Source organism: Mitsuaria sp. BK041, from assembly GCF_014193085.1.
Classification (GTDB): domain Bacteria; phylum Pseudomonadota; class Gammaproteobacteria; order Burkholderiales; family Burkholderiaceae_C; genus Roseateles.
Genome location: NZ_JACHYT010000002.1, coordinates 451,226 through 564,822, shown reverse-complemented (window position 1 = coordinate 564,822; position 113,597 = coordinate 451,226). Strand labels below are relative to the sequence as shown.

Below are 113,597 nucleotides of genomic sequence, written 5' to 3'. Positions count from 1 at the left end.
GATCATCACCGCGGCGCAGCCCACGCCGGAGTTCCAGGACACGTCCGCGGGCTACCAGCCCTCGGCGTCCGCCCCGGAAAGCCCGACCCCGATGCCGGAGGTCCTGAAGCAGCCCGAGCAGCGCCGCACCGGCCTGCTGACGGCGCTGACGGCCGCGGGCGTGCTCTTCACCGCCGGCACCGTCTCGATGGCGCTGATCAACGGCAACCGCTCGGCGGCGCAGGTGCGCGGCGCCGGTCAGGCCGCGACGCAGTCGCAGCGTCTGGCCAAGGCGGTCTCGACCGCGCTGCTGGGCAACAAGAACGCCTTCCCGGAAATGAAGGAAGCGGCCGACATCCTGACCAGCGTGACCACCTCGCTGCGCGACGGCAGCGGTGAACTGGCCAAGGCGCCGGGCTCGGTCGATGCGCTGCTCGAGAAGATCAGCCCGATGGTGGCGCGCGCCGACAAGAACACCAAGGTGATGCTGGCCCAGGAGAAGGTGCTGACGCAGGTGGGTGCCGCGCTGCGCGCGATCAACCGCCAGTCGTCGGACCTGCTGGAAAGCGCCGAGGCGGTGGCTTCGCTGTCGCTGCAGAGCTCGGCCCCGACCGGCGAAGTCGCCGCGGTTGGCCAGCTGGTGATGCTGACGCAGCGGATCGGCAAGTCCGCCAACGAATTCCTGACGCAGGAAGGCGTGAGCCCCGAGGCCGTGTTCCTGCTGGGCAAGGACCTGAACGCGTTCCGCGAGATCGCCCAGGCGCTGCTCAACGGCAACCCCGAACTGCGCCTGAGCGGCGCCAAGGACCCGCAGGTGCGTGAGCGCCTGAAGGTGCTGCTGACCCAGTACGACCAGACCCGCTCGCAGGCGACGGCCATCCTGTCCAACCTGCAGGGCCTGGTGTCCGCGCGGGAAGCGCAGACGGCCATCCTCAATGACTCGGAAGTGCTGCGCAAAGACCTGGACGACCTGGGCCAGGGCCTGGAGTCCGCCGGCGGCATGAACCCGCTGCTGCTGCTGGCCATGGCGGCCTCGCTGGCGATGCTGGTGATCGGCGCGGTCGGTTTCCTGCGGCTGTACGTGTCCGACCAGGCGCGCCGCGCGCAGATGGCGGAAGAACAGCGCCGCGAGGCCGAGGCGCAGGAGCAGGAAGCCAAGCGCGTCAACGACGCCAACCAGGCCGCGATTCTGCGTCTGATGAACGAACTGCAGACGGTCGCGGAAGGCGACCTGACGCACCAGGCGACGGTGACGGAGGACATCACCGGCGCGATCGCCGACTCGGTGAACTACACCGTGGAAGAACTGCGCTCGCTGGTGCACCAGGTGCAGACGACGGCGGTCCGGGTGACGGACACGACCGCGCAGGTCGACCAGACCTCGACCGAGCTGCTGGCCGCCTCGACCGAACAGCTGCACGAGATCCGCGCCACCGGCGAGGCCGTGCTGCAGATGGCACACCGGATCAACGACGTGTCCGCGCAGGCGCAACAGACCGCCGACGTGGCCCGCCAGTCCCGGGAAGCCGCCGAGCAGGGTCTGCAGGCGATGCAGAACAACATCGGCGGTATGAACCAGATCCGCGACCAGATCCAGGAAACCTCCAAGCGCATCAAGCGGCTGGGCGAGTCCTCGCAGGAAATCGGCGAGATCACCGAGCTGATCTCGGACATTACCGAACAGACCAACGTGCTGGCGCTGAACGCGGCCATCCAGGCGGCGTCCGCCGGTGAAGCCGGTCGCGGCTTCTCGGTCGTGGCGGAAGAAGTGCAGCGGCTGGCGGAACGCTCCGCCGACGCGACGCGCCGGATCGCGGCGCTGGTCAAGACCATTCAGACCGACACCCACGACGCCGTGGCCGCCATGGAGCGCTCCACGCTGGGGGTGGTCGAGGGCACGAAGCTGTCCGACGCGGCCGGCCGCGCGCTGGAAGACATCGACTCGGTGTCGCGTCGCCTGGACGAGCTGATCGGCCAGATCTCGACGGTCGCGCAGAACGAAGCGCGCGCCGCCAACGAGGTCGGCGCCAACATCCAGCACATCTTCGCGGTGACCGAGCAGACCTCCGACGGTACGCGGTCGACCGCCCAGATGGTGCATGAGCTGTCGCGGTCGGCCGAGGCGCTGAAGCAGTCGGTGGCCCGGTTCAAGGTGACCTGACCGGCATCGGCCGACTGCCCCGCCCGGTAGAACAGGGATAGAGCCCCGCACCGCGTCGACATAAAAGAGAGAACAAGAGCGAGCATGGACCTTACGCGCGAATCCGAGTTCCCCGCCGACCTGAGCCCCTTGGCCTGGGTCCAGGAGGAACTGCGCCGCACGCTGGAATCGGTGCACAAGGCCCTTCGCCGCGTGCTGCGCGATGCCGATGCGCGAGCGACGACCCTGGGCGGCGACGGCCAGCCCAGCCCGGCGCTGCAAGGCGCGGCCCAGCAGATGCACCAGGCCGCCGGCGTGCTGGCGGTGGTCAGCCTGCCGGCCGCCGCGCACCTGCTGCGCGCCGCCGAGGCGACGCTGTTCCGCCTGGCGGAGAACCCCGCCGGCGTGACCATCGCCGAGATCGAGGCGGTCGAGCGCGCGGACTTCGCGGTGCTCGCCTTCATCGCCAAGACGCTGGCCGGCGGTCAGCCGAGCTCGCTGGCGCTGTTCCCCGCCTACCAGACGCTGCAGGAACTCAACGGCGCGGGCCGCATCCACCCGGCCGACCTGTGGACCGAGGAATTCCGCTGGCGCGAACTGCCGCTGGACCGCAACGTCCGCGCGCTGAGCGCCGAGCAGATGCGCGCGCCCTTCGAGGCGCTGCTGCTCAAGCAGATGCGCGCCCCGGCGCCGGGCCAGGGCCAACTGCTGAGCGACCTGTGCGCCGGCCTGGCGCTGACGCAGACGCAGGCGAACGCGCGCACGCTCTGGATGCTGGCCGCGGGCCAGTTCGAGGCCCAGTCGCGCGGGCTGCTGCCGGTGGACACGCTGGTCAAGCGCCTGGGCTCGCGCCTGCTGGCGCAGCTGCGCGCCGGCAGCGATGCCGCGCCGTCCGAGCGTCTGGCCAAGGACCTGCTGTTCTTCTGCGCCGCCGCCAAGCATGCCGAGCCGGGCAGCGCCCCGCGCCTGACCGCGGTCCAGCAGGCCTACGGCCTGATCGAGGCCGACCAGGTCGACTACCGCGACGACACGCTGGGCCGCATCGATCCGAACTGGGTCGCCGCCGCCAAGCGCCGCGTCGCCGCCGCGAAGGAATCCTGGGCCTCCGCCGCCGAGGGTGAGACCCATCGCCTGGGCGGCCTGGACGAGCAGTTCGCCCACGTCGCCGAATCGCTGCAGAAGCTGTTCCCCAGCGGCGAGGTGCTCGGCGACACGCTGCGCCGCGCCGTCGTCACGACGCTGCGTTCGGGCCGCGCGCCCGAGCCGGCGCTGGCGATGGAGATCGCCACGTCCATGCTCTACCTGGAAGCGGCCCTCGAGGACGAGGCCTTCGACCAGCCCGAGCAGGCCGAACGCGTCAAGAGCCTGGCCCGCCGCATCGAGTCGGTCGGCCACGGCGAAGCGCCGCTGGCGCTCGAGAGCTGGATGGAGGAGCTGTACCGCCGCGTGGCCGACCGGCAGACGCTCGGCTCCGTCGTCCATGAACTGCGCGCCAGCCTCTCCGAGGTCGAGCGCCAGTGCGACGAATACTTCCGCGACCCGTCCAAGCGCGACCTGCTGATCCCGGTGCCGGGCCAGCTGCAGGCGATGCGCGGCGTGTTCAGCGTGCTGGGCCTGTCGCAGGCCGCGCAGGCCACGCTGAAGATGCGCGACCAGGTCGACGAACTGGCCAACACCGAGGTCGATCCCTCGCTGCCCGGACCGCGCGCGCAATTCGACCGGCTCGCCCACAACCTGGGCGCGCTGGGTTTCCTGATCGACATGCTGAGCGTCCAGCCGCAGCTGGCCAAGCGCATGTTCCGCTTCGAGGACGACACCGGGCTGCTGCAGTCGCTGGTCGGCCGCGAGAGCGAACAGCACGCCCACGCGCAGGAACTGGCCGCCGCCGAAGCCGCGGCCCAGCCGCAGTTGATCGACCAGCTCCAGGCGACCGCCCAGGCGGTCGCGCAGGGCGATCGCTCGACCGAGGACCTGGCGCGCGACCTGGAACGCATTTCCCACGAAGCCCGCGCCGCCGACGACCTCGGCCTGGCGCAGGCCGCGCAGCAGGCGCAGCAGCAGCTGCTCTCGTCCGGCGGTGACGCCGCGGGCAGCCAGGCCGCCGAATCGCTGCAGCAGTTCATCGAGGCCGCCGCGCCGGTCGCCCCGCCCGCGCCGGCGCCGAGCGCCCCGATCCCGCAGGCCGAGGCCGCCATCGACGAGGAGATGCTGGGCATCTTCCTGGAAGAGGCCGCCGAGGTCGTGACGACCGCCCGCGAGGCGCTGACCGCGCTCGCGCGCAGCGCCAGCGACAAGGAACAGCTGACGACGGTGCGTCGCGCTTTCCATACGCTCAAGGGCAGCTCGCGCATGGTCGGGCTGAACGAGTTCGGCGAAGCCGGCTGGGCCTTCGAACAGCTCTACAACCATCGCCTGTCGGAGCATCCGCAGGCCGATTCGGACCTGCTGCGCGCCAGCAACGAGGCGCTGGACGGATTCCAGGCCTGGGCCGCCGCGATCGGCGAAGGCCGGCCGCACGGCTATCACAGCGCGCCGTTCCGCGCCGTCGCCGACACGCTGCGTCTGGAGAACCGCTACACCGCGCTGCAGCTGTCCGCCGCGGCGCCGGTCCTGGCGGTGCCCGAGTTGATCGAGGTGGCCGAAGTGGTGGAAGCCCCCGAGGTCATCGAGGTCGCCGAGCTGCCGGAAGTCGCCGAAGTCGCCGAGGTCCCGGCCCCCGCGCCGGAGATCGATCTGGCCGGTCTGCAGGTCCTGCCGGAACTGTCGCTGGCGGACGAGGTGGCGACGCCCGCGCCCGCGACGCCGCCCGCGGCCGACGAGCTGGCCGCGCTGGACCTGCTGGCCACGCTGGACGCGGAACATGCCGCGGCCGGCTCGGTGCTGCCGTCGCTGGACCTGCCCGCGCTGGACCTGCCGGGCCTGGACGTGCCGCCGCTGCCGGTGGCCGACCTGGACGTGGTGACCGCGACCGAACCGACGCCCGTCGCGATCGACGCGCTGTCGCCGGAATTCCCGGCGGACGTGCCCGAACTGACCCAGGCGGTGCCCGAGCTGGACGCCGCCATCGACCTGGACGCGCTGTCCGCCGTCGAACTGCCCGCGCTGACCGCGGAGCCGCCGGTGCTGGACACGACGATGTCGCTGCCGACGGTGGCGGACGTGGTCGAACCGTCCGCGCTGCTGGAGCCCGCCGCGGTGGAAGCCGCCGCGGCCCAGCCACCGGCCTTCCAGGACGAACCGACGCTGTCGCTCGAACCCACGCTGACGCCCGCCGACGAGGCGACCGTCACGATGGAACTGCCCGACGGCTGGCCGGCCGACGCGCCGCTGGTCGAGATCGAGGCGACGACGCCGATGCCGCTGGACGCGCTGCCGGCCGAACCCGCCGCCGACGAGCCGGCGCTGGACCTGCTGGATCTGTCCGACCTCAACACCGAGCCGGTCGCAGCGATCGATGCGCCGTCCGCCGCGGACCTGTCGCTGACGCTGGACCTCGGCCAGGAACTGGTGTCCGCGCCGGTGGAGGCCCCGGTGGCCCCGGTGGCCGCCGACGACGCCGTGCTCGACCTGAGCGACGCGGCCGCCAATGCCGCCGATGCCGCTGTCGAGGCGACCGCGCCCGAAGGCCTGTCGCCGCGCACCCTGTCCGACCTGGATCTGCCGGACCTGGACCTGCCCGACCTGGGCGCGGCGCCGGCACACGCCGCGCCGGCGCTGAGCCTGGTGGGCGGCACCGCCGTCACGCCGCCGACCGCCGAGGTCGAGGCCGAGGCCGAGGCGCAGCCGGACGAGGCCGTCGAGGACAGCGACGAGGGCGTCAAGGTCATCGGGCCGCTGCGCATCAGCATCGCGCTGTTCAACATCTTCCTGAACGAGGCCGACGAGCGTTCGCGCCGCCTGCAGGTGGAGCTGAGCGAGTGGGCGCTGCTGCCCCAGTCGCCGCTGCCGCAGGACGCGGAAGCCCTGGCGCACGGCCTGGCCGGCAGCGCCGCGACGGTGGGCTTCGAGGACCTGTCCACGCTGGCCCGTTGCCTGGAGCACGCGCTGGCGCGCGCCCAGGGCCATCAGGTCGCCGACCCGACGCTGTTCCAGCGCGCCGCCGACGAGATCCGCCGCCTGTTGCACCAGTTCGCCGCCGGTTTCCTGAAGGAATCCGATGCCGGCCTGCTGGCGGAACTGCAGGCCTTCGAGCCGGGCGCCGTGCTGCCCGACAGCCATGCCGACAGCGACGAGGGCCTGCTGGCCATGTCGCTCGAGGAGGTGTCGACGGCCGCGCTGCCGGCCCACCTGCTGGTGGACCACACGGCCGAGCCGGCCCTGCCGACCTCGCATTACGCCTTCCACCAGGCCGCCGAGGCGACCGCCGACGATTTCGACTTCAGCCAGCCCGACCAGATCGAGCCGGAACTGATGCCGATCTTCGAGGAGGAAGCCGAGGACCTGCTGGGCGAGCTGCACGGCGCGCTGCGCGAGTGGGCGACCCAGCCGGCCGACACCGGCCGCGCCGCCGCCTGCATGCGGGTGCTGCACACCTTCAAGGGCGGTGCCCGCCTGGCCGGCGCGATGCGCCTGGGCGAGCAGGCCCACCGCCTGGAGTCCCAGATCGAGCACCTGCTGGCCGACGGCGAACCGGGCTACGAGCAACTGCTCGCGCTGCAGGACGCCGGCGACAGCCTGGAACACAGCTTCAAGACGCTGCAGCGCACCTGGCGCGACCCGGCACCGGTGGTGCCCGCGCCGATGGCGCCATCCGCCCCGGCCGCGCCGGTCGCCGACCTGCCCGCGCCGATCCCGCCCGCCGTCGCGGTCGAGACCATCCAGGCGCCGGCCGAAGGCTCCGACGCGATCCCGGCACCGGCTCCCCAGCTGGCGCCGATCGAGCCGGTGGCCGACGTGGTTGCCGAAGCGGTCGCTCAGCCGGTCGCCGAACCGTTGGCGCTGCCGCCGCTGGAGGCCGAGCCTGTCGTGGAGGCCGCCGCGCCGGTCGAGGCGCCGGTCGCCGAGCCCGCGGTGGCGACGCCGCCGGCCGACATCGAGATCGACTGGGCCCACTTCAGCGAGATCGCCGACCTGGGCCAGCCGCTGGAAAGCGCCCCGGTGGCCCCGGCCGCCCAGGTGCGTGTCCGTGGCGCGCTGCTGGAGCGCATGGCCGCGCTGTCCGGTGAAGTCTCCATCCGCCGCGCGCGCCTGGAGTCCGAACTGGGCCAGATGCGCACCTCGCTGTCCGACCTGGACGACAACCTGGAGCGTCTGCGCACGCAGCTGCGCGAACTGGAACTGCAGGCCGAGGCCCGCATCGCCGCCCGCCAGGAAGCCGCCCAGGCGACCGGCAAGGACTTCGACCCGCTCGAGTTCGACCGCTACACCCGCTTTCAGGAACTGACCCGGATGCTGGCCGAGTCGGTCAACGACGTGGCCACGGTCCAGCGCGGCCTGCAGCGCAACGTCGCGGCCGGCGAAGACGAACTGGCCGGCCAGTCCCGGCTGACCCGCGAGCTGCAGGACGACCTGCTGCGCACGCGGATGGTCGAGTTCGACAGCAGCCTGGGCGAGCGCCTGCACCGGGTGGTCCGCCAGGCCGCCCGCGAAAGCGGCAAGCAGGCCCAGCTCGAGATCCGCGGTGGCGGCGTCGAACTGGACCGCGCGGTGCTGGAGCGCCTGACCGGCGCCTTCGAGCACCTGCTGCGCAACAGCGTCGTGCACGGCATCGAGACGCCGGATGTCCGCCAGCAGGCGGGCAAGGCGCCGGTGGGCCGCATCGTGCTGAACCTGCACCAGGAAGGCAACGAGATCCAGGTCCGCTTCAGCGATGACGGCGCCGGCCTGAATCTGGCGCGCATCCGCGCCCGCGGCGAGAGCCAGGGCCTGATCCAGCCGGGTCAGGACCTGAACGACGCCCAGCTGATGGACCTGATCTACGAGCCGGGCTTCTCCACCGCCGAATCGCTGACCGAGATGGCGGGCCGCGGCGTCGGCATGGACGTGGTCCGCTCCGAGGTGAACACGCTCGGCGGCTACGTGCTGACGCAGTCCTCGCCGGGGCAGGGCGCCAGCTTCGAGCTGCGCGTGCCGCTGACGACGGCGCTGACGCAGGTCGTCGTGCTGCGCTACGGCGACCGCAAGGTCGCGGTGCCGGCCAGCCTGATGCTGTCGGTGCAGCGCCTGCCGGTCGAGACGGTCGAGCAGGCCTATGCCGACGGTGCGCTGATGGCCGCCGGCGAACGCATGCCCTTCTACTGGCTGGGCGGCCTGATGCACCACAGCGACCGCGGCGTCGCCCATGGCAAGACCCTGCCGGTGGCGCTGGTGCACAGCGCCCAGCAGCGCCTGGCGCTGCACGTCGACGAAGTGCTGGGCAACCAGGAAGTCGTCGTCAAGAACCTGGGCCCGCAGCTGATGCAGGTCCCGGGCCTGGCGGGCATCAGCCTGCTGGCCTCGGGCGATGTGGCGCTGATCTACAACCCGGTGGCGCTGGCCAACCGCTACGGCCATGCCGCGCAGCAGCGCGTGCACGACGCCGAGGCGGCCGCGCGCCAGGTGGTGGTCGAGGCGGTCACCGAGCAGCTCGCGCCGCTAGTGATGGTGGTCGACGACTCGCTGACCGTGCGCCGCGTCACCCAGCGCCTGCTGGAGCGCGAGGGCTACCGCGTGCTGCTGGCCAAGGACGGCCTGGATGCGATGGAGCGCCTGGCCGGCGAGGAATTGCCGCAACTGGTGCTGTCGGACATCGAGATGCCGCGCATGGACGGCTTCGACCTGGTCCGCAACCTGCGTGCCGACGCGCGTCTGGCGGGGCTGCCCGTGATCATGATCACGTCGCGCATCGCTCAGAAACACCGCGACTATGCACAACGGCTCGGAGTCGAGGATTACCTGGGCAAGCCCTATGACGAGGAGCACCTGCTCGGCCTGATCGCCCGATACACTTCGCACCATTCCGCCGGAAAGCCGGCGAGGGCGTAGCGTCCGGGCCCCCGGACCATCGGTGGTTGCCGGCGCCTGGATCCTCCCTCCACGCTGCAAACACCATGTCCGGGGTAGTCGACCATCTTGCCGAGCTGACGGGTTTCCGTGACCGCGACGTCATGGACGTCACCCTGGTCACCGCGCTGCGTGACCTGCTCAACGGCCCTGCGGCCGCCGTGGCGATCTATCGCTGCGTCGGCGAGCCCGGCCAGCAGCGCTGGCTGACGCGCGCCCGGCTGCACGCCGGCGACGCCGTCGCCACCGCCGACTCGCTCTGGGTCGATCCCGAGACCCTCCCCCGGCTGGCCGAGCATCCGCGCCGCCTCGAATGCCTGACGCAGCGCAGCGTGTTGCAGCAGCGCGAAAACAACGAGTGGGTGACGCTGTTCCCGCTGGCGACCGAACGCGACGTGGTCGGCGTGCTGGAGCTGCACACCGCGCGCCGGCTCAAGACCGAGGCGCAGCGCATGGTCAGCAGCGTGCTGCGGATCTATCACAACTTCCAGGGCCTGCTGGACTACAGCGAGCGCGACACGCTGACCGGCCTGCTGAACCGCAAGACCTTCGATGAGAGCTTCCTGAAGGCCGTCTCGGAGCTGCCGCTGCGGATCCAGGCCGAGGAGGCCAAGCCCGAGGAGCCCGGTCAGGACCGCCGCCATGCCGCGGTGCATCCACGCTACTGGATCGGCGTGATCGACATCGACCACTTCAAGTCGATCAACGACCGCTTCGGTCACCTGATCGGCGACGAGGTGCTGCTGCTGCTGTCGCGGCTGATGCGCAGCAGCTTCCGCTTCAACGACCTGCTCTATCGCTTCGGCGGCGAGGAGTTCGTCGTGCTGATGCGTTGCGAGGACGAACCCGACGCCGCGCACGCCTTCGAGCGCTTCCGCCTCAACACCGCCCAGTACGCTTTCCCGCAGGTCGGCCGCATCACGGTCAGCATCGGCTTCACGCAGATCCGCAGCGGCGACTCGCCGGCCGCGGCTTTCGAGCGCGCCGACAAGGCGGTCTACCACGCCAAGGGCGCCGGCCGGAACCAGGTGCAGAGCCACGCGACGCTGGTCGCGCAAGGCCGCATGGCCGAGGCCAGCCACCTCAGCGACGTCGAACTCTTCTGATCCGGTGAACAGGACCTGGCGCTGGACCGCGCTCGCCGCCTCGGCGGCGACGGCGGTCGCGGCCCTGCTGATCGGCTGCGCGACGCCGCCGCCGGTGGCCGGTCCCGACCTGCCGGCCCAGCCCGGCACGCAGGTGGCCGAGGACGGCAGCCATCACTGGCAGGACTTCGACTGGAGCGATCCCGCCCGCGAGCGCGCGGTCCCGGTGCGCGTCTACTGGCCCCGCGGCGAGCCGCCGGCGGGTGGGTGGCCGGTCGTGGTCTTCTCGCACGGCATGGGCGGCTCGCGGCGCGGCTACAGCTACCTCGGCAGTTATTGGGCGGCGCACGGCATCGTCGCGATGCATGTGCAGCACATTGGCAGCGACCGCCGGCTCTGGGCCGGTGGCTTCGGCTGGTCGAACTCGCTGACGCTGGTGCGGCGCCTGCAGCATGCGGCGCAGCCGGAGGAGGCCATCGAGCGAACGCAGGACATCCGCTTCGCCCTGGACCAGCTGCTGGCCGGACCGCTGGGGCCGCGGCTGGATGCGACGCGCCTGGCGATCGCCGGGCACTCCTACGGCGCCAACACCAGCCTGCTGATCGCCGGCGCGAAGGTGCCGGCGCCCGCCGGACTGACCGGCGGCGAGGCGTCGTCTTCGTTGTCCTCGCTGGCCGATCCGCGCTTCAAGGCGGCGATCCTGATCTCCGCGCCGCCGTTCTACGGGGAGGGCGATCCGGCGCCCATCCTGTCCGGCATCGCCATCCCCACGCTGCACATCAGCGCCACCGCCGACGAGATCACCATTCCCGGCTACTACAGCGGACCGTCGGACCGGGTCGCGCTGTTCGACGCGATCGGCGGACCGCGCAAGGCGCTGGCGATGTTCAGCGGCGGTTCGCACAGCATCTTCACCGACCGGATGAACACCGGCGGCTTCGAGCTCAACCCGAAGGTCAAGGCCGCGACGCGCGAGCTCAGCCTGGCCTACCTGCGGCTGGTGCTCGACGGCGAGGCGGCGCCGCTGCGCGACTGGCAGCAGCGCCATGGCGCGCTGCTGTCGCGTTGGCAGGCCCCCTGACAGGCGGGGTGGGGTGCCCCCGCGAGGGGCGGTGGGACAAGTCCTGACCCCGGCGCGCGGCACCCGCCGGTCGCGTGAAAGTGCTCGCCTTCGGCCCGCCTGCTGCCCGCGGACGTGGCTTTCCCGGCACGCGGCGCGTGAGCAGGGACTTGCTTTTCCTGCGCCGCACCTCTAGCGTTAGGCCCACGTGAGCAGGCGCCAGGGAGCGTCCGCGCGAACAAGCCCTCCCACCGAAGGGCGAAATCCATGCGAGACAGAAGCGAAAGCGGCCCGACCGGCGCAAGCGGAGCGAAAGACGTCCGATGCGCCTGACACCCGGGGCCCGACTGCAGTGGGGTGGACGCCGGCGAGCTTGTCATCGCTGGAACGCGGCGTCCGCAGGGTTGTACGAACACGGGCCCGGAGGCCCGGACCATCCATGCGCTTGCTGACCTTTCCGGTGGCTGCGGGCCTGTTGCTGGCCGGCTGCGTCGCCTTCGTGGCCACCGCCTATGGCGGTTACCGCAGCCTGGGCGAGCTGACGCGTCAGGAGGCGGGGCGCGCCCATGCCTTGCGCACGCAGCAGCAGCTGTCCGACCTGAACGGCCTGCTGATCGACCTGGAGACCGGCACGCGCGGTTTCCTGATCACCGGCGACGCGGCCTTCCTGCAGCCCTACGAGCGCGCCCAGCGCGACCTGGACGCGAACTACGCCCAGCTCAAGGACGCGCTGGCGGTCAGCGGCGACCGCCAGGACCAGGCCTTCGCGCGGCTGGACCGTTTCATCGCCGAGCGCCGCCGCCAGGTCGAGGACCAGGTCGCGAAGCGCTGGAAGCTGGGCGCCGAGGCGCTGAACGACCGCCAGGCCTATGTCGCCGGCAAGCAGCTGATGGACGAGATCCGCGGCGAGCTGGCGCGGCTGAAGTCGGTGCAGCAACGCCGGATCGATGGCATCGAATCGGCGGTGGCGCTGCAGACCAAGGAAACCACGCTGCTGGCGCAGGTGCTGCCGCTCGTCGGGGGCCTGCTGATGGCCGCGGCGATGGCGGCGCTGTGGGTCGAGCGCGAACGGCGCGACCGGGCCGAACGCGCGCTGCGCGACAGCCATGCGCGGCTGGAGGGGGCCGTCGCCGAGCGCACCCGTGAACTGAGCGAGGCGCTGACCCGCATCCAGAGCTTCGCCGCCGAACTGGACCGCAGCGTGGAGGCGGAGCGGCGCCGGCTCGCGCGCGAGGTCCACGACCAGCTCGGCCAGCTCGGCACGGCGGCGAAGATGCTGGCGCTGTCGATGGCGCGCAAGATCGCGCCGGCCAAGGAGCCGATGCACGACGAGATGCTGGCCATCGCCGACGAGGTCATCGGCGCCGCGCGCCGCATCGCCAACACGCTGCGGCCGCCGCTGCTGGACGACTTCGGCTTCGGCGCGGCGGTCCAGCACTATGCGCAGGGCCTGCAGCGGCAGAGCGAGCTGGTGGTCGACCTGGACCTGGCGCCGGACGAGGCGCTCAGCAGCGAGCAGCACAACCAGCTGTTCCGCCTGCTGCAGGAGGCGGCGACCAACGTGCTGAGGCATGCGCAGGCGCACCAGCTGACGATCGAGTCCCGCATCGAGGACGGGGAATACCGCCTGCGCATCGAGGACGACGGCATCGGCCCGGGCCAGGTGCGGGCGGATGCGTCGGGCCTGAGGAACATGCGGGAGCGCGCCGTGCTGGCGGGCGGTGAACTGGTCTTCGGGCCGGCGCCGCGGCGTGGCACGCGGATCGATGTCCGCGTGCCGCTGGCCGGCGTCGCGAACGAGGGGGACAGCACCGGGGCGACCCGGGAGAACGAGGAGGGTTGGGATGAGGTTTCTGATCGTTGACGACCATCCGATCATGCGGCTCGGGGTCAAGCAGTTGATCCAGGGCCATTGGCCATCGGCGGTGCTGGACGAGGCATCGACCATCGCCGAGGCCCTGCAGCTGGGCCAGGCCAACAAGCCGGATGCGCTGGTGCTGGACCTGTCGCTGCCCGACGCCAGCGGGACCGAGGGGGCCAGCCGCATGCTGCGGGCGCTCAAGGGCGTGCCGGTGCTGGTGCTGAGCCTCAACGCGGAGTCCGCCTACGCGGCGCGGCTGCTGCAGATGGGCGTGTCCGGCTATCTGCCCAAGGACAAGGCGACCGACGAGCTGGTCGTCGCGCTGCAGCGCCTGCTGCAGGGCGGGCGCTACGTCACGGCCGCGATGGCGGACCACCTGCTGGGGCTGCTCAGCGGCGCGACGCCGGGCCAGTTGCCGCACGAGCAGCTGTCGGCGCAGGAACACCGCGTGATGCTGCTGATCGCCGCGGGCAAGACGCCGGCGGAGATCGCCGAGACCATGCACCTGTCGGCCAAGACGGTCGGCACCTACCGCGCGCGCATCCTGGAGAAGACCGGCTGGCGCAACAACACCGAGCTCACCAAGTACTGCGTCCAGCACGGGTTGACGGACATCCAGTGAGCGGCCGGGCGCTGTAGGGGATCGCCCGACAAATCCTGCGGACAGGCCCCGACACCAGCATGCGCGGGGCGCTGCTGATGCCGGCGCCGGGCCTCGCGCAAGATGCCGGACAGGCGGTGACAACCAGTCGCCGCCGCGATCCGGAGCATCCCTTCATGGACATTTTTCTCGTCGAGGACTCGTCGGCCATCCGCCGGCTCCTGGCACGGCGGCTCGAGGACATGGCCGGCGTGCGCGTCGTCGGCGAGGCGGACTCCGCGCCGCAGGCGATCGCGCTGATCGACTGGCTGCAGCCCGATGCCGTGCTGCTGGACATGACCCTGCTGGTGGGCACCGGCGTCGACGTGCTGCGGGCGCTGCGCCACAAGGGCTTCCAGGGACGGATCCTGATGCTCACCCATCACGCGATGGACGCCTACCGCGACATGTGCATGCAGGCGGGGGCGGACGGCTTCTACGACAAGGGCAGCGGCCTGGAGTCGCTGTTCGGCGACCTGGACGAGCTGCTGCAGAGCGAGCGCGCGGCCGGCCGGCAGACGCGGCCCTCGCCGCTGCTGCGCGACACCGCCACCGGGCTGCTCGGCCAGGTGGCGCTGCTGGAGCGCCTGGACCAGGTGCTGCGCATGGTCAATGCCGAGTCCGGTCGGGTGGCGGTCACGGTGGTGGTGCTCAAGGGCCTGGAGGCGCTGCTGCGCAGCCAGGGCGTGCAGGCGGCGGCACCGGTGCTGGTGGAGGTCGGCCGGCGGCTGTCCTCCTGCGCCGGTCCGGTCGACCTGCTGGCGCGGCACGCCAACGAGCAGTTCGCGCTGGTGGTGTCGCGCGCCGGATCGGTGCAGGAGGCGGAAGCGATGGGCGAGCGCATCCGCGATGCGCTGGCGCAGCCCTTCGACCTGGGCGGCCATCCGGTGCGGCTCGACAGCCATGTCGGCGTGGCGCTGCATCCCCGCGACGCGATCACCGCGCGCGGCCTGCTGATCCTGGCGGAAGCCCGCGCGCACGGCCTGCGCCTGCCCCAGAAGGGCAGCGCGGTGGTGCATTGACGGTGCGCGCCGGAACCTAGTCCGGCGCGAAGCCGCGGTCCTTGACCACGGCGTAGCGCGCCATCGTCGCCATGCGCGCGGTCTCGTGGCGCACGATCGGCTCGGGATAGTCGCGGCCCAGCACGACGCCGCAGGCGGCCAGTTCCGCCGGCTTGGCGAGCCAGGGCGCGTGGATCAGCGCCGGCGGCAGCCGCGAGAGTTGCGGCAGGTAGCGCTGGATGAATTTCCCGTCGGGGTCGAACTTCTCGCTCTGGCTGACCGGATTGAAGATGCGGAAGTAGGGCTGGGCGTCGCAGCCGCTGGAGGCGGCCCATTGCCAGCCGCCGTTGTTGGCGGCGAGATCGAAGTCGATCAGTTTCTCGGCGAAGTAGGCCTCGCCGCGGCGCCAGTCGATGCCCAGGTCCTTGATCAGGAAGCTGGCCGTGACCATGCGCAGCCGGTTGTGCATGTAGCCGGTCTGGTTGATCTGGTGCATCGCCGCGTCGACCAGCGGGTAGCCGGTACGGCCCTGGCACCAGGCCTCGAAGTCGGCATCGGCCTCCGGACCCTCGGCCCAGGCGATGCGGTCGTACTCGGGCCGGAAGGCGCGCTCCGCCACGCGCGGATGGTGGTGCAGGACCTGGTGATAGAAGTCCCGCCAGATCAGCTCCGACAGCCAGGTCTGCGCCCCCGCGCTGGCGCTGCTACTCGCGTAGCCACGCCGCCAGGCCTCGCGCGCGAGCACGCGGATCGAGATCGTGCCGAAGCGCAGGTGGGTGCTCAGGTAGCTCGGGCCCTTGACGGCGGGAAAGTCGCGGGTCTCGCCGTAGCGGTCGATGCGCTCGAGGAACTCGTCGAACAGCCGCCGCGCGCCCGCGCTGCCGCCCGAGAGCGCCGCGCTCAGCCCGGCGGGCTCGAAGCCGATGTCGGCCAGCGCGGGCACGCCCCGGCGCGCCGCCACCTCGGGGCCGGTCGCCAGGTGCGAGGCGTGGCGCTCAACCGGATAGCTGCTGAGGAAGAAGGGTGTGATCTCGCGCAGCCAGGCGTTCTTGTAGGGCGTGAAGACGCCGTAAGGCTTGCCGGCGCCGGTCAGCAGCTCGGAGCGCTCGAAGATCACATGGTCCTTGAAGCTCTCGACCTGCACGCCGCGCGCCAGCAGCGTCTCGCCGACGGCGGCGTCGCGGCGCAGCGCGTCGGGCTCGTCGTCGTGGTTGAAGTACAGCGCCTGCACGCCCAGCTCGGCGGCCAGCGCCGGGATCTGCTCGCGCGGCGCGCCGTGGCGCACGATCAGGCCGGCGCCGGGGGCCAGCGCGGCGAGGTCCGCATCCAGCACGCCCAGCGCGTCGAGGATGAATTGCACGCGCCGGTCGGCCCGCGGCAGCGGGTCCAGGATGTCGGTGTCCAGCACGAAGGCGCAGTAGACCCGGCGGTGCCGCCGCAGCGCGTGGTACAGCGCCGCATGGTCGTCGGCCCGCAGGTCGCGGCGGAACCACACCAGGGCGCTGTCCGCGCCGTCCGTCGGCGCGGGCGGCCGGGAAGCGGGGGAAGAGGACGTTCGCGTCATGGGGACGGAGTGTCGGTGAAATAGAATCCGCCCCTATGTCCAAGGAACGCATCGACCTGACCAACCAGTTCCTGATCGCCATGCCGGGCATGGTGGACGAAACCTTTGCCGGCTCCGTCGTCTACCTGTGCGAGCACAACGAGAAGGGCGCGCTGGGACTGGTCATCAACAAGCCGATCTCGCTGACCCTGGGCAATCTGTTCGAGAAGGTCGAGCTCGAGCTGAACGACGAGGACATGGCCGCGCGGCCGGTCTTCTTCGGCGGCCCGGTCCAGACGGAGCGCGGCTTCGTGCTGCACGAGCCGCTGGACGAGCAGGGCAACCACTACAACGCGACGCTGGCCGTGCCCGGCGGGCTCGAGATGACCACCAGCCGCGACGTGCTGGAGGCGCTGTCCAGCGGTGCCGGCCCCAAGCGGGTGCTGGTCACGCTGGGCTACAGCGGCTGGGCGGCGGGGCAGCTCGAGGAGGAGCTCGGCCGCAACGGCTGGATCACCGTCGACGCCACGCCCGAGATCATCTTCGACACGCCCATCGAGGAGCGCTACGACAAGGCGCTGGCGCTGCTGGGCATCGATCCGCGCATGCTCAGCCAGGAGGCCGGGCACGCATGAATCCCGGAAGCGCCATGACCCTCGCTTCCCCGTCGTCGTTCGTTTCCCCCCTCGGTTTTGATTTCGGTACCAAGCGCCTCGGCGTGGCGACCGGCAACCGGATGCTGGGCAGCGCGCGGGGCTTGCGGACGATCACCGAGCAGGGCGATGCGCGCTGGGCCGCGATCGCGGCGCTGATCCAGGAGTGGCAGCCCGATGCGCTGGTCATCGGCGTGCCGCGTCATCCGGACGGCGCCCCGCATGAAATGACCGCCCGCGCGCTCAAGTTCGCGGGCCAGCTGCGTGGCCGCTACCGGCTGCCGGTGGTCGAAGTCGACGAACGCTACACCAGCGCGGAAGCCCAGTCCCAGGGCGCGCGCGACCTCGATGCCGCGAGCGCGGCATTGATCCTCGAACAATTCTTCCGGGAACACCCATGAGCACATTGCACCTCGATGCGGAAGCGCTCTACGCCGACCTCGCGCGCGGCGTCCAGCGCCTGCTGCAACCCGACTGCGCGCTGGTCGGCATCTGGTCGGGCGGCGCCTGGCTGGCCGAGCGCCTCCAGCAGGACCTGAAGCTGCCGGGCCAGCACGGCGTCATCTCCAGCGCGCTGCACCGCGACGACTTCGGCAGCAAGGGCATGAACGCCAGCGCCGACCACACCCGGCTGCCCTTCGAGGTCGAGGGTCGCCACATCCTGCTCATCGACGACGTGCTCTACACCGGCCGCACCACCCGCGCCGTCATCAACGAGCTGTTCGACTTCGGCCGGCCCGCGAGCGTGACGCTGGCGGTGCTGGTCGACCGCGGCGGCCGTGAGCTGCCGATCGAGCCGGCGTTCTCCGCCGCGCGCGTCGCCCTGGCGCCGCACCAGCGGCTGAGCCTGGTCAAAAGCCAGGATCCGGGCGACCACGGCCGCTTCAGCTTCGACGTGAAGGAGGACTGATCCCATGCTGAGCAAACGCAATCCGCAGCTGAACAAGCATGGCGAGCTGATCCACCTGCTGTCCACCGAGGGTCTGCCCAAGGCCGTGCTGCACCAGATCCTGGACACGGCCGGCACCTTCCTGTCGGTCAACGACCGCGAGGTCAAGAAGGTGCCGCTGCTGCGCGGCAAGTCGGTCTTCAACCTGTTCTTCGAGAACAGCACCCGCACCCGCACCACCTTCGAGATCGCCGCCAAGCGCCTGTCCGCCGACGTCATCAACCTGGACATCGCGCGCTCGAGCACGGCCAAGGGCGAGACGCTGCTGGACACGGTGGCCAACCTCTCGGCGATGCATGCCGATATGTTCGTCGTGCGCCACAGCGAGTCCGGCGCCCCCTACCTGATCGCGCAGCACTGCGCGCCGCATGTCCACGTCGTCAATGCCGGCGACGGCCGCCACGCGCATCCGACGCAGGGCCTGCTGGACATGTACACGATCCGTCACTACAAGAAGGACTTCACCAACCTCACGGTGGCGATCGTCGGCGACATCGTGCATTCGCGGGTCGCGCGCAGCGACATCCATGCGCTCACCACGCTGGGCGTGCCGGAGATCCGCGCCGTCGGCCCCAAGACCCTGGTGCCGGGCGACCTCAAGGACATGGGCGTGCGCGTCTGCCACGACATGGCCGAGGGCGTGAAGGATGCCGACGTCATCATCATGCTGCGCCTGCAGAACGAGCGCATGAGCGGCGCGATGCTGCCCAGCGCCGGCGAGTACTTCAAGAGTTTCGGCCTCACGCCGGAGAAGCTGGCGCTGGCCAAGCCGGATGCGATCGTCATGCATCCGGGCCCGATCAACCGCGGCGTCGAGATCTCGTCCACCGTCGCCGACGGCCAGCACAGCGTGATCCTGCCGCAGGTGACCTTCGGCATCGCGGTCCGCATGGCGGTCATGTCCATCCTCGCCGGAAACGAAGCATGAAGATCCTCATCCAGAACGGCCGCCTGCTCGATCCCGCCTCGGGCCTGGACCAGCGCGGCGACCTCGCGATCGCGTCGGGCCGCATCGTCGGCCTGGGCCAGGTCGGCGACTTCAGCGCGGACCGCGTCATCGATGCCGACGGCCTGGTCGTCGCACCGGGCCTGGTGGACCTGGCCGCGCGGCTGCGCGAGCCCGGCCACGAGCATGAAGGCATGCTCGAAAGCGAGCTCGCCGCCGCGGCCGCCGGCGGCGTCACCAGCCTCGTCTGCCCGCCCGATACCGATCCGGCGCTGGACGAGCCGGGCCTCGTGGACATGCTCAAGTTCCGCGCCCGCAAGCTCAGCCGCTGCCGCCTCTTCCCGCTGGGCGCGCTCACCCGCGGCCTGGACGGCGAGGCGCTGACCGAAATGGCCGAGCTCACCGAGTCCGGCTGCGTCGGCTTCTCGCAGGCCTACCGCCCGATCCGCAACACGCTCACCGTCCAGCGGGCCATGCAGTACGCCGCCAGCTTCGGCTACACGCTGTGGCTGCATCCGCAGGATCCGTGGCTCAGCGGTGGCGTCGCCGCCAGCGGCCCGGTCGCGACGCGCCTGGGCCTCTCGGGCGAGCCGGTCGCGGCCGAGACCATCGCGCTGCACACCATCCTCGAGCTGGTCCGCGTGACCGGCTGCCGCGTCCACCTGTGCCGCCTGAGCAGCGCCGCCGGCGTCGAACTCGTGCGCCAGGCCAAGCGCGACGGCCTGCCGGTCACGGCGGACGTCTCCATCAACTCGCTGCACCTGAGCGACGTCGACATCGGCTACTTCAACCCGTCCATGCGGCTCACCCCGCCGCTGCGCCAGCAGCGCGACCGCGCCGCGCTGCGCGCCGCGCTGGCCGACGGCACGATCGACGCGCTGGTCAGCGATCACAACCCGGTCGCCGCCGACGAAAAGACCTTGCCCTTCGCCGAGGCCACGCCCGGCGCCACCGGCCTGGAACTGCTGCTCAGCCTGGCGCTGCGCTGGGGCCAGGACGAGGGCCTCTCGCTGGCGCGAACGCTCGACACCATCACCGGCCGTCCGGTCAAGGTCCTGGGCGGCGCGCTGGGCTCGCTGGCGGCAAGCGCCGGCCGGCTGGTCGAGGGCGGCGTGGGCGACGTCGTCGTCTTCGACGCCGAGGCCAGCGGCGCGGTCACGCCGGAGCGGCTGGTCAGTCAGGGCAAGCACACGCCGTTCTCCTTCGACATCACCGGCTTCGAGCTGCCGGGCCGCGTGCGCTACACGCTGGTGGCCGGCACGGTCGCCTACGAATCGCTGGTCACCGACGTCGAGCGGACGGCCTGATGCGCGCCCTGGTCGGCGTCTGGCGGGCGCTGCGCATGCTGGCGCACATCGCGCACGGGGTCTTCCTCGTGCAGGTGCGCTGGTCCGGTTTCGACACCCCGACGAAGCAGCGTTATGTCAGCTGGTGGTCGGGCAAATTGCTGCGGGTGCTGGGGGTGCGGCTGGAGTCGCCGGGCCCTCAGTCGCCGGCGCCGCGCCTGATCACCGCGAATCACATCTCGTGGCTGGACATCGCGGCGATGCACGCGGTGATGCCGGAGGCGCGCTTCGTCTCCAAGGCGGACATCGCGACCTGGCCGCTGGTGGGATCGCTCGCGACGGCGGTGGGCACGCTCTACATCGAGCGCGCCAGCAAGCGTGACGCGCTGCGCGTCGTGCACAAGACGGCCGAGGCGCTGGCCGCTGGCGAGACGGTGGCGGTCTTCCCCGAGGGCACGACGGGAGCGGGCTACCCCCTGCTGCCGTTGCACGGCAACCTGTTGCAGGCAGCGATCAGCACGCACACCCCGTTGCAGCCGGTGGTGCTGCGCTGGCACCAGCCGGGCCGGCCCTACAGCGAGGCCGCGCAATACATCGGCCAGATGACCTTGATGGAAAGCCTGTGGCGCATCCTGACCGCCAAGGACCTGGCGGTCGAAGTCCGCTCACTGCCCGCGATGCCGACGGAAGGCCTGGACCGCCGCCACCTCGCTGAAGCTCTGGCCGAGCGACTTTCAAACGCACTCCCCAGGCCCTGAGTCCTGGGTCGATCGGGGACGGCAAGGCATGGGGGTTTTGGCCTCCAATCGCCCATCAGCGGGAATGCCGCATGCCCTCCGGCCGCGGTTTGATGCGAGGATCCGCCGATGCTGCTGTGCTTCGACGACGAACAGGACCTGGCCACGCGGCTGGCCAGGGAGTTGGGCCGCCCGATGGGGGTCATCACGCGCCATCGTTTCCCGGATGGGGAGACGCGTGTGGTGCTGCCCAAGCCGTTGCCGAGTGACGTCATCGTGCTGCGCGGGATGCAGCATCAGCCCAACGACCGTCTGGTCGAGCTGCTGATTGCCGCGCCGGCCGCGCGGGGCTGGGGCGTGCGGCACCTGATGCTGGTCGCGCCTTATCTGGCCTACATGCGGCAGGACATGGAGTTCACGCCGGGCGAGGCGGTCAGCCAGCGTCACATCGCGGCGCTGCTGTCGACGCAGTTTGACCGCGTGGTGACTGTCGACCCGCACCTGCACCGGATCGCCAGCCTGGACGAGGTGATGCCACGCGGGCGTGGCGTTGCGCTGTCGGCGGCGGCGCAGCTCGGGCGCTTCATCGCCGTGCAGGTGCCGGGCGCGGTGCTGGTCGGACCGGATGAGGAGTCGGGGCAGTGGGTCGCCGAGGCGGCGCGCGCCGGCAAGCTCGAGCATGCGGTCGGCCGCAAGGTGCGCTTCGGCGACACGCAGGTGCAGCTGGCGTTTCCCGAACTGGATGTGCGCGCACGCTCGGTCGTGCTGCTGGACGACATGGCCTCGACCGGCCGGACGCTGATCGGCGCGGCGCGCGAGGCGCTCGAGCGCGGCGCGGCCAGCGTGGATGTCGCCGTGACGCATGCGCTGTTCAACGGCGATGCTTTGCCGGCGCTGCGCGCGGCCGGCGTGCGTCACATCTGGAGCAGCAACGCGGTCCCGCACGAGACCAACGCGGTCTGCATCGCGGAGCTGCTCGCGACCGCGCTGCGCCGCAAATAGAGGGCCGCCGGGCGGCCGGCGGCCTCAGGCCTGGATGTTCAGGCCTTGCCCTGGTTGGCCACCGCCGCGGCCGCCTTGGCCGCAGCCTCGGCGTCGCCGAGGTAATAGCTCTTGATGGGCTTCAGGTCCTTGTCCAGCTCGTACACCAGCGGGATGCCGTTGGGAATATTCACGCCAACGATGTCTTCGTCGGCGATGCCGTCCAAATACTTCACGAGGGCCCGGATCGAGTTGCCGTGGGCCGCGATCAGCACGCGCTGGCCCGACAGAATGGCGGGTGCGATCTGTTCGTTCCAGTAGGGCAGCACGCGGGCCACGGTGTCCTTGAGGCACTCGGTCAGCGGAATGTCGGACGGCTGCAGGCCGGCATAGCGGATGTCGCCGCGCTCGCTGCGCGGGTCCGAGGCTTCCAGCGCCGGCGGCGGGGTGTCATAGCTGCGGCGCCAGACCAGCACCTGCTCGTCGCCGTACTGCTTGGCCATGTCCGCCTTGTTCAGCCCCTGAAGGCCGCCGTAATGGCGTTCGTTCAGGCGCCAGCTGTGCCGCACCGGCAGCCACTGGCGGTCCATCTGGTCCAGGCAATGCCACAGGGTCCAGATGGCGCGCTTGAGCACGGAGGTGTGGGCCACGTCGAAGTCGACGCCCGCTTCCTTCAGCAGACGGCCCGCCTGCTTGGCCTGCTCCACCCCGGTGGGCGTCAGATCCACGTCGGTCCAGCCGGTGAAGCGGTTCTCGAGATTCCAGGTCGATTCGCCATGGCGAATCAGCACGAGCTTGTACATGGGTCTTGGGTTTCGTGAGGTTTGGCCGGGTTCCGGCAGGCCCGGCGGATTCTAGAGGCAGCCCTCCAGGCCCCCCGTCTCAAGAAGCCTTCCGGAGCGCCGACAACTGCTTTCGCACCGGGCGAAAGGCGTATCGGACGCCCAAGTTTGGTTCGAAAAAAAAAACACGCCCGCGTTGGGCATTCACGCTGTACAGGAGTACTTGCAATGATGGTGGTGAAGAGCTTGCGACTGGCGCCGATGGCGCTGGCGCTGCTGGCGTTTGGCGCGCAGGCGCAGGGCCAGTCGGAATCGATGTTCTCGTTCTCCGGCTTCGGCACGGTCGGCCTGACGGGCACGACCAGGAATGGCGCCGAGTACGTCATCCCGGGCCAGGTCCATGGCGCCGACAAGTCGCTGAGCGGCGAGGTCGATTCGAAGCTGGGCCTGCAGGGCACGGCCAAGTTCAATGCGCAGTTTTCCGCGACCGCGCAGGTGCTGACCAAGCAGACCGGCAAGGGCGACTGGACGCCGCAGGTCGAGTGGGCCTTCGCCAAGTGGCAGGCCACGCCGGGCCTGGCGATCCGCGCCGGCCGCATGGGCGCGCCGTTCTTCGCGGTGTCCGACTTCCGCGACGTCGGTTATGCCAACACCTGGCTGCGTCCGCCGATCGACGTCTACGGCCAGGTGCCGGTGAGCCACTTCGACGGCGTCGACGTCAACTGGAGCACCCAGGTCGCCGGCAAGAGCGTCTCGCTGCAGGTCTTCGGCGGCGAAAGCTCGTCCTACGTGCGCCAGACCAAGCTGGAGCTCAAGAAGATGGTCGGCGTGAACGCCACCGTCGAGCTGGCCGACGGCCTGAACCTGCGCGTGGGCCATGCGCAGGGCAAGCTGACCGCGCACAGCGCAACGGTGAGCTCGCTGGTCGGCGCGCTGCGCCAGACGCCGTTCGCCTCGGTCGGCAACGAGATCGACCCGACCGACAAGGATGCGAGCTTCTCCGGCGTGGGCCTGAGCTATGACGAAGGCCAGTGGGTCGTCGCCGCCGAGTACACCGAGCGCCGCAACGATTCCTTCGTGCCGGACACCACCGGCTGGTACACGACGGTCGGCTACCGCGTCGGCAAGTTCACGCCGTACGCGACGCTGTCGCAGCAGAAGACCGACAGCAGCAACGTCAACAACACGATCCCGGGCACGGTGGTCGTGGGTGGCCTGCCGCTGCGCGCCGTCGTCGACGCGGTCACCGCCGCGCAGAGCACGCCGCAGAAGACCATCGCCGTCGGCGTGCGCTGGGATGCCTGGCGCAACGTCGCGGTGAAGGCCCAGTACGACAGCATCAAGACCACCGGCGCCGGCCAGTTCTACAACGTCCAGCCGGGCTTCAACAACGAGCGCGTCGGCGTCTACAGCGTCGCCGTCGACTTCGTGTTCTGAGCGGAGCACAGACCCTCATGCAGTTCAACATGATCAAGCCCCTCATCGGCGCCGCGATGCTGGTCGCCGCCGTGGCCGCACAGGCGCAGGTCGTCGTCGTGGTCCATCCGAAGAGCCCGGTCGCCTCGATGAGCGCCGACCAGGTCGCGAGCATCTTCCTGGGCAAGTCCAACCAGCTGCCCAGCGGCGCCGCCGCCCAGGCGGTGGATTTGCCGGAAAGCGCCGCGGCGCGCGAGCACTTCTATTCGAAGGCCACCGGCAAGTCCTCGGCCCAGGTGAAGGCCGCCTGGTCGCGCCTGGTGTTCTCGGGCAAGGGCACGCCGCCCAAGGAACTGGGCAGCTCGGCCGATGTGAAGAAGTTCGTCGCGGCCAATGCCGATGCGATCGGCTACATCGAGAAGTCGGCCGTCGACGGCTCGGTGAAGGTGGTGCTGAGCGTCGATTGACGCCGGCGGCGGGCGGCTCCGGCCGCCCGCCTTGCCGCCGAGCGACGGGCGGGCGCCATCGACCCGGGGAGGTCGTTGGAGACACAGGATGAATTGGAGTCTGGCATGAACTTGAAGACCCGTATCGCGATGCTGCCGGTGCTGGCGGCGATCGTCTTCGCGGTGGGCATCGCGGTGGTGCTGTTCTTTTCGTCGCGGACCTCGGGCGCCATCCACGCGCTGGGCGAGGCCGACTATCCGTATCTGGTGGCCACCAACCAGGTGGCCGCGCAGCTCGAGGCGCTGGGCGGGACGATCCAGTCCGCCGTCGCCGAGGGCGAGAAGAAGCGCCTGGACGAGGCCGCCGAGCGCGCCGGCGCGATGCGCAAGGTGATCGCCTCGATCAAGGCCATCCCGGGGCGCGCCGATGCCGGTGCCCGGCTGGAGAGCGGCTTCGAGGCCTACTACGCCGCCTCGGTCGAGACCGCGCAGCTGTTCCTCGGCATCAAGCAGGGCGACCAGGCGGGCGCCATTCCCAAGATGCAGGCCGCGCAGAAGGCGCTGGAGCAGACGCTGGGCGACGCCCGCGCCGATGCCAGGACCACCTTCGACGGGACGCTGGCGCGCGCGGAGCAGGGCGTCGGCTCGGGCCTGTGGGCGACGGTGCTGAGCGGCCTCATCGTGGTCGTCTGCCTGGGCGCGGGGTCGTGGCTGCTGATCGCCAGCGTGTGGCGCCAGCTCGGCGGCGAGCCCGAATATGCCCGCGACGTCATGCGCCAGATGGCCGGCGGCGACCTGTCGCAAACCATCGTGGTGGCGCCGGGCGCCGAGTCCAGCCTGCTGGCGGCGGTGCGCGACATGTCGCAGGGCCTGTCGGCGATCGTGAGCGACGTGCGCAGCGGCACCGACTCGATGACGGTGGCCTCGCGCGAGATCGCGGCCGGCAACCAGGACCTGTCGGTGCGCACCGAGAAGCAGGCCGGCTCGCTGGAGCAGACGGCCTCCAACATGCAGCAGCTGACGGAGACCGTGCGCCAGAGCGCCGACGCGGCCAGCCAGGCCAACCAGCTGGCGGGCAGCGCCGCCACCGTCGCGAAGAAGGGCGGCGAGGTCGTGGGCCAGGTGGTCTCGACGATGGACGAGATCAGCGCGAGCTCGCGCAAGATCGGCGACATCATCGGCGTCATCGACGGCATCGCCTTCCAGACCAACATCCTGGCGCTGAACGCCGCGGTCGAGGCCGCGCGCGCCGGCGAGCAGGGGCGCGGTTTCGCGGTGGTGGCCGGCGAGGTGCGCTCGCTGGCCCAGCGCAGCGCGGAAGCCGCGCGCGAGATCAAGACCCTGATCGGCGCGAGCGTGGCGCGGGTCGAGTCGGGCTCGCGCCTGGTGCAGGACGCCGGCGCGACGATGGAGGAGATCGTGGCCAGCGTGCAGCGGGTCTCGGACATCATCAGCGAGATCACCGCAGCGTCCGCCGAGCAGAGCCAGGGCATTGGCCATGTCAACGAGTCGGTGGTGCAGCTGGACCAGATGACGCAGCAGAACGCGGCGCTGGTGGAGCAGGCGGCCGCGGCGGCCAACAGCCTGGAACAGCAGGCGCGGGCGCTGCAGTCGGCAGTCTCGACCTTCAAACTGGCGTGAGCGCCGGGGCCGCCGCGGCCCCCGGCCTTCCTATAATCCGCAGCTTTTGGATTCATCCCACGGGCCCCGCCTTGAAGTTCCTGATCGAAAACTGGTATCTCGTGCTGGCCGCGCTCACCTCGGGCGGCCTGCTGCTGTGGCCCTCGCTGCGCGGCAAGGCGGGCGGCGTGGCGACCGCCGAGGCGGTGCGCCTGGTCAACCGCGAGAAGGGCGTGCTGATCGATGTCAGCGAGCCCGCCGAGTACGCGGCCGGCCATGCCAACGGCGCCCGCAACGTGCCGCTGTCGACGCTGACTGGCACCGAACTGCCGGCCAAGCAACTGCCCAGCAACAAGGCCCTGCCGGTGGTGCTGATGTGCAAGACCGGCGCACGCGCGCAGCGCGCCGCTGGCATCCTGCAGAAACAGGGCTACGCGAACGCGGTCGCGGTCCAGGGCGGTCTGGCCGCCTGGCGCGAAGCGAGTTTGCCCGTCGAGAAGTCCGCGGCCTGATCGCCCTGGCAGCCGCACCGGCACCCGGTTTGCCGGACCACCGGACGCTCGATTCGACTTTGGAGATTGGCGATGGCCGCCGTGAAGATGTATACGACCCTGGTCTGCCCGTACTGCGTGCGGGCCAAGTCCCTGCTCAAGCAGCGGGGCGTGGATCAGATCGAGGAAGTGCGGGTGGATCTGGATCCGTCGCAGCGCGATTCGATGATCCAGCTGACGGGGCGCCGCACGGTGCCGCAGATCTTCATCGGCGACACCCATGTCGGTGGGTGCGACGACCTGATCGCGCTGGACCAGCGCGGCGGTCTGCAGCCGCTGCTGCAGGCCTGAGGCCCGTCCGGGACGCCGCCTGGCGGCCTCCGGAATTCCCTCACCGGGCGGTCATGAGCGCTCGGTCATAATGCCCGCCACGGCTCGCCGCTGGCGGGCCTTTTCATTTGGATGACCCCCATGGCCGACGACAACAACGCTCCCGTGTTCCAGATCCAGCGCATGTACCTGAAGGACCTGTCGCTGGAGCAGCCCAACGCCCCGGCGATCCTGCTGGAGCAGGCCCAGCCGCAGGTCGACATCAAGCTCTCGCTGGCCGCCGAGCCGGTGGCCGAGGGCCTCTTCGAGGTCAGCGTCACCGCCACCGTCACGACCACGGTGCAGGACAAGACCCTGTTCCTGATCGAGGCCAAGCAGGCCGGCATCTTCGAGATCCGCAACCTGCCGCAGGACCAGCTCGAAGGCATCCTGGCCATCGTCTGCCCGCAGATGATCTACCCCTACCTGCGCGCGATCGTCTCCGACGTCTGCACGCGCGCCGGCTTCCCGCCGGTGATGCTGACGGAAGTGAACTTCCAGGCCATGTTCGAGGCCCAGCAAGCCCAGATGGCCGCCGCCGGCCAGTCCAACGGCGAAGCCATCCCGAACTGATCCCCGGGGCCCATGAGCACGCCGGCCCCGCGGACCTGTCCGCCGGCCGGCGTGTTGCATTGCGGGCGCTTCCACCTCGTTCTCCCTGACCGACCATGACTGCTCCGCGCATGAAGATCAGCGTGCTCGGCGCCGGTGCCTGGGGCACGGCGCTGGCGATCGCCGCGAGCGCGCGTCACGACCTGCGGCTGTGGGCGCGTGACGCCGGCGCCATCGCCGCGATGCGCGCCGCCGGCCGCAACGACCGCTACCTGCCGGATGCGGCGCTGCCCGCGACGCTCGGCTTGACCGACGACCTCGAGGCCGCGCTGGCGCACGGCCGTGACGGCCTGATCGTCATCGCGACGCCGATGTCGGGCTTGCGCGGCATGCTGGCGCGGCTGCCCGATGGCGCGCGCGCGCTGTGGCTGTGCAAGGGCTTCGAGGCCGGCACCGGCCTGCTCGGCCACGAGATCGCCCGCGAGGTCGCGCCGCGGCTGGCCACCGGCGTCCTGTCGGGTCCCAGCTTCGCGCAGGAAGTGGCGGCCGGCCAGCCGACGGCGCTGGTGTCCGCCTCGGGCGATGCCGCGCTGGCGCAGCTGGGCGTGTCGGCCTTCCACAGCGAGCGGCTGCGCGTGTACTCGTCGGCCGATCCGGTCGGCGTCGAGGTGGGCGGCGCCGTCAAGAACGTGATGGCGATCGCCGTGGGGATCGCCGATGGCCTGCGGCTGGTCGCGCAGGCGCAGGGCGGGCAGGGGCCCGGCCTCAACGCCCGCGCCGCGCTGATCACGCGCGGCCTGGCGGAGATGCAGCGGCTTGCGCTCGCGCTGGGCGCGCAGCCGGAGACGCTGCTCGGGCTCGCCGGCCTGGGCGACCTGGTGCTGACGGCCACCGGCGATCTGTCGCGCAACCGTCGCGTCGGCCTGCTGCTGGCCGAGGGCCTGGACCTGCCCGCCATCCTCGCCAAGCTGGGCCATGTCGCCGAGGGCGTCTACAGCGCGCCGACGGTGCTGGCGCGCGCGCGCGGGGCTGGCGTCGACATGCCGATCACCGCGGCGGTCGTCGAGGTGCTCGAAGGCCGGCTGACGCCGCGCGAGGCCCTGGACGCGCTGATGGGGCGCCAAGCGAAGTCCGAATGGTGAGGCGCGCTGGGTGGGACATGTCGGTGCGGCGCATGAGGACCATGGCATGAGCGGGCTCATGAAGCGTCGCGACCTGCTTGCCGCCGCCGCGGCGGCGACCACGACGGCAGCGAGCACCGGCCTTGGCCTGATGCCGGCTGTTGCGATCGCCGCCGCAACTGCCGGCAACGCCGGCTCATGGCCGTCGCGACCAGTCCGTCTCGTCGTTCCCTTCCCGGGTGGCAGCTCGCCGGACCTGGTGGCCCGCTATCTCGCCGAGCCGCTCGCGCACACGCTCGGCCAGCCGGTGGTCGTCGACAACAAGCCGGGCGCGGGCGGCAACATCGGCACCGGCGCGGTCGCGAAGGCCGCGCCCGATGGCCACACGCTGCTGTTCACCATCCAGGGACCGCTGATCACCGCGCCGCTGCTGGCGAAGTCGCTGCCCTACGACCCGCAGCGAGAGCTGCGCGCGGTGAGCTTCATCGCCAGCTCGCCGAACGTGCTGGTCGTGCCGCCGTCGCTGGGTGTGGAGACGCTCGCGCAGTTCGTCGCGCTGGCCAGGCGGCGCGCCGGCGAGCTCAACTACGGCAGCGTCGGCAACGGCAGCGCCGCGCATCTGGCGATGGCCTCGTTCATTGCTCGTGCTGGCCTGGCGATGGTCCACGTGCCGTATGCCGGGTTCCCGCAGGTCGTCAGCGCGATGCTCGCGGGCCAGATCCACGCCGGCTTCATGGTGCCCGCCATCGCGATGCCGCAGGTGCGGGCCGGCAAGCTGAAGGCGCTGGCGGTGACCAGCGCCGGCCGCTTCGGCGCGCTCGCGGAGCTGCCGACCGTGGCCGAATCCGGCTATCCCGGCTTCGAGGCCACCTCGTGGCAGGCGCTGCTGGCGCCGGCCGGCACACCAGAGGCGATCGTGCGGCGGCTGTCGGACGAGGTGCTCCGCATCGTCCGCGGCGAGGCCTTCCGGCGCGAGCTGCTACCGCTGTTCTTCAGCGCCGCCGGCACCTCGCCGGAAGGGCTGGACAGCCTGATGCGCGACGAGCGCCAGCGCTGGGGCGCCTTGATCAAGCAGTTGAAGCTTGAGCGCGAGTGAGCGCCTGGCTCAGACGCCGTCCGCGTAGCCGTTCTGCCGCCAGCCTTCGAAGACCGCCACCGCCACCGCGTTGCTGAGGTTCAGGCTGCGCTGGCCTTCGCGCATCGGTAGCCGCACGCGCTGCTCGAGCGGGAAACCATCGCGCAGCGCCGGCGGCAGGCCGGAGGTCTCGCAGCCGAAGACCAGCCAGTCGCCCGGCTTCAACGCGACCGTCGGCAGCAGGCGGCTGCCGCGCGTGGTGAACGCGAACAGGCGCGTCGGGTCCGGCTGTTCCGTCGCCAGGAAGCGCGCCCAGTCCGCGTGCCGCAGCACCGGCGCGTACTCGTGATAGTCCAGGCCGGCGCGCTGCAGCAGCCGGTCCTCCATCGAAAAGCCCAGCGGCTCGATCAGGTGCAGCCGGCAGCCGGTGTTGGCCGCGAGCCGGATCACGTTGCCGGTGTTGGGCGGGATCTCCGGATGGACCAGCACGATGTTGAACATGGGGCAAGGCTCTTTCGCTCTTTCGTTGAGGACTACGGCGTGCGCGCGACCACCCAAGCCTGGACGTCCGCCGCGCCGGCGCGGCGCAGCGCGAGCGCGGCCTCGTGCAGCGTGGCGCCGCTGGTCATGACGTCGTCGACGATCGCGACCCGCAGCCCGCGCACCGGCTTGAGCACCACGAACGCGCCGCGCAGGTTGCGCCGGCGCTCGTCCAGCGGCAGCCGCGCCTGCTGGGGGGTGTCGCGCAGGCGCAGCAGCGTCCGGGCGCAAAGGCGCGATTGTCGCTCGACCTCGCCCGTCCCCTGCGGCCGCGCGAGCCGCCGGGCGATCTCGTGCGCCTGGTTGTAGCCGCGCTCGCGCAGCCGCTCCGCCGACAGCGGCACCGGCAGGATCAGGTCGGGCGCGTCGATGCCGGCGCGTGCGAGCGCGAGCGACAGCCGTCCCGCCAGCAGCGGCGCCACTTCGAGCTGCTCGCCGAACTTGAGCGCCAGCAGCAGCCGGTCCCAGGGGAAGGCGTAATCCATGGCCGCCACGCAGCGCGACAACGGTGGCGGCCGGCGCGCGCAAGCGCCGCAGCGCAGCGAACGGGGATCGGGCGCGTCGGCCGCCGCGGCCCCTAGCGGCAGCCGCAGGGCGCAGAGCGCGCAGCGCGGGTGGGCGTCGGGTGGATGCAGCGCGTCGCAATCCCCGCAGGTGCCACCGCGACACCAGCGGCGGCACAGCGCGCATTGGCCAGGCCATTGCCACGGGCTATCGCGGCGCGCCACGAGTGCCTTGAGCGTGTCGAGCGCCTCGCGCGCCCTCATCCCCATGACCGCCGCGAAGGCCCGACCGGCGCGCGCGATCCGCGCGATACCGCACGCCATCGGGGATCGCGTCAAAGGCCGGCGCCGGATCGGGTCAAGCATGCCCACCTACAATCGCGCCCCATGACTGGAGATGAGGCCTTGCCGCCGGGCACACAGCAGATCGATGCGGGCGCGGCGCAACGGCAGCGTCGTCGCCTGGCCGCGTCCGAGGACGCGCCCTGGCTGCACCAGGAGGTTGCCACGCGCATGCTGGACCGGCTCCCGGTGATCCGCCTGCAACCCACCGCGGTGCTGCAGAGTCGCCCCTCCATCGGCGGCGGCGACGCGGGCCTGCGCCAGCACTATCCGCAAGCGACGCAGCTCTGGCTCGAGCCCGATGCCGACGTCCGCGCGTTGCTGCAGCAGCGCCTCAAGCGCGGCTTCATGCAATCGGTGATGGACAAGCTGCGCGGCGGCGCGCCGACGGAGCTGGTCGCGGAGCCGCCGGCGGCCGCGGCGCAGCTGGCGTGGTCCAACATGGAACTGCATGCCGAGGCCGACAAGCCGGCGCTGATGAAGCGCTGGCAGGCTGGCTTGGCGGTCGAGGGCTGCCTGATGTTCTCGTGCCTGGGGCCGGACAGCTTCATCGAGCTGCGTCCGGTCTTCGCGCGCGAGGGCTGGGGCGTCCCGGCGCCGGACTGGGTCGACATGCACGACCTGGGCGACATGCTGGTGCACGCCGGCTTCGCCGATCCGGTGATGGACCAGGAGCACCTGCGCCTGACCTGGGGCTCGCCCGAGGACCTGCTGCGCGATCTGCGCGCACTCGGCGGCAACCTCGCACCGGCCCGCGCGCGCGGTCTGCGCACGAAGGCCTGGCGCGCGCGGCTGCTGCGCGCGCTCGAGTCGCTGCGCGGCGCCGACGGCCGGCTGTCGCTGAGCATCGAGCTGGTCTACGGTCATGCGTTCAAGCCCCAGCCGAAGGTGAAGGTCGCGGCCACCACCGAGGTGTCGCTCGAGCAGATGCGGGCCATGGTCCGCGGCGCGGGCAAACACTGACCCCCATCGCGCGCGGCCTCGGCTAGGGCTCGCGTGACGGTGTCGCGACAGAGGGCGAGGGCCCCTCTGTCTGAGGGTAATCCTGGGCCGTTCGGCCCTCTGGGGGCGGTCATAGTGCGCCAGAGGGGTGGGCTAGAATCCGCGCCCGACTGGAGTACGTCTGCTGGCCCCGTAGGTTTCCGCCACCGCTTGGCGCCGAAGCCCGCGCTACAAGCGGGCTCGAGCGCCGAAGCCGCCTGGAGGAGACCCGGGTGACAAGAGCTTGAGAAAGACTGGATAAAGAGACGACCATGACGATTGAACACAGTTGTGTGCAACTGGGGCGCCGCTGCAGCCAGCTCGCGTTCGGCCTGACGGCCGCGCTGGCCAGCCAGGTCGCCTTGGCGGTCAACGACCTCCCCGGAGGTCCGGCCGTCAACCAGCTGAACCTGCATCCGCCGGTCACCAAGATCGCGCATGAGCAGATGTGGCTCCACAACATGATGCTGATCCTGTGCCTGGCGATCTTCATCGCCGTGTTCGGGGTCATGTTCTATTCGATCTTCAAGCACCGGAAGTCCAAGGGCGCGGTGTCCGCGAACTTCCATGAGAGCGTGAAGGTCGAGATCGCCTGGACCATCGTGCCCTTCATCATCGTCATCCTGATGGCGCTGCCCGCGACCAAGGTCGTCGTGGCGATGAAGGACACCACCAACTCCGACCTCACCATCAAGGCCACCGGCTACCAGTGGAAGTGGGGCTACGACTACCTCAAGGGCGAGGGCGAGGGCATCGGCTTCGTCTCGACGCTGGACGCCTCGCACCGCGCGTTGTCGGACTCCGGCCACCCCGGCCAGGTCGACAACTACCTGCTCAAGGTGGACAACCCGCTGGTGGTGCCGGTGGGCAAGAAGATCCGCATCATCACCACCGCCGACGACGTCATCCACGCGTGGATGGTGCCGGCCTTCGGCGTCAAGCAGGACGCGATCCCCGGCTACGTGCGCGACACCTGGTTCAAGGCCGAGCAGACCGGCGACTTCTACGGCCAGTGCGCCGAGCTCTGCGGCAAGGAGCACGCCTACATGCCGATCCACGTCAAGGTGCTCAGCGCCAAGGACTATTCCGCGTGGGTCGACGGCGAGATGAAGAAGATCGCCGCCAAGGCCGACGACCCGAGCAAGGTCTGGACGATGGACGAGCTGATGGCCCGCGGCCAGAAGCTGTTCGACGCCAACTGCGCGGTCTGCCACAAGGCCGACGGCAAGGGCGCGGGCCAGTTCCCGGCGCTGGACGGCTCGGCCATCGTCAAGGCCGAGGACCACGCCGCGCAGCTGCACCTGGTGCTCAACGGCAAGGGCCAGATGCCGGCCTGGAAGGGCGTGCTGAAGGACAGCGAGATCGCCGCCGTCGTGACCTACACGAAGAACGCCTGGTCCAACAAGACCGGCCAGTTGATCCAGCCCGCGGAAGTCGTGGCCGAGCGCGCCAAGTGAGGCGCGCCGCCTGATCCACCGACCGCAGGAACGCGTTTGAACGCCAGCCCGTCCCCCGGGGACGGGCAGCCACCGAGGATTTGACATGAGTGCAGTGCTCGACCACCCGACCGGTCATGCCCATGACCATGACGATCACCACGACCACCATGCCCCGACGGGCTGGCGGCGCTGGGTCTTCGCGACCAACCACAAGGACATCGGCACGCTGTACCTGCTGTTCAGCTTCACGATGCTGATGATCGGCGGCACCCTGGCGCTGTGCATCCGCGCCGAGCTGTTCCAGCCGGGCCTGCAGTTCTTCAATCCGGAACTGTTCAACCAGTTCACCACCATGCACGGGCTGATCATGGTGTTCGGCGCGATCATGCCGGCCTTCGTCGGCTTCGCGAACTGGATGATCCCGCTGCAGATCGGCGCGTCCGACATGGCCTTCGCGCGGATGAACAACTTCAGCTTCTGGCTGATGATCCCCGCGGCCCTCATGCTGGTGGGCTCGTTCTTCATGCCCGGCGGCGCGCCCGCCGCCGGCTGGACGCTCTACGCGCCGCTGACGCTGCAGATGGGCCCGTCGATGGACGCCGGCATCTTCGCGATGCACATCCTGGGCGCGTCCTCGATCATGGGCTCGATCAACATCATCGTGACCATCCTCAACATGCGGGCCCCCGGCATGACGCTGATGAAGATGCCGATGTTCGCGTGGACCTGGCTGATCACCGCCTACCTGCTGATCGCGGTGATGCCGGTGCTGGCCGGCGCGATCACGATGACGCTGACGGACCGCCACTTCGGCACCAGCTTCTTCACGCCCTCGGGCGGCGGCGACCCGGTGATGTACCAGCACATCTTCTGGTTCTTCGGCCACCCCGAGGTCTACATCATGATCCTGCCGGCCTTCGGCATCGTGAGCCAGATCGTCCCGGCCTTCGCGCGCAAGCGGCTGTTCGGCTACGCCTCGATGGTGTACGCCACCGCCTCGATCGCGATCCTGTCCTTCATCGTGTGGGCGCACCACATGTTCGCCACCGGCATGCCGGTGACGGGCCAACTGTTCTTCATGTACGCGACCATGCTGATCGCGGTGCCCACCGGCGTGAAGATCTTCAACTGGCTGGCGACGATGTGGCGCGGCTCGATGACCTTCGAGACCCCGATGCTGTGGGCCGTGGGCTTCATCTTCGTGTTCACGATGGGCGGCTTCACCGGCCTGATCTGCGCGATGGCCCCGATCGACATCCAGATCCAGGACACCTACTACGTCGTGGCTCACTTCCACTACGTGCTGGTGGCGGGCTCGCTGTATGCGCTGTTCGCCGGCGTCTACTACTGGGGGCCGAAGTGGACCGGCGTCATGTACTCGGAGACGCGCGGCAAGATCCACTTCTGGGGTTCGCTGATCACCTTCAACGTGACCTTCTTCCCGATGCACTTCCTGGGCCTGGCCGGCATGCCCCGTCGTTATGCCGACTACCCGATGCAGTTCGCCGACTTCAACGCGCTGGCCTCCATCGGCGCCTTCGGCTTCGGGCTGATGCAGGTCTACTTCTTCGTGTTCGTCGTGATCCCGATGATGCGGGGCAAGGGCGCCAAGGCGCCGCAGAAGCCCTGGGAAGCGGCCGAAGGCCTGGAGTGGGAAGTGCCGTCGCCGGCGCCGTTCCACACCTTCGAGACGCCGCCCAAGCTGGACGTCACCGCGACCCGGATCATCGGCTGAGCGCCGCGAAGGAGGAGTGGCAGCGATGGCACCGACGCCCGAGCAACGCAAGAGCAACCTGCGCCTGGCGCTGATCCTGGCCAGCGTGGCCGCCGTCTTCGCGATCGGCTTCGTGGCCAAGATCGCGTTGTACGGCGCGACCTGAGCGCGCCGGCCCCGATCGCCCCGAGATCGCCATGAGCAGCCCGCCCGCCAGCAAGCTCGCCGCCTGGATCCGCCGGGAGAACCTGCGGATGACCGGCAAGCTGCTGGTCGTGGTGGCGGTGATGTCGTGCTTCGGTTATGCGCTGGTGCCGATGTACCGCGCGATCTGCACGGCGCTGGGCATCAACGTGCTGTCGCTGTCCGAGCGCCAGCATGCGGTGCGCGCCGAGGACGTGAAGAACACGCAGATCGACTACAGCCGCCAGATCACGATCGAGTTCGACGCCAACGCCCGCGGCCCGTGGGACTTCAAGCCGGCCAAGCGCCACCTGACGGTCCACCCGGGCGAGCTGACGACGGTGATGTACACCTTCCAGAACATCCAGCAGCGGACCATGTCGGCGCAGGCGATCCCGAGCTACGCGCCCAAGCAGGCGACGCCCTACTTCAACAAGCTGGAGTGCTTCTGCTTCAACGAATACACGCTCAAGCCGGGCGAGCAGAAGGAATGGCCGGTGGTGTTCGTCATCGACCCCAAGATCCCGAAGGACGTGCACACGATCACGCTGTCGTACACCTTCTTCGAGGTGGCGGGGAAGGGCAAGGCGCAGGCGGCGGCGCCGGTGGATCCGAAGGGACGGCCGGGCGCCTGAGCGCCTGAACGCCGGACGGTGGAAACGACGATGGCCGACGAGCTCAAGCCGGGCGAGGATCTGAAGCGGGCGATGCAGCGCCGAGGATCCTTCCTGGGCACGCTGCGGGCGGTGGCCTGGTCCTTCTTCGGCGTGAGGAAGGGCTCGGACTACGAGCAGGATGTGTCGCAGCTCAATCCGCTGCACGTGATCGTGGCGGGGGTGCTCGCGGCGGTCCTGTTCGTGCTGGGATTGATCCTGCTGGTCCGCTGGGTGGTAAGCAGCGGTGCGGCAATGAACTGAGAACTGAGTTCGAGGAGAAGAACGCATGTCGGCAACGACGACTCATGGCAATCAGCCTTATTACTTTGTGCCCGGCCCGTCCCGGCACCCGGCGATGGCCGCCTTCGGCCTGTTCTGGGTGATCCTGGGCGCGGGGCAGTGGGTCAACGGCCACGACTGGGGCAAGTGGTCGCTGCTGTTCGGCCTGCTGTGGTGGGCCTTCACGCTGAAGCAGTGGTTCGGCGACGCGATCCACGAGAGCGAGAGCGGCCAGTACAGCGACCGGATCGACCTGTCCTTCCGCTGGAGCATGGGCTGGTTCATCTTCTCGGAGGTGATGTTCTTCGCGGCGTTCTTCGGGGCGCTGTTCTGGTCGCGCGGCTACAGCATCCCGACGCTGGGCAGCCTGGACAACGCGCTGCTGTGGCCCGACTTCAACGGCCTGTGGCCCAGCGTGGCGGCCGGCGCGACGGCCTCGCCGGCGGGCACGGTGGATCCGTTCTCGACGATGGGCCCGTGGCCGATTCCCACGATCAACACCGCGCTGCTGCTGACCTCCGGCGTGACGCTGACGATCGCCCACCATGCGCTGATCGCCGGCCAGCGCGCCAAGACGATCGGCTGGATGTGGGCGACGGTGCTGCTGGGTTTCGTGTTCCTGTGCTTCCAGGGCTACGAGTACTGGCACGCGTACCAGGAGCTGAACCTGAAGCTGAGCTCGGGCATCTTCGGCTCGACCTTCTTCATGCTGACCGGCTTCCACGGCTTCCACGTGTTCGTGGGCATGCTGATGCTGCTGTTCATCACGCTGCGGCTGATGAAGGGCCACTTCACGCCGGAGCGCCACTTCGGCTTCGAGGGCGCGGCCTGGTACTGGCACTTCGTGGACGTGGTCTGGCTGGGCTTGTACGTCATCGTCTACTGGATGTGATCGCGCGGACCGGCGCGGTCCGCCGCTGAACGACAAAGCGCCGCTCGAAGCGGCGCTTTGTGTTTTCGACCGGTCACTTGCCGGTCACTTGCCCAGGGGCAGCCCGGTCGGATGGATCCAGCCCATCCAGGCGCTGAAGAGGATGAACAGGAACAGCGCCACCGACAGTCCGACGCGCACCGCCAGCGCGCGGGCCATGGTGGCCTTGCCCTTCTGCTTGCGCAGCATCAGGACGCCGGCGGAGAACAGCGCGCCCAGGATGCCGATGAACGCGATGAGGACGATGACTTTCATGGCGGACGATTATTCCCACCGCGACCCGACGCAGCCATCGGGCCGGCCCCGAAGGCGGCATGGCGTCGTGGTGATCGCGACGCTGGCCGGCGTGGCGGCGGCGCTCGCGCTCGGCATCTGGCAACTCGATCGCGCCGACCAGAAAAAGGCGATGCAACGGGCGATCGACGAACGCGGCCTGGAGGCACCGCTGGCGACCGCCGCGCTGCCGTCCGCGGCCGAGCCGCCCGCGCCGGGGCTCGAGCATCGCCGCGCCGACCTTGCCGGGCGCTGGGACGTGGCGCACACGGTCTACCTCGACAACCGGGTGATGGACGGCCACACCGGCTTCTACGTCGTGACGCCGCTGAAACTGGCCGGCCGCGACGAGGCCATCCTGGTCCAGCGCGGCTGGGCGCCCCGCAATGCCGCGCGGCGCGAGGCGCTGCCGCCGGTGGCCACGCCCACGGGCGATGTGCGGATCGCCGGCCGGCTGGCGCTGTCGGCATCGCGCGCCTATGCGCTGGGGCAGGACGCGCAAGGGGGACTGATCCGGCAGAATGTCGACCTCGCGGCCTTCCAGGCCGAGACGGGCCTGCGCCTGCTGCCGCTGGTGCTGCTCCAGACGGAGCCGGACGCGGCGACGGGCGCCGCGCCGGGCGCGGGCGGCGTGAACGGTGCAGATGGCGCGGATGGCCTGCGCCGCCACTGGCCGCCGCCGGCCGTCGACGTCCACAAGCATTACGGGTACGCGTTTCAATGGTTTGCGCTCGCGGCGCTGATCCTGGGTCTTTATGTCTGGTTCCAAGTCCTCGCTCCCCATCGGGCTGGCCGAGCCGCCCGCGCCGACGAATCCGCCGATGAGCAGCGCCATGCGTGACGAGCGCAATGACGGACGCAATAACGTCCACGACGGCGGCGCGCACGGCCAGGACGCGGCCCCGGCGCCGGTCGACACGCCGCTGCCGCCGGACGGCCCGGTGACGCTGGCGGTCCACTCGGTGCCGATGCCCGACCTCGACCCTCCCAAGCGCTCGCGCTGGACGCTGTGGCTGGTGCTGCTGGTCTGCGCGGCGCCGGTGGTCGCGTCCTACTTCAGCTTCTACGTGCTGGACCTGCGCGGCCGCGCCTACGGCGACCTGATCCAGCCCACGCGCGACCTGCCGCCCTCGCTGGCGCTGACCGACCTGAAGGGCGCGCCGGTGGCCGCCGCCTCGCTCCACGGCCAGTGGCTGCTGACCTACGTGCCGGACCGCGCCTGCGACGAGGGCTGCGAGCGCATGCTGTTCATGCAGCGCCAGCTGCGCGAGATGCTCGGCAAGGACCGCGACCGGCTCGACAAGCTGGTGCTGGTGCCGGACGACGTCGCGCTGACGCCGGCGCAGGTCGACGCGCTCACGGCGCATGGCGCGCCGGCGACGGTGCTGCGCGCGCCGCGCGCCGGGATCGAGGGTTGGCTGATGGCCGCGCCCGGGCACCGGATGGGCGAGCACCTGTTCCTGGTCGACCCGATGGGGCGCTGGATGCTGCGCACGCCGGCGACGCCGGAACCGTCCGCGGTGAAGAAGGACCTGGAGCGCCTGATGCGCGCCAACGCCGGCTGGGACAAGCCGGGCCGCTGACGATCGCAAGGAACAGGACCCGCGCGCATGAACGGATTGGCGATCGGTTTCGATTTCGAGCCGCTGCTGGAGCTGCTGGCGATGGCCGCGCTCGTCGGCGCGGTGCCGCTGCTGGCGTGGCAATGGCGCCACCGCGGCGACACGGCCGCGCGGCGGCTGCGCGCGCTGACGGTGCTGGCGACCTTCCTGACCTTCGACCTGATCCTGATCGGCGCGCTGACGCGGCTGACCGATTCCGGGCTGGGCTGCCCCGACTGGCCGGGCTGCTACGGCAGCGCCTCGCCGATCGGGGCGAAGGCCGAGATCCTCGCCGCGCAGACGGCGATGCCCACCGGCCCGGTGACGCACGGCAAGGCCTGGATGGAGATGCTGCACCGCTACATGGCGGGCGGGGTCGGCTTCCTGCTGGTCGTGCTGGCCGGGCTGAGCTGGTGGGTCTGGTGGCGCGGCCGCCGCACCGGCGAGGCCACGCCCTCGCCGTGGTGGGCGACGCTGTCGCTCGCGTGGGTGCTGGTGCAGGGGCTCTTCGGCGCCTGGACCGTGACCATGAAGCTGTTCCCGGCGATCGTCACCCTGCACCTGCTGCTGGCGCTGGGCCTGCTGATGCTGCTGGCCTGGCAGGCCGAGTCCTACGCGCCCAAGCCGCTGCGCTGGCCGGCCGGTCTGCGGCGGGCGGTGCTGGCCTTCACCGGCCTGGCGATCGCGCAGGTGGCGCTGGGCGGCTGGGTCAGCACGAACTATGCGGTGCTGGCCTGCCAGGATTTCCCGACCTGCCAGGGGCAATGGCTGCCGCCGACCGACTTCCAGCACGGCTTCACGCTGTGGCGCGAACTGGGGCGCGGCGCCCATGGCGACTGGTTGCCCTTCGAGGCGCTGACCGCCATCCACCTGGCGCATCGCGCCGGCGCGATGGTGGTGTTCGCGGCGCTGCTGGCGCTGGCCTGGGCGCTGTGGCGCCAGGACGGGCAGAGCGGCCCGGGCGGCCAGGGCGCCGGCGGCGAAGGCCGCCGCTGGGCGCGCCGCCTGCTGGCGGTGGGCGGATGGCAGCTGGCCTCCGGGCTGTCCAACGTGGTGCTGGGCTGGCCGCTGGTGGCCGCGCTCGCCCATACCGGCGGCGCCGCGGCGCTGCTGCTGATGTGCGCGATCCTGCTGGCGCGGCTGCGTGCCGGCAGATCGTCGACCGTGATCGAGCCGGCGGCGCAGCGCGCCGGCCTCCTGACGATGGGTTCGAAATGAGTTCCGCGACGCAGGCCGCCATGCCCTCCCGCTGGTGGCAGTTCTACCAACTGACCAAGCCCAAGGTCGTGCAGCTGATCGTGTTCTGCGCGGTCATCGGCATGGCGTTGGCGATCCCCGGGCTGCCGCAGGGCGACGAGTGGGTGCGGCTGATCGCCGGCACGGCCGGCATCTGGCTGGTGGCGGGCGCCGCGGCGGCCTTCAACTGCCTGATCGAGCAGCACATCGATGCCAAGATGAAGCGCACCGCCTGGCGCCCCACCGCGCGCGGCGAGCTCAGCCGCAACCAGACGCTGCTGTTCTCGGCCGGGCTGTGCGCGCTGGGCTCGGCCATCCTGTACCTGCTGGTGAACCCGCTGACGATGTGGCTGACCTTCGCCACCTTCGTCGGCTACGCGATCGTCTACACCGTCATCCTCAAGCCGATGACGCCGCAGAACATCGTGATCGGCGGCGCCTCGGGCGCGATGCCGCCGGTGCTGGGCTGGGCCGCGATGCGCGGCGAGCTGGGCGCCGAGGCCTGGCTGATGTGCCTGATCATCTTCCTGTGGACGCCGCCGCACTTCTGGGCGCTGGCGCTGTACCGCAGCGAGGACTACCGCAAGGCCGGCCTGCCGATGCTGCCGGTGACGCACGGCAACGCCTTCACGCGGCTGCAGATCTTCCTCTACACCTGGATCCTGTTCGCGGCGACGCTGCTGCCCTTCCTCACCGGCATGAGCGGCTGGCTCTACCTGGCCGCGGCGATCGTGCTCGGCCTGATGTTCTGCCATCACGCGTTCAAGCTCTGGAAGGCCTATTCGGAGGCGCTGGCGCGCAAGACCTTCCTGTTCTCGATCCTGCACCTGTCGCTGCTGTTCGGTGCGCTGCTGCTGGATCACTACCTCAGTCCCTGGCTCGGCTGAGCCGCGGACGCGCGCGCTGGCGACCTTCCTACGGATCGGATGTGCTGATGATCTCGCGACGTTTTCTCGGACTGGGCGCCCTCGGCGCGGTGGGCGCGGCGCTGCTGGCGGGCTGCGACAAGCTGGGTTTCTCCTCGGCGCCCAAGGCCAGCTTCCAGGGCGTGGACCTGACCGGCGCGGCCTATGCGCGCGGCTTCAGCCTGCCGGACCAGAACGGCCGCACCCGCACCCTCGAGGACTTCAAGGGCAAGGTGGTGGTCGTGTTCTTTGGCTTCACCCAGTGCCCCGACGTCTGCCCGACGACGCTGGCCGAACTGGCCCAGGTGAAGAAGGCGCTGGGCGCCGACGGCGACAAGGTGCAGGGCGTGTTCATCACCGTCGACCCCGAGCGGGACAAGCCGGAACTGCTCAAGGCCTACCTGGAGAGCTTCGACCCGGGCTTCGTCGCGCTGCGCGGCTCGCCCGAGCAGCTCAAGGACGTGGCCAAGGAGTTCAAGATCTACTACGCCAAGGTCCCCGGCAAGACGCCCGACAGCTACACGATGGACCACACCGCCGCGAGCTTCCTGTTCGACCCGCAGGGGCGGGTGCGGGTGTTCTCCCGGTATGGCGCGGGGGCGACGGCGCTGATGTCGGACATCAAGGCGCTGATCGCCGGCCAGTGAGCGCGACCCCGCAATGAAGAAGGCCCCGCATCGCGGGGCCTTTCTCGTGGTGCTGGCGACGGTCGCCAGCGGGCGGCCGTCTGGAGGGCTCAGGCGGTCTCGGCGACCATCGCCTTGCGCATCTTCTTCATCGCCGCGACCTCGATCTGGCGGATGCGCTCGGCGGAGACGCCGTATTCGGCGGCCAGTTCATGCAGCGTCATGCCGCCCGAGCCGTCGTCGTTCACCTTCAGCCAGCGCTCCTCGACGATGCGGCGGCTGCGCGGATCCAGCACCTCCAGCGCCTGCTGCAGGCCGTCGCTGGCCAGGCGGTCGCGGGAGCGCGACTCGATCACGCGGGTCGGCTCCTGCGTGTCGTCCGCCAGGTAGGCGATCGGCGCGAAGGTCTCGCCGTCATCGTCGGTCTGCGGCTCCAGGGCCACGTCGCCGCCGGACAGGCGCGTCTCCATCTCCAGCACGTCCTCGCGCTTGACGTTGAGCTCCTCCGCCACGCGGGCGATCTCGCTTTCGGTCAGCGACGCGCGCTGCTGGTTCTCGGCGCCTTCCTTCAGCGCATGCTTCATCGAGCGCAGGTTGAAGAACAGCTTGCGCTGCGCCTTGGTCGTCGCGACCTTGACCATGCGCCAGTTCTTCAGGATGTACTCGTGGATCTCGGCCTTGATCCAGTGCATGGCGTACGACACCAGGCGCACGTTCTGGTCCGGGTCGAAGCGCTTGACCGCCTTCATCAGGCCGACGTTGCCTTCCTGGATCAGGTCGCCCTGCGGCAGCCCGTAGCCCAGGTACTGGCGCGAGATCGACACCACCAGGCGCAGGTGCGACAGCACCAGCCGGCCGGCCGCTTCCACGTCGCCCTTTTCCTTCAGGCGCGTGGCGTAGTCCTTCTCTTCCTCGGCCGTCAGCAGCGGGACGCGGTTGATCGCCGTGATGTACGCATCCAGGTTGCCGAGCGACGGCACCAGGGACCAGGGATCGCGCACCTTCAATGCAAGGCTGTTGGACATGTGTTCGTTTCTCCTGTCTCGGGCCGGTCTTCCGGCTCGATGGCTGGGGATATTAGCACTCATGGGCGGCGAGTGCTAAAGCTCCCAAAAACAGGTCAGTCCGGGAAGGGCTACCTGCCTAAATCAGTGTGAACTTGCCGTCTTAGGACCGACTTAAGTTATTGATTTGCCGAAGAAACCGGCAGCAGGAAGCTGAAGGTGGAACCCTTGTCCGGCGCGCTGTCCACCTGGAGCTGGCTGTCCATCAGCGCGAGCAGGCGCTGCGTGATGACCAGCCCGATCCCGGTGCCCTCGATGGCGCCGACCTCCCGGCCCAGGCGGTTGAAGGGCTGGAAGAGCTGCGTCTTCTGGGCGTCGCTGAGGCCGGGGCCGGTGTCGGCGACGCTCAGTTCGACCATCGAGTCTGCGACCCGCCGGGCGCGGAGCCACACCTGCCCGCCGGGACGGTTGTACTTGACCGCGTTGCTGAGCAGGTTGGTCAGCACCTGCTTGAGCCGGGTGGCGTCGGCGCGCAACTCGCAGGCGTCGGAGTCCAGTTCGACCTCGATCGACACCCCCAGCCGCCGCCGCTGCGACTCGACCATCGCCAGGCTGTCCGCCGCGATCGGCTCCAGGTCGAGGTGCTCGATCCGCACGCGCAACTGGCCGGCGTCGAGCCGCGACAGGTCCAGCGTGTCGTCGATCATCTGCAGCAGGTGCCAGCCCGACTGCTGGATCTGCGCCAGCCAGCCGCGCTGGCGGGGGCTGAGGATGGGGTCGTGGTCGGCCTCGAGCAGCTGGGCGAATCCCAGCATCGCGTTCAGCGGCGTGCGCAGCTCGTGGCTCATGCGCGAGAGGAACTCATTCTTGGCGCGGTTGGCGGCGAGCTCGGCCTCATGCACGCGCTCCAGTTCCGCCAGCCGCAACTGCTCGCCGATGTCCTCGACGACGCCCAGCAGCCGGTAGGGCTGCCCCTGGGCGTCGCGCAGCAGGCTGACGGTGGCGCGCACCGTGATGACCTGCCCCTGGGCGCCGAGGTAGCGCTTGATGCGGCTGTAGCGGCCGAGTTCGCCGCGGATCAGCGCCATGCCCAGCCGGCTGTCCTCCGCCCGGTCGTCAGGGTGGGTGATCGCCATCACCGAGCGCGCCTTCAGTTGCTCGACGCTCATGCCAAGCAGCTGGCAGAAATAGGGGTTGATCTCCTGCGGCCGCGCCTGGAGGTCGCAGGACACCACGCCGATGGGCGCATGCTCGACGATGGTCCGGAAGCGCTCCTCGCTGTCGCGCAGCCGCAGCCGGGCTTCTTCGACGCGACGCGCCACGCGGGCCGTGGTGCCGGTGATGGTGAGCAGCAGCAGGCCGAGCAGCGCGGTGCCGGTGAGGCCTGCGATCGCGAAGGGCAGGGCGGTGCTGCCCTCGAGCGCCGGCAGGCCGGTGGGGCTGTAGACGACCAGGCGCCAGGCCCGGCCGGCGAAGTCCAGTTCGCGCGACTGGCTCGGCAGCGCGGCGGGCAGTTGCAGGCAGCGCGCGTCGCCGGCCAGCAGCGGGCGCTGGCCGCCGGGCGTGGCATCGAGCAGGCAGTAGTCGAGCCGGCTGGCGCGGGCCGGCAGGGCGCCGCGCAGCAGCGCTTCCGGGCGCAGCGTGGCGAAGGCCACGCCCAGCGGACGCCGCGGACGCCCGGTCGCGTCTCGCGGCTCGGTCGAACCGCCCTCGTACAGCGCGCGGTAGACCACCACGCCCATCAGGGTCACGCCGACGTCCTGCGACAGCGGGAAGCTCTCGGTGGCCGCCGGCTGACCGGTGGCGATGGCGCGGTCCTGCGCCGCGCGCGCCTGCGGAATGCTGCGGATGTTGGCGCCCATCGCCGCGCGGTTGCGGCCATAGGGCGCGATCAGGCGGATGGGCAGCAGCTGGTCGCGGTCGGGCGGCAGGTCGCCGGGCCGGCGGCGCTCGAAGACGCGGTAGTTGAGGTAGCCATCGGCCTGCGCCGCGCGCTCGAATGCTGGCACGTCCTGTGGCCGCAGCAGCGGCGCCCAGCCGACTGCGTGCACCGCGCCGCCGGCGCGGGCGCGCTCGGCATGGGCGCGCTCGAAGTCGGCGCGGCTGATGTCCGGGGCCACCAGCAGCAGGCTGTGGTTGGCCTCCAGCGCCGTCAGCGGCATGGACAGCGTGTCGGCCAGCGTGTTCAGCGCGTTGGTCGCCTCGAGCTCGAAGGCATGGCGGCGGCGGCCTTCCTCGTTGTCGGCGACATGCCGGGTGGCGGCGAACAGCAGCGCGCAGGTGACGGCCAGCGGCAGCGCCACGCTGAGCCGGCGCGGTGCCCAGTGCCGACGCGGCAGGCCGAACAGCGCCAGCGACACCGGTGCGCCGATCAGCACCCCGATCGCATCGCCGATCCACCAGGCCAGCCAGTGCGACGCGATCTGCGACGGCCCGATCGCGCCGGTGAGCCACAGCGCCGCGACGCCGATGCTCGGCGCGACGAGGCAGGCGACGCCGGCGGTCGCGGCGAGGAAGCGCAGCAGCTCGGCGGGCTCGCACAGCGGCGGATGGGGGCCGGTCCAGCGCCGGGCCAGCGCCGCGCCCAGCCAGGCCTGCAGCGCGCCGCCGACGGCAACCAGCAGGGGCTGCAGCAGGTCGAGGTGGCCACGTTCCATGCCGATGGTCAGGCTGACGGCCGCGCCGCCCAGCGCGATGCCCGGCAGCACGGCCGGTCCCCAGCGCAGCGCCGCGGCGACCGCGAGGCCCGCGGCGGGATAGATGGGCGAGACGAAGTCGGGCGGCAGGATCAGCCGCAGCGCCAGCACGCCGAGGACGGCGTAGGCCAGCGCGAGGGCGGCATTCAGCGCCGCGAGCCGCGCCAGCGAGCGCCGCGGCGGCGAATCCTCCGGCGCATGAGGACCGGGAGCGGCGGCGACGTTCGTGGAAGAAGGCGCTTCGGTCATGGGCACCAGCGTAGCGCCGCTGTGCGCATGGCGACACGCAGACTTGCCCGGTCCCGGGAGCCTGTCACGCGAATCCCCGGCACCCCACCGAAGCGAGGGGGCGGGGGCGCCCGGTCAGACGTTGAACAGGAAATTCAGCACGTCGCCATCCTTGACCACGTACTCCTTGCCTTCCGCGCGCATCTTGCCCGCGTCCTTGGCGCCCTGTTCGCCCTTGAACTGGATGTAGTCGTCGAAGCCGATCGTCTGCGCGCGGATGAAGCCGCGCTCGAAGTCGGTGTGGATCACGCCCGCGGCCTGCGGCGCGGTGTCGCCGACGTGGATGGTCCAGGCCCGCACTTCCTTCACGCCGGCCGTGAAGTAGGTCTGCAGGCCCAGCAGCTTGAAGCCCGCGCGGATCAGGCGGTTCAGGCCCGGCTCGTCCTGGCCCATCTCGGCCAGGAACAGCGCGCGGTCCTCGTCCTCCATCTCCGACAGCTCGGCCTCGGTCTTCGCGCAGATCGCCACCACCGGGCCGTTCTGCGCCGCCGCGTATTCCTTCAGGCGGTCGAGGAAGGGGTTGTTCTCGAAACCGTCCTCCGCCACGTTGCCCACGAACATCGCCGGCTTGGCCGTGATCAGGCACAGCGGCTTGAGCACCACCAGCTCTTCCTTGCTGAAGTCGATCGTGCGCACCGGCTTGCCCTCGTTCAGCGCCGCCTCGCACTTCTTGAGCACCTCCACCAGGCGGGCCGCGTCCTTGTCGCCGCCGGCCTTGGCCAGCTTCTGCGCGCGCTGCAGGCCCTTCTCCACCGTGCCCAGGTCCGCCAGGCACAGCTCGGTCTGGATCACCTCGATGTCCGAGATCGGATCGACCTTGCCGTTGACGTGGATCACGTTGGGATCCTCGAAGCAGCGCACCACGTTGACGATCGCGTCGGTCTCGCGGATGTGCGAGAGGAACTGGTTGCCCAGGCCTTCGCCCTTGGACGCGCCCGCCACCAGGCCCGCGATGTCCACGAATTCGACGATCGCCGGCACGATGCGCTCGGGCTTGACGATCTCGGCCAGCTTCTGCAGGCGCGGGTCCGGCAGCTCGACGATGCCGACGTTGGGCTCGATCGTGCAGAAGGGGTAGTTCTCGGCGGCGATGCCGGCCTTGGTCAGCGCGTTGAAGAGGGTGGACTTGCCGACGTTGGGCAGGCCCACGATGCCGCATTTGAGGCTCATGGTTGGCTTTCGGGGGAAATGCTGTTCGGGCCTGCGGCGACGCGCGCGGGCGAAACCGCCATTTTAGTCAAGCCGCCAGTCCGCAGCCGACGCCCGCTCAGCCATTGCCGGCGATCGGGGCCGTCCCGCTGCCTACAATCCCGGCCCATGGAAAAGTTCGACGTCCTGGTTCGCGGCAGTGGCTGCGTCGGCCGCAGCCTGGCGCTGGCGCTGGGCGCCCGCGGCCTGCGCGTGGCGCTGCTGGCCCGGCCGACCGCCCCGCGGTCCTCCGCCGATGTGCGCGCCTATGCGCTGAATGCGGCGTCGGTCGCGCTGCTCAGCCGGCTGCGCGTCTGGGAAGGCCTGGCCGAGGACGCCCGCACCCCCGTCCACGACATGCGCATCCACGGCGACCGCGCGGGCGCCGAGCTGCACTTCAGCGCCTGGCAGCAGGGCGCCGGCGAGCTCGCCCACATCGTCGACGCGGCCGCGCTGGAGGACCAGCTCGATGCGGCGCTGCGCTTCGCCCCGCATGTGCAGCGCGTCACCGAGGCGGTGCCCGCCACGCTGCAGGCGCTGTGCGAAGGCCGCGACACCGGGGCCGCCGAGGAATTCGGCGTCCATTACGAGCGCCACGACTACGGCCACCTGGGCGTCGCCGCCCGGCTGGTCGCCAGCAAGCCGCACCAGGGCCAGGCCTGGCAGTGGTTCCGCTCGCCGGACGTGCTGGCGCTGCTGCCCTTCGACCGGCCCGAACCGGGCCATGGCTATGGCCTGGTCTGGTCGCTGCCGCAGGAGGAGGCCCGCCGCCTGCTCGCCGCGGGCCCGGCTGAATTCGAATCCGCCCTGCTGGAAGCCACCGGCGGCGCCGCGGGCACGCTGCGCCTGGCCGGTGACCGCCAGGCCTGGCCGCTGCAGCTGTGCCGGGCCGACCGGCTGTGCGGACCGGGCTGGGTGCTGCTCGGCGATGCCGCCCACCTCGTCCACCCGCTCGCCGGCCAGGGCCTGAACCTGGGCCTGGCCGATGTCGAGGCGCTGGTCGACGTGATCGCCCGGCGTGAATCCTGGCGCAGCCTCGGCGACGAGAAGCTGCTGCGCCGCTACGCCCGGGCCCGCGTCGCGCCGACCTGGGCGATGGGCGAGCTCACCGACGGCCTGCTGCGCGGCTTCGCCAGCCAGGCGCCGGTGATCGCCCGGCTCCGCAACGAGGGCCTGCGCCTGGTCGACCGCGCCGGCCCGCTCAAGAAGTGGCTCACCGCCCGCGCGCTCGGCCATTGACACGCCCGCGCCGCCTCCCGACCGTCTTCGAAAGTCCCCCATGAAGTTCACGACCTTCCCGATCTCCCGCCAGTCGCTGGCACTGGCCGCGGCGCTCGCGGTGCTCGGCCTGACCGGCTGTTCGGCCCAGGCCAACGAGGACACCATCCGCAAGAACCTCGCCGCGGCGATGCCCAAGGAGATCAAGATCGACGAGGTCCGCCCCAGCCCGATCGCCGGGCTGTGGGAGGTGCGCATCGGCAACGAGATCCGCTACAGCGACGCGAGCGGCCAGTACCTGATCGAGGGCGACATCCTCGACCTCAAGAACCGCCGCAACGTGACGCAGGAGCGCCTGGAGAAGCTCTCTTCGGTCGATTTCGCCTCGCTGCCGCTCAAGGACGCGATCGTCTGGAAGAAGGGCGACGGCAAGCGCCGCATCGCCGTCTTCGCCGATCCGAACTGCGGCTACTGCAAGCGCTTCGAGAAGTCGCTGCAGGAGGTGGACAACATCACCGTCTACACCTTCGTGATCCCGATCCTGGGCGGCGACTCGCCCGAGAAGTCGCGGGCCGCCTGGTGCGCCAAGGACAACACGCTGGCCTGGCGCAACTGGATGATCGACGGCGATGCGCTGCCCAAGGCCGAGGCCGCGTGCGACGTCGCCGCGATCGACCGCAACCTGGCGCTGAGCCAGAAGATCCGCGTGACCGGCACGCCGGCGATCCTCTTCGAGGACGGCACCCGCGCGCCGGGCGCGCTCAGCCCGCAGCAGCTCGAGAAGCGCCTGCAGGCCGTCCAGGCCCCGGACAAGGCCGACAAGACCCCGAAGAAATCCTGATCCGATGAACGACCGCACCGCCCACACCGCCCCGGCCCATGCCGGCTCGGCCGCCGTCAACCCGATCGCCTTGCGGCTCGGCTACGCCGGGCTCATCCCCTTCGTCCTGGGCGCGGCGCTGGTCTGGCTGGTGCGCGCGGACGCCCATCCCTACGTCACCGACGGCCTGTCGCGTTACGCGGCCATCGTGATCAGCTTCCTCGGCGCCATCCACTGGGGCCTGGGCTTCCGCCAGACCATCCCGTCGCCGGCGCCCTTCATCTGGGGCGTGGTGCCGGCGCTGCTGGCCTGGATCGCCTCGACGATGCCGCCCTACGCCGGGCTGGTGATCGAGGGCTTCCTGCTGATCGGCTGTTATGTCGCCGACCGCAAGCTCTATCCCTCGCTGGGCGCGTCGGCCTGGCTGACGCTGCGTTTCCGGCTGAGCGCGATCGCCGCGCTGAGCTGCTTCATCGCCGCGCAGGGCACCTGAAAACCCTGATCGGCGCCTGAACGAGAACCGCCCAGCCGCATGCCGCGGCGGGCCCAGGCTTGGTAGGCTGTTCCCATGACCGCAAGCCCCACGATCCACTACCGCATCGCCGTCGCCGACCCGCATGCGCACCGTTTCGAGGTCACCCTCACCGTGCCGGCGCCCGAGCCGCGCCAGGCCCTCAGCCTGCCGGTCTGGATTCCGGGCAGCTACCTGGTGCGGGAGTTCTCCCGCCACCTCGGCGCCGTCAGCGCGCGCCAGGGCAACCGCGAGGTCCTCGTCACGCAGACCGCGAAGAACCGCTGGGAATTCGACTGCGCCGGCCGTGGCGCGCTGGTCGTCAGCTACCCGGTGTACGCCTTCGACACCTCGGTGCGCGCCGCCTTCCTGGACGCGCATCGCGGCTTCTTCAACGCGACCAGCCTGTGCCTGCGCGCGCACGGCAAGGACCAGCTGCCGCACCGCGTCGAGCTGAGCGGCCTGCCGGCGGGCTGGGAGGTCGCGACGGCGATGGCGCCCATCGAGGGCGCGCCACTGCAGTTCGAGGCCGCCGACTACGACGAACTGGCCGACCACCCCTTCGAACTGGGACCGTTCTGGCGCGGCGAGTTCATCGCCGGCGGCGTGCCGCATGAGTTCGTCGTCGCCGGCGCGCTGCCGGTGTTCGACGGCGAGCGGCTGCTGCGCGATGCGCAGAAGCTCTGCGAGGCCCAGATCGCCTTCTGGCACTGCGGCAAGGGCAAGCCGCCGATGTCGCGCTACGTCTTCCTGCTCAACTGCACCGACGACGGCTACGGCGGCCTGGAGCACCGCGCCAGCACCGCGCTGATCGCCTCGCGGCGCGACCTGCCGCGGCTGGGGCAGGTCGAGGTGTCCGACGGCTACGTCAAGCTGCTGGGCCTGATCAGCCACGAGTACTTCCACACCTGGAACGTCAAGCGGCTGCGCCCCGACGTGTTCGAGCGCTACGACTACGAGCAGGAGAACTACACCGAGCTGCTGTGGTTCTTCGAGGGCTTCACCTCCTACTACGACGACCTCTTCCTGGTGCGCATCGGCCTGATCGACGAGGCCCGCTACCTGAAGCTGATCGCGCAGACCTTCACCCAGGTGCTGGGCGCGCCGGGGCGCAAGCACCACAGCGTGGCGCGCTCCAGCTTCGAGGCCTGGACCAAGTACTACCGCCAGGACGAGAACACGCCCAACGCGGTGGTCAGCTACTACGCCAAGGGCGCGATGGTGGCGCTGGCGCTGGACCTGTCGCTGCGCGGCGCGGAGAAGAGCGACAAGCCGGCGTCGCTGGACGACCTGATGCGCGGCCTGTGGAAGGACACCGGCGGCGGTCCGGTCGACGAGGCGCGCATCCTGGGCAAGCTCGCCGACCTGGGCGGCGAGGCGATCGCGCAGACGCTGTCGACCTGGGTGCATGGCACCGACGACCTGCCGCTGCCGCAGTTGCTCGAGCGCATGGGCGTGCGCTGGTGCCTGGACAAGCCGACGCTGGCGCAGCGGCTCGGGTTGCGGGTGTCGGAGAGCGACGGCGTCGTGACGGTCAAGCAGGTGCTGCTGGACAGCGCCGCGCTGGCCGCCGGGCTGAGCGCCGGGGACGAGATCCTCGCCTGCAACGACTGGCGCGTGCGCAAGCTCGATGACCTGCCGCTGACGCTCAACCACGTCGATCCGCAGCGCCTGGAGCTGCTGGTGGCGCGCGACCAGCGCATGCTGTCGCTCGACCTGACGCTGCCCACGCAGGACAGCGCCGCGCGGCCGGTCTGCCTGGGCCTGCTGGAGAAGGCGCCGGCACGGGCGCAAAGCCTGCGGCGCGCATGGCTGGGCGGCTGAACGCCGCTTCCGGCGACGTCGGCAGAGGGCCGCGCCTGCGCCGCGGCACCGCCGCGCTGGGCGGGCTGACGGCGGCCGTGCTGGCCGCCCACCTCTGGCTGCTGAGCGGCGCCCGCGAGCTCCACGAGCGCTGGATGCCGGACACGCCGGAGCCGGACCGGATCGAAGCGGTCTTCGTCCAGGAACTGAAACCGGCCGCGCCGCCGCCGCCGGCCACCCCGGAGAAGGCCGGCCCGCCGGGCACGCCCCGACGGATCGTCCCGTCCATCCCCTCGCTGGGCGAGGGCCCGGCGCCGCTGCCGCCCGATCCCGTCGCCAGCGAGCCGCCGCCGGAGCTGCAGGCCCTGGCGATGCCGCCGGCCCTGGCGGTGTCCGATGCGGTCGGCGAGTGGACGCCCGGCATCGAGTGGCCGCTGTCGACCGAACTCGACTACCGCCTGACCGGCGACTACCGCGGCGCGGTCCACGGCGACGCGCGCGTGCAATGGCTGCGGGACGGCTCGCATTACCAGGTCCACCTCGAGGCCTGGATCGGCCCGAGGATCGCGCCGCTGATGTCGCGCCGGCTGAGCAGCGACGGCGAGATCACGCCGCTGGGCCTGCTGCCGCGGCGCTTCGACGAGGTCACCGGCGGACTGGCCGGCGGCAACCGGCAGCTGACGCTGCGCTTCGAGGACGGCGGCGTGCGCATGGCCGACGGCCGCCGGGAACCGATGCCCGATGGCACGCAGGACGCGGCCAGCCAGTTCGTGCAGTTCACCTGGCTGTTCCTCACCGGCCGGCAGGCGGCGCAGGGCGACCTGTTGATCCAGCAGTCGCTGGCGCTGCCGCGCAATCTCCACCTGTGGCGTTACCGGGTGACCGGCCTGGAGGAGGTCGCGACGCCGCTGGGGCCGATCCCGGCCTGGCATGTGGACTCGGACATGGACGACACCCGCGGAGACATGCAGGCCGAGTTCTGGCTGGCGCCGTCGCTGCAGTACCTGCCGGTGCGGGTGCGACTCTGGCAGAACCGCGCGAAGGACCCGCGCACGCACATCGACCTGGTGCTGAAGGCGCCGCCGAAGCAGGCCTTGGCTCCCGCGACGGCCGCGCCCGCCGCCAGCGCCGCGGTGGAGGCGGCGTCCACGGCGGGTCGGTGAAGGCGCGCTCCCGGACCAGCGCCCTATAGTTGCCGCCATTCCAAGTTGAAGGAGACCTCCATGATTCAAGCCCTGACCGGCGTCGCGTTCGAGAACATCCTGGTCGAGGTGGCCGGCACCGGCGACCGCAAGACCGGCGTGATCCGGCTGCATCGCCCCAAGCAGCTGAACGCGCTGAGCGATCCGCTGATGGACGAGCTGGGCCGCGCGCTGCTGGCCTTCGACGCGGACGACGGCATCGGCTGCATCGTGTTGACCGGCAGCGAGCGCGCCTTCGCCGCGGGTGCGGACATCCCGACGATGGCGCCGCACACCTTCATGTCGGCGTTCAAGAGCGGGCTGATCTCTAAGAACTGGGAGACCATCCTGCAGGTGCGCAAGCCGGTGATCGGCGCGGTGGCGGGCTTCGCGCTGGGCGGCGGCTGCGAGCTGGCGATGATGTGCGACTTCATCATCGCGGCGGACACGGCGCGCTTCGGCCAGCCGGAGATCAAGCTGGGCATCATCCCGGGCGCCGGCGGCACGCAGCGCCTGCCGCGCGCCGTCAGCAAGAGCAAGGCCATGGACATGCTGCTGACCGCGCGGATGATGGACGCGGCCGAGGCGGAGCGCGCCGGGCTGGTGTCGCGCGTCGTGCCCGCCGAGCAGCTGATGGCCGAGGCGCTGACGGCGGCGGAGACGATCAACGGCTTCAGCGGGCCGTCGACGATGCTGATCAAGGAGCTGGTGAACCTGGCCTACCAGGGTGGGCTGAAGGAAGGCGTCGCGATCGAGCGCCGCCACTTCCATGCGCTGTTCGGCAGCGACGATCAGCGCGAGGGCATGGAAGCTTTCCTGGCCAAGCGGGCGCCGGTCTTCAAGCACAGCTGAAGGGGAAGGGCTTGCACAGGCTGCTGGCCCTCACCCCTTCCCTCTCCCGCAAGCGGGAGAGGGGGTCATACCGGTGGCGGTGCGCTTCTTCCCCCAATCGGCCGTGGAGGGTCCCCATCATTGCGGACCCCGATTGAAACAATCCTTGATCCCGATCGGTGTACGGTTCGCACACCAGCGTAGGATTGTTGACGATCCTTGAATGGATCTTTCCAGAATACCTAGTGTTTCCCCTGAGGTCTGGCGCCTAGAGTTCAGCCCATGGACGACGCGGAGTGCGGAGTCCGGTGCCACGAACCGATAGGAACCGCCATGAACACGCTGACCAAGACCGCCCTGATCGCCGCCGCTTTCCTGAGCGCCAGCGCCACCTTCGCCGCCGAGCCGGTGGAAAAGACCCGTGCCGAAGTGATCGCCGAACTGCAAGCCGCCCGCGATTCCGGCGAAGTCGCCGCGCTGAGCGCCGAGCAGGCCGGCGTCGGTGCCCTGAACAACGGCATCAACGCCCCGACGGCCACCCAACTGGCTGCCAAGGCCTCCGCCCAGAAGACCGCCGCCAAGAAGGGCGCGTCGAACGAAGGCAACGCCGCCAAGTAAGGCGTGCCGCTTCCCCCTCGACACTGCCGGGCGCACCGGCCGGCCAGGGGGAGGCCAAAAGGAAAAGGGACACCTCACGGTGTCCCTTTCTGCTTTGGGGCCTTCTTTTCTTACTCCCTCTCCCGCTTGCGGGAGAGGGCAGGGGTGAGGGCCAGCGGCCGTCCGCCTTCGCTCACCCCTCGCGCCGCAGCGCCGGGAACAGGATCACGTCGCGGATCGACGGGCTGTCGGTGATCAGCATCATCAGCCGGTCGATGCCGATGCCGCAGCCGCCGGTCGGGGGCATGCCGTACTCCAGCGCGCGGATGAAGTCCGCGTCGAAGAACATCGCCTCCTCGTCGCCGGCGTCCTTGTTGGCGACCTGCGCCTGGAAGCGCGCGGCCTGGTCCTCGGCGTCGTTCAGCTCGGAGAAGCCGTTGGCGTATTCGCGGCCGGTGATGAACAGCTCGAAGCGCTCGGTCAGGGTCGGATCCGTGTCCGACGCGCGCGCCAGCGGCGACACCTCCACCGGGTAGTCGACGATGAAGGTCGGCTCCCAGAGCTTCTCCTCCACCGCCGCCTCGAACAGCCCGAACTGCAGCGCCGACAGTCCCCAGTGCGCCGGCGCCTCTTCGCCCAGCGCCTTCAGCCTGGCGCGCAGCACCTGGGCGTCATCGGCCTCGGCCTCGCTCACGCCGGCGTGCACGATCAGCGACTGGCGCACCGACAGCCGCGTGAATGGCTTCTCCAGATCCACCGGCTTGCCGGCGTAGCTCACCACCGCGCTGCCGGTCGCGGCGCGGGCCGCGTGGCGGATCACTTCCTCGGTGAAGCTCATGACCTCCTGGTGGGTCCAGTAGGCCGCGTAGAACTCCATCATCGTGAACTCGGGGTTGTGCCGGACGCTGATCCCCTCGTTGCGGAAGTTGCGGTTGATCTCGAACACGCGCTCGAACCCGCCCACCACCAGGCGCTTCAGGTAGAGCTCCGGCGCGATGCGCAGGTACATCTCCTGGTCCAGCGCGTTGTGATGCGTGATGAAGGGCTTGGCGTTGGCGCCGCCCGGGATGGGGTGCAGCATCGGCGTCTCGACCTCGAGGAAGCCGTTCTCCACCATGTACGAGCGGATCGACGACACCGCCTTGGAGCGCGCCACGAAGCGCTCGCGCGCCTTGCCGTCGGAGATCAGGTCGGCATAGCGCTGGCGGTACTTCTGCTCCTGGTCGGCCATGCCGTGGAACTTGTCCGGCAGCGGGCGCAGCGACTTGGTCAGCAGCCGCAGCGTCGTGACCTTGACCGACAGTTCGCCGGTGCGGGTGCGGAAGAGCGTGCCTTCGGCGCCGAGGATGTCGCCCAGGTCGAAGTGCTTGAAGTCGTTGTAGACCTCCTCGCCCAGCGCGTCCTTCGAGAGGAACAGCTGGATCGCGCCGGTGGCGTCCTGCAGCGTGGCGAAGCTGGCCTTGCCCATGATGCGCTTGAGCATCATGCGGCCGGCCACCGTCACGGCGACGGCCTGCGGCTCGAGTTCCTCATTGGGGAGCTCGCCGTACTGCGCCTGCAGCGGCTGGGCGCGGTGCTGGGGTTTGAAGTTGTTGGGGAAGGCCGCGACGCCCTTGGCCTGCGCCTTCTCGCGGATGGCGGCGAGTTTCTCGCGGCGTTCGGCGATCAGCTTGTTGTCGTCTTGCGCGGGCGCTGCTTGGTCGGCGCCGGTGTGGGGGGCTTGGGGCTGGCTCATCGTGGACCTGGAAAAAGCTGGGCGCGATTTTAGGCTCTTAAAATCGCGCGCCATGCCTCAGTTCCCCATCCTGGACCGCCCGGTCCGTGTCGCCCTCGTCGGTTGCGGCCGCATCTCGAAGAACCACGTCGAGGCGCTGACCCGCCACGCGGGTCGCGCCGAACTGGTCGCCGTCTGCGACACCCGCCCCGAGGCCGTCCAGGCCGCGCTGACCCAGACCGGCCTGCCGCCGGAGCGCGGTTTCGCCTCGCTGGACGCGCTGCTGGCGGGCTCGGACGCCGACCTGATCGTCCTGTCCACGCCCAGCGGCCTGCACGCGCAGCAGGCCATCGCCTGCGCCCAGGCCGGCCGCCACGTGCTCAGCGAGAAGCCGATGGCGACCAAGTTCGAGGAAGGCCAGGCCATGGTCCGGGCCTGCCGCGACGCCGGGGTCAAGCTCTTCGTCGTCAAGCAGAACCGCCTCAACGCGACGGTGCAGCTGGTCAAGCAGGCGCTGGACCAGGGGCGCTTCGGCCGCATCTTCATGAGCACGGTCAACGTGTTCTGGACCCGCCCGCAGAGCTACTACGACGCCGCCCGCTGGCGCGGCCGCTGGGACATGGACGGCGGCGCCTTCATGAATCAGGCCAGCCACTACGTGGACCTGCTGGACTGGCTGGTCGGCCCGGTCGACAACGTGCATGCCTACACGGCCACGCTGGACCGCGACATCGAGGCCGAGGACACCGGCGTGCTGGCGCTGCGCCTGCGCCACGGCGGCCTGGCCAGCATCAACGTGACGATGCTGACCTATCCGCAGAACCTGGAAGGCTCGATCACCATCCTGGGCGAGAAGGGCACGGTCAAGATCGGCGGCACGGCGGTCAACAAGATCGAGCACTGGGCCTTCGACACGCCCCACCCCGACGACGAGCGGGTGAAGAACGCCAGCTACGAGACCCCCAGCGTCTACGGCTTCGGCCACGCGGCCTACTACGACAACGTCATCCAGACGCTGCGCGGCGAGGCGCAGGCGCAGGTCGACGGCTACGAGGGCCTGCGCTCGCTGGAGCTGCTGATCGCCGCCTACCGCAGCGCGCGCGACGGCCAGCGCGTCGGCCTGCCGCTGGTGTTCTGACATGGGCTGGTGGAAGCACGACAGCGCCATCGTCGACGACGGCGCGCAGCTCGGCGACGGCACCAAGGTCTGGCACTTCAGCCATGTCTGCGCCGGCGCGCGCATCGGCGAGGGCTGCTCGCTGGGGCAGGGCGTCTATGTCGGCAACGACGTGGCCATCGGCCGCAACGTGAAGATCCAGAACAACGTGTCGGTCTATGACGCGGTGACGCTGGAGGACGACGTCTTCTGCGGCCCGTCCATGGTCTTCACCAATGTCTACAACCCGCGCTCGGCGGTGCCGCGCAAGAGCGAATACCGCCACACGCTGGTGAAGCGCGGCGCGACGCTGGGCGCCAACTGCACCGTCGTCTGCGGCGCGACGATCGGCGAGTACGCCTTCGTCGGCGCCGGCGCGGTGGTCAAGGGCGACGTGACGCCGTATGCGCTGATGGTCGGCGTGCCGGCGCGCCAGATCGGCTGGATGAGCCGCCATGGCGAGAAGCTGGACCTCCCCGTGGAAGGCCAGGGCCGCGCGGCCTGTCCGGCGAGCGGCGATCTCTACGAACTCAACGGCCGGGCGCTGCGCCTGGTGGATCCCACGGAGCCCCAGGCATGAGCCTTCCCTTCATCGACCTCAAGGCGCAGTACGCCGCCCTGAAGACCACCATCGACGCGCGCATCCAGCGCGTGCTCGACCACGGCCAGTACATCATGGGCCCCGAGGTCCAGGAGCTGGAAACGGCCCTGGCCGCCTACGCCGGCACGCGCCACTGCATCACCGTGGCCAGCGGCACCGAGGCGCTGCTGATCGCGCTGATGACGCTGGACCTGCAGCCCGGCGACGAGGTCATCACCACGCCCTTCACCTTTGCCGCGACGGCCGAGACCATCGTGCTGCTGGGCGGCGTGCCGGTGTTCGTCGACATCGAGCCCGACAGCTGCAACCTGGACGCCGCGCTGATCGAGGCTGCCATCACGCCGCGCACGAAGGCGATCATGCCGGTGAGCCTGTACGGCCAGGTCTGCGACATGGAGGCGATCAACGCGATCGCGGCGCGGCACGGGAACATCCCGGTCATCGAGGACGCGGCGCAGAGCTTCGGCGCGACGTACAAGGGCCGCAGGAGCTGCGGCCTCTCGACCTGGGGCGCGACCAGCTTCTTCCCCAGCAAGCCGCTGGGCTGCTACGGCGACGGCGGCGCGCTGTTCACCGATGACGAGGCGCTGGCGCAGGCCGCGCGCGAGATCCGCGTCCACGGCCAGAGCCAGCGCTACACGCACACGCGGGTGGGCGTCGGCGGGCGCATGGACACCCTGCAGTGCGCGGTGGTGCTCGGCAAGCTGGAACGCTTCGACTGGGAGATCGCGCGGCGCCTGGCCATCGGCGAGCGCTACCAGCAGCTGATCGGCGAGCTGCCGCTGCAGCGCCTGGCCGTGCGCGAGGACCGCGACTGCGTCTGGGCGCAGTTCACCGTGCAGGTGGACGAGCGCGAGACGGTGGTCCAGGCGCTCAAGCAGGCCGGGATCCCGACCGCGATCCACTACCCGCGGCCCCTGCACCGCCAGCCCGCCTACGAGCAGCGCTGCCGCATCGCGACGCCGTTGATGCATGCCGAGGCCGCGGCGCGGCGCGTGATGAGCCTGCCGATGAGCGCCGACCTCACCGAGGCGCAGCAGGACGAGGTCGTCGCCGCGCTGCGCGCTGCGCTGGCCTGAGCGCTGCGCGCGCCCGGGCCGTCGCCGATCTCACCCCTTCCGATCAACCTCCTGGACAAGGCCACCAACGCGATGCTGCTGGGCTACACGCTGGATGCGGTGCGCGCGCGGATCCGCGCGCGCGTCGCGGCGTGCCTGGGGCTGCGCGTCGGCACCCGCGCCCAGATCCATCCCGGCGTGCGGGTGCGCTGCGGCGCGGGCAGCGCGCTCGGCGCGGGATCCATCCTGTACCGCGACGTCCAGCTGCTGGCCAGCGGCCCCGGCAGTTTCCGCATCGGCGTGCGCAGCCACATCGCGCCGGGCGGCTACCTGCTGATCGGCCAGCAGCGGCTCACCATCGGCGACGACGTCGCCATCGGCCCCGGCCTGATGCTCTTCTGCGAGTCCAACGCGGTCACCGCCACCGGCCTCTTCCGCGAGCACTACCAGCGCGCCGACATCCGCATCGGCAGCAACGTGTTCCTCGGCGCGCGCGTGACGGTGCTGCCCGGCAGCGTGATCGAGGACGGCGCGGTCGTCGCCGCGCACGCCCTGGTGCGCGGCCACCTCCCCGGCGGCTGGGTCTACGGCGGCGTGCCGGCCCGGCCGCTCCACCGGGTCGACGGCGCGCGTCCGCCGTCGTCGTCCTCATGAAGGGTCATGTCGCCGGCGCGCTGCGCTGGCGCGACCTGCCGGTGGCGCTGTGGCACTGGCTGCGGCGCGGCACCGCCAGCCTCGAGGACTTCCGCGCCGCCTTCGCGCGCAGCCTGGGCCTGGACCCGGCGGTCGACGGCGAGGTGCGCCTGTTCGGCAGCGGCCGCGCGGCGCTGCACGCCTTCGCCGCGTCGCTGGACCTGCCGCCCGGCTCGGAAGTGCTGCTGCCGGGCTACACCTGCGTGGTCGTGCCCAATGTCTTCATGCACCTGGGGCTGACGGTCCGCTACGTCGACATCGCGCGCGACGACTTCAACCCCACGCCCGATGCGATCTCCGACGCCATCAGCGACGAGACACGGCTGGTCGTGGTGCCGCACAACTTCGGCCTGGTCACCGAGGGTCTGGACGAGCTGCGCATCCAGCACCCCGACGTCGTCTTCGTCGAGGACGCGGCCCACGCCTGGGGTAGCACCGACGCGGTGGGCCGTCCCGTCGGCACGCTGGGCCATGCGGCCTTCTTCAGCTTCGAGTACTCCAAGCCGCTGACCACCGGCATCGGCGGCGCGCTGGTCATCCATCACCCGCCGTCGCGGGAGCGCTTCGCGGCGCGCCTGCCGGCGCTGCGGGCGCCGTCGACCGGCACGGTCCTGCGGCAGCTGCTGACGCTGTGCTGGCACCGCTTGACGATGAGCCTGCCGCGCCCGGCGCTGAGCGCGCTGACCGCGCTGCTGCGCGCGCCATCGCGGATGCTGGGCGTGGTGGCGAAGACGCCGGACAGCGAGGTCGCCGGCGACACGCAGCCCGACTACCGCGCCGGCCTGCATCCGCTGAGCGCCGCGATCGGATGGACGCAGGCGCGTCGCTTCGACGCGATCCATGCGTTGCGCCGCGCGCAGGCCGCGGACTTCGACGCGCTGCTGACGAATCTGCCGGGCTGGGAATGGCCGGTGCGCGCGCCCGGCGCCGTGCTGCTGCGTTATCCGCTGCTGCTGCCCGACGCGGCCTCACGCGACGCCGCCGTGGTGGCGCTCGAGGCGGCGGGCATCGTCGGCGGCACCTGGTTCGATGACGTCGTCCATCCGCGCGGCAGCCGCCGCTTCGGCTACACCGCGGGCGACTGCCCGCAGGGCGAGCGCGCGGCCCGCACCGTGCTCAACCTGCCGCTGGGCCTGCATGCGCGGCTGAGCGCCTCGCAGCGGGCCGCGGTGCGCGCGATCGCGGAGCGTCACGGAGGCCAGCTCCGATGACTGTCCGCCGCCGCTTCGCCCAGCTCGCCGGCGCGTCCATGCTGACGCAGGCGATCCCGATGCTGATCGCGCCGCTGCTGACGCGCTGGTACGGCGCCGAGGCGCTCGGGCATTGGGCGCTGTTCGTCGCGCTGGCCGCCAACCTCGCCACCATCGCCAACGCGCGCTACGAGTTCGCGATTGTCCTGCCGCGCCGCGACGGCGAGGCGGCGCTGGTGCTGCAGCTGGCGCTGTGGATCGCCCTGGCCATGGGGCTGCTGACGGCCGCCGGCGCCGGCCTCTGGCACCTGCTGATGGCCCAGCATGCGCGGCTGGGCGGCCGCTGGGTGTCGCTCGCGCAACTGGATCCGTGGCTGCTGATGCTGGCGCCGGTGGTCGCGCTGGCCGGCATGCAGCAGGCGCTGAGCCTGTGGAACAACCGCCAGGCCCGCATCGACGTGATCGCGCAGGCGCGGGTGCTGCAGCAGGGCGTGATGGCCGCGGCCCAGGCGCTGGCGGCCCTGGGTGGCTTCGCCGGCGTGGCGGCCCTGGTGCTGTCGCAGAGCCTGGCCGCGCTGCTGGCGCCGCTGTGGCTGCTGCATCGTGGCGCGCGCTGGCGCCGCGCGACGCGGCTGGACCAGGCCGGCAAGTCCTGGCATTGGCGCCACCTGCGCCGCCTGGCCTGGCGCTACAAGCAGTTCCCGCTGCTCAACAGCCCGCATGCCTTCGTCAACGCGGCGCAGGAGACGCTGGTGCTGGCGATGATCGCCGCCTGGGCCGACGCCGCCACGGCCGGCTACTACGCGCTGATGGTGCGGCTGGTGAAGGCGCCGGCGACGCTGGTCGGCGGCGCGCTGTCCGAGGCGCTGCTGGGCGAGCTCGCCCGCGACTGGCAGCGCGGCGTCGACCTGCGTCCGCGCCTGCTGCGCGGCATCCGGCTGCTGGCCATGGTGGCGCTGCCCGGCATGGCGGTGCTGATCGCCGTGGGCCCGGCGCTGTTCGGCTGGCTGCTGGGCGAGGACTGGACCACCGCGGGCGAGTACGGCCGCTGGATCGCGCCCTACGTCGCCGCGCATTTCATCGCCGCGCCGCTGACCGTGACGCCGATGGTCACCGGACGTCAGCGCGGCGCGCTGGCCTTCAGCCTGGTCGGCAACGCGCTGTACGTGCTGCCGGTCGCGCTGGTGCTGAGTGCCGGCGGCGCGCTGACGACGGCGCTCGGCGCCATCGCGGTGCTGCTGCCGATCTATTTCGCGATCTACCTGGCGTGGCTGGTGCGCGGCTCGGCGCCGCGGCCCGTCGCCCATGGAGTGCCTGCATGAGACTGGTCCTGATCGGGGACGGCGAGAGTCCCCACCTGCTGAAATGGGCGCGCGCGCTGTCGCAGCGCCGCGAGATCGAGCTGTGGGCCGCGTCCACCCGCGGCTTCGCGCCCGAGTTCCATTTCCTGATCCCCGAGGACCGCCGCCTCGCGCTCAACACCGATCCCGCGCATGGCGGCGGCAACATCGCGGTGCTCAAGCAGCTGCCGGCGCTGGGGGCGTGGCTCAAGAAGGTCGACGCCGACTGGCTGCATGCGCATTACCTGACCTCGCACGGCACGCTGGCCTGGGCCGCGCGCCGCGGCTGGAAGCTGCGCGCGCGGATCGCCGGCTCGGCCTGGGGCAGCGACATCCTGGTCGCGCCTGGCCAGGGCTGGGCCTACCGCTGGCTGACGACGCAGGTGCTCAAGGCCTGCGCGGTGACGACCTCCGATTCCGAATTCATGAGCGCCCGCATGCGCGAGCTGGGCGCGGCCGAGGTGATGACCTTCCCCTTCGGCCTGGAGCAGCTGCCCAAGCAGAACGTGCGCAAGCAGCCCTGGCTGTTCTACGCCAACCGCGGCCTGGAGCCGATCTACCGCCCGCACCGCGTGATCGAGGTCTTCGCCGCGATTGCCGCGAAGCAGCCCGAGGCGCGCCTGGTCGTCGCCAACGACGGCTCGCTGCGCGCCGCGCTGGAGGAGCAGGTGCGCACGCTGGGCCTGGCGGAGCGGGTCGAGTTCACCGGGCGGCTGGACGCCACCTCGCAAGGCCGCCGCTATGCGCCGGCGCGCTGGTTCCTGAGCCTGCCGGAGAGCGATTCAGTGTCGGTGTCGGTGCTGGAGGCGATGGCGCACGAGTGCCTGCCGCTGCTGTCCGACCTGCCGGCCAACCACGAACTGCTGGGCACCGCCGGCAGCCTGGCGCTGGGGCAGCCCGACACGCTGCTCGGCCGCCATGGCCTGATCCTGAAGGACGACGAGGACCTGGGCGCGCTGCCCGACCGCCTGCGGATGCTGGTCGGCCAGGCCGACGTGGCCGGCCAGGCAGTCGACGCCGACCGCCTGGGCGCGGCCAACCGCGCCTGGGTGGCGGCGCATGCGATGTTCGGTCCCGCCGTCGCCCGCTTCGTCGACCGCCTGCAACGCGCCTGAGGCGCCCGACCCGCGAGAGCCTTTCCCCGACGTCCCCATGAAGCTGCTGCTGATCAACCACTACGCCGGCTCGCCGAAGCACGGCATGGAGTTCCGCCCGTTCTACCTGGCCCGCGAATGGGTCCGGGCGGGGCACCAGGCGCTGATCCTGGGCGCGTCCTACTCGCACGTGCGCACGACCCAGCCCGAGCCCGGCATGGCCGCGATGAGCGGCGTGAACTACCTCTTCTACGACACGCCCGAGTACCAGGGCAACGGCATGGGCCGGGTCAAGAACATCTGGTCCTTCTGCCGCCAGGTCTGGAAGGACGCCGACATCCTGGCGCGCGAATTCGCGCCGGACGTGGTCATCGCCTCCAGCACCTATCCGATGGACGTGTGGGTGGCGCGCCGCGTGGCCAAGCTCGCGAAGGCCAAGCTGGTCTACGAGGTCCACGACCTGTGGCCGCTGTCGCCGATCGAGCTGTCGGGCATGTCGAAGTGGCATCCGTTCGCGATGCTCTGCCAGAAGGCCGAGAACGACGCCTACCGCGATGCCGACGTCGTCGTCTCGATGCTGCCCAAGGTCCACGCGCACATGGCCGCGCACGGGCTCGACCTGAAGAAGCTGCACATCGTGCCCAACGGCATCACGCTGGATGAATGGTCGGAGCACGGCGAGCCGCTCGAGCCCGCGATCCAGGCGCACCTGGACGCCGAGCGCGCGGCCGGTCGCACCGTCGTCGGATATGCCGGCTCGATGGGCGAGCCCAACGCCCTGGATGTACTGCTGGACGCGGCGAAGCTGCTGAAGGAGCGCGCCGACCCGGCCGCGAAGGCGCTGAGCGTCGTGCTGGTCGGCGGCGGTCATCTGCGCGAGCACCTCGAGGCGCGGGTGCGCGACGAGGCGATCGCGAACGTCGCGATGTTCCCGGCGATCCCCAAGGCGCAGATCCCGTCGCTGCTGAAGGGGTTCGACATCGCCTACATCGGCTGGCAGCGCACGCCGATCTACCGCTTCGGCATCGCGCCCAACAAGCTGATGGACTACCTGATGGCGCAGCGGCCGGTGCTGCACTCGGTGGAGGCCGGCAACGATCCGGTGGCCGAGGCCGGCGCCGGGCTGACGGTGCCGCCCCAGGATCCGAAGGCCGTCGCCGACGGCCTGCTGACGCTGGCCGCGGTCCCGGCCGGGGAGCGCGCCGAGATGGGCCGCCGCGGTCGCGAGTTCGTGCTGGCGAATCACACCTACCCGGTGCTGGCGCAGCGCTTCATCGACGCGGTGTCCTGAGCTGCCGCGAGGACCTTTGCCATGACCCAGGACCGAGAACTCGAGGCCATCGCCCAGCGCTACGCCCGCCGCGACCAGCGGCTGGCCGGCCTGGAGCGCTACAGCCTGCTGCGTCCCGAGGTCTGGCAGATGCTGCACGAGCGCCAGGCGGCGATGCTGCGGCTGCTGGCGGCGCACCGCGCGGCGATGCCCGAGGCCGACGCCCCGGTGAGCGGCTGGCGGATGACCGAGGTGGGCTGCGGCGCGGGCGGCAACCTGATGGACATGCTGCGGCTGGGCCTGCTGCCGCAGCATCTGACCGGCATCGAGCTGCTGCCCGAGCGCCTGGAGGCGGCCCGCGCCGCGTTGCCGCAGCAGGTGCGGTTGCTGGCGGGCGATGCGTCGCAGGCCGAGGTCGAGCCGGGCAGCCAGGACCTGGTGCTGCAGTCGACGGTGTTCTCGTCCATCCTGGACGATGCGCTGCAGCAGCGCCTGGCGCAGGCCATGTGGCGCTGGCTGCGGCCGGGCGGGGCGGTGCTCTGGTACGACTTCATCGTCGACAATCCGCGCAATCCCGACGTCCGGGGCGTGCCGCTCAAGCGCGTGCGCGCGCTGTTCCCCGAGGGCCGGACGACGGTGCGCCGCGTCACGCTGGCTCCCCCGATCGCGCGCGCCGCCTGCCGGCTGCACCCCGGCGCCTACCGCGTCCTCAACACGATGCCCTTTCTGCGCAGCCACGTGCTGGCGCTGATCACCAAGACACCATGAGCCAGAACCCCGACCAGAAGCTCCCCTTCCTGCCGTTCGCGCTGCCCGAGCTGGGCGACGAGGAGATCGCGGAAGTCGTCGACACGCTCCGGAGCGGCTGGATCACGACCGGCCCGAAGGCCAAGCGCTTCGAGCAGGCCTTCGCCGAGTTCCTCAACGAGCCGCAGATCGAGTGCATCGCGGTCAACTCCGCGACGGCGGGGCTGCACCTGGCGCTCGAGGCGCTGGGCATCGGGCCCGGCGACGAGGTCATCACCACCACGCACACCTTCACCGCCACCGCCGAGGTGGTGCGCTACATGGGCGCGGACGTGAAGCTGGTGGACATCGATCCGAAGACGATGAACATCGCGCTCGACCAGATCGAGGCCGCGATCACGCCGCGCACCAAGGCGATCATCCCGGTCCACTACGCCGGCCTGGCGGTGGACATGCTGACGCTGCTGGACATCGCGCGCCGGCATGGGCTGAAGGTCGTCGAGGACGCGGCGCATGCGCTGCCCACGACGCTGGAGAAGGAGCTGATCGGCACGATGGGCAGCAATGCCACCGTGTTCAGCTTCTACGCCAACAAGACGATGACCACGGGCGAGGGCGGCATGCTGGTGACCCGCGACGCGGAGCTGGCCAAGCGCGCCCGCGTGATGCGGCTGCACGGCATCAACCGCGACGCCTTCGACCGCTTCACCGCCAAGGTGCCGAGCTGGTACTACGAGATCGTCGCGCCCGGCTTCAAGTACAACCTGACCGACATCGCCGCGGCGATGGGCCTGCACCAGCTCAAGCGGCTGCCGGCCTTCCAGCGGCGCCGCGAGCAGATCGCCGCGCGCTACTTCGAGGCGCTGGCCGACCTGCCGCTGATCCTGCCGCCGCAGGCGCCGGAGGGCGACGTCCACAGCTGGCACCTTTACGTGCTGCGCCTGACCGAGGATGCGCCGATCGGCCGCGACGAATTCATCGAGCGCCTGTTCGAGCAGGGCATCGGCTGCAGCGTGCACTACGTGCCGCTGCACCAGCACCCGTACTGGAAGGAGCGCTACGGCCTGACGCCGGAGATGTTCCCCGAGTCGCAGAAGGCCTACGAGCGCACGGTGACGATCCCGCTGTACACGGCGATGACCGACGACCAGGTCGAGCGCGTGATCGCCGCGGTGCGCCGCGCGCTGGGCGCCTGAACGGGCCGGACGGGACACGGAGCGGGGACGGCCGATGGCCAAGCGACTCTTCGACATCGTCTGCGCCGGCATCGGCCTGCTGCTGCTGAGCCCGCTGCTGCTGGCGGTGGCGGTATGGGTCAAGCTGGACTCGCCGGGGCCGGTGATGTTCCGGCAGGAGCGGGTGGGGCGCTTCGGCGCGAGCTTCCGCATCCACAAGTTCCGCACGATGCGCGTGGACGCGCCACGGCTGGGCCCGCAGATCACCATCGGCGACGACGCGCGCATCACCCGCAGCGGACGCTGGCTGCGCGCGAGCAAGGTCGACGAGCTGCCGCAGCTGTGGGACGTGCTGCGCGGCGCGATGAGCCTGGTCGGACCGCGGCCCGAGGTGCCGCGCTACGTGGCGCTGTATCCGGCGGAGCTGCGCGAGCTGGTGCTGTCGGTGCGGCCGGGGATCACCGATCCGGCCTCGCTGAGCTTCCGCAACGAGAGCGAGCTGCTGGCGCGGGCGGAGGATCCGGAGCGCGAGTATGTCGAGGTGGTCATGCCGATGAAGCTGCGCCTGGCGGCGGACTACGTGCGCAACGCCAGTCTGGGCGGCGACATCCGGTTGATCCTGGCGACGCTGGGCGCGATCAAGGCCTGAGCACCGGGCACCCAGCACGGAACAAGAGAACACGATGAACTGGTTGTCCCTCGATGCCTTCCTGACGCGCGTGAGGCCCTACCGCGAGGCGCTGGCGCTGGCGCTCGACATGGTGGCGGTGGCGCTGGCCTGGCAGGCGACCTATCTGTTCCGGCTGGGCTTCGAGCGCTGGTTCGAAGCCAGGCCGGGTTACGACCACTGGGTGATGCTGGGCATCGTCGCGCTGTACGGGGTGCTGCTGCGGCTGTTTCACGTGCCCAAGGGCATGTGGCGCTTCAGCGGCTTCGGCGAGGTCAAGCGGCTGGCGGCGGTGTGCATCACCGCGGGCCTGGTGGCGGCGGTGGCGGTGCTGATGGCGCAGCTGACCAAGGTGCCGCGGGCGGTGCTGGCGCTGCATCCGGTGTTCACGCTGATGGCGCTGGCGACGATGCGCATGGGCTACCGCATGCTCTACGAGCACATGCGCAGCCGCATCAGCGGCAGTGCGCAGGAGCAGCGCCGGGCGCTGGTGATGGGCGCCGGGGACGCCGGCCGGCTGCTGGTGGCGGGCATCCAGCACCAGCAGGGCTGGGTGGTGGTGGGCTACCTGGACGATGCGGCGGAGAAGCGCGGCGCGCGCGTGGCCGGCGTGCCGGTGATCGGCACCCTGGAGGACGCGGGCCGGCTGGCGGAGATGCATGGCATCACGCATGTGATCGTGGCGATGCCGGCGGCGACGACGGCGCAGCGCCGGCGCGCGCTGGACCTGGCGGGCAAGACGGGGCTGGCGGTGCTGACGGTGCCGAGCAGCCAGGAGCTGCTGGCGGGCCGCGCGGTGAACCAGGTGCGGGACATCGAGCCCGAGGACCTGCTGGGGCGCGAGCCGGTGCAGCTCGACGAGGGCGGCATCAGCGAGTGCATCGGCGGCAAGACGGTGCTGATCACCGGGGCGGGCGGGTCGATCGGGTCGGAGCTGTGCCGGCAGGTGGCGCGCTACGGGCCGTCGAGGATCGTGCTGTACGAGCTGAGCGAGTTCGCGCTGTACCGGATCGAGCAGGAGCTGTCGGAGAAGTTCCCGCACATCCCGCTGGTGCGGCTGATCGGGGATGTGAAGGACCTGGAGCACCTGCGGTTCACGTTCGGGAAGTACCGGCCGCAGATCGTGTTCCATGCGGCGGCTTACAAGCATGTGCCGCTGATGGAGGAGGAGAACGCGTGGGCCGCGCTGAGGAACAACACGCTGGGGACGTATCACGCGTGCATGGCGGCGGCTGAATCAGGGGCCGAGCGGTTTGTGCTGATCTCGACGGACAAGGCGGTGAATCCGACGAATGTGATGGGGGCGACGAAGCGGGCGGCGGAACTCGTCATCAGTCACATGGCGGGGCAGGGGCACGCGACGAAGTTCATGGCGGTGAGGTTCGGGAACGTGCTCGGCTCCAGCGGGAGCGTGATTCCGAAGTTCAAGGAGCAGATCGCCAGGGGCGGGCCGGTGACGGTGACGCATCCGGAGATCATTCGCTACTTCATGACGATCCCGGAGGCGGCGCGGTTGGTGCTGCAGGCAGGCGCGATCGGGGAGAGCGGGCAGGTGCTGGTGCTGGATATGGGCGATCCGGTGAAGATCGTGGATCTGGCGAAGACGATGATCCGGATGGCAGGGCGGCAGGAGCAGGAGATCGGGATCAGGTTCACCGGGTTGAGGCCTGGGGAGAAGCTGTATGAGGAGTTGATTGCGGATTCGGACAAGACGCTGCCGACGCGGATTGCGCGGGTGAGGATTGCCAAGCTGGGACAAGTGGGCGCCGAGGGGGGCTTGTTGGCATGGATACAGGGGGCCGGGGACGCCGCAGCACGCCCGCGTGACGATGTGGTGACGGGCTTGGCGCGTTTCGTGCCCGAATACGGCCGGCGCGCCGAATCCAGGCCGGCGGAAGCCCGCTGATTTGCAACGACAATACGGCCCGCTCCGAGAGAGCAGGAATGAGCGACTGAGGGAAATTTTGACTTCGCATCCGTATCCGCTGGTGGTCGATCTCGACGGCACGCTGCTGCACACCGACACCCTGCACGAGTCCGCGCTGCAGTTGCTGCGCGACAAGCCGGCGAGCACGCTGCGGATTCCAGCTTGGTTGGCTCGCGGCAAGGCGTACATGAAACGGCAGATCTCGTCACTGACCGAGCTGAATGTCGAGACCCTGCCTTACAACCTGCCTTTCATCGATTGGTTGAAGGAGCAGCGCGCCGCAGGCCGCCGTCTTGTGCTCTGCACGGCGACAGATCGATCGATCGCTGAGGCGATCGCCGGCCATCTGCAATTGTTCGACGAGGTGATTGCCACCGATGGCTCGGTCAATCTCGCCGGGGGTAGGAAGGCTGATGCGCTGGTCGCGCGTTTCGGCGCGAAAGGATTCGACTACGCCGGCAATGCCGCGCCGGATCTGGCCGTGTGGGATCGTGCCCGCGAGGCTGTGGTTGTCAATGCCTCGCGCGCGTTGGTCGCGACCGCTCGCGCCCGATTCACGGTCGCCCGCGTGTTTGAGGCTCAAGCCTCGGGCTTTACCGTGTGGCGACGCGCGCTGCGACTGCATCAATGGCTGAAGAACCTGCTGCTGTTCATGCCGCTGTTGGCCGCGCACCAACTGAGCAATGCCGCAGCCTGGGGTACGTTGGCCATCGCCTTCGTCGCTTTCAGCCTGTGCGCCTCGTCGGTCTATTTGGCCAACGATTTGCTGGACCTGGAAAGTGACCGGCTGCATCCGCGCAAGCGCGCGAGGCCTTTCGCGTCTGGTGCGCTGGAGGTGTGGGTCGGCGTGGCGTTGGCGCCAGTGCTGCTGGCGGCAAGCCTGGGCCTGGCCAGTCTTGTGGGAACAGCATTCCTGGGCTGGTTGTCTGTCTACTTCGTGCTGACGTGCTGGTACTCCTGGCTGCTCAAGCGCCTGATCCTGGTGGATTGCCTGACGCTGGCGATCCTGTACACGCTGCGCGTGCTGGCAGGCGGTGCGGCGGTCAGTCTGGCGCTGTCGTTCTGGCTGCTGGCGTTCTCCGTGTTCCTTTTCCTGTCCCTGGCTTTCGTGAAGCGGTATGCCGAGCTTGAGCTGCAGCGCACCAGCGGTCGCACCAAACTGCATGGTCGCGGCTACCTGACCGACGACGCGTCGCTGATCCAGACCATGGGCATCACGGCGGGCCAGGCATCGGTCCTCGTGTTGGCGCTCTATCTCAACAGCGAGGCCGTCACCAAGCTCTACCGCCATCCCGAGGTCATCTGGGGCGCCGTCCCCGTGATGCTGTTCTGGATCCACTGGATGTGGATGCAGGCCCACCGCGGCCGCATGCATGACGACCCGCTGGTCTTCGCGGTGAAGGACCGCACCTCGCTGATGGCGGGTGCCTGCGTGGGCCTGGTGCTGGCCGTGGGGGCGCTCGCGTGGTGGTGAGGGTCAGCGGCTGGGGGCGGTTGAGCGAGGCGGCGCACGAGGTCGTGCCGCTGGCCGACCGCCTGGGCGTCGCTCGCCAGCTCGCGCATCGGCCGGGCGGCATCGCCCACGGGATGGGCCGCAGCTACGGCGACGCCGCGCTCAACGCGGGCGGCCTGCTGTGGGCCACGCGCGGGTTGGACCGCTTCATCGACTTCGACGCGGCCAGCGGCCGCCTCACCTGCGAGGCCGGCGTGCTGCTGCGCGACATCCAGCGCCTGTGCGTGCCGCGCGGCTGGATGCTGGCGGCGAGCCCGGGGACGCAGTTGGTGACCGTCGGCGGCGCGATCGCCAACGACGTCCACGGCAAGAACCATCATGCGGTGGGCGCTTTCGGCGACCACGTGCGGCGGCTGGTCCTGCAGCGGGTCGATGGGACCGTGATCGAGTGTGGCCCGGACCTGCGTCCGGACTGGTTCGCCGCCACCGTCGGCGGCATCGGGCTGACCGGCGTGATCGTGCAGGCCGAGTTGCAGCTGCGGCCGGTGCCCGGCCCGTGGCTGGCCACGGAGTCCGAGCCCTACGGCACGCTCCAGGAGTTCTTCGACCTGAGCCGGCGCGCCGAGGCGGACTGGGAATACACCGTGTCGTGGATCGACTGCCTGTCGGGCGGCCTGAACAGCGGCAGTGCGCGCGGGCTGTTCATGCGCGGCAATCACGCGCCGGTCGCCGACGGGCCATCGCCGCGCAAGAAGGGGCGTCGCGTGCCGTTCACGCCGCCGATCTCTCTGGTCAATCCGTTGAGCCTGCGCGCGTTCAACGCGGCCTATTTCCACATGGGGCGCTGGCGCGCGGGGCCGTCCACCCAGCATTACGAGCCGTTCTTCTATCCGCTGGACAACCTCGACGACTGGAACCGGATCTACGGGCCGCGCGGCTTCCATCAGTACCAGTGCGTGCTGCCGCCCGAAGTCGGCGCGGACGGCGTGCAGGCGATGCTCGCGGAGATCGGGCGGTCGGGACGCGGTTCGTTCCTGGCGGTGCTCAAGACCTTCGGGGACCGGGCGGCCGTCGGCATGTTGAGCTTTCCACGGCCCGGTGTGACGCTGGCGCTGGATTTCGCCAACACCGGGCCGGACCTGGCGCGGCTGTTCGAGCGGCTGGACGCGATCGTGGCGCAGGCCGGCGGGCGGTTGTACCTGGCCAAGGACAGTCGAATGCCGCGGTCACTTTTCGAGGCCGGTTATCCGCGCCTGTCGGAGTTCCAGGCGTATCGCGATCCGGGCCTGTCGTCCGAGATGTCGCGTCGCCTCATGGGGGAGTGAGGGAAAGATGACACACATCCTGATCATTGGCGCGACCTCGGCAATGGCCGAGCAGTGCGCGCGCCTCTGGGCCGCGCGGGGCAACGCGCGCCTGGTGCTGGTCGGCCGCGATGCGCAGCGCCTGGACCTGCTCGCGCAGGACCTGCGCGTGCGCGGCCAGGGCGTCGAGACGTCGGTCCGCGTCGTGGACTTCGAGGACCCTGCGGCCATCGGCGGTCTGGTCCGCGCCGTGGCCCAGGACGCACCGATCGACGTGGCGCTGGTGGCGCACGGCCATCTGCCCGACCAGCCGGCCTGCGAGGGCGACCTGGCGCTGGCGGCCCGTGAGCTGTCCATCAACGGCGTGTCGCCGGTGCTGTTCGCCGAGGCGATCGCCGGTGCGATGCAGGGCGCGGGCCGGGGCCGGCTGGCGGTGATCGGCTCGGTGGCCGGTGACCGCGGCCGCAAGTCCAACTATGTCTACGGCTCGGCCAAGGGGCTGGTGGAGCGCTACGTCGAAGGGCTGCAGCACCGTCTGGCGGTGACCGCGGTGCGGGTCACGCTGGTCAAGCCGGGTCCGACGGACACGCCGATGACGGCGCACCTCAAGCAGGACGGCGCCAAGCTGGCGGACGTCGGCGCGGTGGCGCGGGAGATCGTCGCGGCGACGGACGCGGGACGCGCGGTGCTGTACACGCCGGGCAAGTGGGCGCTGATCATGATCGTGATCCGCAACCTGCCGCGCGCGGTGTTCCACCGCATGAACATCTGAGTATCAGGCTGGGAGGCCGATGCCATGCACCATCAGGGACTCACAACATGGTAAGAGACCATGAACGCCTTTTGACGCCGGATAGTGCACGCTCCTGGCGTTGGAGCGACGGGCTCGGCCTGCTGCTCATCCTGCTCAGCGTCGACTTCTTCCCCAATCTGCCGGACGCGTCGCTCGACTCGTCCTGGATGAACGGTTTGACCGCGGCGCTGTCACACGGGGCTGTGCCAGGTCGCGACCTGCTGTTTACCTACGGCCCGCTGGCAGGCATGTTGACCGCCTATGCGGGGCCGGGGTTCGGCCTCGGATTGGCATTGGCCCTGGCTATTGCGCTCAACTTCGCGGTGCTCCTGCGCGATGTTTCCGGCACGCGCTTCCTCTTTGCGGCGCTGCTGGTGTTCGTGTTGAGTCCGAGCAACGAGGCCATGTTCTACCTGTACCTGGGCGTCATTCCGCTGGCAGTGGCCCATTCGGCAGGGCGAGGCGGCGCGGGTTCGGGGCAATGGGCGTTGCTGGTCGCGGTGGCGCTGACGCCGGCGTTGACGCTTGCCAAGCTGTCCTTCCTTCCGCTGAGCGCAGTGCTGTTACTGCTCACATGCGCCTACGAATCTTCGCAAGGCCGGTGGCGAATGGCCGTCGTCGGTGTGGTGGTGTTCTGCGTGTCGCTGGCGCTGCTGTGGCTGATCGGCGGTCAGGCGCTCGGAGACTTGCCGGGTTACCTGCTGGACGGGGAGATCATCAAGGGCTACACGAGCGCCATGGAGTGGGATCTTGGCGTCGCATTCGCCGGAATCAATCTGCAGCTGATGGAGGCGGTGCTGCTCTATGTCGTTGCGGTTGCGCTGCTGACTTCCATCGTCCGAGCCGCCCGTGGGACACGGACACGGATCTATCTGCTGCTGGCGTTGGCGGCCGTGCTGACCGTCGTCGCCAAGGCGGCGGTCGTGCGCCATGGTGGCGTGCATTCGATCTTCCCGTGGGTCCTGCTCTGCGTGCTTGCGCTCGCCGTGCCTGACGCAAAGCTTCCCCGGATGGCCAGGATGGTGTTTGTTGTCGCCTGTGTGCTGACGATCGCCTCCGCGCCAATCTATAACGGCGACGGCCGCAGCATCAGTCGGATCGTCTTCGCGGCGCGCGACCATGCTGTGGCCCAGGGACTGGATTGGCAGGCACTCAAGCGCAGCCCGGCCTACTGGCGGTCCTATGTGCTGTCGGCGCCCGGCACTTTCCTTGGGAGCTTGCCGAGTCCGCTAGCCGGACTGGCCGAGCGCATTGATAACCTGACTCGATGGGCTGAAGTCGCAGCGAGCCGCGGCGCCTCGCTGCGCGAGGCGGAAGCCAAGGCCCATCAGGCGATCCTTGCAGCTTGCCCGATCCGAACCGTGTCCGGCAGTGTCGATATCTATCCGACCGACATCAATTGCGTGCTGGTGCACGACATGGCGTGGAAGCCTCGCCCGGTGTTCCAGAGCTACAGTGCCTACACGCCGGCGTTGCTTGCCCTCAACCGCGCGTACGTCGCGGGCCCGAACGCACCGGACTACTTGTTTGTGGACGTCAAGCCGATCGACGAGAGGCTACCAGTCCTGGAGGAGGGGCACGTCTGGACATGCCTCGCGCAGCGCTACCGACCGGCAGGCGAAATGCAGGGGTCGTTCCTTCCCTTGGCCCGTGCCGGCGGTGAATGCGTCGCGCCGCGGGAGACCGGCGCGCGTACCGCGCGCCTGGGCGAGACGGTGAGCTTGTCATGCGATCGTTCCCAGGTGCTGGCGGCCTTCGATTTTCAGCCGACGGTCACTGGACGGCTGGCATCGCTCTTCTACAAGACGCGACGCTTGATGATCGACGTCCGTACCTGCGACGGCGAGATGCACAGTTTCCGTTTCGTCCCCGGCATGGCCGCCCTGCCGCTGCCGCTGAGCCCATTGGTCGAAAATGCAGGCGAACTCCGACAATCGCTGTTCACCGGTGATAGCCCACGCGGACGTCGCATCGAGAGCTTCGTGATTCGCGAGGGTGCTTCGGAAAGCCCCATCCCCGGCTGGTCGCCGACCTATGGGGTGCGATGGTACGACGCGACTCTTGCCGGCTCAGCAGAGGGCGTGGCTCCGTCCGCCCCCGCTTCAACTTTCGCTCCCTGAACCCATGCAGCCCACCTCTCTTCATCCCGATACAAAGATCGTGCTGCCCGGTGGCGCCGGTCTCGTCGGACAAAACCTCGTGGCCCGCCTGAAGGATGCGGGTTACCGGAATATCGTCGTGATCGACAAGCACTCGGCCAACGTGACCGTGTTGCGACGGGTTCAGCCAGACATCGTCGTTGAACTCGCCGACGTCTCCCAGCCGGGGGACTGGGCACGCCATTTCGAGGGCGCGGGTGCCGTCGTGATGCTGCAGGCACAGATCGGTGGCAACGACTATCAGGAGTTCGTCCGCAACAACGTGGACTCGACCCGGCTGATCCTGGATCTGGTGCGCCGCCACGACATCGCGAGACTGGTGCACATCAGCTCGTCAGTGGTGGAGTCCGTGGCGGACGACTTCTACACCAACACGAAGAAGGACCAGGAGCGGCTCGTCGTCGAGAGCGGCATCCCGTGTCCGATCCTTCGTCCGACGCTGATGTTCGGATGGTTTGACCGCAAGCACCTGGGCTGGCTGTCGCGCTTCATGCAGAAGGTGCCTTTCTTCCCGATTCCCGGAGATGGCCGATACATGCGTCAGCCCTTGTACGCCGGTGACTTCTGCAACGTCATCATCCGTTGCATCGAGGGCCGGGTGAAGGACGGCATCTACAACATCTCCGGCCACGAGAAGGTCGACTACATCGACATCATCCGGGAGATCAAGCGCGCCACGCGCTCGCGGACGCCGATCGTGCGCGTGCCCTATGCCGCCTTCTTCGCGGCGCTATGGATCTGGGGCCTGTTCGACAAGAATCCGCCGTTCACCACGCAACAGCTGGCGGCGCTGAGCGCCAAGGACGAATTCGAGGTGATCGACTGGCCGGGCATCTTCGGCGTGAAACGCACGACCTTCCGCGACGCTGTGGAAGAAACCTTCAATGACCCGCGCTACAGCCGCGTGGTGCTCGAGTTCTGAGAGACGACATGAGGCAGCAGCAACGCATCGCCGTCCTGGGCGCCGGTCCAATGGGCCTGGCAGTGGCCTATCAACTGGCGCTCGATGGCCATCGGCCCATCGTGTTCGAGGCCGATGATCGCGTAGGGGGCATGACCGCCACCCAGGACTTCGGTGGACTCGACATTGAGCGCTATTACCACTTCCACTGCACGTCCGACGTCGCGTTCCTGCGGATGCTCGACGAACTCGGCCTGGCGGACCGCATGCGGTGGGTGGCGACCAAGATGGGCTATTGGTACGAGGGCCGCTTGCAGGCCTGGGGCACGCCCTTCGCGCTGCTCGGCTTCAAGGGTTTGAGCCTGCCTGCGAAGATCCGCTCCGGCGTACACGCGTTCCTGTGCATCAAGCGCAACGACTGGAAGCCCCTGGACGGGTTGGAGGCGACCGGCTGGTTGCGCCGGGGCGTGGGCAACGAGGCCTTCGAGGTGCTGTGGCGCAAGCTCTTCGAACTGAAGTTCTATGACTACACCGACCAGCTGTCCGCTGCCTGGATCTGGAGCCGCATCCGGCGCATCGGACGCTCCCGCTACAACCTGTTCAAGGAAAAGCTGGGCTACCTGGAAGGGGGATCGGCCACGCTGCTCAATGGCATGAAGGCTGCGATCGAGGCCCGTGGTGGCGAGTTCCGCCTCAGCACGCCAGTGCAGCAGGTGCTGATCGAGGAGGGGCGTGTGCGCGGCATCCGCCTGGCCTCCGGCGACGAGGCCTTCGACAAGGTCGTCAGCACGGTGCCGTTGCCCTACGTCAATCGCCTGGTGCCCGACCTGCCCGCGGACATCAAGGCCAAGTTCGAGGCTTTGAAGAACATCGCCGTCGTCTGCGTGATCGTCAAGCTGCGAAAGCCGGTGACCGACAAGTTCTGGTTGAACACGAATGATCCGGAGATGGACATCCCCGGAGTCGTGGAGTACACGAATCTTCGCCCGATGAAGGATCACATCGTTTACGTGCCCTTCTACATGCCGGGTGAGCACCCGAAGTTCGCCGAGGACAATCAGGTCTTCCTCGACAAGGTCAGGCGCTACCTGAAGCGCATCAATCCGTCCTTGATCGACGCAGACTTCATCGACATGCGGGCCAGTCGCTACCGGTATGCACAGCCGATCTGCGATCCGGGCTACCTGGACCGGCTTCCGCCGGCCCGGTTGCCGTTGCAAGGGCTGTGGGTGGCCGACACCTCCTACTACTACCCCGAGGATCGTGGCATCTCCGAGAGCATCGGCTACGGTCGCAACATGGCGCGGGACGTGGTGGCGTGATCTCCGCGTTCCGTTCTCGCCAGTTCCTGGCCTTCCTGCTGACCGGCGGTCTGGCGGCAGCCGTGAACTTCGGCTCGCGGATCCTGTTCAGTCACTGGATGGGGTATTCCGCAGCCATCGTGCTGGCCTATCTGGTAGGCATGACCACGGCGTTCGTACTGGCCCGGCAGTTCGTCTTCAAGCAGGGGGGACGGCCGCTGCACCAGTCGGCGATGTATTTCGTGCTGGTCAACGCAGTCGCCGTGCTGCAGACCTGGGCCGTGAGCGTTGGCTTGGCGGACTATGTCCTGCCGGCCATGGGCGCGACCCACTTCGTGCCCGAGATCGCGCACGCGGTAGGCGTGGTGGTGCCGGTCTTCACGAGCTATCTCGGCCATAAGCACCTGTCGTTCCGGTAGGGCGCCATGCGGATTCGCGGTGCCCTCGTGGGCTTCTTCCTTCTCACGGCCGCCTACGTGGCGGCGCTTGTCTGGGTCGATGCGCGAAGGCAGGTGTTCGACGGACTGAACTCCCTGTCTGGTGTGCTGCCCTTGTTGCTGGCGGTCTCCCTGGGCAGCTACCTCGCCCGCTACCTACGCTGGTGGTGGTTGCTGCGACGCGCCGGCCATGCCGTGCCGATCGTGGCCGGCTTCTTCGCCTACCTCGCCGGATTCGCGTTCACCGCGACACCGGGCAAGGTCGGTGAATTGATCCGCGTGCGCTACTTCCATGACCACGGTGTGCCAGCTTGGCGAGTGGTGGCTGTGTTCGTCTTCGAGCGGGCCATGGATCTGCTCGTCGTGCTCGGGTTGGCGATGCTGGCGATCCGAGATCCTCGGGTGCTGGCGGCATCGACCGCCTTCGTGCTGCTCTGTCTGACGCTTGTCGTGGTGCTGGGGTGGCGCCCGGGATGGCTGACCCGTGGAGCCGACCTGTTGCGTCGAGGCGCCTGGCCCACGCCGGCCCGCTGGATCGAAGTCCTGCGCGATGGCCTGGCCGGCGGGCGGCTCTGGGTGCGGCCGTTGGACTTGGGGGTGAGCCTCGCGCTGGGCCTGCTCGCCTGGGGTACCGTGGCCCTGGGCTTTCGTCACTTGATCGGTGCGCTCGGGGTGAACAGCGTGCCGACCGCCGAGGCGCTCTCGATCTATCCGCTGTCGATGCTGGCCGGTGCCGCCTCGATGTTGCCCGGCGGCATCGGGTCCACCGAAGCGACGATCACGGCGCTTTTGAGTCTCTCCCATGTCGACCTGTCAGTGGGCGTCCTCGCCGCCGTAGGCATCCGGCTGTCCACCCTCTGGTTCGCCATCCTCTGCGGCCTCGTATCCGTGGTGGGTCTGGAATGTCGCGCCGCCCGAGGGGCGGACCACAGTCTCTGCGCGGATCCCGAGAGGCCCGCATGACGCCATGAGTTCCGTTGTAACTCCCCACGCCCGGCGTTCGATCGCCGCCGACCTGCTACGTGTCGGGATCGCCATCGTGCTGTTTCATCTGCCCTTGTGGGCGATGGGCATGCTGGACCAGGTCAGTCGCCCCATCTTCAACCTCGACGCCTTCGTCGCGCTGATGATCGCCTGCCGCTACCGCCGGACCGGTGCGGTCTTGCTGATTGTGGTCTGGCTGATGGACGTGATGGTGTCGCTTTCGCTTAACTATCACTTCCGCTCCCCGGCCGCTTTCCTAGCGTCTTTCCGTTTTGGGCAGGCGCTCGACATCAAGTCGCTGTTCTCGCCTTGGGATGCCGCCATGGCGATTGGCTTCGTGGCTGCTTTTCTCGCCTTGACGCGGGTAATGAAGTCACCCATGCGGTGGACCGGCTTCGCCATTGCGCTCGTGGTACTGCTGATGCTGGACGTGTTGAACGGCTCCTCGTTGCTGTCCAACCGTGATGTGCGGCTGATCCGGACCAACCTGGCCGGCAGTCCGAGCGTGGTCTTGGCGATCAAGAAGGAGACGCAGCCCTTGCAGTCATTGGAGACGCCAGCGGCCGTGGCGTTGCATCGGGTCGTCGAGGATTGGGCCAGTGCTCATCCAAACGGCAGCACCATGCTGGTTCTGGTCGAGTCGTTGGGCGTGGTGCGGGACCCGGGGTTGCGCCGTTGGCTCGACGACCGTCTTACCGGACAAGCCAGTGCGCGCGAGATCCGGCGAGCACCGGTCCAGTTCATCGGGCCCACGACTTACGGCGAGCTGCGGACGCTCTGTCTACTCAGCGGCAGCTATCAGTTGCTCGATGCACAGCATGTCGGCGACTGTCTTCCGAAACGCCTGACGAGCCTGGGCTGGCACAGCGTTGGCATGCATGGTTTCACCGGGAACATGTTTGATCGGCGCATGTGGTGGCCCATCGTGGGGTTCGATGACGTCATGTTTGCCGAGCAACTCGCTGAGCAAGGGCTGCCGCAATGTGGCGCTGCGTTCCGTGGGCACTGCGATGGTGCCGTCCTGGAAGCCGCTGGGGCGCGACTGAAACCGGCGACGCTGGTCTACGTGCTCACGCTCAACACCCATCTCCCCTTGCAGGAGACCACGGTCCCGGCCGAGCTTGCGCCGCTCTGCGCCGCCGCAGGAGTACCCGACAGCGTCTGCCAGCTGACAGCCGCGCTTGGCCACACCCTGGGCGAGATCGGCCGCCAGATGCGGGCGCATCCCGACTCTCTGTTCGTGGTGGTCGGGGATCACGCGCCACCGTTCCGCATCCGAGCGGCAAGGCAGGCCTTCGAGGACATCGAAGTCCCCTCCTGGGTTCTTGCGCCCAAGGCGCCGAAGGTGCCTTGAGCGTCAGCCCGCAGCTTGGGTCGACGCGTTTCCCGCGAGCCGGGCGTCGATGAGCTGGATCATCGGCGCCAGCATCGCGGACCAGGAGTGCGTCGATTCCACGTAGTGGCGCGCCGCCCGTGCCATCGCTTCGGCCGATGTCCGGTCATCCAGCAGGCGGACGACAGCGGTGGCCAGGTCCTCGGTGCTGTCGGCGACCAGCAGGTCGCGACCATGCTCCGCGTGGAAGCCTTCCAGGCCCATCGTTGTCGAGACGGTCGGCAGGCCCAGCGCCATGTACTCCAGCACCTTGTTCTGGACGCCGGCGCCCAGTCGCAGCGGGCAGACGCCCACCGCGCCACCGCGCGCTGCCGCAACCACGTCCGGCACCTCTCCGGTCACGTCGACGCCGTCGAGCGCGTTCAACTGTGCAGCCTGGTCTGGCTGGATGCGACCGATCAGCCGCAGGCGTACGTCGGGTCGCGCGTTGCGCACCAGAGGCAGGACCTCGGCGGCCATGTACATCGCCGCATCGAAGTTCTGCAGGCTAAACATGTTGCCGATGAAGATGATGTCTCGCCCGCTTGCATCGAACTGGTAAGGCATGGTGTCCAGCGCCACGCCGTTCGAGAACACGCTGACGCGCGAGAGCTTCCCCGGGTGGGTGGCAAAGAGATGCCGACGGTCGATGTCGGACACGAGGAAGCTGTGGTCGAACCGCTCGACGATGGCCTCCTCGTAGGCGCGAAGGCGATCCACCTCGAGCGCATAGACCTTGGCGCGAAGGTCGTCCTTGGAGACGCGGGTCGAGCGGATCCGTTCGTAGTTCAACGAGATGGCGTCGGTCATCTCAAGGAATTTCGGGCCGGGTGCATCCTTGATCACGTCGCCCACGCGGATCAGATGGGCCAGCGCACCGTCGTGCTCAGCCATCAACTCGAGCGCGCGTCGACGGAAACCGGCATGGCGGTAGTACGCGACCTGCAGCGGCGTGCGGCCCGGTAGGGCCAACGCCGTATTCAACCAGGACCGCCACTTGGGCAGGTAGACGCGCTCGACGCGATGGAACACGCCGTCCGCGGGCACTGCCATCGTCATCTCCTCGGGGGTCTCGCACAGGCTGAGCAGGGTCAGCCGGTACTGACCGGCGAGCGCCCGGCAGAGTTGGTAGATGCGCAGGCGGTCGCCGCCCACCACCGGATAGGGGAATCGCGGCGTCAGGATCAACAGAGACTTCATGGCCGTGCCGCTCCGCTGCAAGTGGCCATCAATAGACGCCAGAGGTGCGCCGACGCGGCAGTTGCGTCGTTGTCGATGTCGCCTGGCAGGCGGCAGTTGAGCGCGAGCTCGCCGGCGGCGAGCTGGTCCAGCATGCGCTCGATCCCATCCGTGTCGATCGGCGTGAGCACGCCGAGCTGGCCGGCCGCCTCGCGCATCGAGGCATGCGGGCCGTGAACGACGGGTGCGCCGCAGAGTTGCGCTTCCAGCAGCGGCATGCCGTAGCCCTCGTAGATGGAGGGCATCACGAAGGCGTGGCAGCCGGCGTACAGCGCAGGCAGATCTTCCAGGGCCACGTAGCCGAGGCGTTTGACATGGCCGGAGGCCTCGCCCCGTGCCAGCAGGCGACCGATCTCGTCGTCGAGCCAGCCCTTGCCGCCCGCGAGCGCCAACGTGGGCAGCTCCACGCCCGCCTGGCGGCGGCGGAGGTAGGCCTCGAGCAGCCGGACCAGGTTCTTGCGCGGCTCCAGCGTCCCTAGCGTGAGCAGATAGGGGTTGGCGATGTCGAGGCGATGCCGGACCGCCGCGATGGCGTCGTGCGAGGGCCGGTGGAAGATAGGATCGGCCAGCGGGGGAATCACCGCGTCGGGATCGCGCCGATAGGTCTGCGCGGCATCGACGCCCGTGGCATGGGAGACCACGATCACGCGGTCGGCGGCGCGCACGGCCGCCTGCTGCCCCAGTCGACGGCCCCAGAGGCTGACGGTCGGCAAGGTCTCCGGAGCGAACTTGTAGACCAGGTCATGCACGGTCAGCACCGTGCCCATGCCGCGCGGCCGCAGGAGCGGAAGCAGACCGTTGGTCGCCCAGTACGTGTGCGGGCGTTCCTCGGCAAGCATGCGCCGCAGCTGGGTGTTCTGCCAGTAGGGACCGCGGCGCTTGGGCCGAGAGACGCGGGTCCGAACGTTCGGGAACGACGGGAAGACCACCTCGTCGTTGCTGAAGAGGATGAACTCCGCCTCGGGATGCGCGGCGACCAAGGGCTCCAGGAGCGCCCGGATGTAGTTGCCAACACCGGTCGGCTTGGCGACCAAGGCCGTCGCGTCGACGCCAATCCTTGTTGTTTTCATGCGTGCTGACTGTTTACGGTGCGGCGCGTAGATGGCGCTGCGACTGAAAGAGCTCGGCGCTGGCCACCAGTGCCAGCGCGAAGAACATTGGGACCGCGATAGCGTTGATATAGACCGCGATGCTCAGTGCGATGTAGATCACGAGAGCGACGCGGCTCTCGCGCCCGCGGCGCGCCTGCCGGAGCAAGGCCACCAGACCCTCGACCACGCCGATGACCCCGACCCAGCCGGCGATCAGCAGCACCAGGCTGGTCGAGTCCTTCGGGGCGAAGTTGAATCCGGTGGCCAGTTGTTCGGCGATCTCTTCGTTGGCCAGCCCTCGGGTCATCTCCAGCGTGTCCGCCATGTTGGGCGGCAGCGAGAACATCCATCCGCCGAATCCGGTGCCCAGCGGATGACTGGCCAGATGGCGGAAGGACGAGAAGATGTAGGAGAAGCGCGCGACAAAGGTCTGTTGGTCCTCGTACTCGATCTGGGCGAACACATGCTGGTAGACGTATTCGTCGAAGCCCAGCGCGATCGCCGCAAAGAGGGCCAGCACGAAGGCGTACAGCGCGATTCGCACGGTACCGAGCGATGCCCGGCGCACGAGCGGCACCAGCAGAAGCGTCAGCGGGAAGGCGATGATCGCGAACTTCGCGCCGACCACCAGATAGAGCACGGCACCGACAAAGATCAGGAAGGCTGCCGACCATTTCCCGGGATGGCGCGCATGGACATGCAAGGCGCAGAAGCCCATGTAGAACCCGAGATAGCTGGGTTCGGAGAAGGTCGCGCCCATGCGCAGCGCGATCGGACTGACGAAGAAGAACTTGCCACCGGCCGAGATGGGCGTTCCCCCGTTGAGGTAGTAGAGCCCGATGGCCCCACCGATCAAGAGGCAGGCGAACACATAGAGCACGCCGAAGCGGGCCACCCGGTCGAGTGCCCGGTCGGAGATTCGGACATCACCGTGCATCACCGCGGCGCAAGTGACGACGATGCAACTGAGTTGCAGCGTGTTGATGAACGTGAGCGACAAGCTCTTCTCGATCCCGAAGACGCTGTCGTAGGCCAGCAGGCCCGCCGCCAGCGAGACCGCCGTGTACCCCACCAGGACCACCGCACCCGGGATCAGTCGCCGCCCTCGCAGGTAGGCCAGGGACACCGCCGCTGGCACGGTGTAGATACTCAGGTCGACGCCCCAGCGAACCAGCTTGTGCAGGTTGAAGTCGTAGGTCAGGTCCCAGCCGGAGAAGAGACCGCGCACCAGCAACAGGCCGAAGAACAGCATGAACAGCCGTTCGGCCAGCGGCGCTGGTCCCGTGCCCCCGGAGGCGGGGTGCGCGGCCGATGGTGTCAAAGCGGAAGAGGCGGACATGAGGGATGCGAGGTCAGCGACGCACCAGGAAGGTCTGCGTCCGCAGTTGCGAAGACCGCGCGAGGTAGCGCATCAGGCGCTCATACCGGGCCGGACCGAAGAACCGAAGTAGCCCTCGGAAGACAACCCCGACGATGCGGTCGAGGCGACGGGCCTCGTCACCGCCATTGGCGGGCGCGGCCGGCCGGGGCGCACTGGCGCTGGCGGGCTTCGTCGCGACCAGCAAGCGGGCTTGCCGGAGCGACTGGCACAGCGCCCCGGTCGCATCGAACGGTGTGCGAGAGGCGTGGAACTCCGCCAGTCCCGTGGACACCCGACGAGCCAGCCCGCTGATGGGAGTGCCGTCGCTGAAGGACCCGAAGCCATAGGGCAGCTGCAGGTAGTCCGCATGGCCGTTGCGGGCGAGGTGGTCGCGATAGGCGGAGAAGAGGGGGGCGATGTCAGCCCGCTCGCTCAGTCGGAAGCGCGTCTGGTACTTCGACACGCGGTCGTCCCCCAGCGGCGGCAACCCGCTGAAGTGGAAGAACACCAGCGGCTTGCCCGCGATCGTCGCGCGCTCGTCGGTCCAGGCCACCTCACGCTCGTGCAGGTTCCAGTAGGCGGTGTTGTATTGGGGATCCCGAAGGACGAAGGCAGTCGCGCACAGGCTCGGCACGAAGTCCATCCACTTCTGGTCGACGAAGAAGCCCTGGCTCTGCTCGTTGTAGGCCAGGTGCAGGCAGCGCTGTTCCCACCAGGACAACACCTTCAGGCTCTCCGCACTTCCGTTGAAGGCGGCGAAACCCAGGTTGTAGATGCCCGAGGTCAGGAACTCCGGCTCGCCGGGGAGCAGGCCGTCGTCGATCGGCTCGGTGATGTGCGGGGTCAGCACCACGGCATGGCGATCCAGCAGGTCGAAGATCGGCTGCAGGCTGCTGTAGACGAAGATGTCGGGATCGAGATAAACCACCTTCTCGTGCCGCTGCAGCAGGTGCTTGGCGAAGGTTGGCTTGACGTTGGTGTTCAGCTCCAGAATGTCGTACTTGAAGGCAACCTGCTCGAAGTCAGGAATGCCCAGGTCCTCGACCCAGGTGATGCGCCAGTCCGGATGCCGGGCCTCGAAAGCCGGATCCTTGCGATCCACGATCAGCACGTTGAACTCGACCGTCGGGTTGGACTGCCGCAAGCTGTCGCCGAGCGTGCGCGCGTAGGCGAAGTAGTTGCGGGAAACGATCGTGAAGACGGTAGGGCTCATGACTCGGAAACGGCTTTAAAGATGTCCGGAGCGGTGTCCGGCACGCCTGGGAGGGCGAGCGAAGGAGGCGCGTCGGACGCGGCCGGCAAGGTCTTGATGACTCGCGCTGGCGCTCCCACGGCGACGCTGAAGGGTGGGATGTCCCGCGTGACCACGGCGTTGGCGCCGATGACCGAGGCGCGCCCGATGCGCACGCCCGGCATCACGGCCACGCCCTCGCCGAGCCAGACATCGTCCTCGATGATCACCGGCCCCTTGGAAACGACCGGTCGCGCGTTCGGGGGCAGCGCCAGGTCTTGCGCCGTGGTGCCACCGTGCGCATGGTCCGAGATGTAGACGCGGCTGGCCATCAGGACCCGCGCGCCGATGCTCACCTCATTGACGCAGCCGATGTGGCAGTCGTACTCCATCGAGACGTTGTCGCCGATCTGCAGCCGCGGGGTGAAGCGATGCGACCCGTGCCGATCGATCGCCTCGATGCGGTTGCGAGCCAGCGCGACGAGCCGTCCTTCCAGGCGAATGTGGCGGTGGCCAACGACGATGCAATCCTTGCCCAGGTACACGTGGCCCGGCGCATGGCCGAAGCGGCTCGCGACCAGGGCGCTGCACAGCCGGCGCCAGCGATAGGACACCGCCAGCGCCACACGGGCGCCCAGCGCGAGAATCATGGACGTCGGTGAGCTCATCCGGTCACGCGAACAGGGAGCGTTTCACCACCAGGCGCTTCAGGCGCATCAGCGCCTCGATGCCCGATTGCGGTAGCAGACAGATTGGCAGCAGGTAGGCCCAGGCCGAAGGCTCCCACCAGGTGTGACGGAACAGCAGTCGCCATTCCATCCAGGTGAGACGGCGGGGCTTGAGGCCGCGTCGCACCATCAGGATCATTGGCGGCAAGCCCTTGCGTATGGTCGCCAGCTTGACCGCGCGCATCGCGGCCTTGTCCAGGCCCAAGCGCGGCGCTTCGTCGCAGACCAGGCCGAGGAAGCTGTTGCCGAAGGCGTGGAAGATACGGAAGCTGCCGGTGTACTCCATGCGCGCGGCCGAGAGCTGCTCCGAGGTCACGACGCAGGTCCGGCCCCGGTTGCCTGCCAGGACTCGGTACAGCACATGCGTCAGGTAGATGTCGCTGCCGATGAAGCGTTGCTGGTCAGGCACGGCGACCCAGGCTTGCCGGTCCACGAAGAACGCGGAGATGAAGGTGGACCAGATCCAGATCGTCTGGAGCACGGCGTCGGGGTCCCGCGTCACCATCGTGTCCGGGATCTGGATCAGCGATGGCAGCGCGACGCTTGGGTCGTAACGGCCGCTGAACGAGCCGCCGTTGGCGAAGCAGAACAGCAGGTCCGGATGCTGACGGACGAGTTCCGACAGCCGGGTGAGCGCACCCGGCCTCAGGAAGTCGTCGTCGGACATCAGCAGCAGGTAGCGTCCCGTCGCGAGATGGGAAACCGCGTGGATGTTGCCGTCGATGCCGAGGTTGCGGTCGTTGCGGCTGTATCGCACCGCTTTGCCCGTGCGCGCGGCGAAGTCCCGGACAACCTCGGCCGTGGTGTCGGTCGATGCGTTGTCGCTGATCACGAGTTCGACCTCGTCGGCCATCAGTTCGGGATGGGTGGCCAGGGCGCTCAGCGTGTCGGCGAGCACGGTGGCGCGGTTGTAGGTCGGGATCGCGATGGAAATGAGGGGAGCCATGGCAGCGTAAGAGGAGTCAGGGCGTGGCGGCACGGGTGAGCTGCACGAAGCGCACCGGCAGGATCCACGCCGCCGTCAGCAGGAACGAGAGGGAAATGCCGGCGAGGATACCCGCCGCGCCGTAACGGGAGCCGAGCCAGATCTGGCCGGCGATGCTCAGCGCGGTCTGGCCGGCTACGTACGCGTTCATCGTGCTCACGCGACCGGCGCTCATGTGCGCCAGCGCGAAGGTGTCGCACCAGACGCGGATCAACAGGTAGACCGGCCAGAGGGCCAGCAGGGTGAGCGAGACAGGTACCGCGCGCGCGCCGCTGATCAACCTGAACACGTCGGACTGGAAGGCGACGATCAACAGCGCGGGAGGCAGCACCACGAGCGCTCCCACCACCAGCAACGATCGGACGCGCCGCCGCAGGAGCCCGGACTGGCCGCTGTAATGCAGATCGGAGAGACCGGACCAGGAACTCGACAGCACCACCGCGTGCACGGTCAGCAGCACGGTGAACACCTTGCTGGCCAGGTTGTACTCGACGATATCGAGGCTGGACAGAGTGCGGGCCATGACCAGATAGTCCGCGGACAGCGCGCCGGTCGACAACAGGCCGAATAGCAGGAAGTGGCGGGCTTCCATCATCACCCGCTTCAACTGTCTCCAGTCGATGCCATGGCGCGGAGCGGCCCCGGCTGCAAGGGCCAGGATCCCGAAGACGAGCAACGCCGGAGCGACAAAGGTGACGACCGCCCAGTTGAGGCCCTTCAGCCCGACTCCCGACATGGCCAGCAGCAGTCCCGTCGTGGCCAGACTCTGCAAGCCGGGCATCACGTTGGGCCAGAGACCGCGGTGCAACCCGAACAGGACCTGGTTGAAGACCGGCGTCAGGGCCGTCAGGCACAGGCCGAAGCACAGCAGCGCCACCGCCCGGACGGATGTCTCGTCGTGGCCGGAGAGCACCGTGTGCTGGACGATCCATCCGATCGGCCAGCACAACACCAGCCCCAGCGCCGCCGCGACCACCGCCGTGTTCACCACGGCGTGTTGCAGTTCCCGGTGGTCCGTGCCTTCGGCCCGGTGTCGCGCGATCGCGTTCTGCGCGGTATTGGGAATCCCCAGGTTCAAGAGGTTGAACCAGGGGCCTAGGGACAGCACGATGGCGTAGACGGCATAGGCGGGGACATCCAGCATGTTCAGCAGCAGTCGGGTGTTCACCAGGGAACACCCGATCACCACGACACGCGCGGACCACCCGGCCAGGACCGTCGCCGTCGACTTCATCAGCGCTCGGCGAGCATGCTCGAGGTCCACGCCAGCATGCGCGAAACGCCTTCACGCGCGCTCACCTGAGGGGCCCATCCAGTCAAGCGCCGCATCTTCCCGATGTCCGCCACGAACACGCGTTGATCGCTCTCGCGCGGTGGCAGCTTGGTGTACTGCAGCGGTTGGCCGATGTCGGACTCCAACAGGCCGAACAGCTCCAGCAGCGACAGGCTGTTGGCGATGCCGCCACCGATGTTGAAGGCCTGGCCGGCCGCCGCGTCCGCATGCTTCAGCGTGCTGAAGTACAGCGAGATCATGTCCTCGCCATGCAGCACGTCGCGCACCTGCTTGCCGTTGCCGGAGATGGTGAAGGGCTCGCGGCGCAGGCCGGCGCGGGTTTCCGCGGCCATCTGGCAGAACCAGCCGATCCAGCCCTGGTCTGCGGTCGCGAACTGGCGGCCGCCGTACATCGACGAGTGGCGGAACACCACGGTCTTCAGGCCGAAGATGCGGTGATAGTCGCGCAGGTACTGGTCCGCCGAACCCTTGGAGCAGCCGTAAGGCGAGTGGAAGTCCAGCGGCGTCTGTTCGTCGAAGCCCTCGGGTTGATCGACGCAGACGTAGCGAGTGTCGGTCTCGCGGTACTGGAACTGTTCCAGGTCGCCGTAGACCTTGTTGGTCGACGAATAGATCACGACCGCTTCCGGCGCATGCGCACGCACGGCTTCCAGCAGGTTCAGCGTGCCCAGCGCGTTGACCTCGAAGTCCATGCGCGGATCCGCGATCGAGGTGGTCATCGCGACCTGGCCCGCCAGGTGGAAGATCGCGTCGGGCTTCATGCGCGCGACCACGCGCTGCACGTCGTTGGCGTTGCGGATGTCGCCGTGCACGAACTCGAAGCCGCCTTGGCCGCGCAGCCACTGCAGATTGCTTTGCGAGCCATGGCGATAGAGGCTGTCGAATACGCACAGCTCGATGCCTTGAGACAGGGCGTGGGCCGCTAGGTTGGAGCCCAGGAAGCCGCATCCGCCGGTGATCAGGAGTTTCATGGGTGGTTTTCGCTCAAAGGATTCGAAGGTCGGAAAAGCCGGTCAGCGCTGGGCATCGGGCAAGCGGGCCATATGTGCCAGGCCGTCGGCTAACGAGACCTCCGGACGCCATCCCAAGCTGAGCAGCCGGCTCGTGTCCGCCACGCACAGCATGGCTTCGTTAGGACGGTAGGGCACGGCGCCGAAGTCCAGCAGCGTGGACGCGCCGGTCACCTGCTTGGCCAGCTCGACGAAGGCGCGCATCGTGACGGCCTCGCCGGAGCCGACGTCGATCGCATCGCTGGCGGCGAAATCCTCTCGCCGCTCCAGGATGTGGTCGTACGCGCGCACCACGTCATCGATGTGGATGAAGTCGCGCCGCTGCTCGCCCGGCGTCAAGGCCAGGTGTGGCTCGTCACGGCGACACGCCTCGATGACGTGACTGGTGAACTTTGAGCGGTCATCGCCGGGCCCGTACATCTGCTGCAAACGGATGTCGATGAAGCGCAGGCGTTGCGGCGACGCCGCGGCCAGCGCGGCTCCCCACGCCGAGAACTGGGTCTTGCTCAATGCGTACAGGCTGACCTCGGGCGCCAGGACCGTCCCGGTGTTCAGGAAGGCCACCGGACCGGTGCTGCCTGTCGCGTCATCCAGCACGGCCTGCAGCAGGGCGCCGCCGAGGACCAGGTTGGCGCCCATCACGTCCAGCGGCGTCTCACCTCTGCGGCCATACGAGCAGGCGGTGTGGACGATGGCGTCCGGCGCCGCCTCGCGGACCGCTGCGACGATCTCCTCGGGCGTGGAGGCGCGCAGCACGTGCATCGACGGCAGCAAGTGCTCCAGCCGTTCCAGGCGGGAGCTGGGCCGCGCCAGCAGCGTCAGCGCATGGCCACGTCCGGCCCAGTAACGGGCCAGCGCGCTGCCGAGGAAGCCGCCGGGGCCGGTCAGGAGGATGCGCATGCGGGTCGTGCTCTGGTCAGAAGTTCACGCCGAAGAACTCTTCCAGCTTGCCGGCGATGTAGTCCAGCTGCTCCTGGCCCAGCGCCGGGAAGGTGCCCAGCCAGAAGGTCTGGTTCATCACCACGTCGGTGTTGGTCAGCTCGCCGCTGACGCGGTAGTTGCGACCCGCCATGTACGGCTGCTTCGTCAGGTTGCCCGCGAACAGCAGGCGCGTGCCGATCTTGTTCTCTTCCAGGAAGTTGATCAGGTCCGCGCGCTTCACGCCCGCGGTGTCCTTGACGATCAGCGGGAAGCCGAACCACGAGGGCTCGGAGTTCGGCGTCGCCTCGGGCAGGTGCAGGAACTGCTCGACGCTCGCCAGCTTGGCCTTCAGGTAGGCGAAGTTGGCGCGGCGCTTGGCGATGAATTCCTCGACGCGGTCCATCTGCGCCAGCGCGCACGCGGCCTGCATGTCCGAGATCTTCAGGTTGTAGCCCAGGTGGCTGTACGTGTACTTGTGGTCGTAGCCGTCCGGCAGGTCGCCGCCCAGCTGCTCCTTGGTCCAGCAGAAGCGCTTGTCGCAGGTGTTGTCCTTGCCGGGGGGGCAGTAGCAGTCGCGGCCCCAGTCGCGGAAGGATTCGGCGATCAGCTTCAACTCGGCGTTGTTGGTGAACACCGCGCCGCCTTCACCCATCGTGATGTGGTGGGCGGGGTAGAAGCTGAGCGTGCCGATGTCGCCGAAGGTGCCGACCAACTGGCCGTTGTACGTCGCGCCCAGCGCGTCGCAGCAGTCCTCGACCAGCCACAGGTTGTACTTCTTGCACAGCGCCGTGACCACGTCCAGGTTGAACGGATTGCCCAGGCTGTGGGCCAGCATGATGGCCTTGGTCTTGGGCGTGATGGCCGCTTCGATCTTGCTGGCGTCGATGTTGTGCGTGGCCAGGTCGACGTCGACGAAGACTGGCACCGCGCCGAACTGCACGATCGGATTCACGGTCGTGGGGAAGCCGGCGGCGACACCGATGACTTCGTCACCTTGCTTGATCGCGCGGTCGCCCAGCTTCGGGCTGGTCAGCGCCGAGAAGGCCACCAGGTTGGCCGACGAGCCGGAGTTCACCGTGATCAGGTACTTCACGCCCAGGAACTGCGCCAGGCGTTGCTCGAACATGGCATTGAAGCGGCCCGTGGTCAGCCAGCCGTCCAGCGAGGCGTCGACCATCATCTTCAGTTCGCCGGCGCCGATGACCTTGCCGGACACGGGCACCGGGGTCTGGCCGGGAACGAAGGCCTTGGGGGCATACGCGATGTCGGCGTACTGCTGGACCAGCTCGCTGATCTGGCTGCGGAGCTTGTCGAGCTGCGGCTGGAAGTTGACGGTGGAGGTGGTCATACGTCGGATCGGTATTGAGAGATTTGATTCAGGCAGATGGCGCGCATGTCCTGGCCCGAGAGCCAGGCCTGATGCCAATCGGTGATGCGGCTCAGCGTGGTCTCGAGAGACCAGCGCGGCGCCCATTGCAGACGCTGACGCGCCTTGGAGATGTCCAGCTTCAGGAAGCTGGCTTCGTGCGGGTGATTGCCCGGTTGCAGCGTCCACGAGGCGCCGTCTCCCCACGACTCGCACAGGTGCTCGACGATCCATTGCACGGGACGGGCGTCCTCGTCGCGGGGACCAAAGTTCCAGCCCTCGGCAACGGCCTGACCCTGCGTGTAGAGGCGCTCGGCGAGCAGCAGATAGCCGGACAGCGGCTCCAGCACGTGTTGCCACGGACGGATCGCATGCGGGTTGCGGATCAGCACCGGCTGCTTGTCCTGCAGCGCGCGCAGGATGTCGGGGATCAGGCGATCCAGCGCCCAGTCGCCGCCGCCGATGACGTTGCCCGCGCGGGCCGTGGCCATCGCGATGCCGGCATCCTTCAGGAAGGACTTGCGGTAGGCAGAGCTGACCAGCTCCGCGCAGCCCTTGCTGTTGGAGTAGGGGTCGTGACCGCCCATCGGCTCGTCTTCACGATAGCCCCAGACCCACTCGCGGTTCTCGTAGCACTTGTCCGTCGTGATATTCACGATGGCCTTGACCGAGCCGGCATGGCGCGCTGCTTCGAGCACATGCACCGTACCCATCACGTTCGTCGCGTAGGTCTCGATCGGTTGGCTGTAGGACAGGCGCACCAGCGGCTGTGCCGCCATGTGGATGACGATCTCCGGCTTGAAGTCGTCCATCTCGGCCTTCACCACGGCGAAGTCGCGGATGTCGCCGATGCGGTGTTCCATGCCTTCGGCAACGCGGGCGACGTCGAAGAGCGCGGGCTCGGTCGGCGGCGTCAGCGACAGGCCGCGCAGCGTCGCGCCCATGGACTGCAGCCACAGGCTCAGCCAGCTGCCCTTGAAACCGGTGTGGCCGGTCAGCAGGACGCGCTTGCCGCGCCAGAACTCGGGATTCGTCTGCTGCATGGCCGGGTCAGTCCCACTTCTTCCACGGGGCCTTGCCGGACGCCCACAGCTCTTCCAGCAGGTGCTTGTCGCGCAGCGTGTCCATCGGCTGCCAGAAGCCGTGGTGCTCGTAGGCCATCAGCTGGTTGTCCTCGGCGAGGCCCATCAGCGGCTCCTGTTCCCAGACGGTGGCGTCGTTCTTGACGTAGTCCAGCACCTGGGGCGAGAGCACGAAGAAGCCGCCGTTGATCATGGCGCCGTCGCCCTTGGGCTTCTCCTTGAAGCTGCGGACCTGGCCGCCCTGGATGTCCAGCGCGCCGAAACGGCCGGGCGGGTAGGTGGCGGTCAGCGTCGCCGCCTTGCCGTGTCGCTTGTGGAAGTCGATCGTGGCGCCGATGTCCACGTCGCCGACGCCGTCCCCGTAGGTGAAGCAGAAGGCCTCCTCGTGGCGCACGTAGTCGGCCACGCGGCGCAGGCGGCCACCGGTCATCGATTCGTCGCCGGTATCCACCAACGTGACGTTCCAGGGTTCGGCGCGCTTGTGATGGACTTCCATCCGGTTGCTGCGCATGTCGAAGGTGACGTCGGACATGTGCAGGAAGTAGTTAGCGAAGTACTCCTTGATCACGTAGCCCTTGTAGCCGCAGCAGATCACGAAGTCGTTGACGCCGTAATGCGAGTACATCTTCAGGATGTGCCACAGGATCGGCTTGCCGCCGATCTCGACCATCGGCTTCGGACGGGTGGAAGTCTCTTCGCTGAGTCGGGTGCCCAGGCCGCCGGCCAGAATCACTGCTTTCATGGGAAAGGTCCTATCGGATCGGGATCGCTAGATCGAGGAGGTTGACGGTCAGGTCGCGGCCGAGCACACGAAGGCGTCGGAATGGAATTGGCGGTCGGGCAGGCCGGCCGCATGCAGCTTGGCCTGGGCGCCGTGGATCATGGCGTCGGATCCACAGGCATAGACCAGCGTGTCGGCCAGATACGGGTGCTCGCGCAGCATCACGTCCTGCACGTGGCCGCGCTCGCCGGCCCAGCCGTCACCGGCGCGCGAGAGCACCGGCACGAAGCGGAAAGCGGGCAGGGCATCGAAGCCTTCGGGTTGCCAGTACAGATCCTCGCGATGGCGGCCACCCCAGTAGACGGTCACGCTGCGCGGTCGAGTCTGTGCAGGCTGCGCCGCCAGTCCTTCCAGGATCGCCTTCAGCGGCGCGATGCCGGTGCCGGTGGCAAGCAGCACCAGGTCCTTGCCAGCCTGACCGCGCAGGAAGAAGGTGCCCAGCGGGCCGCGCAGGCGCAGCAGATCGTTGGCCTTGGCCTCGTGGAACCAGTAGCGGCTCATGGCGCCATCGGCGACTTCGCGGATGTGCAGTTCGATCTGCTTATCGGCGCGCGGCGCATTGGCGACGGAGTAGCTGCGGCGCAGGCCCTCGGCGCCGATCACGTCGATGTACTGGCCGGGCAAGAAGTCCAGCGCCGATGTCGGTGGCAGGCGCAGCATCACGCGCACCACGTCATGGGACAAGCGCTCGATGGACTGGATGCGGCAGGGCAGGGTCTTGGCTTCGGGCAGTACGATGTCGCCGAGGTCGTCGATCTCCAACTCGACCGGGCCGCACGCCTCGCGCACGCAGGTCAGGATGAAGCCATGGGCCTTGTCCTCGGCGCTCAGGCCCAGTTCGTCATGCTTGGCGACAGTCTCGCCGGAGCGCACGCGTCCCTTGCAGGAGCTGCAGCGGCCGGTGCGGCAGCTGTAGTCCAGCACGACGCCCTGGCGCAGTGCGGCGTCTAGCAGGGCCTCGCCCGTTTGGACCTGATAGGTCCTGCCGCTGCTGATGGTGACGGTGTGCATGCCGGTTCCCTGAACTTGTCTTTTAGGCGGTCTTGTTGCCGTCGTTTTCCGACACCTCATGCCGGAGTTCGCTGATCTCGCGTTGGAGCTGCTCGAACTCGAGCTCCTTGCGGGCGAGGAACGCGCGGGTCATTTGCATCTTGGCGTGGACGCCGCTTGGCGTGAGCAGGTAGGCGTAGGCGAGCTTGTTGTCGGCGCGCCGGAAGTTGTTGACCTTGACCCAGCCGCGATCGATGACGGCCCGCATGCAGAAGTTGACCTTGCCAACGCTGACGCCGAGGCGCTTGGCCAGGTCGCGCTGATTACCGCTGCCACGCTCGTCGATCTGGCGCAGCAACTTGAAATCGAGGTCGCTTTCTCTTTCTTCGGAAGGGGGCGGTGACATCCAGGCTACCTGTTCACGCGATGAACGGGCGGACTGTAGCACGCATCCTTCGCCCGCCGGCCCACACCGACGGGGGGTCAGGTGCGCTCGCGACGGCCGCGCTGCGCGACCACGAGGAAGTACGCGGAGGACAGCAGGGCGGCGATCGCCATGGCGGCGGCGGCCAGGAAGAGCCGCTTGGGCTTGCTGCGCCTTTCGGGCTTCAGGGCGGGGTCCAGGACCTGGATGATCGTTCCGTCTCGGGCCTCATCCATCTTCGCCAGCTCGAACTGCTTCGCGTAGACCTCGAACAGGGCTTCCTGATACTTGAACTCCCGATATGCGGACACGTAGTCCTGCGATCCGAGCGTCTGAGCCGGGCGCTCGTACTCCGCGAGCTGAGCGCGCAAGCCGGACAAGGTTGCCTGCATGCGCTGGACGTCCGGAGAGGCATCCGTCAATGTCTTTCGCAGGGTGGCCAGGCGGACTTCGGCTGCGGCGATCTCCACCTTGACCCGCGCGTACGCTTCCGCCGCGGCCTTCGGTTCGCTCTTGAGCGCCCCTTCGGAGAAGCCGCTCTTCTGGACGGCCGCCTGGGCCTTGGCTAGCGCTTCTTTCGTTTGAGCTAGTTGCTGTTCGAAGAAGACCCGTCGTTGCTGAGCTTCGGACAAGGCCAAGCTGTTGGTCAAGCTTCGCAGTTCCTCGACGTAGGCGTTCGCCATCTTCATGGCGCGCTCAGGATCGCGATCATCCACATCGATCGAGATCAGGTTGTCCTTCTTGCCAATGGAGATCCGGACCAGGCCGTTCAGACGCTTGCGCGCGTCTTCCTTGTACTTGGACTCGAACTCCTTCATCAGGTCGAACCGGTCGATGATCCGATTGTTGATGGTCACGCTCTGCAGCAGCGAGGCGTACTGGTCGGCGGGGCTCTTGATACCGGAGGCCACGCCGGCGAGGCCGGACAACGCGCCTAGCGAGGACAAGGCCGCCGCGGCGGAGTTCTGTTGTTGCTGCGGGCTGATGAAGGTCGTGCGCGCGGTGTAGGTGGGAGGAATGATCAGGGCCACCCCGTAGGCGAGCACTGCAGTGCCCACCGAGATGGCGGTGATCCGTCGCCATTTTGGTCGGAGGGCGCCAAGGATGCCGGACACGCTGTCGATGGAATCGACGTTCGACGATGGATGCTGACTGGTCATTGGCTCGCGACTTAGTTCTTGATCGTCTTCAACGCCGCCGCTCCCAAGCCGAAGTTGGCCAGGATCTGCGTCCAGTCCTTCGCGTCCTGGATGAACGTCGTCTTGTTCATTTCCTCCGGGACGAAGACCGTGTCTCCCGGCAGTGCGGACAGGCTCGCCAAGCCGGAGCCGAAGCCCAGCCAGCCACTGCTCGACTGGCGCGCGCTCACGACCGTGCCGTTGGCGCGGATCACGAAGGCGCCGCCCGCGTCGGCGCCACGGGTCGGGCCACCTGCGAGCTTCATGACGTCGTCTACCGACGCCCCATCGCGCAGGAGGAAGCTGCCCGAATTGAAGACGCTCCCGAACACTCCCACCGTCGTCGGCTTCGCCGGGATGAGCAACCGGTCGCCATCCTCAACGGTCAACGAGGGCAGTTGCCGCGCATCGGACTCCAACTGCAGAACCACGCGGCCGGTCGGGCGCACGGCTCGCAGCCGCGCCACCAGTCGTTCACTGCCTGCGGCGCGCTGCGCATTGCCCGCTGCTTCATCAGCCGTGGTCGCACGCTGCGTGCTGGCGTACTTGGTGAACTCCGTCTCCAGGTCCCGCAGCGCACGGTCGTAGTTCTCCTGCTGCGACTGCCGAACGCTCTCGCGCGAGAAGTCCGTGCCGAAGACATACGCCTGGGGCGTCAATCCGCCAGCCGCGGCGATCGCGTCCTGCAGGGTGCTTGTCGGCGGCAGCACATACTCGCCAGGACGGGCGACTTCGCCTTCCACCGTGACACGCTTGTACTGCTTGGCAAGCGGCAGCGCCGTGTTGACGCTACTGAACACGCGGATCACGTCGCCATTGGATGCCGCGACCTTCGCCTGCGCGGGCAACTGCAGCTCCCGCACGCGGCGGTCGTTGCGATCGCTCAACTGCTCGATCGAGATGCGCGAGCGGTCCGCCACCGCGCTGAAGCCACCAGCCATTGCCAGCACGTCGTCGATCGTCTCGCCGGGCTTCAGCTCGACGATGCTCTGCTTGTTCACGCTCCCCAGCACCGCCACCTGCGGGCCGATCGGGCCGATGTGGATCACGTCCTCGGCCTGCAGTGCGCGGTCGCTGGCCTTGTCGCCCTTGAGCAGCAGGTCGTACGCATCGAAATTCGCGACGACCTGGCCGTTGCGGCGCAGTTCGATCTGGCGGAAGCTGCCGGCCGCCGACGGGCCGCCAGCGCGGATCAGGCCGTTGACGATCGTCGCCAGGCTGCTGACCGTGTAGGCGCCCGGCTTCGCAGTGAAGCCGGTCACATAGATGCGGATCGTGCGCAGCTTGCCCAGCGAGGTGCTGACCTGGAAGTTCTTGAACACCTGCGCGATGCGTGCACGCACCACGTCGTTCAGGTCGCCGTAGCGCACGCCAGCCACCAGCACCGGGCCGACACGCGGGATCGTGACGCGGCCGGCGCGGTCGACGGTCAGGCGCAGGTCGGCGTCCACCGAGCCCCAGGCGGTGACCTGGATTTCGTCGCCGATGCCGATCAGGTAGTCCGAGGGCGCCTGGCGCGGGCCGTCGGTGTCCGAGCCCATGCGGGCATCGAGCATCAGGTCGGCACCCAGGCGCCGGACGATGTTGTCGGTGGAGATCGTCGTCGCTTTTCCGACAGCGCCGGTCTGCGTCTGCGTCACCGTGCCGATTTCAGTCAGGCCGGACTCGGAGCGGCGCAGCTGTTCCAGCGTGAGCGGATCCGTCAGGTCCAGGCCCAGCAGCTTGTTGACGTAGATCTCGAACTCGCCGGGCACGTACTTGGGCGCGCGCGGCATGGCCGATTGCGCCTGCTGCTGCTGTTGCTGCTGCGTCGGCGCGTCCTGCGTGCCGCGCGTCGTGGAGTTCAGTCGGACCGGGCCGCTGACATCGCTGCTGTTCTCGGACGAGGTCTGACCGCTTCCCATCGACTGCGCGATGGCCGGACCCGCCATCAGGCAGGTCATCAACAGCGCCAGCGCGGGCTTCTGGAAAGTCTGGAGGGATCGAGTCATCGTCGACAGCGGCGAAGAGGCGCGTTGGGCGCGAAGTTCCATGCGTGATCTCGTCTCTGAAAGGGAGAGCCGCCCCGATGTGCCTTGTGACAAGGGGTGTCGGGGCGGCCAGCGCGGCATTCTATGGCAGCGCTGTTGCGCCAAAACCGCCGGGGACCGGAAGCTGATCGTTACACTGCCGGCCATGTTGTATTTGCTCATCCCGTTCGCACTGGCGGCGGCGATCACGTTGTATGTCGTGCATTCGTCGACCGTGCACGGGCATCTGTCTGCGGACCACGACCTTTCCGGCCCCCAGAAGTTTCACGCCCGCCCTGTGCCGCGCATTGGTGGCCTCGGCATCTTTGTCGGTCTGGTCGGCATGGTCGCGCTGGCCTGGTTCCTCAAGCATCCACAGGCCAAGACCGGCCTGCTCCTGCTCCTGGCCGGACTGCCGGCCTTCGGCGCCGGGTTGATCGAGGACTTCACCAAGAAGGTTTCCCCGCGCGAGCGCCTGATCGCCACCGCGGTCTCCGCGGCCCTCGGCTGCTGGCTCCTTCAGGCGACGATCAACCGCACCGACATCCCCGGCCTGGACTTCATCGTCGGCACCACCGTGGGCGCGGTGCTGATCACCGTCTTCGTCGTCGCGGGCGTCGCCAACTCGGTCAACATCATCGACGGCTTCAACGGGCTGTCCTCGATGTGCGTCAGCCTGATGCTGCTGTCGCTGGCCTATGTCGCCTACCAGGTCGGCGATACCGAACTCGCCCTCTGGGCGCTGGCCGGCGTCGGCGCCATCCTCGGCTTCTTCGTCTGGAACTACCCCGCCGGCCTCATCTTCCTGGGCGACGGCGGCGCGTACTTCATGGGCTTCTACCTGGCGGAGATCGCCATCCTGCTGATCCATCGCCATCCGCAGGTCTCGCCGCTGTTCGCGCTGATGGTGTGCATCTATCCGGTGTTCGAGACGGTGTTCTCCATCTACCGCCGCCGCTTCCTGCGCAACACCAGCCCCGGCGATCCGGACGGCATCCATCTGCACTCGCTCATCTACCGTCGCCTGATGCGCTGGGCGATTGGCGCACGCGACGCGCGCCTGATGACGCGCCGCAACTCGATGACCGCGCCGTATCTCTGGACGCTGTGCCTCTCGTCGCTGGCGCCGGCGCTGCTGTTCTGGGATTCCACCCCGGCGATCGCCGCCTGCATGGTGCTGTTCGGCGTCGCCTACGTCGCGCTGTACTGGCGCATCGTGCGTTTCCGCACCCCGAAGTGGATGGTGTTCCGCGGCGATCAGCGCAAGCTGACCGACCGTTCGATGCCCTGATCCGGCAGGCCGATCCTGCACGCCGCGGCCCGCTTCATGCGGTGCTGCACGCGCCGGGATCGGTGGTTTCCCGGGGCTTTCGGGGGCTTGGAGGATAATCCGCGCCCATGACCGAATCCACCCCGACGCCAAGCCCCCGTTTCGACACGCTGCCGCTGGACCCCAAGCTGCTGCGTGCCGTGGCCGACCAGGGCTACGCGACGATGACGCCCATCCAGGCCAAGGCGATCCCGATCGTCCTGTCCGGCAAAGACGTGATGGGCGCCGCTCAGACCGGCACCGGCAAGACCGCCGCGTTCTCCATCCCGCTGCTGCAGCGCATGCTCAAGCACGAGAACGCCTCGATGTCGCCTGCCCGCCATCCGGTGCGCGCCCTCGTGCTGGCCCCGACCCGCGAGCTGGCCGACCAGGTCGCCAACAACGTCAAGGCCTACGCCAAGCACACGCAGCTGCGCGTGGCCTGCGTCTTCGGCGGCATCGACATGAAGCCCCAGACGCTGCAGCTCAAGGCCGGCGTCGAGGTGCTGATCGCCACGCCGGGCCGCCTGCTGGACCACATCGAAGCCAAGAACGCGGTGCTCAACCATGTCGAGTACGTGGTGCTCGACGAGGCGGACCGCATGCTGGACATCGGCTTCCTGCCCGACCTGCAGCGCATCCTGAGCTACCTGCCCAAGACGCGCCAGACGCTGCTGTTCTCGGCGACCTTCTCGCCGGAGATCAAGAAACTCGCGCAGAGCTACCTGCAGGAGCCGGAGCTGGTCGAGGTCGCGCGGCCGAACGCCACGGCGTCCACCGTCGAGCAGCGCTTCTTCAGCGTCGATGACGACGACAAGCGCGCCGCGGTCAAGCAGCTGTTGCGCCAGCGCGAGATCACGCAGTCGATCGTGTTCGTGAACTCCAAGCTGGGCGCCGCGCGCCTGGCCCGCGCCTTCGAGCGCGACGGCCTGAAGACCGCCGCGCTTCACGGCGACAAGTCGCAGGACGAGCGGCTGAAGTCGCTGGAGGCGTTCAAGCGCGGCGAGGTCGAGCTGCTGGTGGCCACCGACGTCGCCGCCCGCGGCCTGGACATCGCCGACCTGCCGGCCGTCTTCAACTTCGACGTGCCCTTCAACGCCGAGGACTACGTGCACCGCATCGGCCGCACCGGCCGTGCCGGCGCCTCGGGCCTGGCCTTCACGCTGGTCACCAAGGCGGACGCCCGCCTGGTCGGCGAGATCGAGAAGCTGATCAAGCGCAAGCTGGACCTGGAGCCGATCGAGCTCGAAGGCGAGCGCCGTCGCTTCGACCGTAGCGACCGTGGAGAGCGCGGCGAGCGGTCCGACCGGGGCGAGCGTGGCGGTGACCGCGGTGGCGATCGCGAAGACCGCGGCGAGCGCCGCGACTTCCGCCGCGAGCGCGAGGACCGCCGCGACGAGGCCTACGGCTCGCACGCCTCGGCGCCGCGCGCGCCGCAGCGCCAGGCCTACGATCCGCTGTTCGACAAGCCCTACGAAGTCAGCGAACGCGCCGAGGCGCCGTCCTGGGAGAAGGGGGGCGCGCAGGCGCCGCGCAGCGGTCTGTCGGCCAACATCAAGCCGAAGAAGAAGGTGGCGGCGCTGTTCGGCGCCAAGAAGCCGCCGGTCACCGCGGACAGCGAATCCTGAGCGGCGAACGGGTCCGGGCTCGAACCCAAGGCCCCGTGGCCCTGAATGAAGAAGGCCGGACCGCCGTGAGGCGTCCGGCCTTTGCTCATGGCGCCGTCGGCCCGCGCGTTCGGTAGCGCCTTCGGTCCGCGCGTTAGGTCAGCGCGAGCCCAGGATCGAGAACACCGCCGGCACCTTGTCGGCCAGCGCCTTCGGCGCCTTGCGCCACTGCGCCACCGTGGCGGTGTGGGTCCAGGCGTCCTTCAGGCTGAGGCCGCAGCTCACCGATAGCGCGGTCGTCGGCTTCAGCGTCGCCAGCAGCGCCTGCAGCAATGCGCCGTTGCGATAGGGCGTCTCGATCATCAGCTGGGTCTGCTGGTCCCGGGCGGAGGCCGCTTCCAGCGACTTGATGCGGGTCGCGCGCTCCGCCGCGTCGACCGGCAGGTAACCGACGAAGGCGAAGCTCTGGCCGTTCAGGCCGCTGGCGGCCACCGCCATCAGCAGCGAGCTCGGTCCCGTCAGCGGGACGACCTCCACGCCGGCGGCATGCGCCGCCGCGACCAGCCGTGCGCCGGGGTCCGCCACCGCGGGCATGCCGGCCTCGGAGATCAGCCCCAGGTCGTGGCCGTCCAGCGTCGGTTGCAGCAGCGCCGCCCAGGCCTGGTCCTCGGCGGCCGCGCCCACTGCGGCGTTCGCCGCCGGAGCGCGACCCTTCGGCGGACGAGGCAGTTCCTCGATCCGCTGCTCCTGCAGCGGCACCGCCAGCGCATGGATCGCGCCGACGCGCTTGAGGAAGGCGCGTGTGGTCTTGGCGTTCTCCGCCGCCCAGTGGGTGATCGCCGCCGCGCGGGTGAGCACCGCGTCGGGCAGCACCTCGCGGAGGTCGACCTCCTGGCCGTCCATGCCGAAGTCGAGGGTGTTGGGAACGAGGAAGAGGCGGCCGCGGGTCATCGGGAGTCTTTGCAATCAGGGTCGGAAACGGGTGTTCAGGTCAGCAGGCCCAGTACGTCGAGCCCGCCCTGGCGGAGCAATGCCGCGGTGCGGATCAGCGGCAGGCCGATCAGCGCGGTGGGGTCGTCGGAATCGATGGCCTCGAGCAGCGCGATGCCCAGCCCCTCGGCCTTTGCGCTGCCGGCGCAGTCGTAAGGTTGCTCGGCGCGGAGGTAGCGCTCGATGTCGGCATCGCTCAGGTCGCGGAAGCGCACGCGCACCGCCGCCAGGTCCTCGCCGACGAAGCCCGTCGCCGCGCAGACCACCGCGACCGCCGTCTGGAACACGACGGTGCGGCCGCGCATGGCCTGCAACTGCTCGACCGCCCGCTCATGCGTGCCGGGCTTGCCGATCGGCTGGCCCGCCAGGTCCGCGACCTGGTCGGAGCCGATCACCAGCGCCTGCGGAAAGCGCGCGGCCACGGCCTGCGCCTTGGCCAGCGCCAGCCGGCGCGCGAGCGCCTCGGGCGATTCGCCGGCGCGAGGGGCTTCGTCGACTTCGGGCGCCGCGGTCTCGAAGGGCAGCCGCAGGCGCTCCAGCAGTTCGCGCCGGTAGCGGGAGGTGGAGCCCAGGATCAGCGGGCGGGGAAGGGCGGTCATGGGGCGGGATTCTCCCACCCGGGCAGAGCCGGCTCGTACACTTGCGCCCCATGAAACCGCGTTCGTTCGATCCCCTGAAGCTCGATGTCGAGGCCTTCGCCCGGGAGGGTGCCTCGCTCGAGGGCGAGTGGCCCGCCGCCAGCCTCCCGCGCCTGGCTGAATCGGCCGCGCCCGAGTCCGATCCCACCCACTGGCCCCCCGTCCGGTGGACCACCCGGGGGGAGACCCGCACGCCCAAAGGCGGCGAGCCGCAGATCTGGCTGGAGCTCGGCGCCGAGGCGCAGGTCGCGCTGACCTGCCAGCGCTGCCTGAAGCCGGTGCGCGAGGACCTGGCGGTCTCGCGCTGGTTCCGCTTCGTCAAGGACGAGGACATGGCCGCTGAACTGGACATGGATTCGGACGATGACGTGCTCGCGCTGGCGCGCCACCTCAACCTGCGCGAGCTGGTCGAGGACGAGCTGCTGCTGGAGCTGCCGGTGGTCCCGCGTCACGACGAGTGCCCGGAGCCGCTGCCGCACGCCAATGTCGAGGAGGACGAGGCGCCCGAAGAGGAGCGCCCGAACCCGTTCGCCGCGCTGGCCGCCCTCAAGAAGGGTGGCGGCAAGGCTTGAGGCGCGGGACGGGGCGGCTCCGCGCGACCTTGTGCTCGCGAAGCGGCCGCCGATCATGCGACGGGTTTGCCGCCCGGATGCCCGCTGTGCTATAGTTTCCGGCTTTCCCGGTTCGAAATGGCCGTCCATGTGGGCGGCCCGCCGGGACCGAGGCGTCGGTAGCGGAGCATCCTCGTGGGATCCGCGGCACAGCTCGAGTTCTCTCGAGAGCCCGAGCAAGCCTCGAACCACCGAAGCCAGCCGAAGCCTTTAGGAGAATCAATCATGGCCGTTCAGCAAAACAAGAAGTCCCCGTCGAAGCGTGGCATGCACCGCTCGCACAACGCCCTGGGCACCCCGGGCACCGCGATCGAGCCGACCACCGGTGAAGTGCATCTGCGCCACCACATCAGCCCCAACGGCTTCTATCGTGGCCGCAAGGTGCTGAAGACCAAGGCCGACGCCGCCTGATCGACGCGATCAGCCGGTCAGGAAGCCGCCGCAAGGCGCCTTCCGTCTGGTCCTCACGACAAGAAGAAAGCCCGGTTCAGCGCCTCGCGTTGCCGGGCTTTCGCATTTCCGTCGTCTTCTCACCTTCTTCGCGCGCACCCGGAATGCCCGGGATGCGTGCGCCGGCTGGGGCCGGCTGTCGCGCACGCTTCTTGCGAGGTCGCTACAGTCGCAGCTTCGACCGGTGATTCTTCTCCTCAGGTTTCGATGACCGCACTTCCCGCCACCCGCTCATCGCCCTCCGCCGAGCCGCTCCGTCTGGCGGTGGACTGCATGGGCGGCGATCACGGCCCCGCCGTGACGCTCCCGGCCTGCCGGGCCTTCCTCGCCGCGCATCCGCAAGCGGAGCTGCTGCTGGTCGGCCTGCCCGAGGCGCTCCAGGAAGCGGCCGCCTGGCCGCGCGTGCGCATCGTCCCCGCCAGCGAGGTCGTCAGCATGGACGACCCGATCGAGGTCGCGCTGCGCCGCAAGAAGGATTCGTCGATGCGCGTGGCGCTCTCGCAGCTCAAGCCGGGCAAGGATGGCTCGCCCGCGCTCGCGCGGGCTTGCGTCTCGGCCGGCAACACCGGCGCGCTGATGGCGGTCGCCAAGTACCTGCTCAAGACGCTCGAAGGCATCGACCGGCCGGCCATCGCCACCGTCATGCCCAACCAAGTGGGCGGCTTCACCACCGTGCTGGACCTCGGCGCCAACGTCGACTGCGGTCCCGAGCACCTGCTGCAGTTCGCCGTCATGGGCAGCGCGCTGGTGTCGGCGGTGGACGGCAAGGAGAACCCGAGCGTCGGCCTGCTGAACATCGGCGAGGAAATGATCAAGGGCAACGAGACCATCAAGCGCGCCGGCGAACTGCTGCGCGAGGTCGCCGCCCATGACCAGCTCAACTTCCACGGCAACGTCGAGGGCAACGACATCTTCAAGGGCACGACCGACGTCGTCGTCTGCGACGGCTTCGTCGGCAATGTCGCGCTGAAGACCGCCGAAGGGCTGGCCAGCATGATCTCCAGCTTCATCAAGGCGGAGTTCACCCGGACCCCCTGGACCAAGCTCATCGCGCTGCTGGCGATGCCGGTGCTGCAGCGCTTCAAGAATCGCGTCGACCACCGCCGCTTCAACGGCGCGGCGCTGCTGGGCCTGCGCGGACTGGTCTTCAAGAGCCACGGCTCGGCCGATGCCTTCGCTTTCGAGCAGGCGCTGAACCGGGCGTATGATGCGGCCCGCAACCGGCTCCTAGACCGGGTTCACGATCGCATCGTCGCGACGCTGCAGGCGCTCCCCGCGCCGGCCAATGAGGAGGGCGTCGATGCTGGAGACCAGGCGGCTGCCGCCGCCCACGCTGCATGACCACTGCTTCCAAGCGCCATACCCGCATCCTCGGCACGGGCAGCTACCTGCCCGCCAACCGCGTCACCAACGCGGCCCTCGCGGAACGCCTCGCCCGCGACGGGATCGAGACCTCCCATGAATGGATCGTCGAGCGCACCGGCATCCACGCCCGTCACTTCGCCGACCCGCAGGTCACCGCCAGCGACCTCGCGCTGCCCGCGTCGCTCGCGGCGCTCGAAGCGGCCGGCGTCCGCGCCGATGAGATCGACCTGATCATCGTCGCCACGTCCACGCCGGACATGGTGTTCCCGTCCGCCGCCTGCCTGCTGCAACAGAAGCTCGGAATCCACGGCTGCGCCGCCTTCGACGTGCAGGCCGTGTGCTCCGGCTTCGTGTATGCGCTGACCGTCGCCGACGCGATGATCAAGAGCGGCGCCGCGACCAAGGCGCTGGTGGTCGGCGCGGAAGTGTTCTCGCGCATCCTCGACTTCAAGGACCGCACCACCTGCGTGCTGTTCGGCGACGGCGCCGGCGCCGTGGTCGTCGGCGCCAGCGACGAGCCCGGCATCCTCGCGAGCGAACTCCATGCCGACGGCCGCCATGCCGACATCCTCTGCACCCCGGGCACCGTGTCCGGCGGCGAGGTGCTGGGCCATCCGCTGCTGAAGATGGACGGCCAGGCGGTGTTCAAGCTGGCCGTGGGCGTGCTCGAGAAGGTGGCCCGCTCGGTCCTGGACAAGGCTGGCCGCACCGATGCCGACATCGACTGGCTGATCCCCCACCAGGCCAACATCCGGATCATGCAGGGCACGGCCAAGAAGCTGAAGATGTCGCTGGACAAGCTGATCGCGACCGTCGACGAACACGGCAACACCTCCGCCGCCTCGATCCCGCTGGCCTTCGACGTCGCGGTGCGCGCCGGCAAGATCAAGCGCGGCGACACGGTGATGCTGGAAGGCGTGGGCGGTGGTTTCACCTGGGGCGCGGTGCTGCTGGATTACTGATGCCTGCTTGAAGCCGGCTTGTCCGGCCCCGTCCGACGTGTCGCCTTGAACGCGACACCGGCCGCTCCACGGTCGCGTCGACGCGCGACGCGCGCGGTTGCCGGTCCCCGCGCCGCTCCCCCGTGCCCCCTCTCTGCTCCCTCTGATTCGTTAGCTTCGGACCCAACCGCCATGAGCAAGAACTTCGCATTCGTCTTCCCCGGTCAGGGCTCCCAATCGGTGGGCATGCTGGACGCCTGGGGCGATCACCCGGAAGTCGTCCGCACGCTGGCCGAGGCCTCCGCCGCGCTGGGCGAGGACATCGGCGCGCTGATCAAGAACGGTCCCAAGGAACAGCTGGACCTGACGACCAACACGCAGCCGGTGATGCTGACCGCCGGCGTCGCCAACTATCGCGCCTGGATCGCCGAGACCGGCCTGGTGCCCTCGGCCGCCGCCGGCCACTCGCTGGGCGAGTACACGGCGCTGGTGGCCGCCGGCGCGCTGAGCCTGTCCGACGCGCTGCCGCTGGTGCGCTTCCGCGCGCAGGCGATGCAGGACGCCGTGCCGGTCGGCACCGGCGCGATGTCCGCGATCCTGGGCCTGGACGCCGCCGTGGTGCGCGAGGTCTGCCAGCAGGTCGCCGCCGCATCGGGCGAGGTCGTCGAGGCGGTCAACTTCAACGACCCGAAGCAGACGGTGATCGCCGGCTCCAAGGCGGGCGTGGAGAAGGCCAATGAGGCGCTCAAGGCCGCGGGCGCCAAGCGCGCGCTGCCGCTGCCGGTGTCCGCGCCGTTCCACTCCAGCCTGATGAAGCCGGCCGCCGACCGCCTGCGCGAGAAGCTCGCCGCGGTGGCCTTCCAGCCGGCTGCCTTCCCGGTGATCAACAACATCGACGTCGCCGTGACCGACGACATCGAGGCGCTGCGCGACGCGCTCTTCCGCCAGGCCTTCGGCCCGGTGCGCTGGGTCGAGGTGGTGCAGGCGCTCAAGGCGCGCGGCCTGAACACCGTCATCGAATGCGGCCCGGGCAAGGTGCTGGCCGGCATGGCCAAACGCATCGATGCCGAACTGGCCAGCGCCACCGTGCTCGACCCCGCCTCGCTGGCCGAGGCCAGAGCCCTGCTGGCCTGAGGCCTCAGGCCTGAACTCCTTTTTCCCGAATCCCTTCCGAGGTTCCCCATGTCCGACAACAAGCAAGTGGCGCTGGTGACCGGCGCCAGCCGCGGCATCGGCCGCGCGATCGCGCTGACGCTGGCCCAGAAGGGCTTCGTCGTGATCGGCACCGCGACCAGCGAGTCCGGCGCGCAGGCCATCACCGAGGCGCTGGCGCCGCACGGCGGTCGCGGCGCGGTGCTCAACGTCAATGACGGCGCAGCCGTCGATGGGCTGATCGACGCGATCGTCAAGCAGGACGGCGGCATCCAGGTGCTGGTCAACAATGCCGGCATCACGAAGGACATGCTCGCCATGCGCCTCAAGGACGAGGACTGGGACGCCGTCCTGGACACCAACCTGAAGGCCGTCTTCCGCGCCAGCCGCGCGGTGATGCGGCCGATGATGAAGCAGCGCTACGGCCGCATCGTCAACATCACCTCGGTGGTGGGCGCCTCCGGCAATGCCGGCCAGGCCAACTACGCGGCCGCCAAGGCCGGCGTGGCGGGCATGACGCGTGCCCTCGCACGGGAACTGGGCAGCCGCTCGATCACGGTGAACTGCGTCGCCCCCGGCTTCATCGCCACCGACATGACGGACGTGCTGCCCGAGGCGCAGAAGACCGCGCTGCTGGCGCAGATTCCGGCGGGCCGCCTGGGCGATCCGGCCGAGATCGCGCATGCCGTCGCCTTCCTGGCGTCGCCCGAAGCGGGCTACATCACCGGCGTCGAGCTGCATGTCAACGGCGGCATGTACATGAATTGAGGTGGAAGCCGCCCCTCGCGGGCGGGCCACCCACCGGATTCACCCGGCCGGTGTGGGGCTGATAGAGTGCGAGCGCGCGCCGTATCCATCGAGGAAGGCGCGCCTCGGGAGGTCCGAACTAGGGGCGCCACTCTAAGGCCTTAGAATCCCGGGTTGTTCTAGCAAACCCCTCCTGGAGGAGTCATGAGCGATATCGAAGCACGTGTCAAGAAAATCATCGCCGAGCAACTCGGCGTGCCCGAAGCCGATGTGACCAATGAAAAGGCCTTCGTCGCCGATCTGGGCGCTGATTCTCTGGACACCGTGGAACTGGTGATGGCCCTCGAAGACGAGTTCGGCATCGAGATCCCGGACGAAGAGGCCGAGAAGATCACCACCGTTCAACTGGCGATCGACTACGCGGTCAAGCACCAGAAGGCGTAAGCAAGCAGCATGAGCCGTCGTCGCGTCGTCGTCACCGGTCTCGGCCTGATCTCGCCCGTGGGCAACACGGTCGAGCAGGGCTGGGCCAACATCGTGGCTGGCAAGTCCGGCATCGACACCATCACCCGTTTCGATGCCAGCCCCCTGGCCTGCCATTTCGCTGGCGAGGTCAAGGACTTCAAGGTGGATGACTACATCCCCGCGAAGGAAGCCCGGCACATGGACACGTTCATCCATTACGGGCTGGCGGCGTCGCTGCAGGCGATCCGCGACTCGGGTCTGCCCACCGGCGACGCGCTCAGCCCCGAACTGGCGGAGCGCATCGGCGTGCTGGTCGGCTCGGGCATCGGCGGCCTGCCGATGATCGAGGAGACCCACGCGGAACTGACCAATCGCGGCCCGCGCCGCATCAGTCCGTTCTTCGTGCCGGCGTCGATCATCAACATGATCTCGGGCCACGTCTCGATCCAGTGCGGGTTCAAGGGCCCGAACCTGGCGATCGTGACGGCGTGCACGACGGGGCTGCACAGCATCGGCCAGGCCGGCCGCATGATCGAGGCGGGTGACGCCGACGTCATGGTCGCCGGCGGCTCGGAGTCGACGGTGTCGCCGCTGGGCGTCGGCGGTTTCGCCGCGGCCCGCGCGCTGTCCACCCGCAACGACGACCCGAAGACCGCGTCCCGTCCCTGGGACAAGGATCGCGACGGCTTCGTGCTGGGCGAGGGCGCCGGTGTGCTGGTGCTCGAGGAGTACGAGCACGCCAAGAAGCGCGGCGCGAAGATCTACGCGGAACTGGTGGGCTTCGGCATGAGCGCCGATGCGTACCACATGACCGCGCCCGACGTGGACGGCCCGACGCGCTCGATGCGCAACGCGCTGCGCAACGCGGGCCTGAACGCGGACCAGATCCAGTACATGAACGCGCACGGCACGTCCACGCCGCTGGGCGACGCCAACGAGACCAATGCGATCAAGCAGGCCTTCGGCGCGTATGCGAAGAACGGCCTGGTGGTGTCGTCGACGAAGTCGATGACCGGCCATCTGCTGGGCGGCGCGGGCGGCATCGAGTCCGTCTTCACCGTCAAGGCGATCCACGACCAGGTCGCTCCGCCGACGATCAACATCTTCAACCAGGATCCCGAGTGCGACCTGGACTATTGCGCCAATGAGGCGCGGAAGATGCCGATCGAGTACGCCGCGAAGAACAACTTCGGCTTCGGCGGCACGAACGGCACGCTGATCTTCAAGCGGGTCTGATCCAGGACTCTCGACCCGGGCGGCGACCGATGACGCCGAACCGATCGACATCACGCCGGGCTGCTGCCCGGCGTTTTTCATTGCCGCGCGATGCGCGCTGGGAGCGCCTGCAGCGCGCCGTGCTGGCCGCAGGTGCCGCCGCGGTCGTGGCCGCCGTGCTGCGGCAGGCGGGTTTCTTCGCGCAGGCATCCGACCTCGCGATGCTGCTCGGCCCCCTGGGTATCGCGCTCATGGCCGCGGCGCTGCCGGTGCGCGCGCGTGCGCCCGACGTTCTGCGATGGGACGGCGCGCAATGGTGGTGGCAACAGGCGGGCGAGCCGCTTGCCGTCACGCCGGACGTCTTCATCGACATCGAACGGTGGATGCTGCTGCGGCTGAGCCCTGCTGTGGCGGCCGATGGCGCCCGCCGCCGAGGCCGGCAGCCGGTGCGCTGGATCGCCGCTTCGCGCGGGGCGCTCGGCGCCCAGTGGACGCTGCTGCGGCTTCACCTGTTCCTCGCTCGAGGCTGACTCATGCCCGTTTCGAAATGCGGGCATGATGTGAGCCTTTCGACCCTGCATCGCCACCTGCGAGTGTTCATGCCCAACTCCGATCGTTCCCGCACCCCTTCACGTCTTGCCCTGGCGATCGCCAGCGCCGCCCTGATGAGCGGGTCGCTGGGCGTCTACGCCCAGACCGCGACGAAGCCCGCGACCCCCGCCGCCGTGCCGGTCGCCACGCCCGACCTGACGCGCGCGCTGCCTGACTTCAGCGCCCTGGTGGAGCAGGCCGGGCCGGCCGTCGTCAATATCCGGACCTCGGAGAAGGTCAAGGTCGCGAATGCACAGGTCGATGAGCAGATGCGCGAACTGCTGCGCCGTTTCGGCATCCCGGTGCCGCCGCAGCGCCGCACGCCGCCCGGCGCCACGCCCGCGCCGGCGCCGGTGCCGGCGCCGGACGACGACGAGGATGACGACGCGCCGCAGCGTCGCGGCCTCGGTTCGGGCTTCGTGATCGGAGCCGACGGCTTCGTGATGACCAATGCCCATGTCGTCGACGACGCCGACGAGGTCATGGTCACGCTGACCGACAAGCGGGAGTTCAAGGCCAAGGTCGTGGGCCTGGACCGCCGCACCGACGTCGCCGTGCTGAAGATCGAGGCGAGCAACCTGCCGCTGCTGCGGATGGGGGATGTCGGCAAGCTCAAGGTCGGCGAATGGGTCATGGCCATCGGCTCGCCTTTCGGCTTCGACAACACGGTGACGGCCGGCATTGTCAGCGCCAAGGCGCGCGACACCGGTGACCTGCTGCCGCTGATCCAGACCGACGTCGCCATCAACCCCGGCAACTCCGGGGGGCCGCTGCTGAACCTGCGTGGCGAGGTGGTGGGCATCAACTCGCAGATCTACAGCCAGTCGGGCGGGTTCATGGGGATCTCGTTCGCGATCCCGATCGACGAGGCGATGCGCGTGGCCGATCAGCTCCGCGCCAGCGGACGGGTGACGCGCGGCATGCTGGGCGTGTATCCGGATGACGTCAGCAAGGAGGTCGCCGAGGCGATCGGCCTGGGCAAGCCGCAGGGCGCGCTGATCAGTCGCATCACGCCGGCGGGTCCCGGCGAGAAGGCGGGTCTCCAACTGGGCGACGTGATCACCAAGTTCGACGGGAAGACCGTGGAGAAGGCGGTCGACCTGCGTCGGCTTGCCGCCGCGACCAAGCCGGGCACGAAGGTGCCGCTGCAGGTGTTCCGCCGCGGCGCCTACAAGGACCTGGTCGCGACGCTCGATGCGCTGCCGGATGACCGCACGCCCGCTGCGCCGGAGGCTGAAACGCCGGCCGCCACCGGCGCGCAGGCCTGGGGCCTGACCGTCAGCGAGCTCAGCGAAGCGCAGCGCAAGGAACTGAAGGTGGACGGCGGCCTGCGCATCGACACGGCCGAGGGGCCGGCGGCGCGCGCAGGCTTGAAGGCCGGCGACGTGATCCTCTCGGCCAACAATGCCGAGGTGAAGACCATCAAGCAATTCCAGGCGGCGCTGGCGAAGGTCGAGAAGGGCAAGTCGCTGCAGATGCTCGTCCTCCGGGGCGAGGTCGCCACCTATGTCGTGCTCAAGCCGGGCAAGGGGTGAGCGCCGCCAGCGTCAACCCAGCGCCGGCCTGGGGCTTTCCGCAATGCGGAATTCCAGGCCGGTGATTCGTGACGCGCGGCACGTCCGGCCGTCGGTTGGTGCTTGCTAACGGCTGTGACCAAGGCGAGGCATTGGTGCCTCGCTCCGCTACAATCCGGGCGCGTTCGGGCAGCTTTGTCGCTGTTCCGACGGTGAATCGGAAGGCTCCATTTTGATGGGCTCAGCGATCCACAGGATGCCCCCAAGTTTTGTGGATAACCTGTGCATGAAATCGCTGTTGGCGAAGGGCAACGCGCGAGAAGCTCGCATCCATGCGGTTTCCAGGGCGGGGCTTTTGGCTACAATGAAAGCCCAACAAGCAGTTGCCATACGTTTTGTTGGAAGGCGCGTCACCGTTTCGACGTGCCTTTTTTTTATGTCCTGTTCAGGTCCTGAGAAGGACCGTGCAACACCGCCCGACCGACCGTCCGCAGCGTCGTCTCAGCGTGCCCCGCTCGAGGGTCGCTGGCGTGGCGGGCGAGTTCGCGGTCTCCGTCCGAGTCCATGAACCACATCCGCAATTTCTCGATCATTGCCCACATCGACCACGGCAAGAGCACGCTGGCCGACCGGATCATCCAGCGCTGCGGAGGTCTGTCCGACCGGGAGATGGAAGCGCAGGTGCTGGACTCGATGGACATCGAGCGCGAGCGCGGCATCACGATCAAGGCACAGACCGCCGCGCTGCAGTACAAGGCGCGCGACGGGCAGGTCTACAACCTGAACCTGATCGACACCCCCGGGCACGTGGACTTCTCCTATGAGGTGAGCCGCTCGCTGTCCGCCTGCGAGGGCGCGCTGCTGGTGGTGGACGCGAGCCAGGGCGTCGAGGCCCAGACGGTGGCGAACTGCTACACCGCGCTGGAGCTGGGGGTCGAGGTGATCCCGGTCTTGAACAAGATGGACCTGCCGCAGGCCAATCCGGACGGCGCCAAGGCGGAGATCGAGGACGTCATCGGCATCGACGCGACCGACGCGATCCCGTGCTCGGCCAAGACCGGCATGGGCATCGACGACATCCTCGAGGCCGTCATCGCCCGCATGCCGCCGCCCAAGGGCGTGGTCGAGGCGCCGCTGCGCGCGATGATCATCGACTCGTGGTTCGACAACTACGTCGGCGTCGTGATGCTGGTGCGCGTCGTCGACGGCACGCTGAAGAAGGGCGAGCGCATCCGGATGATGGCGACCAACGCCGTCTACCCGGCCGAGCACCTGGGCGTGTTCACGCCGAAGTCGGAGAACCGCGACCAGCTCAGCGCCGGCCAGGTGGGCTTCATCATCGCCGGCATCAAGGAACTGGCCGCGGCGAAGGTGGGCGACACCATCACGCTGGAAAAGAAGCTGCCCAACAACCTCGGCCCCGCTGCCGAGGCGCTGCCCGGCTTCAAGGAGATCCAGCCGCAAGTCTTCGCCGGCCTGTACCCGACCGAGGCGAGCGAGTACGACCAGCTGCGCGACGCGCTGGAGAAGCTCAAGCTGAACGACGCCTCGCTGCGCTTCGAGCCGGAAGTCTCGCAGGCGCTGGGCTTCGGCTTCCGCTGCGGCTTCCTGGGCCTTCTGCACATGGAGATCGTGCAGGAGCGCCTGGAGCGCGAATTCGACCAGGACCTGATCACCACCGCGCCGAGCGTGGTGTACGAAGTCCAATTGGGTGATGGCGAGGTGATCGAGGTCGAGAACCCGTCCAAGATGCCCGAGCAGAGCAAGATCGGCGAGATCCGCGAGCCGATCGTGACGGTCCACCTGTACATGCCGCAGGAATACGTCGGCCCGGTGATGACGCTGGCCAACCAGAAGCGCGGCGTGCAGCTGAACATGGCGTACCACGGCCGTCAGGTGATGCTGACCTATGAGATCCCGCTGGCGGAGATCGTGCTGGACTTCTTCGACAAGCTGAAGTCGGTCTCGCGCGGCTACGCGTCGATGGACTACGAGTTCAAGGAATACCGCGCCTCGGACGTCGTCAAGGTCGACATGCTGATCAACGGCGACCGGATCGACGCGCTGTCGCTGATCGTGCACCGCTCGCAATCGCAGTTCCGCGGCCGGCAGGTGGCGGCCAAGATGCGCGAGATCATCCCGCGCCAGATGTACGACGTGGCGATCCAGGCGGCGATCGGCGCCAACATCATCTCCCGCGAGAACATCAAGGCGCTGCGCAAGAACGTGCTGGCAAAATGCTACGGCGGTGACATCACCCGCAAGCGCAAGCTGCTGGAGAAGCAGAAGGCCGGCAAGAAGCGCATGAAGCAAATCGGTTCGGTGGAGGTGCCGCAAGAAGCCTTCCTGGCCATCCTCCAAGTCGAAGAATGAAAGCCATGAGCGCATTGACCGGGCTGCTGTACGCCGCCCTGATCGCCTACCTGGGCGGCTGGTACACGGGCTACTGGAACGGCAACTTCTCGCTGCTGCTGCTGATCCTCACCACGGTGACGCTGGCCTACTGGCTGGCCGAGCGCTTCCACTTCGAGCCCGCGCGCCGTCGCGCCGCGGTCCGCCTGGGCGAGAGCGACGCGGCGCGTCGCGCCTCGCTGGCCGCGCAGGGCATCCAGCGCGTCGACGGCGACGTGGAAGGCGCCCGCGAGGAACTGCTGCGCCAGCCCTGGTGGCTGGACTGGACCGCCGGCCTGTTCCCGGTGATCCTGATCGTGTTCCTGCTGCGCTCGTTCATGTTCGAGCCGTTCAAGATTCCCTCGGGCTCGATGGTGCCGACGCTGCTGATCGGCGACCTGATCCTGGTGAACAAGTACCACTACGGCATCCGTCTGCCGGTGATCAACAAGAAGATCATCAGCAACAACGATGTCCAGCGTGGCGACGTGGTGGTGTTCCGCTTCCCGCAGAACCCCAGCGTCGA

The 113,597-nt window shown here is 69.2% G+C and carries 103 protein-coding genes (2 of these 103 running past the window's edge); 76 read left to right on the top strand and 27 right to left on the bottom strand.

The window, feature by feature from the left end:
• From FHT38_RS18370 to FHT38_RS18340, 7 genes are all read left to right on the top strand, one after another.
• Positions 1 to 2,140, top strand: the 3' portion of a protein-coding gene (locus FHT38_RS18370) for a methyl-accepting chemotaxis protein (RefSeq protein WP_183492815.1). The gene continues 125 nt to the left of window position 1, outside the view; the window shows 2,140 of its 2,265 coding nt (coding positions 126–2,265); its start codon lies off the left edge, out of view; it ends in the stop codon at positions 2,138 to 2,140.
• Positions 2,141 to 2,224: 84 nt separating this feature from the next.
• The gene (locus FHT38_RS18365; RefSeq protein ID WP_183492814.1) at positions 2,225 to 9,082 is read left to right on the top strand and encodes an Hpt domain-containing protein; all 6,858 of its coding nucleotides are present in this window, start codon (positions 2,225 to 2,227) and stop codon (positions 9,080 to 9,082) included.
• A gap of 65 nt (positions 9,083 to 9,147) precedes the next feature.
• Positions 9,148 to 10,206 carry a GGDEF domain-containing protein gene (locus FHT38_RS18360; protein ID WP_091726952.1) on the top strand — a complete coding sequence of 353 codons (1,059 nt, stop codon included), beginning with the start codon at positions 9,148 to 9,150 and terminating at the stop codon, positions 10,204 to 10,206.
• Positions 10,207 to 10,210: 4 nt separating this feature from the next.
• On the top strand, positions 10,211 to 11,266 hold the full coding sequence (locus tag FHT38_RS18355; RefSeq protein ID WP_183492813.1) for an acetylhydrolase: 1,056 nt from the start codon (positions 10,211 to 10,213) through the stop codon (positions 11,264 to 11,266).
• 418 nt (positions 11,267 to 11,684) lie between these two features.
• A complete protein-coding gene (locus FHT38_RS18350) occupies positions 11,685 to 13,109 on the top strand; it encodes a CHASE3 domain-containing protein (protein ID WP_183492812.1) in 1,425 nt (474 codons plus the stop codon).
• Positions 13,090 to 13,728 (top strand): response regulator transcription factor, encoded by a 639-nt coding sequence (locus FHT38_RS18345; protein WP_091726945.1) that lies wholly within the window; start codon positions 13,090 to 13,092, stop codon positions 13,726 to 13,728. Before FHT38_RS18350 ends, FHT38_RS18345 begins: the two co-directional genes overlap by 20 nt.
• 155 nt (positions 13,729 to 13,883) lie before the next feature.
• Complete coding sequence (locus tag FHT38_RS18340) at positions 13,884 to 14,768, top strand: response regulator (RefSeq protein WP_183492811.1); 885 nt, start codon at positions 13,884 to 13,886, stop codon at positions 14,766 to 14,768.
• Positions 14,769 to 14,784: 16 nt separating this feature from the next.
• On the opposite strand, the gene FHT38_RS18335 is transcribed toward FHT38_RS18340, so the two are convergent.
• Positions 14,785 to 16,311, bottom strand: coding sequence for a deoxyribodipyrimidine photo-lyase (locus tag FHT38_RS18335; RefSeq protein ID WP_183492810.1), 1,527 nt, complete (start codon positions 16,309 to 16,311; stop codon positions 14,785 to 14,787).
• Between the two features lie 35 nt (positions 16,312 to 16,346).
• Between FHT38_RS18335 and FHT38_RS18330 the strand changes: the two genes are divergently transcribed.
• From FHT38_RS18330 to FHT38_RS18300, 7 genes are all read left to right on the top strand, one after another.
• Positions 16,347 to 16,925 carry a YqgE/AlgH family protein gene (locus FHT38_RS18330; protein ID WP_091726932.1) on the top strand — a complete coding sequence of 193 codons (579 nt, stop codon included), beginning with the start codon at positions 16,347 to 16,349 and terminating at the stop codon, positions 16,923 to 16,925.
• Positions 16,926 to 16,939: 14 nt separating this feature from the next.
• Positions 16,940 to 17,344, top strand: coding sequence for a Holliday junction resolvase RuvX (ruvX, locus tag FHT38_RS18325; protein WP_091726928.1), 405 nt, complete (start codon positions 16,940 to 16,942; stop codon positions 17,342 to 17,344).
• Positions 17,341 to 17,853: a bifunctional pyr operon transcriptional regulator/uracil phosphoribosyltransferase PyrR gene (gene pyrR, locus FHT38_RS18320; RefSeq protein WP_091726925.1), complete on the top strand. Its 513-nt coding sequence runs from the start codon at positions 17,341 to 17,343 to the stop codon at positions 17,851 to 17,853. Before ruvX ends, pyrR begins: the two co-directional genes overlap by 4 nt.
• 4 nt (positions 17,854 to 17,857) lie before the next feature.
• Positions 17,858 to 18,820: an aspartate carbamoyltransferase catalytic subunit gene (locus FHT38_RS18315; RefSeq protein ID WP_091726920.1), complete on the top strand. Its 963-nt coding sequence runs from the start codon at positions 17,858 to 17,860 to the stop codon at positions 18,818 to 18,820.
• Positions 18,817 to 20,145: a dihydroorotase gene (locus tag FHT38_RS18310; protein WP_183492809.1), complete on the top strand. Its 1,329-nt coding sequence runs from the start codon at positions 18,817 to 18,819 to the stop codon at positions 20,143 to 20,145. Before FHT38_RS18315 ends, FHT38_RS18310 begins: the two co-directional genes overlap by 4 nt.
• Positions 20,145 to 20,882, top strand: a complete 738-nt coding sequence (locus FHT38_RS18305; protein ID WP_183492808.1) for a 1-acyl-sn-glycerol-3-phosphate acyltransferase — start codon at positions 20,145 to 20,147, stop codon at positions 20,880 to 20,882. Before FHT38_RS18310 ends, FHT38_RS18305 begins: the two co-directional genes overlap by 1 nt.
• A gap of 108 nt (positions 20,883 to 20,990) precedes the next feature.
• Complete coding sequence (locus tag FHT38_RS18300; protein ID WP_183492807.1) at positions 20,991 to 21,863, top strand: ribose-phosphate diphosphokinase; 873 nt, start codon at positions 20,991 to 20,993, stop codon at positions 21,861 to 21,863.
• A 38-nt stretch (positions 21,864 to 21,901) separates the two neighbouring features.
• On the opposite strand, the gene gpmA is transcribed toward FHT38_RS18300, so the two are convergent.
• Positions 21,902 to 22,645, bottom strand: a complete 744-nt coding sequence (gpmA, locus tag FHT38_RS18295; protein ID WP_183482425.1) for a 2,3-diphosphoglycerate-dependent phosphoglycerate mutase — start codon at positions 22,643 to 22,645, stop codon at positions 21,902 to 21,904.
• A gap of 207 nt (positions 22,646 to 22,852) precedes the next feature.
• Here gpmA and FHT38_RS18290 point away from each other — a divergent pair, with 207 nt between their 5' ends.
• The 8 genes from FHT38_RS18290 to FHT38_RS18255 all read left to right on the top strand — a co-directional run bounded on the left by FHT38_RS18290 (position 22,853) and on the right by FHT38_RS18255 (position 29,735).
• Positions 22,853 to 24,061: a porin gene (locus FHT38_RS18290; RefSeq protein WP_183492806.1), complete on the top strand. Its 1,209-nt coding sequence runs from the start codon at positions 22,853 to 22,855 to the stop codon at positions 24,059 to 24,061.
• Positions 24,062 to 24,090: 29 nt separating this feature from the next.
• Positions 24,091 to 24,507 (top strand): hypothetical protein, encoded by a 417-nt coding sequence (locus FHT38_RS18285; protein ID WP_255488849.1) that lies wholly within the window; start codon positions 24,091 to 24,093, stop codon positions 24,505 to 24,507.
• 105 nt (positions 24,508 to 24,612) lie between these two features.
• Positions 24,613 to 26,127 carry a methyl-accepting chemotaxis protein gene (locus tag FHT38_RS25685; RefSeq protein WP_183492804.1) on the top strand — a complete coding sequence of 505 codons (1,515 nt, stop codon included), beginning with the start codon at positions 24,613 to 24,615 and terminating at the stop codon, positions 26,125 to 26,127.
• A 71-nt stretch (positions 26,128 to 26,198) separates the two neighbouring features.
• Complete coding sequence (locus FHT38_RS18275) at positions 26,199 to 26,618, top strand: rhodanese-like domain-containing protein (RefSeq protein WP_091726892.1); 420 nt, start codon at positions 26,199 to 26,201, stop codon at positions 26,616 to 26,618.
• Between the two features lie 72 nt (positions 26,619 to 26,690).
• A complete protein-coding gene (gene grxC, locus FHT38_RS18270; protein WP_091726888.1) occupies positions 26,691 to 26,948 on the top strand; it encodes a glutaredoxin 3 in 258 nt (85 codons plus the stop codon).
• Positions 26,949 to 27,068: 120 nt separating this feature from the next.
• A complete protein-coding gene (gene secB / locus FHT38_RS18265) occupies positions 27,069 to 27,539 on the top strand; it encodes a protein-export chaperone SecB (protein ID WP_091726883.1) in 471 nt (156 codons plus the stop codon).
• A gap of 110 nt (positions 27,540 to 27,649) precedes the next feature.
• The gene (locus tag FHT38_RS18260) at positions 27,650 to 28,660 is read left to right on the top strand and encodes an NAD(P)H-dependent glycerol-3-phosphate dehydrogenase (RefSeq protein WP_183493590.1); all 1,011 of its coding nucleotides are present in this window, start codon (positions 27,650 to 27,652) and stop codon (positions 28,658 to 28,660) included.
• A gap of 58 nt (positions 28,661 to 28,718) precedes the next feature.
• Positions 28,719 to 29,735, top strand: a complete 1,017-nt coding sequence (locus FHT38_RS18255; protein ID WP_183492803.1) for a tripartite tricarboxylate transporter substrate binding protein — start codon at positions 28,719 to 28,721, stop codon at positions 29,733 to 29,735.
• Positions 29,736 to 29,744: 9 nt separating this feature from the next.
• Here FHT38_RS18255 and FHT38_RS18250 read toward each other — a convergent pair whose 3' ends face one another.
• Entirely contained in the window at positions 29,745 to 30,215 is a 471-nt protein-coding gene (locus FHT38_RS18250) for a tRNA (cytidine(34)-2'-O)-methyltransferase (protein ID WP_091726872.1), read from the bottom strand.
• 32 nt (positions 30,216 to 30,247) lie between these two features.
• Positions 30,248 to 30,739 carry a ComF family protein gene (locus FHT38_RS25420; RefSeq protein WP_255488848.1) on the bottom strand — a complete coding sequence of 164 codons (492 nt, stop codon included), beginning with the start codon at positions 30,737 to 30,739 and terminating at the stop codon, positions 30,248 to 30,250.
• 405 nt (positions 30,740 to 31,144) lie between these two features.
• Here FHT38_RS25420 and FHT38_RS18240 point away from each other — a divergent pair, with 405 nt between their 5' ends.
• The 7 genes from FHT38_RS18240 to FHT38_RS18215 all read left to right on the top strand — a co-directional run bounded on the left by FHT38_RS18240 (position 31,145) and on the right by FHT38_RS18215 (position 37,243).
• Complete coding sequence (locus FHT38_RS18240; RefSeq protein WP_254783443.1) at positions 31,145 to 32,062, top strand: biotin synthase; 918 nt, start codon at positions 31,145 to 31,147, stop codon at positions 32,060 to 32,062.
• Positions 32,063 to 32,352: 290 nt separating this feature from the next.
• Complete coding sequence (gene coxB / locus FHT38_RS18235) at positions 32,353 to 33,537, top strand: cytochrome c oxidase subunit II (protein WP_183492802.1); 1,185 nt, start codon at positions 32,353 to 32,355, stop codon at positions 33,535 to 33,537.
• Positions 33,538 to 33,622: 85 nt separating this feature from the next.
• A complete protein-coding gene (gene ctaD / locus FHT38_RS18230; protein ID WP_091726864.1) occupies positions 33,623 to 35,254 on the top strand; it encodes a cytochrome c oxidase subunit I in 1,632 nt (543 codons plus the stop codon).
• Between the two features lie 25 nt (positions 35,255 to 35,279).
• Positions 35,280 to 35,399, top strand: coding sequence for a cytochrome oxidase small assembly protein (locus FHT38_RS25100; RefSeq protein ID WP_217648442.1), 120 nt, complete (start codon positions 35,280 to 35,282; stop codon positions 35,397 to 35,399).
• Positions 35,400 to 35,430: 31 nt separating this feature from the next.
• Positions 35,431 to 36,051, top strand: a complete 621-nt coding sequence (locus tag FHT38_RS18225; RefSeq protein WP_183492801.1) for a cytochrome c oxidase assembly protein — start codon at positions 35,431 to 35,433, stop codon at positions 36,049 to 36,051.
• Positions 36,052 to 36,081: 30 nt separating this feature from the next.
• Complete coding sequence (locus FHT38_RS18220; RefSeq protein WP_091726857.1) at positions 36,082 to 36,333, top strand: DUF2970 domain-containing protein; 252 nt, start codon at positions 36,082 to 36,084, stop codon at positions 36,331 to 36,333.
• A gap of 25 nt (positions 36,334 to 36,358) precedes the next feature.
• Complete coding sequence (locus FHT38_RS18215) at positions 36,359 to 37,243, top strand: cytochrome c oxidase subunit 3 (protein ID WP_091726853.1); 885 nt, start codon at positions 36,359 to 36,361, stop codon at positions 37,241 to 37,243.
• 84 nt (positions 37,244 to 37,327) lie between these two features.
• Here FHT38_RS18215 and FHT38_RS18210 read toward each other — a convergent pair whose 3' ends face one another.
• Positions 37,328 to 37,537, bottom strand: a complete 210-nt coding sequence (locus FHT38_RS18210; protein ID WP_091726850.1) for a DUF2909 domain-containing protein — start codon at positions 37,535 to 37,537, stop codon at positions 37,328 to 37,330.
• On the opposite strand from FHT38_RS18210, the gene FHT38_RS18205 reads away from it, so the two are divergent.
• Genes FHT38_RS18205 through FHT38_RS18185 form a run of 5 tightly spaced genes read left to right on the top strand, consistent with a single transcriptional unit; the run spans position 37,536 to position 41,944 of the window.
• The gene (locus FHT38_RS18205; protein ID WP_183492800.1) at positions 37,536 to 38,396 is read left to right on the top strand and encodes an SURF1 family protein; all 861 of its coding nucleotides are present in this window, start codon (positions 37,536 to 37,538) and stop codon (positions 38,394 to 38,396) included. The genes FHT38_RS18210 and FHT38_RS18205 overlap by 2 nt on opposite strands.
• Positions 38,377 to 39,138 carry a hypothetical protein gene (locus FHT38_RS18200; RefSeq protein ID WP_183492799.1) on the top strand — a complete coding sequence of 254 codons (762 nt, stop codon included), beginning with the start codon at positions 38,377 to 38,379 and terminating at the stop codon, positions 39,136 to 39,138. The genes FHT38_RS18205 and FHT38_RS18200 overlap by 20 nt, the downstream gene beginning before the upstream one ends.
• A 27-nt stretch (positions 39,139 to 39,165) precedes the next feature.
• The gene (locus tag FHT38_RS18195; RefSeq protein ID WP_091726842.1) at positions 39,166 to 40,374 is read left to right on the top strand and encodes a heme A synthase; all 1,209 of its coding nucleotides are present in this window, start codon (positions 39,166 to 39,168) and stop codon (positions 40,372 to 40,374) included.
• Positions 40,371 to 41,279 (top strand): heme o synthase, encoded by a 909-nt coding sequence (cyoE, locus tag FHT38_RS18190; RefSeq protein ID WP_091726838.1) that lies wholly within the window; start codon positions 40,371 to 40,373, stop codon positions 41,277 to 41,279. The genes FHT38_RS18195 and cyoE overlap by 4 nt, the downstream gene beginning before the upstream one ends.
• Before the next feature lie 47 nt (positions 41,280 to 41,326).
• On the top strand, positions 41,327 to 41,944 hold the full coding sequence (locus FHT38_RS18185; RefSeq protein ID WP_091731470.1) for an SCO family protein: 618 nt from the start codon (positions 41,327 to 41,329) through the stop codon (positions 41,942 to 41,944).
• An 89-nt stretch (positions 41,945 to 42,033) separates the two neighbouring features.
• Here the strand turns inward: FHT38_RS18185 and rpoH are convergent, their stop codons facing one another.
• The 3 genes from rpoH to ychF form a co-directional block, all read right to left on the bottom strand.
• Positions 42,034 to 42,948, bottom strand: a complete 915-nt coding sequence (gene rpoH / locus FHT38_RS18180) for an RNA polymerase sigma factor RpoH (RefSeq protein WP_091726835.1) — start codon at positions 42,946 to 42,948, stop codon at positions 42,034 to 42,036.
• A 158-nt stretch (positions 42,949 to 43,106) separates the two neighbouring features.
• The gene (locus FHT38_RS18175; RefSeq protein ID WP_183492798.1) at positions 43,107 to 45,872 is read right to left on the bottom strand and encodes a CHASE domain-containing protein; all 2,766 of its coding nucleotides are present in this window, start codon (positions 45,870 to 45,872) and stop codon (positions 43,107 to 43,109) included.
• Positions 45,873 to 45,986: 114 nt separating this feature from the next.
• A complete protein-coding gene (gene ychF / locus FHT38_RS18170; protein WP_091726829.1) occupies positions 45,987 to 47,081 on the bottom strand; it encodes a redox-regulated ATPase YchF in 1,095 nt (364 codons plus the stop codon).
• Positions 47,082 to 47,228: 147 nt separating this feature from the next.
• Here ychF and FHT38_RS18165 point away from each other — a divergent pair, with 147 nt between their 5' ends.
• From FHT38_RS18165 to FHT38_RS18135, 7 genes are all read left to right on the top strand, one after another.
• Positions 47,229 to 48,338, top strand: a complete 1,110-nt coding sequence (locus FHT38_RS18165; protein WP_091726824.1) for an FAD-dependent monooxygenase — start codon at positions 47,229 to 47,231, stop codon at positions 48,336 to 48,338.
• A 40-nt stretch (positions 48,339 to 48,378) separates the two neighbouring features.
• Positions 48,379 to 49,158 (top strand): DsbC family protein, encoded by a 780-nt coding sequence (locus FHT38_RS18160; RefSeq protein WP_183492797.1) that lies wholly within the window; start codon positions 48,379 to 48,381, stop codon positions 49,156 to 49,158.
• Between the two features lie 4 nt (positions 49,159 to 49,162).
• Positions 49,163 to 49,630 carry a DUF3429 domain-containing protein gene (locus tag FHT38_RS18155; RefSeq protein ID WP_183482384.1) on the top strand — a complete coding sequence of 156 codons (468 nt, stop codon included), beginning with the start codon at positions 49,163 to 49,165 and terminating at the stop codon, positions 49,628 to 49,630.
• 75 nt (positions 49,631 to 49,705) lie between these two features.
• Entirely contained in the window at positions 49,706 to 51,472 is a 1,767-nt protein-coding gene (locus FHT38_RS18150) for a M61 family metallopeptidase (RefSeq protein ID WP_183492796.1), read from the top strand.
• Complete coding sequence (locus tag FHT38_RS18145) at positions 51,457 to 52,614, top strand: DUF3108 domain-containing protein (RefSeq protein ID WP_183482376.1); 1,158 nt, start codon at positions 51,457 to 51,459, stop codon at positions 52,612 to 52,614. Before FHT38_RS18150 ends, FHT38_RS18145 begins: the two co-directional genes overlap by 16 nt.
• Positions 52,615 to 52,674: 60 nt before the next feature.
• On the top strand, positions 52,675 to 53,484 hold the full coding sequence (locus tag FHT38_RS18140; RefSeq protein ID WP_091726808.1) for an enoyl-CoA hydratase: 810 nt from the start codon (positions 52,675 to 52,677) through the stop codon (positions 53,482 to 53,484).
• Between the two features lie 261 nt (positions 53,485 to 53,745).
• Positions 53,746 to 54,081, top strand: coding sequence for a DUF4148 domain-containing protein (locus FHT38_RS18135; protein WP_183482374.1), 336 nt, complete (start codon positions 53,746 to 53,748; stop codon positions 54,079 to 54,081).
• Positions 54,082 to 54,253: 172 nt separating this feature from the next.
• On the opposite strand, the gene lysS is transcribed toward FHT38_RS18135, so the two are convergent.
• Positions 54,254 to 55,795 carry a lysine--tRNA ligase gene (gene lysS / locus FHT38_RS18130; RefSeq protein WP_183492795.1) on the bottom strand — a complete coding sequence of 514 codons (1,542 nt, stop codon included), beginning with the start codon at positions 55,793 to 55,795 and terminating at the stop codon, positions 54,254 to 54,256.
• A 52-nt stretch (positions 55,796 to 55,847) separates the two neighbouring features.
• Between lysS and FHT38_RS18125 the strand changes: the two genes are divergently transcribed.
• From FHT38_RS18125 to FHT38_RS18025, 21 genes are all read left to right on the top strand, one after another.
• The gene (locus tag FHT38_RS18125) at positions 55,848 to 56,912 is read left to right on the top strand and encodes a Gfo/Idh/MocA family protein (RefSeq protein WP_183492794.1); all 1,065 of its coding nucleotides are present in this window, start codon (positions 55,848 to 55,850) and stop codon (positions 56,910 to 56,912) included.
• 1 nt (position 56,913) lies between these two features.
• Positions 56,914 to 57,510: an acyltransferase gene (locus tag FHT38_RS18120; protein ID WP_183492793.1), complete on the top strand. Its 597-nt coding sequence runs from the start codon at positions 56,914 to 56,916 to the stop codon at positions 57,508 to 57,510.
• Entirely contained in the window at positions 57,507 to 58,610 is a 1,104-nt protein-coding gene (locus FHT38_RS18115; RefSeq protein WP_183492792.1) for a DegT/DnrJ/EryC1/StrS aminotransferase family protein, read from the top strand. Before FHT38_RS18120 ends, FHT38_RS18115 begins: the two co-directional genes overlap by 4 nt.
• 72 nt (positions 58,611 to 58,682) lie before the next feature.
• Positions 58,683 to 59,243, top strand: coding sequence for a DapH/DapD/GlmU-related protein (locus tag FHT38_RS18110; RefSeq protein WP_183492791.1), 561 nt, complete (start codon positions 58,683 to 58,685; stop codon positions 59,241 to 59,243).
• The gene (locus FHT38_RS18105; protein WP_183492790.1) at positions 59,240 to 60,493 is read left to right on the top strand and encodes a DegT/DnrJ/EryC1/StrS aminotransferase family protein; all 1,254 of its coding nucleotides are present in this window, start codon (positions 59,240 to 59,242) and stop codon (positions 60,491 to 60,493) included. Before FHT38_RS18110 ends, FHT38_RS18105 begins: the two co-directional genes overlap by 4 nt.
• Positions 60,490 to 61,794 carry a lipopolysaccharide biosynthesis protein gene (locus FHT38_RS18100; RefSeq protein ID WP_091726776.1) on the top strand — a complete coding sequence of 435 codons (1,305 nt, stop codon included), beginning with the start codon at positions 60,490 to 60,492 and terminating at the stop codon, positions 61,792 to 61,794. Before FHT38_RS18105 ends, FHT38_RS18100 begins: the two co-directional genes overlap by 4 nt.
• The gene (locus FHT38_RS18095; protein ID WP_183492789.1) at positions 61,791 to 62,927 is read left to right on the top strand and encodes a glycosyltransferase; all 1,137 of its coding nucleotides are present in this window, start codon (positions 61,791 to 61,793) and stop codon (positions 62,925 to 62,927) included. Before FHT38_RS18100 ends, FHT38_RS18095 begins: the two co-directional genes overlap by 4 nt.
• Before the next feature lie 37 nt (positions 62,928 to 62,964).
• On the top strand, positions 62,965 to 64,197 hold the full coding sequence (locus FHT38_RS18090; RefSeq protein ID WP_183492788.1) for a glycosyltransferase family 4 protein: 1,233 nt from the start codon (positions 62,965 to 62,967) through the stop codon (positions 64,195 to 64,197).
• 21 nt (positions 64,198 to 64,218) lie between these two features.
• Complete coding sequence (locus FHT38_RS18085; protein ID WP_091726767.1) at positions 64,219 to 64,944, top strand: class I SAM-dependent methyltransferase; 726 nt, start codon at positions 64,219 to 64,221, stop codon at positions 64,942 to 64,944.
• Positions 64,941 to 66,119 carry a DegT/DnrJ/EryC1/StrS aminotransferase family protein gene (locus FHT38_RS18080; RefSeq protein WP_183492787.1) on the top strand — a complete coding sequence of 393 codons (1,179 nt, stop codon included), beginning with the start codon at positions 64,941 to 64,943 and terminating at the stop codon, positions 66,117 to 66,119. Before FHT38_RS18085 ends, FHT38_RS18080 begins: the two co-directional genes overlap by 4 nt.
• Positions 66,120 to 66,153: 34 nt before the next feature.
• Entirely contained in the window at positions 66,154 to 66,747 is a 594-nt protein-coding gene (locus FHT38_RS18075; RefSeq protein WP_183492786.1) for a sugar transferase, read from the top strand.
• Between the two features lie 34 nt (positions 66,748 to 66,781).
• On the top strand, positions 66,782 to 68,671 hold the full coding sequence (locus tag FHT38_RS18070) for a nucleoside-diphosphate sugar epimerase/dehydratase (protein WP_183492785.1): 1,890 nt from the start codon (positions 66,782 to 66,784) through the stop codon (positions 68,669 to 68,671).
• Positions 68,672 to 68,729: 58 nt separating this feature from the next.
• Entirely contained in the window at positions 68,730 to 70,166 is a 1,437-nt protein-coding gene (locus FHT38_RS18065) for a UbiA family prenyltransferase (protein WP_183492784.1), read from the top strand.
• The gene (locus tag FHT38_RS18060; RefSeq protein WP_183493588.1) at positions 70,160 to 71,470 is read left to right on the top strand and encodes an FAD-binding oxidoreductase; all 1,311 of its coding nucleotides are present in this window, start codon (positions 70,160 to 70,162) and stop codon (positions 71,468 to 71,470) included. Before FHT38_RS18065 ends, FHT38_RS18060 begins: the two co-directional genes overlap by 7 nt.
• Positions 71,471 to 71,477: 7 nt before the next feature.
• A complete protein-coding gene (locus FHT38_RS18055; protein ID WP_183492783.1) occupies positions 71,478 to 72,221 on the top strand; it encodes an SDR family NAD(P)-dependent oxidoreductase in 744 nt (247 codons plus the stop codon).
• Positions 72,222 to 72,268: 47 nt separating this feature from the next.
• A complete protein-coding gene (locus FHT38_RS18050) occupies positions 72,269 to 74,362 on the top strand; it encodes a hypothetical protein (protein ID WP_183492782.1) in 2,094 nt (697 codons plus the stop codon).
• A 4-nt stretch (positions 74,363 to 74,366) separates the two neighbouring features.
• The gene (locus FHT38_RS18045) at positions 74,367 to 75,323 is read left to right on the top strand and encodes an NAD(P)-dependent oxidoreductase (RefSeq protein WP_183492781.1); all 957 of its coding nucleotides are present in this window, start codon (positions 74,367 to 74,369) and stop codon (positions 75,321 to 75,323) included.
• 8 nt (positions 75,324 to 75,331) lie between these two features.
• The gene (locus FHT38_RS18040; RefSeq protein WP_183492780.1) at positions 75,332 to 76,624 is read left to right on the top strand and encodes an NAD(P)/FAD-dependent oxidoreductase; all 1,293 of its coding nucleotides are present in this window, start codon (positions 75,332 to 75,334) and stop codon (positions 76,622 to 76,624) included.
• Positions 76,621 to 77,022, top strand: a complete 402-nt coding sequence (locus FHT38_RS18035; protein WP_183492779.1) for a GtrA family protein — start codon at positions 76,621 to 76,623, stop codon at positions 77,020 to 77,022. Before FHT38_RS18040 ends, FHT38_RS18035 begins: the two co-directional genes overlap by 4 nt.
• Positions 77,023 to 77,049: 27 nt before the next feature.
• Positions 77,050 to 78,003, top strand: coding sequence for a lysylphosphatidylglycerol synthase transmembrane domain-containing protein (locus tag FHT38_RS18030; protein ID WP_310737399.1), 954 nt, complete (start codon positions 77,050 to 77,052; stop codon positions 78,001 to 78,003).
• A 4-nt stretch (positions 78,004 to 78,007) separates the two neighbouring features.
• Positions 78,008 to 79,378 (top strand): hypothetical protein, encoded by a 1,371-nt coding sequence (locus FHT38_RS18025; protein WP_183492777.1) that lies wholly within the window; start codon positions 78,008 to 78,010, stop codon positions 79,376 to 79,378.
• Between the two features lie 3 nt (positions 79,379 to 79,381).
• Here FHT38_RS18025 and FHT38_RS18020 read toward each other — a convergent pair whose 3' ends face one another.
• From FHT38_RS18020 to FHT38_RS17945, 16 genes are all read right to left on the bottom strand, one after another.
• Positions 79,382 to 80,596, bottom strand: a complete 1,215-nt coding sequence (locus tag FHT38_RS18020) for a glycosyltransferase family 4 protein (RefSeq protein ID WP_183492776.1) — start codon at positions 80,594 to 80,596, stop codon at positions 79,382 to 79,384.
• Positions 80,593 to 81,669: a glycosyltransferase family 1 protein gene (locus FHT38_RS18015; RefSeq protein WP_183492775.1), complete on the bottom strand. Its 1,077-nt coding sequence runs from the start codon at positions 81,667 to 81,669 to the stop codon at positions 80,593 to 80,595. The genes FHT38_RS18020 and FHT38_RS18015 overlap by 4 nt, the downstream gene beginning before the upstream one ends.
• 49 nt (positions 81,670 to 81,718) lie before the next feature.
• Positions 81,719 to 83,065 carry a hypothetical protein gene (locus FHT38_RS18010; RefSeq protein WP_183492774.1) on the bottom strand — a complete coding sequence of 449 codons (1,347 nt, stop codon included), beginning with the start codon at positions 83,063 to 83,065 and terminating at the stop codon, positions 81,719 to 81,721.
• 13 nt (positions 83,066 to 83,078) lie between these two features.
• Positions 83,079 to 84,299, bottom strand: a complete 1,221-nt coding sequence (locus tag FHT38_RS18005; protein WP_183492773.1) for a group 1 glycosyl transferase — start codon at positions 84,297 to 84,299, stop codon at positions 83,079 to 83,081.
• Complete coding sequence (locus FHT38_RS25680) at positions 84,296 to 84,943, bottom strand: acyltransferase (RefSeq protein WP_310737398.1); 648 nt, start codon at positions 84,941 to 84,943, stop codon at positions 84,296 to 84,298. The genes FHT38_RS18005 and FHT38_RS25680 overlap by 4 nt, the downstream gene beginning before the upstream one ends.
• 46 nt (positions 84,944 to 84,989) lie before the next feature.
• Positions 84,990 to 86,024 (bottom strand): glycosyltransferase family 2 protein, encoded by a 1,035-nt coding sequence (locus FHT38_RS17995; protein WP_183492771.1) that lies wholly within the window; start codon positions 86,022 to 86,024, stop codon positions 84,990 to 84,992.
• Complete coding sequence (locus tag FHT38_RS17990) at positions 86,008 to 87,264, bottom strand: oligosaccharide flippase family protein (RefSeq protein WP_183492770.1); 1,257 nt, start codon at positions 87,262 to 87,264, stop codon at positions 86,008 to 86,010. The genes FHT38_RS17995 and FHT38_RS17990 overlap by 17 nt, the downstream gene beginning before the upstream one ends.
• The gene (locus FHT38_RS17985) at positions 87,264 to 88,295 is read right to left on the bottom strand and encodes a GDP-mannose 4,6-dehydratase (RefSeq protein WP_183492769.1); all 1,032 of its coding nucleotides are present in this window, start codon (positions 88,293 to 88,295) and stop codon (positions 87,264 to 87,266) included. The genes FHT38_RS17990 and FHT38_RS17985 overlap by 1 nt, the downstream gene beginning before the upstream one ends.
• 42 nt (positions 88,296 to 88,337) lie before the next feature.
• Positions 88,338 to 89,234, bottom strand: a complete 897-nt coding sequence (locus FHT38_RS17980) for an NAD(P)-dependent oxidoreductase (protein WP_183492768.1) — start codon at positions 89,232 to 89,234, stop codon at positions 88,338 to 88,340.
• Between the two features lie 16 nt (positions 89,235 to 89,250).
• Entirely contained in the window at positions 89,251 to 90,603 is a 1,353-nt protein-coding gene (gene rfbH, locus FHT38_RS17975; RefSeq protein ID WP_183492767.1) for a lipopolysaccharide biosynthesis protein RfbH, read from the bottom strand.
• The gene (gene rfbG / locus FHT38_RS17970; RefSeq protein ID WP_183492766.1) at positions 90,600 to 91,664 is read right to left on the bottom strand and encodes a CDP-glucose 4,6-dehydratase; all 1,065 of its coding nucleotides are present in this window, start codon (positions 91,662 to 91,664) and stop codon (positions 90,600 to 90,602) included. The genes rfbH and rfbG overlap by 4 nt, the downstream gene beginning before the upstream one ends.
• 7 nt (positions 91,665 to 91,671) lie before the next feature.
• On the bottom strand, positions 91,672 to 92,445 hold the full coding sequence (gene rfbF, locus FHT38_RS17965; protein ID WP_183492765.1) for a glucose-1-phosphate cytidylyltransferase: 774 nt from the start codon (positions 92,443 to 92,445) through the stop codon (positions 91,672 to 91,674).
• A 48-nt stretch (positions 92,446 to 92,493) separates the two neighbouring features.
• On the bottom strand, positions 92,494 to 93,495 hold the full coding sequence (locus FHT38_RS17960; RefSeq protein WP_183492764.1) for an FAD-binding oxidoreductase: 1,002 nt from the start codon (positions 93,493 to 93,495) through the stop codon (positions 92,494 to 92,496).
• A gap of 22 nt (positions 93,496 to 93,517) precedes the next feature.
• On the bottom strand, positions 93,518 to 93,880 hold the full coding sequence (locus tag FHT38_RS17955) for a MarR family EPS-associated transcriptional regulator (protein WP_183493587.1): 363 nt from the start codon (positions 93,878 to 93,880) through the stop codon (positions 93,518 to 93,520).
• A 77-nt stretch (positions 93,881 to 93,957) separates the two neighbouring features.
• Positions 93,958 to 95,058, bottom strand: coding sequence for a Wzz/FepE/Etk N-terminal domain-containing protein (locus tag FHT38_RS17950; RefSeq protein WP_183492763.1), 1,101 nt, complete (start codon positions 95,056 to 95,058; stop codon positions 93,958 to 93,960).
• Between the two features lie 11 nt (positions 95,059 to 95,069).
• The gene (locus FHT38_RS17945) at positions 95,070 to 97,295 is read right to left on the bottom strand and encodes an SLBB domain-containing protein (protein WP_183492762.1); all 2,226 of its coding nucleotides are present in this window, start codon (positions 97,293 to 97,295) and stop codon (positions 95,070 to 95,072) included.
• Between FHT38_RS17945 and FHT38_RS17940 the strand changes: the two genes are divergently transcribed.
• Positions 97,252 to 98,376, top strand: a complete 1,125-nt coding sequence (locus FHT38_RS17940) for a glycosyltransferase (RefSeq protein WP_183492761.1) — start codon at positions 97,252 to 97,254, stop codon at positions 98,374 to 98,376. The two genes, FHT38_RS17945 and FHT38_RS17940, sit on opposite strands and share 44 nt — an antisense overlap.
• Positions 98,377 to 98,483: 107 nt before the next feature.
• Positions 98,484 to 100,022, top strand: a complete 1,539-nt coding sequence (locus FHT38_RS17935; RefSeq protein WP_183492760.1) for a DEAD/DEAH box helicase — start codon at positions 98,484 to 98,486, stop codon at positions 100,020 to 100,022.
• A 138-nt stretch (positions 100,023 to 100,160) separates the two neighbouring features.
• Here FHT38_RS17935 and FHT38_RS17930 read toward each other — a convergent pair whose 3' ends face one another.
• Positions 100,161 to 100,952: an SAM-dependent methyltransferase gene (locus FHT38_RS17930; protein WP_183492759.1), complete on the bottom strand. Its 792-nt coding sequence runs from the start codon at positions 100,950 to 100,952 to the stop codon at positions 100,161 to 100,163.
• 35 nt (positions 100,953 to 100,987) lie between these two features.
• Positions 100,988 to 101,590, bottom strand: coding sequence for a Maf family nucleotide pyrophosphatase (locus tag FHT38_RS17925; RefSeq protein ID WP_183482321.1), 603 nt, complete (start codon positions 101,588 to 101,590; stop codon positions 100,988 to 100,990).
• A 50-nt stretch (positions 101,591 to 101,640) separates the two neighbouring features.
• Here FHT38_RS17925 and FHT38_RS17920 point away from each other — a divergent pair, with 50 nt between their 5' ends.
• From FHT38_RS17920 to lepB, 12 genes are all read left to right on the top strand, one after another.
• On the top strand, positions 101,641 to 102,201 hold the full coding sequence (locus tag FHT38_RS17920) for a DUF177 domain-containing protein (RefSeq protein WP_183492758.1): 561 nt from the start codon (positions 101,641 to 101,643) through the stop codon (positions 102,199 to 102,201).
• 264 nt (positions 102,202 to 102,465) lie between these two features.
• The gene (gene rpmF / locus FHT38_RS17915) at positions 102,466 to 102,651 is read left to right on the top strand and encodes a 50S ribosomal protein L32 (RefSeq protein WP_091726670.1); all 186 of its coding nucleotides are present in this window, start codon (positions 102,466 to 102,468) and stop codon (positions 102,649 to 102,651) included.
• A gap of 246 nt (positions 102,652 to 102,897) precedes the next feature.
• Positions 102,898 to 104,031 (top strand): phosphate acyltransferase PlsX, encoded by a 1,134-nt coding sequence (gene plsX / locus FHT38_RS17910; protein ID WP_183492757.1) that lies wholly within the window; start codon positions 102,898 to 102,900, stop codon positions 104,029 to 104,031.
• Positions 104,028 to 105,017, top strand: coding sequence for a beta-ketoacyl-ACP synthase III (locus tag FHT38_RS17905; protein ID WP_183492756.1), 990 nt, complete (start codon positions 104,028 to 104,030; stop codon positions 105,015 to 105,017). Before plsX ends, FHT38_RS17905 begins: the two co-directional genes overlap by 4 nt.
• 171 nt (positions 105,018 to 105,188) lie before the next feature.
• On the top strand, positions 105,189 to 106,130 hold the full coding sequence (gene fabD, locus FHT38_RS17900; RefSeq protein ID WP_183492755.1) for an ACP S-malonyltransferase: 942 nt from the start codon (positions 105,189 to 105,191) through the stop codon (positions 106,128 to 106,130).
• 48 nt (positions 106,131 to 106,178) lie between these two features.
• Positions 106,179 to 106,916 carry a 3-oxoacyl-ACP reductase FabG gene (gene fabG, locus FHT38_RS17895; protein ID WP_183492754.1) on the top strand — a complete coding sequence of 246 codons (738 nt, stop codon included), beginning with the start codon at positions 106,179 to 106,181 and terminating at the stop codon, positions 106,914 to 106,916.
• Positions 106,917 to 107,099: 183 nt separating this feature from the next.
• On the top strand, positions 107,100 to 107,339 hold the full coding sequence (gene acpP / locus FHT38_RS17890; RefSeq protein WP_058936430.1) for an acyl carrier protein: 240 nt from the start codon (positions 107,100 to 107,102) through the stop codon (positions 107,337 to 107,339).
• Positions 107,340 to 107,348: 9 nt separating this feature from the next.
• On the top strand, positions 107,349 to 108,596 hold the full coding sequence (gene fabF, locus FHT38_RS17885; protein ID WP_091726647.1) for a beta-ketoacyl-ACP synthase II: 1,248 nt from the start codon (positions 107,349 to 107,351) through the stop codon (positions 108,594 to 108,596).
• 29 nt (positions 108,597 to 108,625) lie between these two features.
• Positions 108,626 to 109,105, top strand: a complete 480-nt coding sequence (locus FHT38_RS17880) for a hypothetical protein (protein WP_183492753.1) — start codon at positions 108,626 to 108,628, stop codon at positions 109,103 to 109,105.
• A 69-nt stretch (positions 109,106 to 109,174) separates the two neighbouring features.
• Positions 109,175 to 110,701 carry a DegQ family serine endoprotease gene (locus FHT38_RS17875; RefSeq protein WP_255488845.1) on the top strand — a complete coding sequence of 509 codons (1,527 nt, stop codon included), beginning with the start codon at positions 109,175 to 109,177 and terminating at the stop codon, positions 110,699 to 110,701.
• Between the two features lie 543 nt (positions 110,702 to 111,244).
• Positions 111,245 to 113,053: a translation elongation factor 4 gene (gene lepA / locus FHT38_RS17870; protein WP_091726633.1), complete on the top strand. Its 1,809-nt coding sequence runs from the start codon at positions 111,245 to 111,247 to the stop codon at positions 113,051 to 113,053.
• Positions 113,050 to 113,597, top strand: the 5' portion of a protein-coding gene (gene lepB, locus FHT38_RS17865) for a signal peptidase I (protein ID WP_183492752.1). Its footprint extends 433 nt past the window's final position; the window shows 548 of its 981 coding nt (coding positions 1–548); its start codon is at positions 113,050 to 113,052; the stop codon falls past the right edge of the window. The genes lepA and lepB overlap by 4 nt, the downstream gene beginning before the upstream one ends.

Coding starts and splice junctions, on each gene's coding strand:
- FHT38_RS18365 (WP_183492814.1), top strand. CDS start 2,225: ATGGACCTTACGCGCGAATCCGAGTTCCCCGCCGACCTGAGCCCCTTG.
- FHT38_RS18360 (WP_091726952.1), top strand. CDS start 9,148: ATGTCCGGGGTAGTCGACCATCTTGCCGAGCTGACGGGTTTCCGTGAC.
- FHT38_RS18350 (WP_183492812.1), top strand. CDS start 11,685: ATGCGCTTGCTGACCTTTCCGGTGGCTGCGGGCCTGTTGCTGGCCGGC.
- FHT38_RS18345 (WP_091726945.1), top strand. CDS start 13,090: ATGAGGTTTCTGATCGTTGACGACCATCCGATCATGCGGCTCGGGGTC.
- FHT38_RS18340 (WP_183492811.1), top strand. CDS start 13,884: ATGGACATTTTTCTCGTCGAGGACTCGTCGGCCATCCGCCGGCTCCTG.
- FHT38_RS18335 (WP_183492810.1), bottom strand. CDS start 16,311: ATGACGCGAACGTCCTCTTCCCCCGCTTCCCGGCCGCCCGCGCCGACG.
- FHT38_RS18330 (WP_091726932.1), top strand. CDS start 16,347: ATGTCCAAGGAACGCATCGACCTGACCAACCAGTTCCTGATCGCCATG.
- ruvX (WP_091726928.1), top strand. CDS start 16,940: ATGACCCTCGCTTCCCCGTCGTCGTTCGTTTCCCCCCTCGGTTTTGAT.
- pyrR (WP_091726925.1), top strand. CDS start 17,341: ATGAGCACATTGCACCTCGATGCGGAAGCGCTCTACGCCGACCTCGCG.
- FHT38_RS18315 (WP_091726920.1), top strand. CDS start 17,858: ATGCTGAGCAAACGCAATCCGCAGCTGAACAAGCATGGCGAGCTGATC.
- FHT38_RS18310 (WP_183492809.1), top strand. CDS start 18,817: ATGAAGATCCTCATCCAGAACGGCCGCCTGCTCGATCCCGCCTCGGGC.
- FHT38_RS18305 (WP_183492808.1), top strand. CDS start 20,145: ATGCGCGCCCTGGTCGGCGTCTGGCGGGCGCTGCGCATGCTGGCGCAC.
- FHT38_RS18300 (WP_183492807.1), top strand. CDS start 20,991: ATGCTGCTGTGCTTCGACGACGAACAGGACCTGGCCACGCGGCTGGCC.
- gpmA (WP_183482425.1), bottom strand. CDS start 22,645: ATGTACAAGCTCGTGCTGATTCGCCATGGCGAATCGACCTGGAATCTC.
- FHT38_RS18290 (WP_183492806.1), top strand. CDS start 22,853: ATGATGGTGGTGAAGAGCTTGCGACTGGCGCCGATGGCGCTGGCGCTG.
- FHT38_RS18285 (WP_255488849.1), top strand. CDS start 24,091: ATGATCAAGCCCCTCATCGGCGCCGCGATGCTGGTCGCCGCCGTGGCC.
- FHT38_RS25685 (WP_183492804.1), top strand. CDS start 24,613: ATGAACTTGAAGACCCGTATCGCGATGCTGCCGGTGCTGGCGGCGATC.
- grxC (WP_091726888.1), top strand. CDS start 26,691: ATGGCCGCCGTGAAGATGTATACGACCCTGGTCTGCCCGTACTGCGTG.
- secB (WP_091726883.1), top strand. CDS start 27,069: ATGGCCGACGACAACAACGCTCCCGTGTTCCAGATCCAGCGCATGTAC.
- FHT38_RS18260 (WP_183493590.1), top strand. CDS start 27,650: ATGAAGATCAGCGTGCTCGGCGCCGGTGCCTGGGGCACGGCGCTGGCG.
- FHT38_RS18255 (WP_183492803.1), top strand. CDS start 28,719: ATGAAGCGTCGCGACCTGCTTGCCGCCGCCGCGGCGGCGACCACGACG.
- FHT38_RS18250 (WP_091726872.1), bottom strand. CDS start 30,215: ATGTTCAACATCGTGCTGGTCCATCCGGAGATCCCGCCCAACACCGGC.
- FHT38_RS25420 (WP_255488848.1), bottom strand. CDS start 30,739: ATGGATTACGCCTTCCCCTGGGACCGGCTGCTGCTGGCGCTCAAGTTC.
- FHT38_RS18240 (WP_254783443.1), top strand. CDS start 31,145: ATGACTGGAGATGAGGCCTTGCCGCCGGGCACACAGCAGATCGATGCG.
- coxB (WP_183492802.1), top strand. CDS start 32,353: ATGACGATTGAACACAGTTGTGTGCAACTGGGGCGCCGCTGCAGCCAG.
- ctaD (WP_091726864.1), top strand. CDS start 33,623: ATGAGTGCAGTGCTCGACCACCCGACCGGTCATGCCCATGACCATGAC.
- FHT38_RS25100 (WP_217648442.1), top strand. CDS start 35,280: ATGGCACCGACGCCCGAGCAACGCAAGAGCAACCTGCGCCTGGCGCTG.
- FHT38_RS18225 (WP_183492801.1), top strand. CDS start 35,431: ATGAGCAGCCCGCCCGCCAGCAAGCTCGCCGCCTGGATCCGCCGGGAG.
- FHT38_RS18220 (WP_091726857.1), top strand. CDS start 36,082: ATGGCCGACGAGCTCAAGCCGGGCGAGGATCTGAAGCGGGCGATGCAG.
- FHT38_RS18215 (WP_091726853.1), top strand. CDS start 36,359: ATGTCGGCAACGACGACTCATGGCAATCAGCCTTATTACTTTGTGCCC.
- FHT38_RS18205 (WP_183492800.1), top strand. CDS start 37,536: ATGGCGGACGATTATTCCCACCGCGACCCGACGCAGCCATCGGGCCGG.
- FHT38_RS18210 (WP_091726850.1), bottom strand. CDS start 37,537: ATGAAAGTCATCGTCCTCATCGCGTTCATCGGCATCCTGGGCGCGCTG.
- FHT38_RS18200 (WP_183492799.1), top strand. CDS start 38,377: ATGAGCAGCGCCATGCGTGACGAGCGCAATGACGGACGCAATAACGTC.
- FHT38_RS18195 (WP_091726842.1), top strand. CDS start 39,166: ATGAACGGATTGGCGATCGGTTTCGATTTCGAGCCGCTGCTGGAGCTG.
- cyoE (WP_091726838.1), top strand. CDS start 40,371: ATGAGTTCCGCGACGCAGGCCGCCATGCCCTCCCGCTGGTGGCAGTTC.
- FHT38_RS18185 (WP_091731470.1), top strand. CDS start 41,327: ATGATCTCGCGACGTTTTCTCGGACTGGGCGCCCTCGGCGCGGTGGGC.
- rpoH (WP_091726835.1), bottom strand. CDS start 42,948: ATGTCCAACAGCCTTGCATTGAAGGTGCGCGATCCCTGGTCCCTGGTG.
- FHT38_RS18175 (WP_183492798.1), bottom strand. CDS start 45,872: ATGACCGAAGCGCCTTCTTCCACGAACGTCGCCGCCGCTCCCGGTCCT.
- ychF (WP_091726829.1), bottom strand. CDS start 47,081: ATGAGCCTCAAATGCGGCATCGTGGGCCTGCCCAACGTCGGCAAGTCC.
- FHT38_RS18165 (WP_091726824.1), top strand. CDS start 47,229: ATGGAAAAGTTCGACGTCCTGGTTCGCGGCAGTGGCTGCGTCGGCCGC.
- FHT38_RS18160 (WP_183492797.1), top strand. CDS start 48,379: ATGAAGTTCACGACCTTCCCGATCTCCCGCCAGTCGCTGGCACTGGCC.
- FHT38_RS18155 (WP_183482384.1), top strand. CDS start 49,163: ATGAACGACCGCACCGCCCACACCGCCCCGGCCCATGCCGGCTCGGCC.
- FHT38_RS18150 (WP_183492796.1), top strand. CDS start 49,706: ATGACCGCAAGCCCCACGATCCACTACCGCATCGCCGTCGCCGACCCG.
- FHT38_RS18145 (WP_183482376.1), top strand. CDS start 51,457: ATGGCTGGGCGGCTGAACGCCGCTTCCGGCGACGTCGGCAGAGGGCCG.
- FHT38_RS18140 (WP_091726808.1), top strand. CDS start 52,675: ATGATTCAAGCCCTGACCGGCGTCGCGTTCGAGAACATCCTGGTCGAG.
- FHT38_RS18135 (WP_183482374.1), top strand. CDS start 53,746: ATGGACGACGCGGAGTGCGGAGTCCGGTGCCACGAACCGATAGGAACC.
- lysS (WP_183492795.1), bottom strand. CDS start 55,795: ATGAGCCAGCCCCAAGCCCCCCACACCGGCGCCGACCAAGCAGCGCCC.
- FHT38_RS18125 (WP_183492794.1), top strand. CDS start 55,848: ATGCCTCAGTTCCCCATCCTGGACCGCCCGGTCCGTGTCGCCCTCGTC.
- FHT38_RS18120 (WP_183492793.1), top strand. CDS start 56,914: ATGGGCTGGTGGAAGCACGACAGCGCCATCGTCGACGACGGCGCGCAG.
- FHT38_RS18115 (WP_183492792.1), top strand. CDS start 57,507: ATGAGCCTTCCCTTCATCGACCTCAAGGCGCAGTACGCCGCCCTGAAG.
- FHT38_RS18110 (WP_183492791.1), top strand. CDS start 58,683: ATGCTGCTGGGCTACACGCTGGATGCGGTGCGCGCGCGGATCCGCGCG.
- FHT38_RS18105 (WP_183492790.1), top strand. CDS start 59,240: ATGAAGGGTCATGTCGCCGGCGCGCTGCGCTGGCGCGACCTGCCGGTG.
- FHT38_RS18100 (WP_091726776.1), top strand. CDS start 60,490: ATGACTGTCCGCCGCCGCTTCGCCCAGCTCGCCGGCGCGTCCATGCTG.
- FHT38_RS18095 (WP_183492789.1), top strand. CDS start 61,791: ATGAGACTGGTCCTGATCGGGGACGGCGAGAGTCCCCACCTGCTGAAA.
- FHT38_RS18090 (WP_183492788.1), top strand. CDS start 62,965: ATGAAGCTGCTGCTGATCAACCACTACGCCGGCTCGCCGAAGCACGGC.
- FHT38_RS18085 (WP_091726767.1), top strand. CDS start 64,219: ATGACCCAGGACCGAGAACTCGAGGCCATCGCCCAGCGCTACGCCCGC.
- FHT38_RS18080 (WP_183492787.1), top strand. CDS start 64,941: ATGAGCCAGAACCCCGACCAGAAGCTCCCCTTCCTGCCGTTCGCGCTG.
- FHT38_RS18075 (WP_183492786.1), top strand. CDS start 66,154: ATGGCCAAGCGACTCTTCGACATCGTCTGCGCCGGCATCGGCCTGCTG.
- FHT38_RS18070 (WP_183492785.1), top strand. CDS start 66,782: ATGAACTGGTTGTCCCTCGATGCCTTCCTGACGCGCGTGAGGCCCTAC.
- FHT38_RS18055 (WP_183492783.1), top strand. CDS start 71,478: ATGACACACATCCTGATCATTGGCGCGACCTCGGCAATGGCCGAGCAG.
- FHT38_RS18050 (WP_183492782.1), top strand. CDS start 72,269: ATGGTAAGAGACCATGAACGCCTTTTGACGCCGGATAGTGCACGCTCC.
- FHT38_RS18045 (WP_183492781.1), top strand. CDS start 74,367: ATGCAGCCCACCTCTCTTCATCCCGATACAAAGATCGTGCTGCCCGGT.
- FHT38_RS18040 (WP_183492780.1), top strand. CDS start 75,332: ATGAGGCAGCAGCAACGCATCGCCGTCCTGGGCGCCGGTCCAATGGGC.
- FHT38_RS18025 (WP_183492777.1), top strand. CDS start 78,008: ATGAGTTCCGTTGTAACTCCCCACGCCCGGCGTTCGATCGCCGCCGAC.
- FHT38_RS18020 (WP_183492776.1), bottom strand. CDS start 80,596: ATGAAGTCTCTGTTGATCCTGACGCCGCGATTCCCCTATCCGGTGGTG.
- FHT38_RS18010 (WP_183492774.1), bottom strand. CDS start 83,065: ATGTCCGCCTCTTCCGCTTTGACACCATCGGCCGCGCACCCCGCCTCC.
- FHT38_RS18005 (WP_183492773.1), bottom strand. CDS start 84,299: ATGAGCCCTACCGTCTTCACGATCGTTTCCCGCAACTACTTCGCCTAC.
- FHT38_RS17990 (WP_183492770.1), bottom strand. CDS start 87,264: ATGAAGTCGACGGCGACGGTCCTGGCCGGGTGGTCCGCGCGTGTCGTG.
- FHT38_RS17985 (WP_183492769.1), bottom strand. CDS start 88,295: ATGAAACTCCTGATCACCGGCGGATGCGGCTTCCTGGGCTCCAACCTA.
- FHT38_RS17980 (WP_183492768.1), bottom strand. CDS start 89,234: ATGCGCATCCTCCTGACCGGCCCCGGCGGCTTCCTCGGCAGCGCGCTG.
- rfbH (WP_183492767.1), bottom strand. CDS start 90,603: ATGACCACCTCCACCGTCAACTTCCAGCCGCAGCTCGACAAGCTCCGC.
- rfbG (WP_183492766.1), bottom strand. CDS start 91,664: ATGCAGCAGACGAATCCCGAGTTCTGGCGCGGCAAGCGCGTCCTGCTG.
- rfbF (WP_183492765.1), bottom strand. CDS start 92,445: ATGAAAGCAGTGATTCTGGCCGGCGGCCTGGGCACCCGACTCAGCGAA.
- FHT38_RS17960 (WP_183492764.1), bottom strand. CDS start 93,495: ATGCACACCGTCACCATCAGCAGCGGCAGGACCTATCAGGTCCAAACG.
- FHT38_RS17955 (WP_183493587.1), bottom strand. CDS start 93,880: ATGTCACCGCCCCCTTCCGAAGAAAGAGAAAGCGACCTCGATTTCAAG.
- FHT38_RS17950 (WP_183492763.1), bottom strand. CDS start 95,058: ATGACCAGTCAGCATCCATCGTCGAACGTCGATTCCATCGACAGCGTG.
- FHT38_RS17940 (WP_183492761.1), top strand. CDS start 97,252: ATGTTGTATTTGCTCATCCCGTTCGCACTGGCGGCGGCGATCACGTTG.
- FHT38_RS17935 (WP_183492760.1), top strand. CDS start 98,484: ATGACCGAATCCACCCCGACGCCAAGCCCCCGTTTCGACACGCTGCCG.
- FHT38_RS17930 (WP_183492759.1), bottom strand. CDS start 100,952: ATGACCCGCGGCCGCCTCTTCCTCGTTCCCAACACCCTCGACTTCGGC.
- FHT38_RS17925 (WP_183482321.1), bottom strand. CDS start 101,590: ATGACCGCCCTTCCCCGCCCGCTGATCCTGGGCTCCACCTCCCGCTAC.
- FHT38_RS17920 (WP_183492758.1), top strand. CDS start 101,641: ATGAAACCGCGTTCGTTCGATCCCCTGAAGCTCGATGTCGAGGCCTTC.
- rpmF (WP_091726670.1), top strand. CDS start 102,466: ATGGCCGTTCAGCAAAACAAGAAGTCCCCGTCGAAGCGTGGCATGCAC.
- plsX (WP_183492757.1), top strand. CDS start 102,898: ATGACCGCACTTCCCGCCACCCGCTCATCGCCCTCCGCCGAGCCGCTC.
- FHT38_RS17905 (WP_183492756.1), top strand. CDS start 104,028: ATGACCACTGCTTCCAAGCGCCATACCCGCATCCTCGGCACGGGCAGC.
- fabD (WP_183492755.1), top strand. CDS start 105,189: ATGAGCAAGAACTTCGCATTCGTCTTCCCCGGTCAGGGCTCCCAATCG.
- fabG (WP_183492754.1), top strand. CDS start 106,179: ATGTCCGACAACAAGCAAGTGGCGCTGGTGACCGGCGCCAGCCGCGGC.
- acpP (WP_058936430.1), top strand. CDS start 107,100: ATGAGCGATATCGAAGCACGTGTCAAGAAAATCATCGCCGAGCAACTC.
- fabF (WP_091726647.1), top strand. CDS start 107,349: ATGAGCCGTCGTCGCGTCGTCGTCACCGGTCTCGGCCTGATCTCGCCC.
- FHT38_RS17880 (WP_183492753.1), top strand. CDS start 108,626: ATGACGCCGAACCGATCGACATCACGCCGGGCTGCTGCCCGGCGTTTT.
- FHT38_RS17875 (WP_255488845.1), top strand. CDS start 109,175: ATGCCCAACTCCGATCGTTCCCGCACCCCTTCACGTCTTGCCCTGGCG.
- lepA (WP_091726633.1), top strand. CDS start 111,245: ATGAACCACATCCGCAATTTCTCGATCATTGCCCACATCGACCACGGC.